Source organism: Rothia sp. BD8, from assembly GCF_044878465.1.
Taxonomy (GTDB): Bacteria; Actinomycetota; Actinomycetes; order Actinomycetales; family Micrococcaceae; genus Rothia; species Rothia kristinae.
Window position 1 is genome coordinate 172330 of sequence record NZ_JANJES010000001.1, and the last position, 112863, is coordinate 285192.

The 112863-nt window shown below is 72.2% G+C and carries 104 protein-coding genes, 1 tRNA gene and 3 pseudogenes (2 of these 108 cut by a window edge); 71 read left to right on the forward strand and 37 right to left on the reverse strand.

The features are described 5' to 3' along the window. Positions 1–1068 carry the 5' portion of a potassium transporter Kup gene (locus NQ707_RS00775; protein WP_404434149.1) on the reverse strand. It extends 912 nt beyond the left edge of the window, so 1068 of the gene's 1980 nt are visible here — the first part of the coding sequence; the start codon lies at positions 1066–1068; the stop codon falls past the left edge of the window. A gap of 120 nt (positions 1069–1188) precedes the next feature. On the opposite strand from NQ707_RS00775, the gene NQ707_RS00780 reads away from it, so the two are divergent. The 5 genes from NQ707_RS00780 to NQ707_RS00800 all read left to right on the forward strand — a co-directional run bounded on the left by NQ707_RS00780 (position 1189) and on the right by NQ707_RS00800 (position 9003). Further along, positions 1189–2139 (forward strand): SURF1 family cytochrome oxidase biogenesis protein, encoded by a 951-nt coding sequence (locus tag NQ707_RS00780; protein WP_055684531.1) that lies wholly within the window; start codon positions 1189–1191, stop codon positions 2137–2139. A gap of 4 nt (positions 2140–2143) precedes the next feature. Beyond that, on the forward strand, positions 2144–2719 hold the full coding sequence (locus NQ707_RS00785; protein ID WP_404434151.1) for a DUF3817 domain-containing protein: 576 nt from the start codon (positions 2144–2146) through the stop codon (positions 2717–2719). 171 nt (positions 2720–2890) lie between these two features. Continuing rightward, positions 2891–4486 carry a glutamine-hydrolyzing GMP synthase gene (gene guaA / locus NQ707_RS00790; RefSeq protein ID WP_174520381.1) on the forward strand — a complete coding sequence of 532 codons (1596 nt, stop codon included), beginning with the start codon at positions 2891–2893 and terminating at the stop codon, positions 4484–4486. Between the two features lie 178 nt (positions 4487–4664). Next, positions 4665–8783: a DUF4011 domain-containing protein gene (locus NQ707_RS00795; RefSeq protein ID WP_404434154.1), complete on the forward strand. Its 4119-nt coding sequence runs from the start codon at positions 4665–4667 to the stop codon at positions 8781–8783. Next, positions 8776–9003 carry a hypothetical protein gene (locus NQ707_RS00800; RefSeq protein ID WP_055684528.1) on the forward strand — a complete coding sequence of 76 codons (228 nt, stop codon included), beginning with the start codon at positions 8776–8778 and terminating at the stop codon, positions 9001–9003. The genes NQ707_RS00795 and NQ707_RS00800 overlap by 8 nt, the downstream gene beginning before the upstream one ends. Before the next feature lie 119 nt (positions 9004–9122). Here the strand turns inward: NQ707_RS00800 and NQ707_RS00805 are convergent, their stop codons facing one another. The 3 genes from NQ707_RS00805 to NQ707_RS00815 form a co-directional block, all read right to left on the reverse strand. Next, positions 9123–9854, reverse strand: coding sequence for an SAF domain-containing protein (locus NQ707_RS00805; RefSeq protein WP_055684527.1), 732 nt, complete (start codon positions 9852–9854; stop codon positions 9123–9125). 115 nt (positions 9855–9969) lie between these two features. Continuing rightward, a complete protein-coding gene (locus NQ707_RS00810; protein ID WP_058730852.1) occupies positions 9970–10182 on the reverse strand; it encodes an FmdB family zinc ribbon protein in 213 nt (70 codons plus the stop codon). A 60-nt stretch (positions 10183–10242) separates the two neighbouring features. Continuing rightward, positions 10243–10920 carry a 5-formyltetrahydrofolate cyclo-ligase gene (locus NQ707_RS00815; protein ID WP_404434157.1) on the reverse strand — a complete coding sequence of 226 codons (678 nt, stop codon included), beginning with the start codon at positions 10918–10920 and terminating at the stop codon, positions 10243–10245. Positions 10921–11052: 132 nt separating this feature from the next. Between NQ707_RS00815 and galU the strand changes: the two genes are divergently transcribed. The 4 genes from galU (at position 11053) to NQ707_RS00835 (ending at position 15488) form a co-directional block, all read left to right on the forward strand. Further along, positions 11053–11967 (forward strand): UTP--glucose-1-phosphate uridylyltransferase GalU, encoded by a 915-nt coding sequence (galU, locus tag NQ707_RS00820; protein ID WP_404434161.1) that lies wholly within the window; start codon positions 11053–11055, stop codon positions 11965–11967. A gap of 106 nt (positions 11968–12073) precedes the next feature. Continuing rightward, on the forward strand, positions 12074–13072 hold the full coding sequence (locus tag NQ707_RS00825) for a hypothetical protein (RefSeq protein ID WP_058743679.1): 999 nt from the start codon (positions 12074–12076) through the stop codon (positions 13070–13072). Positions 13073–13097: 25 nt separating this feature from the next. Next, positions 13098–14648: a CYTH and CHAD domain-containing protein gene (locus NQ707_RS00830; RefSeq protein ID WP_196825840.1), complete on the forward strand. Its 1551-nt coding sequence runs from the start codon at positions 13098–13100 to the stop codon at positions 14646–14648. A 381-nt stretch (positions 14649–15029) separates the two neighbouring features. After that, entirely contained in the window at positions 15030–15488 is a 459-nt protein-coding gene (locus tag NQ707_RS00835; protein WP_058730848.1) for a hypothetical protein, read from the forward strand. A 76-nt stretch (positions 15489–15564) separates the two neighbouring features. Here NQ707_RS00835 and NQ707_RS00840 read toward each other — a convergent pair. After that, positions 15565–15637, reverse strand: a tRNA-Ala gene (locus NQ707_RS00840). Positions 15638–15726: 89 nt separating this feature from the next. On the opposite strand from NQ707_RS00840, the gene NQ707_RS00845 reads away from it, so the two are divergent. Then, complete coding sequence (locus NQ707_RS00845) at positions 15727–16707, forward strand: LysR substrate-binding domain-containing protein (protein WP_404434170.1); 981 nt, start codon at positions 15727–15729, stop codon at positions 16705–16707. On the opposite strand, the gene NQ707_RS00850 is transcribed toward NQ707_RS00845, so the two are convergent. Next, positions 16601–17725, reverse strand: a complete 1125-nt coding sequence (locus NQ707_RS00850; RefSeq protein WP_058730846.1) for a mechanosensitive ion channel family protein — start codon at positions 17723–17725, stop codon at positions 16601–16603. The two genes, NQ707_RS00845 and NQ707_RS00850, sit on opposite strands and share 107 nt — an antisense overlap. A 201-nt stretch (positions 17726–17926) precedes the next feature. Here NQ707_RS00850 and NQ707_RS00855 point away from each other — a divergent pair, with 201 nt between their 5' ends. Genes NQ707_RS00855 through NQ707_RS00865 form a run of 3 tightly spaced genes read left to right on the forward strand, consistent with a single transcriptional unit; the run spans position 17927 to position 20677 of the window. Next, positions 17927–18358, forward strand: coding sequence for an NUDIX hydrolase (locus tag NQ707_RS00855; protein WP_224799845.1), 432 nt, complete (start codon positions 17927–17929; stop codon positions 18356–18358). Positions 18359–18375: 17 nt separating this feature from the next. Next, positions 18376–19410 (forward strand): ABC transporter substrate-binding protein, encoded by a 1035-nt coding sequence (locus NQ707_RS00860; protein ID WP_058730845.1) that lies wholly within the window; start codon positions 18376–18378, stop codon positions 19408–19410. A 43-nt stretch (positions 19411–19453) separates the two neighbouring features. Beyond that, positions 19454–20677, forward strand: coding sequence for a pyridoxal phosphate-dependent aminotransferase (locus NQ707_RS00865; RefSeq protein ID WP_061225782.1), 1224 nt, complete (start codon positions 19454–19456; stop codon positions 20675–20677). A gap of 20 nt (positions 20678–20697) precedes the next feature. Here the strand turns inward: NQ707_RS00865 and NQ707_RS00870 are convergent, their stop codons facing one another. Together NQ707_RS00870 and xseA are read right to left on the reverse strand one after the other, a co-directional pair. Continuing rightward, positions 20698–20949: an exodeoxyribonuclease VII small subunit gene (locus NQ707_RS00870; RefSeq protein WP_055684515.1), complete on the reverse strand. Its 252-nt coding sequence runs from the start codon at positions 20947–20949 to the stop codon at positions 20698–20700. Beyond that, entirely contained in the window at positions 20946–22454 is a 1509-nt protein-coding gene (gene xseA / locus NQ707_RS00875; RefSeq protein ID WP_404434179.1) for an exodeoxyribonuclease VII large subunit, read from the reverse strand. Before xseA ends, NQ707_RS00870 begins: the two co-directional genes overlap by 4 nt. 148 nt (positions 22455–22602) lie before the next feature. On the opposite strand from xseA, the gene NQ707_RS00880 reads away from it, so the two are divergent. Further along, a complete protein-coding gene (locus tag NQ707_RS00880) occupies positions 22603–23535 on the forward strand; it encodes a hypothetical protein (protein WP_404434181.1) in 933 nt (310 codons plus the stop codon). Positions 23536–23574: 39 nt separating this feature from the next. Here NQ707_RS00880 and NQ707_RS00885 read toward each other — a convergent pair whose 3' ends face one another. The 5 genes from NQ707_RS00885 to NQ707_RS00905 form a co-directional block, all read right to left on the reverse strand. Next, complete coding sequence (locus NQ707_RS00885; RefSeq protein ID WP_404434183.1) at positions 23575–24774, reverse strand: DNA recombination protein RmuC; 1200 nt, start codon at positions 24772–24774, stop codon at positions 23575–23577. A gap of 178 nt (positions 24775–24952) precedes the next feature. Next, positions 24953–25561 (reverse strand): response regulator transcription factor, encoded by a 609-nt coding sequence (locus NQ707_RS00890; RefSeq protein ID WP_224799849.1) that lies wholly within the window; start codon positions 25559–25561, stop codon positions 24953–24955. Next, positions 25558–26799 carry a sensor histidine kinase gene (locus NQ707_RS00895; protein WP_404434186.1) on the reverse strand — a complete coding sequence of 414 codons (1242 nt, stop codon included), beginning with the start codon at positions 26797–26799 and terminating at the stop codon, positions 25558–25560. Before NQ707_RS00895 ends, NQ707_RS00890 begins: the two co-directional genes overlap by 4 nt. Continuing rightward, positions 26796–27560 (reverse strand): ABC transporter permease, encoded by a 765-nt coding sequence (locus NQ707_RS00900; RefSeq protein WP_404434188.1) that lies wholly within the window; start codon positions 27558–27560, stop codon positions 26796–26798. The genes NQ707_RS00895 and NQ707_RS00900 overlap by 4 nt, the downstream gene beginning before the upstream one ends. A 3-nt stretch (positions 27561–27563) precedes the next feature. Beyond that, on the reverse strand, positions 27564–28502 hold the full coding sequence (locus tag NQ707_RS00905) for an ABC transporter ATP-binding protein (protein ID WP_404434190.1): 939 nt from the start codon (positions 28500–28502) through the stop codon (positions 27564–27566). Positions 28503–28611: 109 nt separating this feature from the next. On the opposite strand from NQ707_RS00905, the gene NQ707_RS00910 reads away from it, so the two are divergent. The 15 genes and pseudogenes from NQ707_RS00910 (at position 28612) to NQ707_RS00980 (ending at position 40324) form a co-directional block, all read left to right on the forward strand. Next, positions 28612–29136, forward strand: a complete 525-nt coding sequence (locus tag NQ707_RS00910) for an OsmC family protein (RefSeq protein ID WP_081046035.1) — start codon at positions 28612–28614, stop codon at positions 29134–29136. 109 nt (positions 29137–29245) lie between these two features. Further along, a complete protein-coding gene (locus NQ707_RS00915; protein ID WP_058731356.1) occupies positions 29246–30307 on the forward strand; it encodes a hypothetical protein in 1062 nt (353 codons plus the stop codon). 87 nt (positions 30308–30394) lie between these two features. Next, positions 30395–31480, forward strand: a complete 1086-nt coding sequence (ychF, locus tag NQ707_RS00920; protein ID WP_404434195.1) for a redox-regulated ATPase YchF — start codon at positions 30395–30397, stop codon at positions 31478–31480. 138 nt (positions 31481–31618) lie between these two features. Continuing rightward, entirely contained in the window at positions 31619–32530 is a 912-nt protein-coding gene (locus tag NQ707_RS00925) for an Abi family protein (RefSeq protein ID WP_232238469.1), read from the forward strand. A gap of 152 nt (positions 32531–32682) precedes the next feature. Next, positions 32683–32931: a FitA-like ribbon-helix-helix domain-containing protein gene (locus tag NQ707_RS00930; RefSeq protein ID WP_058731353.1), complete on the forward strand. Its 249-nt coding sequence runs from the start codon at positions 32683–32685 to the stop codon at positions 32929–32931. Between the two features lie 154 nt (positions 32932–33085). Further along, a complete protein-coding gene (locus tag NQ707_RS00935) occupies positions 33086–33328 on the forward strand; it encodes a type II toxin-antitoxin system Phd/YefM family antitoxin (protein ID WP_129357388.1) in 243 nt (80 codons plus the stop codon). A gap of 145 nt (positions 33329–33473) precedes the next feature. Continuing rightward, positions 33474–33704 (forward strand): type II toxin-antitoxin system prevent-host-death family antitoxin, encoded by a 231-nt coding sequence (locus NQ707_RS00940; RefSeq protein ID WP_224799855.1) that lies wholly within the window; start codon positions 33474–33476, stop codon positions 33702–33704. After that, on the forward strand, positions 33701–34129 hold the full coding sequence (locus NQ707_RS00945) for a type II toxin-antitoxin system VapC family toxin (RefSeq protein WP_404434199.1): 429 nt from the start codon (positions 33701–33703) through the stop codon (positions 34127–34129). The genes NQ707_RS00940 and NQ707_RS00945 overlap by 4 nt, the downstream gene beginning before the upstream one ends. Positions 34130–34358: 229 nt before the next feature. Then, positions 34359–34568: pseudogene (locus NQ707_RS00950) on the forward strand (alpha/beta hydrolase fold domain-containing protein); the annotation flags it as partial. A gap of 35 nt (positions 34569–34603) precedes the next feature. Continuing rightward, positions 34604–34951: pseudogene (locus tag NQ707_RS00955) on the forward strand (alpha/beta hydrolase fold domain-containing protein); the annotation flags it as partial. Between the two features lie 211 nt (positions 34952–35162). After that, positions 35163–36118: pseudogene (locus tag NQ707_RS00960) on the forward strand (NAD-dependent epimerase/dehydratase family protein). 302 nt (positions 36119–36420) lie between these two features. Further along, positions 36421–37479 (forward strand): GNAT family N-acetyltransferase, encoded by a 1059-nt coding sequence (locus tag NQ707_RS00965; RefSeq protein WP_404434201.1) that lies wholly within the window; start codon positions 36421–36423, stop codon positions 37477–37479. A 17-nt stretch (positions 37480–37496) separates the two neighbouring features. After that, positions 37497–38162: an alpha-ketoglutarate-dependent dioxygenase AlkB gene (locus NQ707_RS00970; RefSeq protein ID WP_058731360.1), complete on the forward strand. Its 666-nt coding sequence runs from the start codon at positions 37497–37499 to the stop codon at positions 38160–38162. 156 nt (positions 38163–38318) lie between these two features. Next, complete coding sequence (locus tag NQ707_RS00975; RefSeq protein ID WP_058731345.1) at positions 38319–39317, forward strand: bile acid:sodium symporter; 999 nt, start codon at positions 38319–38321, stop codon at positions 39315–39317. A 20-nt stretch (positions 39318–39337) separates the two neighbouring features. After that, positions 39338–40324, forward strand: coding sequence for a GIY-YIG nuclease family protein (locus tag NQ707_RS00980; RefSeq protein ID WP_133143338.1), 987 nt, complete (start codon positions 39338–39340; stop codon positions 40322–40324). A 42-nt stretch (positions 40325–40366) separates the two neighbouring features. Here the strand turns inward: NQ707_RS00980 and NQ707_RS00985 are convergent, their stop codons facing one another. Beyond that, entirely contained in the window at positions 40367–41017 is a 651-nt protein-coding gene (locus NQ707_RS00985; protein ID WP_404434204.1) for a mismatch-specific DNA-glycosylase, read from the reverse strand. 64 nt (positions 41018–41081) lie between these two features. Continuing rightward, a complete protein-coding gene (locus NQ707_RS00990) occupies positions 41082–41915 on the reverse strand; it encodes an alpha/beta fold hydrolase (RefSeq protein ID WP_058731342.1) in 834 nt (277 codons plus the stop codon). Positions 41916–42007: 92 nt separating this feature from the next. Here NQ707_RS00990 and NQ707_RS00995 point away from each other — a divergent pair, with 92 nt between their 5' ends. Genes NQ707_RS00995 through NQ707_RS01005 form a run of 3 tightly spaced genes read left to right on the forward strand, consistent with a single transcriptional unit; the run spans position 42008 to position 46152 of the window. After that, positions 42008–43315, forward strand: coding sequence for a peptide synthetase (locus NQ707_RS00995; RefSeq protein ID WP_404434207.1), 1308 nt, complete (start codon positions 42008–42010; stop codon positions 43313–43315). Between the two features lie 31 nt (positions 43316–43346). Further along, a complete protein-coding gene (locus NQ707_RS01000; RefSeq protein ID WP_404434209.1) occupies positions 43347–44747 on the forward strand; it encodes an MFS transporter in 1401 nt (466 codons plus the stop codon). Between the two features lie 10 nt (positions 44748–44757). Then, positions 44758–46152 carry an MFS transporter gene (locus NQ707_RS01005; RefSeq protein ID WP_404434211.1) on the forward strand — a complete coding sequence of 465 codons (1395 nt, stop codon included), beginning with the start codon at positions 44758–44760 and terminating at the stop codon, positions 46150–46152. Between the two features lie 49 nt (positions 46153–46201). Here NQ707_RS01005 and NQ707_RS01010 read toward each other — a convergent pair whose 3' ends face one another. Then, complete coding sequence (locus NQ707_RS01010) at positions 46202–46705, reverse strand: phosphoribosyltransferase (protein WP_404434213.1); 504 nt, start codon at positions 46703–46705, stop codon at positions 46202–46204. Positions 46706–46742: 37 nt separating this feature from the next. Between NQ707_RS01010 and NQ707_RS01015 the strand changes: the two genes are divergently transcribed. Together NQ707_RS01015 and NQ707_RS01020 are read left to right on the forward strand one after the other, a co-directional pair. Further along, positions 46743–47555: an alpha/beta fold hydrolase gene (locus NQ707_RS01015; protein WP_404434215.1), complete on the forward strand. Its 813-nt coding sequence runs from the start codon at positions 46743–46745 to the stop codon at positions 47553–47555. 45 nt (positions 47556–47600) lie between these two features. Continuing rightward, entirely contained in the window at positions 47601–48053 is a 453-nt protein-coding gene (locus tag NQ707_RS01020) for a hypothetical protein (RefSeq protein ID WP_404434217.1), read from the forward strand. A 22-nt stretch (positions 48054–48075) separates the two neighbouring features. Here the strand turns inward: NQ707_RS01020 and NQ707_RS01025 are convergent, their stop codons facing one another. Next, the gene (locus NQ707_RS01025; protein ID WP_055684491.1) at positions 48076–48564 is read right to left on the reverse strand and encodes a MarR family winged helix-turn-helix transcriptional regulator; all 489 of its coding nucleotides are present in this window, start codon (positions 48562–48564) and stop codon (positions 48076–48078) included. Positions 48565–48785: 221 nt separating this feature from the next. Here NQ707_RS01025 and NQ707_RS01030 point away from each other — a divergent pair, with 221 nt between their 5' ends. From NQ707_RS01030 to NQ707_RS01055, 6 genes are all read left to right on the forward strand, one after another. Continuing rightward, a complete protein-coding gene (locus tag NQ707_RS01030) occupies positions 48786–49163 on the forward strand; it encodes a hypothetical protein (protein ID WP_404434220.1) in 378 nt (125 codons plus the stop codon). A gap of 195 nt (positions 49164–49358) precedes the next feature. Next, complete coding sequence (locus tag NQ707_RS01035) at positions 49359–50255, forward strand: sulfurtransferase (protein WP_055684489.1); 897 nt, start codon at positions 49359–49361, stop codon at positions 50253–50255. Positions 50256–50263: 8 nt separating this feature from the next. Continuing rightward, positions 50264–50710 (forward strand): SufE family protein, encoded by a 447-nt coding sequence (locus NQ707_RS01040; RefSeq protein WP_058731359.1) that lies wholly within the window; start codon positions 50264–50266, stop codon positions 50708–50710. Positions 50711–50930: 220 nt separating this feature from the next. Continuing rightward, entirely contained in the window at positions 50931–52337 is a 1407-nt protein-coding gene (locus NQ707_RS01045; protein WP_404434399.1) for an amino acid permease, read from the forward strand. A 229-nt stretch (positions 52338–52566) separates the two neighbouring features. Continuing rightward, positions 52567–53499, forward strand: a complete 933-nt coding sequence (locus NQ707_RS01050) for a DUF2382 domain-containing protein (RefSeq protein WP_055684487.1) — start codon at positions 52567–52569, stop codon at positions 53497–53499. 137 nt (positions 53500–53636) lie between these two features. Beyond that, the gene (locus NQ707_RS01055) at positions 53637–55076 is read left to right on the forward strand and encodes an MFS transporter (RefSeq protein WP_404434226.1); all 1440 of its coding nucleotides are present in this window, start codon (positions 53637–53639) and stop codon (positions 55074–55076) included. A gap of 43 nt (positions 55077–55119) precedes the next feature. Here NQ707_RS01055 and NQ707_RS01060 read toward each other — a convergent pair whose 3' ends face one another. Continuing rightward, positions 55120–55389 carry a DUF3072 domain-containing protein gene (locus NQ707_RS01060; protein WP_055684486.1) on the reverse strand — a complete coding sequence of 90 codons (270 nt, stop codon included), beginning with the start codon at positions 55387–55389 and terminating at the stop codon, positions 55120–55122. Between the two features lie 95 nt (positions 55390–55484). After that, entirely contained in the window at positions 55485–57710 is a 2226-nt protein-coding gene (locus NQ707_RS01065) for an NADP-dependent isocitrate dehydrogenase (protein ID WP_404434229.1), read from the reverse strand. Between the two features lie 171 nt (positions 57711–57881). On the opposite strand from NQ707_RS01065, the gene NQ707_RS01070 reads away from it, so the two are divergent. The 5 genes from NQ707_RS01070 to NQ707_RS01090 all read left to right on the forward strand — a co-directional run bounded on the left by NQ707_RS01070 (position 57882) and on the right by NQ707_RS01090 (position 61817). Further along, entirely contained in the window at positions 57882–58232 is a 351-nt protein-coding gene (locus NQ707_RS01070) for a DUF488 domain-containing protein (protein ID WP_404434232.1), read from the forward strand. A 101-nt stretch (positions 58233–58333) separates the two neighbouring features. Beyond that, positions 58334–58627, forward strand: a complete 294-nt coding sequence (locus NQ707_RS01075; RefSeq protein WP_131797925.1) for a hypothetical protein — start codon at positions 58334–58336, stop codon at positions 58625–58627. A 47-nt stretch (positions 58628–58674) separates the two neighbouring features. After that, a complete protein-coding gene (locus tag NQ707_RS01080; protein WP_064724936.1) occupies positions 58675–59100 on the forward strand; it encodes an NUDIX domain-containing protein in 426 nt (141 codons plus the stop codon). Positions 59101–59103: 3 nt separating this feature from the next. Beyond that, positions 59104–61113 (forward strand): alpha/beta fold hydrolase, encoded by a 2010-nt coding sequence (locus NQ707_RS01085; protein ID WP_358292911.1) that lies wholly within the window; start codon positions 59104–59106, stop codon positions 61111–61113. Between the two features lie 14 nt (positions 61114–61127). Continuing rightward, a complete protein-coding gene (locus NQ707_RS01090) occupies positions 61128–61817 on the forward strand; it encodes a pyroglutamyl-peptidase I (protein WP_404434238.1) in 690 nt (229 codons plus the stop codon). Positions 61818–61921: 104 nt separating this feature from the next. Here the strand turns inward: NQ707_RS01090 and NQ707_RS01095 are convergent, their stop codons facing one another. Next, a complete protein-coding gene (locus NQ707_RS01095; RefSeq protein WP_058743725.1) occupies positions 61922–62536 on the reverse strand; it encodes a DUF805 domain-containing protein in 615 nt (204 codons plus the stop codon). 119 nt (positions 62537–62655) lie between these two features. Beyond that, positions 62656–64332, reverse strand: coding sequence for a glucose-6-phosphate isomerase (gene pgi / locus NQ707_RS01100; RefSeq protein ID WP_061225076.1), 1677 nt, complete (start codon positions 64330–64332; stop codon positions 62656–62658). 302 nt (positions 64333–64634) lie between these two features. Here pgi and NQ707_RS01105 point away from each other — a divergent pair, with 302 nt between their 5' ends. From NQ707_RS01105 to NQ707_RS01120, 4 genes are all read left to right on the forward strand, one after another. Continuing rightward, positions 64635–66461, forward strand: a complete 1827-nt coding sequence (locus NQ707_RS01105; protein WP_100463099.1) for a BCCT family transporter — start codon at positions 64635–64637, stop codon at positions 66459–66461. A 291-nt stretch (positions 66462–66752) separates the two neighbouring features. After that, positions 66753–68489, forward strand: a complete 1737-nt coding sequence (locus NQ707_RS01110) for an ABC transporter family substrate-binding protein (protein ID WP_404434245.1) — start codon at positions 66753–66755, stop codon at positions 68487–68489. Positions 68490–68652: 163 nt separating this feature from the next. After that, positions 68653–70206: an ABC transporter permease gene (locus NQ707_RS01115; protein ID WP_100463096.1), complete on the forward strand. Its 1554-nt coding sequence runs from the start codon at positions 68653–68655 to the stop codon at positions 70204–70206. After that, positions 70203–71333, forward strand: a complete 1131-nt coding sequence (locus NQ707_RS01120) for an ABC transporter permease (protein ID WP_404434248.1) — start codon at positions 70203–70205, stop codon at positions 71331–71333. The genes NQ707_RS01115 and NQ707_RS01120 overlap by 4 nt, the downstream gene beginning before the upstream one ends. A gap of 22 nt (positions 71334–71355) precedes the next feature. Here NQ707_RS01120 and NQ707_RS01125 read toward each other — a convergent pair whose 3' ends face one another. After that, positions 71356–71979 (reverse strand): hypothetical protein, encoded by a 624-nt coding sequence (locus NQ707_RS01125; RefSeq protein ID WP_404434251.1) that lies wholly within the window; start codon positions 71977–71979, stop codon positions 71356–71358. Between the two features lie 75 nt (positions 71980–72054). Here NQ707_RS01125 and NQ707_RS01130 point away from each other — a divergent pair, with 75 nt between their 5' ends. After that, a complete protein-coding gene (locus NQ707_RS01130; RefSeq protein ID WP_100463094.1) occupies positions 72055–73962 on the forward strand; it encodes an ABC transporter ATP-binding protein in 1908 nt (635 codons plus the stop codon). A gap of 33 nt (positions 73963–73995) precedes the next feature. Here NQ707_RS01130 and NQ707_RS01135 read toward each other — a convergent pair whose 3' ends face one another. After that, the gene (locus NQ707_RS01135) at positions 73996–75015 is read right to left on the reverse strand and encodes a hypothetical protein (RefSeq protein ID WP_404434254.1); all 1020 of its coding nucleotides are present in this window, start codon (positions 75013–75015) and stop codon (positions 73996–73998) included. 288 nt (positions 75016–75303) lie between these two features. On the opposite strand from NQ707_RS01135, the gene typA reads away from it, so the two are divergent. From typA to NQ707_RS01160, 5 genes are all read left to right on the forward strand, one after another. Continuing rightward, entirely contained in the window at positions 75304–77220 is a 1917-nt protein-coding gene (gene typA / locus NQ707_RS01140; protein ID WP_055684472.1) for a translational GTPase TypA, read from the forward strand. Positions 77221–77241: 21 nt separating this feature from the next. Beyond that, a complete protein-coding gene (locus tag NQ707_RS01145; RefSeq protein ID WP_055684471.1) occupies positions 77242–78594 on the forward strand; it encodes a PIG-L family deacetylase in 1353 nt (450 codons plus the stop codon). A 208-nt stretch (positions 78595–78802) separates the two neighbouring features. Beyond that, positions 78803–79126, forward strand: coding sequence for a ferredoxin (gene fdxA / locus NQ707_RS01150; RefSeq protein ID WP_055684470.1), 324 nt, complete (start codon positions 78803–78805; stop codon positions 79124–79126). An 8-nt stretch (positions 79127–79134) separates the two neighbouring features. After that, positions 79135–80262, forward strand: a complete 1128-nt coding sequence (gene dapC / locus NQ707_RS01155) for a succinyldiaminopimelate transaminase (protein ID WP_055684469.1) — start codon at positions 79135–79137, stop codon at positions 80260–80262. Between the two features lie 289 nt (positions 80263–80551). Further along, the gene (locus NQ707_RS01160) at positions 80552–81832 is read left to right on the forward strand and encodes a citrate synthase (RefSeq protein WP_055684468.1); all 1281 of its coding nucleotides are present in this window, start codon (positions 80552–80554) and stop codon (positions 81830–81832) included. Positions 81833–81981: 149 nt separating this feature from the next. Here the strand turns inward: NQ707_RS01160 and galE are convergent, their stop codons facing one another. Next, positions 81982–83001, reverse strand: a complete 1020-nt coding sequence (gene galE / locus NQ707_RS01165) for a UDP-glucose 4-epimerase GalE (protein WP_404434262.1) — start codon at positions 82999–83001, stop codon at positions 81982–81984. Between the two features lie 41 nt (positions 83002–83042). After that, positions 83043–84014: a 2,3,4,5-tetrahydropyridine-2,6-dicarboxylate N-succinyltransferase gene (gene dapD, locus NQ707_RS01170; protein ID WP_404434264.1), complete on the reverse strand. Its 972-nt coding sequence runs from the start codon at positions 84012–84014 to the stop codon at positions 83043–83045. A 79-nt stretch (positions 84015–84093) separates the two neighbouring features. Here dapD and dapE point away from each other — a divergent pair, with 79 nt between their 5' ends. Then, positions 84094–85209 (forward strand): succinyl-diaminopimelate desuccinylase, encoded by a 1116-nt coding sequence (gene dapE, locus NQ707_RS01175; protein ID WP_055684465.1) that lies wholly within the window; start codon positions 84094–84096, stop codon positions 85207–85209. A gap of 69 nt (positions 85210–85278) precedes the next feature. Here dapE and NQ707_RS01180 read toward each other — a convergent pair whose 3' ends face one another. From NQ707_RS01180 to NQ707_RS01195, 4 genes are read right to left on the reverse strand one after another with little or no spacing between them, the layout of a single operon-like run. Further along, positions 85279–86139, reverse strand: a complete 861-nt coding sequence (locus NQ707_RS01180; RefSeq protein WP_055684464.1) for an amino acid ABC transporter permease — start codon at positions 86137–86139, stop codon at positions 85279–85281. Beyond that, the gene (locus NQ707_RS01185) at positions 86136–86810 is read right to left on the reverse strand and encodes an amino acid ABC transporter permease (protein ID WP_055684463.1); all 675 of its coding nucleotides are present in this window, start codon (positions 86808–86810) and stop codon (positions 86136–86138) included. The genes NQ707_RS01180 and NQ707_RS01185 overlap by 4 nt, the downstream gene beginning before the upstream one ends. A gap of 13 nt (positions 86811–86823) precedes the next feature. Continuing rightward, positions 86824–87660 (reverse strand): glutamate ABC transporter substrate-binding protein, encoded by an 837-nt coding sequence (locus NQ707_RS01190; protein WP_055684462.1) that lies wholly within the window; start codon positions 87658–87660, stop codon positions 86824–86826. A gap of 34 nt (positions 87661–87694) precedes the next feature. Beyond that, positions 87695–88477 (reverse strand): amino acid ABC transporter ATP-binding protein, encoded by a 783-nt coding sequence (locus tag NQ707_RS01195; RefSeq protein ID WP_404434269.1) that lies wholly within the window; start codon positions 88475–88477, stop codon positions 87695–87697. A 104-nt stretch (positions 88478–88581) separates the two neighbouring features. On the opposite strand from NQ707_RS01195, the gene NQ707_RS01200 reads away from it, so the two are divergent. The 4 genes from NQ707_RS01200 to NQ707_RS01215 all read left to right on the forward strand — a co-directional run bounded on the left by NQ707_RS01200 (position 88582) and on the right by NQ707_RS01215 (position 90826). After that, complete coding sequence (locus tag NQ707_RS01200; RefSeq protein WP_404434273.1) at positions 88582–88746, forward strand: hypothetical protein; 165 nt, start codon at positions 88582–88584, stop codon at positions 88744–88746. Continuing rightward, positions 88743–90083 carry a hypothetical protein gene (locus NQ707_RS01205; protein WP_058731125.1) on the forward strand — a complete coding sequence of 447 codons (1341 nt, stop codon included), beginning with the start codon at positions 88743–88745 and terminating at the stop codon, positions 90081–90083. Before NQ707_RS01200 ends, NQ707_RS01205 begins: the two co-directional genes overlap by 4 nt. A 119-nt stretch (positions 90084–90202) precedes the next feature. After that, positions 90203–90370, forward strand: coding sequence for a DUF3117 domain-containing protein (locus NQ707_RS01210; RefSeq protein ID WP_064724935.1), 168 nt, complete (start codon positions 90203–90205; stop codon positions 90368–90370). A 96-nt stretch (positions 90371–90466) separates the two neighbouring features. Continuing rightward, a complete protein-coding gene (locus NQ707_RS01215) occupies positions 90467–90826 on the forward strand; it encodes a hypothetical protein (RefSeq protein ID WP_055684459.1) in 360 nt (119 codons plus the stop codon). Positions 90827–90872: 46 nt separating this feature from the next. Here NQ707_RS01215 and NQ707_RS01220 read toward each other — a convergent pair whose 3' ends face one another. Genes NQ707_RS01220 through NQ707_RS01230 form a run of 3 tightly spaced genes read right to left on the reverse strand, consistent with a single transcriptional unit; the run spans position 90873 to position 93995 of the window. Beyond that, positions 90873–92030, reverse strand: a complete 1158-nt coding sequence (locus NQ707_RS01220) for an Mrp/NBP35 family ATP-binding protein (RefSeq protein ID WP_055684458.1) — start codon at positions 92028–92030, stop codon at positions 90873–90875. Beyond that, the gene (locus NQ707_RS01225; RefSeq protein WP_224799738.1) at positions 92027–92710 is read right to left on the reverse strand and encodes a DUF1003 domain-containing protein; all 684 of its coding nucleotides are present in this window, start codon (positions 92708–92710) and stop codon (positions 92027–92029) included. The genes NQ707_RS01220 and NQ707_RS01225 overlap by 4 nt, the downstream gene beginning before the upstream one ends. Beyond that, on the reverse strand, positions 92703–93995 hold the full coding sequence (locus NQ707_RS01230) for a magnesium transporter MgtE N-terminal domain-containing protein (protein WP_055684457.1): 1293 nt from the start codon (positions 93993–93995) through the stop codon (positions 92703–92705). The genes NQ707_RS01225 and NQ707_RS01230 overlap by 8 nt, the downstream gene beginning before the upstream one ends. Positions 93996–94120: 125 nt before the next feature. Between NQ707_RS01230 and NQ707_RS01235 the strand changes: the two genes are divergently transcribed. Then, complete coding sequence (locus NQ707_RS01235) at positions 94121–94993, forward strand: general stress protein (RefSeq protein WP_133143321.1); 873 nt, start codon at positions 94121–94123, stop codon at positions 94991–94993. Positions 94994–95069: 76 nt separating this feature from the next. Here NQ707_RS01235 and NQ707_RS01240 read toward each other — a convergent pair whose 3' ends face one another. Further along, positions 95070–96632, reverse strand: a complete 1563-nt coding sequence (locus NQ707_RS01240) for an aminopeptidase P family protein (RefSeq protein WP_081046287.1) — start codon at positions 96630–96632, stop codon at positions 95070–95072. 62 nt (positions 96633–96694) lie between these two features. On the opposite strand from NQ707_RS01240, the gene NQ707_RS01245 reads away from it, so the two are divergent. Next, a complete protein-coding gene (locus tag NQ707_RS01245) occupies positions 96695–97549 on the forward strand; it encodes a PHP domain-containing protein (RefSeq protein ID WP_404434278.1) in 855 nt (284 codons plus the stop codon). On the opposite strand, the gene NQ707_RS01250 is transcribed toward NQ707_RS01245, so the two are convergent. The 4 genes from NQ707_RS01250 to NQ707_RS01265 all read right to left on the reverse strand — a co-directional run bounded on the left by NQ707_RS01250 (position 97538) and on the right by NQ707_RS01265 (position 101967). Next, positions 97538–98386, reverse strand: a complete 849-nt coding sequence (locus NQ707_RS01250; protein WP_328798556.1) for a site-specific DNA-methyltransferase — start codon at positions 98384–98386, stop codon at positions 97538–97540. The two genes, NQ707_RS01245 and NQ707_RS01250, sit on opposite strands and share 12 nt — an antisense overlap. 59 nt (positions 98387–98445) lie before the next feature. Continuing rightward, a complete protein-coding gene (locus NQ707_RS01255) occupies positions 98446–100077 on the reverse strand; it encodes a DEAD/DEAH box helicase (RefSeq protein ID WP_328798484.1) in 1632 nt (543 codons plus the stop codon). Between the two features lie 177 nt (positions 100078–100254). Continuing rightward, the gene (locus NQ707_RS01260) at positions 100255–100488 is read right to left on the reverse strand and encodes a DUF3107 domain-containing protein (RefSeq protein WP_055684453.1); all 234 of its coding nucleotides are present in this window, start codon (positions 100486–100488) and stop codon (positions 100255–100257) included. A gap of 171 nt (positions 100489–100659) precedes the next feature. Then, complete coding sequence (locus NQ707_RS01265) at positions 100660–101967, reverse strand: glutamyl-tRNA reductase (protein ID WP_129357414.1); 1308 nt, start codon at positions 101965–101967, stop codon at positions 100660–100662. 151 nt (positions 101968–102118) lie between these two features. Between NQ707_RS01265 and hemE the strand changes: the two genes are divergently transcribed. The 9 genes from hemE to NQ707_RS01310 all read left to right on the forward strand — a co-directional run. Continuing rightward, entirely contained in the window at positions 102119–103291 is a 1173-nt protein-coding gene (gene hemE, locus NQ707_RS01270; RefSeq protein ID WP_363834288.1) for a uroporphyrinogen decarboxylase, read from the forward strand. Then, complete coding sequence (locus NQ707_RS01275; RefSeq protein ID WP_100463079.1) at positions 103278–104729, forward strand: NAD(P)/FAD-dependent oxidoreductase; 1452 nt, start codon at positions 103278–103280, stop codon at positions 104727–104729. Before hemE ends, NQ707_RS01275 begins: the two co-directional genes overlap by 14 nt. A 96-nt stretch (positions 104730–104825) precedes the next feature. Further along, entirely contained in the window at positions 104826–105599 is a 774-nt protein-coding gene (hemQ, locus tag NQ707_RS01280) for a hydrogen peroxide-dependent heme synthase (protein ID WP_064725175.1), read from the forward strand. Further along, the gene (locus NQ707_RS01285; RefSeq protein ID WP_404434282.1) at positions 105596–106927 is read left to right on the forward strand and encodes a ferrochelatase; all 1332 of its coding nucleotides are present in this window, start codon (positions 105596–105598) and stop codon (positions 106925–106927) included. Before hemQ ends, NQ707_RS01285 begins: the two co-directional genes overlap by 4 nt. After that, a complete protein-coding gene (gene hemC, locus NQ707_RS01290; RefSeq protein WP_133566063.1) occupies positions 106924–108036 on the forward strand; it encodes a hydroxymethylbilane synthase in 1113 nt (370 codons plus the stop codon). The genes NQ707_RS01285 and hemC overlap by 4 nt, the downstream gene beginning before the upstream one ends. Continuing rightward, positions 108033–108917 (forward strand): uroporphyrinogen-III synthase, encoded by an 885-nt coding sequence (locus NQ707_RS01295; RefSeq protein WP_058731135.1) that lies wholly within the window; start codon positions 108033–108035, stop codon positions 108915–108917. The genes hemC and NQ707_RS01295 overlap by 4 nt, the downstream gene beginning before the upstream one ends. Positions 108918–108977: 60 nt before the next feature. Beyond that, complete coding sequence (gene hemB / locus NQ707_RS01300; protein ID WP_404434287.1) at positions 108978–110018, forward strand: porphobilinogen synthase; 1041 nt, start codon at positions 108978–108980, stop codon at positions 110016–110018. Positions 110019–110091: 73 nt separating this feature from the next. Continuing rightward, the gene (gene hemL, locus NQ707_RS01305) at positions 110092–111432 is read left to right on the forward strand and encodes a glutamate-1-semialdehyde 2,1-aminomutase (RefSeq protein WP_404434289.1); all 1341 of its coding nucleotides are present in this window, start codon (positions 110092–110094) and stop codon (positions 111430–111432) included. Positions 111433–111443: 11 nt separating this feature from the next. Then, on the forward strand, positions 111444–112863 hold the start of the coding sequence (locus NQ707_RS01310) for a type ISP restriction/modification enzyme (RefSeq protein ID WP_064725210.1). 1892 nt of this gene lie beyond the right edge of the window; only the first 1420 of its 3312 coding nucleotides appear in the window; it begins with the start codon at positions 111444–111446; its stop codon lies beyond the right edge, outside the window.

Sequence of the window (112863 nt, forward strand, 5' to 3'; positions counted from 1 at the left end):
CAGCCGCGGCAGCAGCGAGAGGCGCGTGGCCTGCCGGGACACGGAGAAGGCCCCGGAGATCACCGCCTGGGAGGCGATGACGGTCGCGCAGGTGGCCAGGACCACCAGCGGCAGCTGCGCCCAGGAAGGCGCCAGCAGGTAGAAGGGGTTGGCGATGGCCGCCGGGTCGGAGAGGATCAGCGCCCCCTGCCCGAGGTAGTTGATCGCCAGGCCCGGCAGCACCAGGCACAGCCAGCCCAGCAGGATCGGCCGGCGCCCGAAGTGGCCCATGTCCGCGTACAGCGCCTCCACGCCGGTCACCGCCAGGACCACCGCGCCCAGCGCCACGAAGGCGACGATCGGGCGGTCCGCGGCGAAGGACAGCGCGTAGGTGGGGGACAGCGCCCGCAGGATCGCGGGGTTCTGCACGAGGTGGGGCAGGCCGAGCAGGATCAGCACCGCGAACCACGCGACCATGACCGGCCCGAAGGCCTTCCCGATGGTCCCGGTGCCCCAGCGCTGGACGAGGAACAGCACGGTGAGGATCACCAGCGCGATCGGCACCACGGCCTCCTCCAGCCCCGGGTCCGCGACGCTGAGGCCCTCCACGGCCGAGAGCACGGACACCGCGGGGGTGATCAGCGAATCGCCGTAGAACAGGGCGGCGCCGATGATCGCCAGCACCAGCGCGGCGCCGGCGCGTCGGGAGCGCAGGCCGAGCTTGCGCCGGATCAGGGCCGCCAGGGACAGGATGCCCCCTTCGCCCTGGTTGTCGGCCTTCATGATGAAGGTGATGTAGGCCAGGGTGACGATGAGGAACAGGCACCACAGCAGCATCGAGACGACGCCGAGTACGTCCTCCTCGGTGGGGGCGATGAACCGGTCGTGCAGGGTGAACACCGTCTGCACGGCGTAGAGCGGGGAGGTGCCGATGTCCCCGAAGACGACGCCGAGGGCGGCGATGACCAGCGGCAGCACCGGTCCGGGGTGACCGTGGGGCAGCTCCAGGGAGACGGTGTCGAAGGGTGCGGAGGAGGAGTCGGCGGGAGCCGACGGATGCAGTGGTGCAGGGCCCGCGGGTGCGTTCACGAAGCGTCATCCTGCCACCACGCTCCCGGCGTGGCAAGCGGATGGCGCGCCCGGGTCTCACGGGCCCCGCGGGCGCTGGGCTCAGGGGCGGGCTCGCCGACGGCGGGATAGGGTGGTGGGGTGCTGAAACTCGCTCTGACGCCCCGCTGGCTGGCGGGGCTGCTGCTGGCCCTGGTCTTCGCGACCGGGTTCATGTTGCTCAGCCGGTGGCAGCTCGGCTCGGCCTCGGCCCACGAGGTCTCCGCGGACCCCGCCAAGGAAGCCGTGGTCCCGCTGGCCTCCGTGGCCGCCCCGCTGCAGCCGGTGCTCGCCTCCGAGGCGGACACCATGGTGCGCACCAGCGGGCACTACGAGCACGGATCCTCCGTGCTGGTGGGCTCCCGGGTCAAGGACGGGGAGCACGGCTACTGGGTGGTGTCCCGCTTCATCCCCGATGAGCAGCCGGATCGGGCGCAGGGGACCTTCTCGGTCGCCGTCGCCCGCGGCTTCACCACCGAGGCGGACCCGGCGCGGATCCCGGCCGAGCCGGACGGGGAGCTGACCGTCATCGGGCGGCTGGTGGCCAACGAGGGGCCGGTCTCCTCGGAAGGCTCCCGGGACCCGCGGATCCTGGGCAGCGCGGCCACGGCCGAGCTGACCAACACCTGGCAGGCCCCCCTGTACGCGGCGCCGGTGACCGCGGATGCGGAGGTGCCGGCCGGGCAGTCGCTGCCCCTGGACGGCGCGGACCACCTCACGGATGCGGCCCGGCTGTCCGCCCCGGATGAGGGTCTGGTGCCGATCCGCGCCCAGCAGTACACCAGCGATTCCCTGAACTGGCTCAACATCTTCTACGCCGCGGAATGGGTGGTCTTCGCCGGCTTCGCCCTGTTCCTGTGGTGGCGGATGCTCGCGGACTCCCACCGGCGTCGGCAGCATCCCGAGGAGTTCTTCGACCCCGCGCCGGCCGCGGGGGAGGAGGGCCGGATCTACTACGAGCAGTCCACCGGCCGGTACTTCTACTACGATGCCGAGGCCGGCCAGTACTACTACTTCGACGACGCCGCCGCGTCCCCCGACCCCACGAGGTGACCGAATGACCCAGCATCCCGCCGACCCGTCCCAGCCCGCCGAGGCGCCCCGCCCGGTGGAGCGCACCGACGGCAAGACCGTGCCGCTGCCGCCCGGCGCCAGCCCCGAGCAGGCCGCGAACCTGCGGGTGGGCCGACGCAAGTTCGGCGGCACCGAGGCCCAGATCCGCGGGGCCCTGACCTTCTACAAGTACTGCGCGTGGATCTCCGGGACCTTCCTGCTGCTGCTGGTGGCGGAGATGATCACCCGCTACGGCTTCGGCTACGATCTGCTGGCCTCCGCGCAGAACGCCCAGACCGGGGAGCACGTGGCCCTGGGGTGGCTGAACCGGGAGACCGGGAACCTCACCGGCGGAGTGAACGTCTCCACCGGGGTGCTCATCGTGCACGGCTGGTTCTACGTCGTTTACCTGCTGGCCTGCTTCCGGGTGTGGCTGCTGATGCGCTGGCCGATGCCCCAGCTGATCGTGATGGCCCTGGGCGGGGTCGTGCCGTTCCTGTCCTTCATCGTGGAGCGGCGCATCCACCGGGAGACCCTGGCGCAGCTGCGGGAGAACCCGCAGGCGACTCGCCGCTACTGACCCGCCCGCCGCTCATCCGTCTCGGACACCGCCCGCGACGCCGCCGCGCGAGCCCGCCCCGGCCCACGGGCGGGGTGTCCTAGACTGGGGGATCGGAGCCGACCCCGCGGCCGCACGCGTGCGCCCGCCCGGGTCGGAAGCAGACCCCGAAGACCTTCCGAAGGGACGAGTGTGACCCCCACCGAGACCCCAGCCGCCGGTGATCTGGAGGACCGCCCGGTCCTCGTCGTGGACTACGGCGCCCAGTACGCCCAGCTGATCGCCCGCCGCGTGCGCGATGCCCGCGTCTACTCGGAGATCGTGCCGCACACGATGTCCGCGCAGGACATGCTCGCGAAGAACCCCGCGGCGATCATCCTCTCCGGCGGGCCCGCCAGCGTCTACGCCCCCGAGGCCCCCGCGGGGGACCCGGCCCTGTTCGAGGCCGGCGTGCCGGTGTTCGGCATCTGCTACGGCTTCCAGGTCATGGCCCGGGCGCTGGGCGGGACGGTCGCGCGCACCGGGCTGCGCGAGTACGGGGCCACCCAGGCCACGCTCAGCGGCGGCGCCTCCTTCCTGGCCGGCACCCCGGTGACCCAGAACGTGTGGATGAGCCACGGCGACTCCGTGACCGAGGCCCCCGCAGGCTTCGAGGTCCTGGCCACCACCGACGGGGCCCCCGTGGCCGCGTTCGTGGATGCGGACCGGCGCCTGGCCGGGGTGCAGTGGCACCCGGAGGTGCGGCACTCCGACTACGGCCAGCAGGTCCTGGAGAGCTTCCTGTTCGAGGTGGCCGGGCTGGAGCCCACCTGGACCACCGGCAACGTCATCGAGGAGCAGGTGGAGCGCATCCGCGCCCAGGTCGGGGACGCGAAGGTCATCTGCGCGCTGTCCGGCGGGGTGGACTCCTCCGTGGCCGCGGCCCTGGTGCACCGGGCGGTCGGGGACCAGCTGACCTGCTTCTTCATCGACCACGGCCTGCTGCGCGAGGGCGAGCGGGAGCAGGTCGAGCAGGACTACGCCGAGACCATGGGCATCCGCGTGGTGACCATCGACGAGTCCGAGCGCTTCCTCTCCGCCCTGGAGGGGGTCACCGACCCGGAGACCAAGCGCAAGACGATCGGCCGGGAGTTCATCCGCTCCTTCGAGGACGCCCAGCGCAAGCTGGTCGCCGAGATCGAGGGCCCGGCCGAGGACATCCGCTTCCTCGTCCAGGGCACCCTGTACCCCGACGTCGTCGAATCCGGCGGCGGCGAGGGTGCTGCGAACATCAAGTCCCACCACAACGTGGGCGGGCTGCCGGAGGACCTGCAGTTCGAGCTCGTGGAGCCGCTGCGCACCCTGTTCAAGGACGAGGTGCGCGCGATCGGGCGGCAGCTGGGCGTGCCGGAGAAGATCGTGGCCCGCCAGCCCTTCCCGGGCCCGGGCCTGGGGATCCGGGTGATCGGGGAGGTCACCCGAGAGAACCTGCGGATCCTGCGCGCCGCGGACGCGATCGCGCGCGCCGAGCTGACCCGGGCCGGGCTGGACGAGGAGGTCTGGCAGATGCCGGTGGTCCTGCTCTCCCAGGTCCGCTCGGTGGGGGTGCAGGGCGACGGGCGCACCTACGGTCACCCGATCGTGCTGCGCCCGGTCTCCTCCGAGGACGCGATGACCGCGGACTGGTCGCGCCTGCCCTACGACCTGCTGGCGCGGATCTCCAACCGGATCACCAACGAGGTCGAGGAGGTCAACCGGGTGGTGCTGGATGTGACCTCCAAGCCCCCGGGAACCATCGAGTGGGAATGAGCCTGCGGCCAGGCTCGGACGGTGCGGGCCCCGAGGCCGCCTTCGACGGCGGCCCCGGGGCCCGTGCGCGTTTCCGCGCCCACCGCGCGCACCCGCGGGCCCAGCGCCTAGAATCGGTGTGCGGACGCCCACGCGCCCGCGAGCACCGCCCCATCCACCGACGGGAGACCGAGGCACCGTGACCCAGCCGCCAGCCACCGGAGACGCCGCATCCGCCCGGGAGCCGGAGACCACCCCCGCGGGCCACCCCCTGCCGTGGGGCGCGCCCCCGGCCACCGCCGAGGCACCGGACCGGGCCGCCGACGCCCGCCCGGCCCCGCAGGCCCCGGAGACCGACGTCGCCGGAGAGGGGACCGAGCAGAGACCCGACGTCGAGGCGGCATCGGCCCCGGAGCCGACGTCCGTCCCCGGGCAGGAGGCCGCGGAGGACGCAGAGACCGAGCCCGCGTCGTCGTCGGCCGCGGCCGAGGACGACCGCCTGATCCTGGACCCGTGGCTGCGGCAGGTGGACGCCTACACCGGCCCGGATGCGCTGCTGGACTTCAACCTGGTGGACAACGTCCACATCGACCTCACGACCTCCAACCCCTCCGGCTACGCCCAGCTGCTGGCCGGGCGCCGCACGCGTCTGTCCACCATCCTGCGCGAGCGCACGGCCCTGTCCGCCGGCATGCGCTCGGCCCAGGCGATCCGCGCCAAGACCGTCGAGCTGGACGCCCAGCACGGGCTCTCCGCGGGATTCCTCGCCGCCGGCACCGCCTCCTGGATCACCCGGGATGCCCGCACCGGCGCCCAGCGCCGGCACATCGCCCCCGTCGTGCTGGCCCCGGTGAGCATCACCCCGCACCCCGACGGCGAGGACTTCGACCTGCGCATCAGCGGCGGCGCCCGGCTGAATCCCGCCCTGGTGCGCGTGCTGCGCCGGGACCACGGCGTGGACCTGGAGGCCGCGGGCCTGCCCGCCAAGGCCACCTCCGGCTCCCGCCTGACCCCGGAGCCGGTCTTCGAGGCGCTGCGCGCCGTGGCCGCCGGGGTGCCCGGAATGAACGTGGAGGCGACCACCGTGGTCTCCACCTTCGCGGATCTCTCCGACACGGTCGGGCCCCTGCCCGAGCGGGGGGCCTCGGGGCTGCTGCGGGAGCTGTCCGATCTCAACCGCGCCCAGGTGGACGCCCCGCGTCAGCCCCGGGACCTGCGCCACCGCGTCGTCGACCCGGATGAGCTGGACCCGGCCGAGGAGGTGCTGGTCGAGGACGCCGACGACGACGTCTCCGAGATCCTGCAGCTGGCCCGGGCCGGGGAGTCCCTCGCGGTGACCGCCCCCGCCGGCACCGGGGCCCTGCGCGCGGCCGTGAACACCGTGGCCGCCCTCACCGAACAGGGCCGCTCCGTGCTGGTCCTGGCCGAGCGGCGCGAGAGCCTCGCCAGCGCCGTCGCCCGCCTCCGGGAGCTGGGGTTGGGGCAGCACCTGCTGGAGCTGGAGGCGCAGGTCGAGCCGGAGCAGCTGAGCGCGGACCTGGTGCGCACCCTCGTGGAGGTGGAGCGCAGCGAGGCGCCGCGCCTGGAGGAGCACCGGGAGCAGCTGGTGCGCACCCGGGAGAACCTGCGCCGCCATGTCCGCTCCCTGCACCGGCGCGAAGAGCGCTGGGACATCACCCCGTATCAGGCCATGCAGACCCTCGCGGCGCTGACCGCCAAGGATCCGGCCCCGGCCACGCGCGTGCGCTTCACCCGCGCCGTCCTGGATGCGACCGTGGACCGCCGGGAGACGGTGGCCCAGCTGGAGCGGGCCGCGGAGCTGCGGGCCTTCTCCCCGGCCACCCGCAAGGCCCCCTGGTACGGGGCTCGCCTGGTCAGCGCCGAGGACACCCAGCAGGCCCGGGCCCTGGTGCGCCACCTGCTGCAGACCACGCGGGATCACTCCCGGGCCGTGGCGGCCGCCTTCGAGTCCGTCGGCCTGCGCCCGGGCGCCAGCCTGCGCCGGTGGGAGGAGCAGCTGCAGCTGCTGCAGGGCATCCGGGAGTCCCTGACCCGCTTCCGCCCGGAGGTCTTCGCCGAGCCCGTCACGGACCTCATCGCGGCCACGGCCTCGGCCGGGTGGCGGCGGGAACGCGGCATCGACATGTCCGCGATGCAGCGCTCCCGGCTGCGCCGGGCCGCCAAGGAGCACATCCTGGCCCAGGTGCACATCGCGGACCTGCACCGGGCGCTGGTGAAGGTCCAGGAGCAGCGCGAGCAGTGGCGCGCCGACGCCGTCGACGATCGCCAGGTCAGCGTGCCGGAGGAGCTGGACGGGCTCGTCGCGACCCAGCGCCACCTGGGCGAGGAGCTGGCGGGCCTGGAGATCGTCATGGAGGACAGCCCCGCTCGCCGGGACTACCCCGAGCTGCCCGTGGAGCAGCTGGTCGGCGTGCTGGAGGAGATGGCCGGGGACCGCTTCCTGCTGGACACCCTGCCCGAGCGGGAGCGGCTGCTGGCGGTCCTGCGCGGCAAGGGGCTGCAGGAGCTGCTGGCCGACCTGGAGCGGCGCGAGGTCCCGGGCCGGCGCGTCGCGGACGAGCTGGAGCTGGCCTGGTGGCAGTCCGCCTTCGAGATCATGCTCGACCACCCGGACACGGCCCTGGTCACCGGCGAGCGGCTGGCGGCCTGGGAGTCCGCCTTCCGCCGCGCGGACCTGGCGCACGTGGCCTCCGGGCCGGCGCGGGTGCGCCACGGCATCGCCCGCGGCTGGCAGCGCCGGATCAACCGGCGCCCCGTGCAGGCCCGGGAGCTGCGCCGCCTGCTCAAGGGCGCCCCGGCCCCGCTGGGCACCTACCTGCAGCGCACCCCGGAGGTGCTGGCGGGGCTCAAGCCCGTGTGGTGCGCCAGTCCCTTCGCCGTCGGGAGGACCCTGCCGCCGGAGGCCGCGGTGGACGCCGTGGTGATCCTGGATGCCGAGTCCACCCCGCTGGGCGCCTGCCTGGCGGCTCTGGCGCGCACCGAGCAGGTGATCGCCTTCGGCGACGTGCACGCCGGGTACCCGCAGCCCTTCGTCGTCTCCCCGACCCTGGGTGCGGAGCAGGAGCCCACGGATCAGCCCGTGGAATCCGCGTTGGAGGTGCTCTCCCGGATCCTCCCGCAGCGCACCCTGACCCGGGTGCAGGACTGCCGGGACCCCGCGCTGCTGGAGCACCTGAACGAGACCCGCTACGACGGCGCCCTGCGGGCCCTGCCCTACGGCGAGGAGCTGGTGGGCCCCGTCCGGTCCCTGCGGGTGGACGTGGTGCACCCGGACCGGGCCGATGACCGGCTCGGGGCCCCGCTGATCGACTCCCCGGCCGCGGAGGTGCGCGCCGTGGTGGAGATGGTCTTCGACCACGCCGCCCGCAACCCGCGCCAGTCCCTCGCGGTGATCACCGCCAGCCCCCGGCACGCCGCGCGCATCGCCGAGGGGGTCCGCTACGGCCTGGGCCGCCACCCGGAGCTGGCCGGGTTCTTCCGGCCCGGGCGCGAGCCCTTCCGGGTGCTGGACCTGGCCCGGGCCGCCGGGCTGCGCCGGGACCGGGTGATCTTCAGCCTCGGGGTGGCTCCGGAGGCCGGATCCCGACCCGAGCACTTCGGGCAGCTGGCCCAGGAGCACGGGCCCCAGCGCTTCGTCATGGCCGTGACCGCGGCCCGCTTCCACACCCGGATCGTCACCTCCTTCGACGTCGAGCGCCTGGAGGCCTCGGCGCTGCGCGGGGGCATGCCCGATCTCCTCGAGCTGATGCGGCGGGTGCGCCGTCGCCGCGAGGAGGAGGCCGAGCGGGCCCGCGAGACGCAAGGACGCCCGGAGGAGGGCCCGGCCGCCTCCTCCAGCGCGTTCCTGTCCGTGGTGGATCCGCGGGAGGAGGAGCAGGCCGCGGACTGGCTGCTGGCGGATCTGGCCCGGCGTCTGCGGGTCGGCGGGGCGCAGGTGCGCGTGAGCCCGGGGGAGGAGGTCGACGCCGTCGCGACCTCCGGGCGGGAGTCCCTCTCCGCCGGGGCGGTGCCCAGCCCCCGCCAGCGCACCGCGGGGCAGGGCACCCGCGGCGGCCTGCGGGCCGAGGACCTGCGCTTCCCGGTCGGGCTGATCTCGGACGGCACCCGGGATTACGCGGCGCTGTCCGTGCGGGAGCGCTCCCGGCTGCGCCCGGAGCGGATGGAGTCCACCGGCTGGAATCCCGCACCCGTCTGGGCCGTGGACGTGTTCGCCGATCCCCAGCGGGTGGCCGATCGGATCCTCGGCCTGCTCGGCCTGGAGCCGGCGGTCGACGACGGGGAGCAGGACGATGAGTGACCCCCGCGGGCCCCGCCGGATCCGGCATCGGGGTCCGCGCCGGGCCACCGGCGGCACCACCGTGAGCCAGGGGGAGCCGCAGCGCCTGGCCGGGTTCTCGGCCCGGCAGACCGAGGCGGGTTCGAGCCGGGGGACCGGCGTGTCGGGGGAGAATCGGGAGGGCTCGGAGGACGCCCGGGGGCGGTGGCTGCGCGAGCAGCGCCCGCCGCACTGGGGCTGAAGCGCCTTCCCCGGGGGTGACCCCTGCGACGCCCGACGGGCAGGGCGCCGCGGCGTCTCTCTGCTTTCCGGTGCCCCTCGGGCCGGTGCTCCGTCGTCTCGGTCTTGGACGGCGCGCGCTCAGGGCGCCTCGGCGGAGGTCTCCGGGGCTTCCGGACTCGGCTCGTCCGCGGCACCCATGACCACCGTGGCCTCGCCGCTGAGCCCGGCCAGGCGCCGGGCATCCTGCGGGGTGACGGCCACGAGCGCGAGTCGCGATGCCGGGTCCTCGCCGCCGCCGAGCCCGCCGGCTGATTCGGCCGCGCCGCGCGGAGCCCACAGAAGCGTTCCAGAGACCTCCACTCCGGCGCCCTCGGCGCTCGCGCCGATGACCGTGACGGGACCGCCGACGCGCAGCAGGGACAGGGCCTGGGGATCTCTGGCCCGCACCGACGTCGCCACCAGACCCTCGGGCAGGTGCTCGGCCAGATCGGGACCGAGCACCATCCCGGAGGCCAGCTGCTGGCCGGAGCGCACCGGCACGGCGAGTGCGGCGCCCTCCAGCTCCTCCCGCAGGCCCCGCGCATCCGGGGCATCCGCGGACTCGGCGAAGCCCCCGGCGGCGTCCACGATCCGCAGGTCCTCGGCGGTGAGCACGTGCCCCACCGGCCGATCCCCGGCGGCCACCAGCACCTGCGCACCGCCCTCGGCTGCGGGGCCGCGCGGCAGCAGCAGGGTGCTCAGCGCCCCGGCGATCAGCAGGAGCACCCCGAGGGTGCGGGCCCGGCGGGTGATGCGGGAGCGCCAGCGGATGCCCCAGGGCACGACCCGGGCGCGGGAGGAGGTGCGGCGCGGCAGACTCAGCGGTGACATGCCCCCAGCCTGGCCCACCGGGCCCGCCGATCCGGCGTCGCGGGCGCGGGGACACGGGGCGGCTGTGGAGCGGGAACGGGGTGCTGCCTCCCGGTCCCCAGGTCCGGCGGCCCGGTCAGTCCTGCGAGGAGCCGGAGGACGAGGAGGAGCCGCGGGAGTCGGTGCTGTAGAAGCCGCTGCCGCGGAAGGTGACCCCGACGGTGCCGAACTTCTTGCGCAGGGTCTGCTCACCGCAGGCGGGGCACCGGGTCAGGGCCTCGTCGTCGAAGGACTGGCGGATGTCGAAGGCGTGGTGGCAGCTCTTGCATTCGTAGGCGTAGACGGGCACGGGAACGGGACTCCTGACGAGGCGATCAGCGGTGACACGGCGCGGTGGCCGCGCACGATTCTAGCCCGCCGGGACCCACCCGCGATCCGTGCGGCGCAGCAGGCCGCGCTCGGTGCACACCAGCGGCACCGCGACGTCGTGCGGCCCCGCGGGCACGGCCCCGGCCGGCAGCAGCTCGTCGTGGAACACGACGCCGATCTCCAGGGCCTGCGCATCGCGGGCCGGGGCGGCGGCCAGGGCCGCGTCGTAGAAGCCCCCGCCCCAACCCAGGCGCACGCCCCGCCCATCCACGGCCAGGGCGGGGATCAGGCGCACGTCGGCCGCCGCGAAGGCCTCCGGGCCGAGCCGCTGCCCCACCGGCTCGGCCACCCCGAACGCCGAGGTGCGCACCGGCGTCTGCGGCTCCCACCGCACCCAGTCCAGGCGCCGTCCCGGCAGGCTCACCGGGGCGATCACCCGGTGCCCGGCCGCGTGGGCGCCCGCCAGGGCGGGCAGCAGGGGAGGCTCGGTGTCGGTGGGCAGATACGCCGCGATCAGCGCCCCGTCGGGCAGGCGGCGCAGCAGCGCCTCCAGGTGTTCGGCCCAGCGCAGGCCCAGCTCTCGGCGTCGCGCCGCGGCATCCGGGCCCACTCCACGCTGCCGTCGCCGGCGCACCAGCTCCGCGCGCAGGTCCTGCTTGGCCCGGGCCAGCTGCGCCTCGGGGTCAGGGGACTGCGCCTCGGGGCCGCTCGGTGCCATCGGGTCCTCCATCCTCGGTCGGGGCCGGTCCGGGAGCGGAACCGGAACGGGGGCGGGCAGGCACAGCGGATGCTGGCCGGGCGCCCAGGTCATCCACGGGTTCGCGCGGGTGGACTCGGCTAAGGTAACGATATGACCGAAAATACTTCACCGAAGCCCGTGACCAAGGCCGTCATCCCGGCGGCCGGTCTGGGCACGCGATTCCTGCCGGCCACCAAGGCCAGCCCCAAGGAGATGCTGCCGGTCGTGGATCGTCCGGCCATCCAGTACGTCGTGCAGGAGGCGGTCTCCGCTGGGCTGGACGACATCCTCATGATCACCGGGCGCTCCAAGCGCGCCCTGGAGGACCACTTCGACCGCGTCCCGGACCTGGAGGCCTCCCTGAAGGAGTCCGGCAAGGACGACCTGCTGGCCTCCGTGCAGCAGGCCACCGCCCTGGGCGAGCTGCACTACCTGCGCCAGGGAGACCCCAAGGGGCTGGGCCACGCGGTGCTGCGGGCCAAGACCCACGTGGGCGATCACCCCTTCGCCGTGCTGCTCGGCGATGACCTCATCGATGAGAAGGAGGATCTGCTGACGCGGATGATCGCGGCCCAGCAGAAGACCGGCGGCAGCGTCGTCGCCCTCATGGAGGTCCCCCGCGAGCAGATCAGCGCCTACGGTGCGGCCGCCGTGGAGCCCGTGGAAGGCGAGGAGTACGTGCGGGTCACCGGCCTGGTGGAGAAGCCCTCCCCGGAGGAGGCGCCGTCCAACCTCGCGGTGATCGGCCGCTACGTGCTGCACCCGCGGATCTTCGAGGTCCTGGAGCAGACTCCTCCCGGGCGCGGCGGGGAGATCCAGCTGACCGACGCGATGCAGATCCTCGGCCAGGCCGAGGGGGAGGGCGCCGGGATGTACGGCGTCGTGTTCAAGGGCCGCCGCTTCGACACCGGAGACAAGCTCTCCTACCTCAAGGCCAACGTCATCCTCGCCTCCGAGCGCGAGGACCTCGGGCCCGGGCTGCGCTCCTGGCTCAAGGACTTCGTGGCCGAGCTGCCCCAGGAGTGAAGGCTCAGGGCCGCCGTCGCACGCCGACGGCGGCCCTCGTCCTCTCCGGGAGCGACTGCTGTGGACGAGCGCGAAACCGCGCGCCGCAGGCGGTAGACTCCCGGATGTGTCATCCTCCGTGTTCTCCGCCTCCGGCGTGCTGCTGGTCCTGGCCGTCGCCCTGCTCCTGAAGTGGGCCTACGGCTTCGACCGCCGACGGCGTCCCGACGTCGTCGCGCAGGTGCTCGCCCGGGACGTGCTCGAGGAGAGACCGGACCCCGCCTTCCCCCGGGACCCCGTGCTACTGCGTCAAAGGAACGACATGATCAGTACCCCGTCCCCCGCCCCAGAAGGCGCCGTGCTCACGCCTGAGGCCGACGAGGCCGAGCAGCCCCGTCGCGACGGCGTCACCGTGCCGCGGCGGACCCGTTCCGCCGCCTCCTCCGCCCCCGCGACCGGCTCCGGGCTGCGCCGCGGGCGCGTCGGGGTCGCCCTGGGTGCCCTGGCCTGCCTGGCCCTCGGCCTGATCGGCCTGGTCCTCGCGCCGTTCACCGCCCTGACCTGGCCGCTGCCGGCGTTCCTGCTGATCCTCGGCCTCGGGTGCCTGGCGGGGTTGCGCTGGCTCGCGCTGACCGAGCGGACCAGGACCACCGTGCGCACCCGCCCGGTGCGCGAGGTCGAGGATCTGCCGACCGGCACCGCCTCCGACGCCGGGGCCTCGCGTCCGTCCGCGCGTACCGCGGCCGAGCCCTTCGACCTGCAGTCCGGTGAGGCCCGAAGCGCCGCGCCCGCCGAGGCGACCCGGGAGACCGCTTCCGGTCCGACGCCCTCCGGCGCCGCGGCCTCGTCCGCCGAGGACGCCCGCGCGCAGCGGGAGATGCTGCGGGAGCAGGCCCGCCGCGTCGCCGCCGGCCACGGGGACTTCGTGCCTCGCGATGCCACCTGGGAGCCGGTCGCGGTGCCGCGGCCGACCTACATGGACGCCCCTGAGGCTCAGCGGCCCGCTCCGGCGCCGCTGAGCCAGCCCGCCGCCCCGCGCAGCACCACCCGCAGCCTCGCCGAGGCCGAGGCCAAGGGCCGCGGCGCCCTGGACCTGGACGATGTGCTGACCCGTCGCCGCGCCTGAGACCCCAGGAGTTGAGCCCTCAGCCATGAGCACCTCGCACGTGGAGATCGAACGCAAGTACGAAGCACCCGCCGAGGCGCACCCGGACTGGTCCGCCCTGAAGCGGCTGCGCCCGGGAACCACCGCGGTGGACGAGCTGGACGCGACCTACTACGACACCGCCGCGCGGGATCTCGCCGCCGCGAGCACCGTGCTGCGCCGTCGCCGGGGTGGCCCGGACGAGGGCTGGCACGTCAAGTTCACCCTGGACGGGCGCCGCCACGAGATCCACGTGCCGCTGCTCAAGGACCGCACGAGCATGCCCGCAGCGGCCCGGGACCTGGTCAGCGCCCTGACCCTGGGCCGGGAGCTGGAGCCGATCGCGCACCTGGCCACCCGCCGCACCCGCACCGCGGTGCTGGACGAGGACGGGCGGGAGGTGGCCGAGTTCGCCGACGACGTCGTGCGCTCCGTGGATCACCGCACCGGGCAAGAGCGCACCTGGCGGGAGTGGGAGGTCGAGCTGACCGATCCCGAGCTCTCGGGGAAGCGCCAGGAGAAGATCTTCAAGCGGGTGCGCAAGGTCCTGAAGGAGGCCGGAGCGAGCCGGTCCACCGCGGTCGCCAAGATCGCCCGCGCGCTCGGTCAGGACGCGGCCTTCGACGAGAGGGCGGGGATCGCCTCCGCTCCGGAGCCGTCGGAGTCGGAGTCGGAGGAGCAGCAGCTCACCGGCGGCCAGCGGCTCGTGGCGGAGCTGGCCGGCCCGGTGCTCGCGGATCTGCGGATCCTCGACGTCGCGGTGCGCGCGGGCGTGGAGGACTCGGTGCACCAGATGCGCATCCGCCTGCGCACCATGCGCTCGATCCTGCGGGCCCTGCGCGGCGGTCTGGACCCGGAGTTCGACGAGACCGTCTCGCAGGGGCTGAAGGAGGCCGGCGAGGCGCTGGGCGCGGCCCGGGACCTGGAGGTCGTCGGGGAGGTGCTGATGCGCGCGGAGCAGTGGGCGGAGCTGACCCGCAAGGCCCGCCGCCAGCTGAGCCAGCTGCTCGAGGAGGACCGGGAGGCCGCTCTGCGCGGCGGGTACGCGGTCCTGGACTCCGAGGGCTACCGCGACGTGCTGGCCGCCCTGGAGTCCCTGGTGCGCCGCCCGCAGCTGTGCGGGTGGGCGGAGGACCTCTCTGCCAAGAAGCTGGGGACCCACATGATGGAGACCCTGGATGAGCGCTACCGCAAGCGCATCGAGCCGGCCCGCCGCGCCGTGGAGGAGGCCGAGCCCGAGGAAGCCGCGGAGAGCCTGCACGAGGTCCGCAAGGCGGCCAAGGGCCTGCGCTACGTCATCGAATCCCTGGACGAGGCGGACCTGATCCGCAAGAAGCAGCGCGAGGACGCCGGGGAGGCCCGCGAGGAGGCGAAGTCCGTGCAGTCCGAGGTCGGGCGCCTCCTGGACCTGCGCGCCGCGGTGCAGTGGCTGGATCGGGCGGCCCGGGTGATGCGCCGCCGAGGGCTGGACCGCTACGGTGCGGGCCTGCTGGCCGGGGAGTTGCGCACCGCGCTGTCCTGGAAGCTGGCCGAGGGATTCTCCAGCCTGACCCGCTGACCCACCGGCCCGCGATCCGCTGATCTGCCGCCCCGACGCCGCCCGGCGTCGGAGCGGCTCCCGTTCGATGCCGGCGCGGTGGGCGGGAGAGTGGGCCGGGCAGACGAATGGCCCCGGGGCGAACCCCGGGGCCATTCTGCGTCACACACAGGAAGAAGGTCTTCACTCACATGGAGGCTGCCGCCTGCGCTTCATCCGGCGAGCTTCCCAGCTGACCGTCCCCGCAGGTGCCTCCCGGCTATTTGGTAATGAAAACATATCCTAATCCCGGGCGGGGCGCCACCCCGACGGATGGATTCCCCGGAATTTCTTGCTGACGCAGCGTCGGCAAAACCGTCGATTCGGCGTCGATTCAGGTCAGGCTGGGCTAAGGTGGAGCGCATGCAGGAGTGGATCGAAGGGCTGCACTGGGGGCTGGCCATCCTCTTCTTCTGGGCCGTCGGGATCCTGCGCACCAGCATCGTGTACGCCCTCGGCCGGGGTGCGGCCGCCGGAGGACGGCGCGTGCACCGGGTCCGCGCGGCGCTGCGAACGCCCCTGTACCGCCGGGCCGCGGCCTTCGTGAATCGGTGGGGAGCGCTGGCCGTGCCGGTCTGCTTCGTGACGGTCGGCTTCCAGACCGCCGTCATCCTGACCACCGGCATCACCCGCATGCCCCTGACGCGGTGGATCCCCGCGATGCTGCTGGGCACCCTGATCTGGGGCTGCATCTACGGCACCGTCGGGATGGCCGTGGTCTGGGCCTGGCTGGAGCGGCCGTGGGTGCTCGGCCTCGCCGCGGCGCTCGCGCTGATCCTGGTGCTGCTGGCGCGCCGTCGCGCGCACCGCCTGCGCGGCTGACCGGGCCGGGGCGGGCCCGGAAACGGCGGAAGGCCGCGGATCCGCCGTGCTGGCGGATCCGCGGCCTTCCTGGCAGTGGAGCTAAGGGGAATCGAACCCCTGACCTTTTCATTGCGAACGAAACGCTCTACCAACTGAGCTATAGCCCCGTGCGGTAACCACCCCATCGTATGGCCTGTGTCCGCGCGCGTCAAAACCGGAGGCCGGTCACCGGACGGGCGCCTGCTAGGTTGTCCCCATGTCCCACCAGCCGCCCCACCCGCTGCCCGGCGACGCCGCTCCGGAGCACCCCACCGCCGACGTCGAGGCCGTCTGCGTCGAGGCCTCCGACGTCCATGGCACCGATGACGAGCCCGGCACCAGCGCGTCGGCGCACCGACCCACCGTGCGGCCCGCCACCGGGGGCCTGAGCGTCGCCTTCGTCCCCGGGATCATGCCGAGCAAGTGGTTCGGGCGGTGGCAGGAGCGCTTCGGCGCCCGGATCCCGCTGGACCCCGTGCCCCTGGAAGAGGACGAGGATCCGCTGGCGGTGCTCCAGCGTCGGGAGGCTCACGCCGCGCTCCTGCGCCCCGAGGCCGCCCCGGGCAGCCGGGACCGGGACCGCTGGCACGCCGTGCCGCTGTACCGGGAGCGGCCCGTCGTCGTGCTGCCGGCCGACCACGTGCTGACCCTCCTGGATGAGGTGCCCGTGGCCGAGCTGGCCTCCGAGCGGCTGCTCCAGGACCTGGCCGAGGTCCCCGCGTGGGCGCGGCTGCGCGCCGAGCACCTTCAGGCCGCGGGGCAGATCGAGCGGGAGCTCCCGGCGATGCGGCACACGGGCGACGCCGTCGAGCTGGTCGCGGCGGGGCTGGGGCTGCTCGTGGTGCCGATGTCCCTGGCGCGGCTGCACCACCGGAAGGATCTGGTGCACCGTCCCGTCCCGGACCTGCCCGAGACCGAGGTGCACCTGGTGTGGCCGCGTCTGCCGGAACCGCAGGCCTCCGGTGAGCAGGCGGCCGCGGAGGAGGCCGTGATCCAGGAGTTCGTGGGCATCACCCGGGGCCGCCGGGCGGGAAGCTCCCGGGGCGAGGCCGCGCAGAAGCGGCCCGCACCAGCGGGGAAGCGGGGCCGGGTCAGCGGCGACCGGACTTCTGCCGGTTCCCGGCGGACCCGCTCCCCGTCGAGTGCCCCCCACCGCGGGAGGAAGACCCCACGGAGGGGTCGGAGGTCTCCGCGCTGACCGCCGCGGCCGTGCCGGCCGAGGTCGCCCCCTGCGCGCCCTGTGCCGCCTGCTCCGGGGTGATCCGGGCGAAGCTGGAGGTCTGGTGGATGATCGACTGGTTGGCCAGCGGCATCCGGTACCCCTCCCGGTCCAGGGCCCGCTTGATCTGGGCGCGCAGCACCCGGGCCACCGCCCACTGCTGCAGCGGCGCCGTCTTCACCGCCAGGCGCAGCGTCAGGGACTCGCCGCTCATCTGCTCCACGCCCCACACCTCCGGGTCATCCAGGATGGACTTGCCCTCCTCCGTCGTCTCCCGCACCCGCCGGGCCGTCTCCAGCAGCAGCTCGGTCACGGCATCCAGGTCGCTGTTGTAGGCCACCGGGATGTCCAGCACGGTCCGGGCCCAGCCCTGGGACTGGTTGCCCACCCGCACCACGGCCCCGTTGCGCACGTGCCACAGGGTGCCCTCGACGTCGCGCACCTGCGTGACCCGCAGACCCACCGACTCCACGGTGCCGCTGGCCTCCCCGAGGTCCACGACGTCGCCGATGCCCAGCTGATCCTCCGCAACCATGGAGATCCCCGCCAGGTAGTCCTTGACCAGGGACTGCGCGCCGAAGGACAGGGCCACACCGGCGATACCGGCGGAGGCGATGACCGGGGCGATGTTGAATCCCAGCTCGGAGATGATCATCAGCACCGCGATCGTCCAGATGGTGAGGTTCGCGACCGAGCGCAGCACGGACCCGACCGTCTTGGCCCGCTGGTACTGGCGCTCGTTGGACAGCCCCGTGTCCTCGACCCAGCGCAGCCCCTTCTCCGTGCGCCGGGAGATGATGCGGGCCTTGGTGCCCCGGGCCACCCCGTCGGTGACCTTGCGGATGAGGAAGCGGGCCAGGATGTTCGCCACACCCGCGATCAGCAGGATCAGCAGGATCCGCAGGGGGGCGTCCAGCCAGAAGGAGGGGGTGGAGACCTCGTCCCACACGGAGGCGGCGGTGACGGCGTTCAGCAGAGGCGCGCTGGTGGTGCTCATGCACGCGATCCTATCCGCGCCGCCTGCGCCGCCGCTCAGCGCGGCCTGAACGCCCGGTGGACCTTCCGGCGTCGGGGTGGCACCGGGTGCCAGGCCGTGGCGCCACCCGGGTGCCGGGCCGCGGCGGATGGACGGAGTGGGGCCTGGCCGGAGGGATCGGACCCCGGCGATCGTCGACGGCGATTCTCTAGACTGGAGGGCATGGCACTTGTGATGGACACGCGACCGGCCGCCTACGTGGTGATCATCGAGCAGGGCAGGATGCTGCTCACGCACTGGACCGGCGAGCGCCACCCGGAGCGGGCCGCGTGGACCCTGCCGGGCGGGGGCATGGAGGTCGGGGAGACCGCCGAGCAGGCCGCGATCCGCGAGGCCTACGAGGAATCCGGGTATCGGGTGGCCCTGGACGGGCTGCTCGGGGTGGACAGCAAGTACTACGAGGAGGGCCACGCCCGCACCTTCCACGCCCTGCGCATCCTCTACCGCGGGTACATCGTGGGCGGCTCCGAGGGCGTGACCGCGCACGATGACTCCACCGACGGGGTCCGGTGGGTGCCGCTGGAGGAGCTGCCTTCCCTGCGCAAGGTCTCCCTCGTGGAGGTCGCCGCCCGCTACTACGGCCTGAAGCACTGAAGCAGGGGACGAAGACCATGAGCTCCGTGTCCCGCCGGATCGTGCGCCTGCTCTGCCTCGCCGGGGCACTGCTGCTCCTGCTCACCGGGTGCGGCGGCACCGACGAGATCACCCCGGACCCTTCCGCCTCGGCCTTCGGCACCGTGCGCATCGGGCGGGGCACCAGCGCCGAGACCGGCGTCATCGCGGAGATCTACGCCCGCACCCTGCGCGATGCCGGCTACACCGTGGAGGTCGTGGACGGCGGGACCCGGCAGGAGTACCTCAGCGCCATGGCCGAGGGCGGGGACCAGGCGCCCCTGATCACCCCCGACTACACCGGGGCCCTGCTGCTGCACCTGACCGACGACGGCGCCCGCAACCCCAGCGTGACCGAGGCCCCCACCCCGAGCGTCTCCGCGGCGGCGTCGGGGGCGGCCTCGGCCTCGGGGGGACCCACCCCAACCCCGACCGGGCTGAACGTGCAGGGAATGTCCCCGGGGGACATCTCCTCCACCGTGGATCGGGTCCTGCCGCGGCAGCTGAGCACCCTGGATCCCGCCTCCGCGGAGAACCGCGACGCCCTCGTGGTCACCCGCGCGACCGCCGCGAAGTACGAGCTGTCCAGCATCTCGGACCTGGCCGCGCACTGCGGGAAGCTGCGCTTCGGCACCCCGCCGGGGTTCGCGGAGCGCTCCTACGGCACGGCCGGGCTGCGCCGTCTCTACGACTGCTCCCCGGGACGTTACGTGGAGCAGTCCGATCCCTCCCGGCTGGTCGATGAGCTGGCCGATGCCACCGTGGACGTGGCGGACATCCCCACGGCATCGGCCGCGATCGGACAGAACGGGTTCGTGGTCCTGGAGGACCCCCAGGCCGACTTCATCGCCCAGCAGGTGGTGCCCGTGGTGCGCGCGGACACCCTGCCCTCCTCCGCCGTGGACGCCCTGAACACCGTGTCAGGGAAGCTCAGCACCTCGGACCTGACGTTCCTGGATCAGCTGATGAGCGGGCCGGATGCGGTCTCCGCGCAGGATGCCGCCGCGTTCTGGGTCCAGGAGGGCACCGACTGAGCCGGGTCCGGTTCTGAGACCGGATCGGTATACGCTGGATCACATGGCTCAATTCCGGCAGTCCCACAAGCTCCATGACGTCCTCTACGACATCCGCGGCCCGGTGCTGGAGGAGGCCGAGCGGATGGAGGCCCAGGGGCATCGGATCCTGCGGCTGAACATCGGCAACCCCGCGCCCTTCGGCTTCGAAGCCCCGGACGCGGTGATGATGGACATGATCCGGCACCTGCCGCACGCCCAGGGCTACTCGGACTCTCGGGGCATCTACTCCGCGCGCACCGCCGTCGTGCAGTACTACCAGACCCAGGGCATCCTGGATCTGCAGCCGGACGAGGTGTTCCTGGGCAACGGGGTCTCGGAGATGATCACCCTGTCCCTGCAGGCCTTCTGCGATCCCGGGGACGAGATCCTCGTGCCCGCCCCGGACTACCCGCTGTGGACGGCCTCCGTCGCCCTGTCCGGCGGCACCCCGGTGCACTACCTGTGCGACGAGGCCGACGGGTGGAACCCCGACATCGAGGACCTGCGGGCCAAGATCACCCCGCGCACCAAGGGCATCGTCGTGATCAACCCCAACAACCCCACCGGGGCGGTGTACTCCCGCCAGACCCTGCAGGCCATCGTGGACCTGGCCCGCGAGCACGAACTCGTGCTGTTCTCCGATGAGATCTACGAGAAGATCACCTACGACGGCGCCGAGATGGTCCACACCGCGGTGCTGGCCGAGGACGACGTGCTGTGCCTGACCTTCTCCGGGCTGTCCAAGGCCTACCGGGTGGCCGGGTACCGGGCCGGGTGGCTGGCCGTCACCGGGCCGCTGTGGAAGGCGCGGGACTATCTGGAGGGCATCAAGCTGCTGGCCAACATGCGCATGTGCGCCAACGTCCCGGCCCAGCACGCGATCCAGACCGCCTTGGGCGGCTACCAGTCCATCAACGACCTCATCCTGCCCGGCGGGCGGCTGAAGGAGCAGCGCGACCTGGCCCACCGCAAGCTCAACGCGATCGACGGGGTGAGCTGCCGGCAGGCCGACGGCGCCCTGTACCTGTTCCCCAAGCTGGACGTGGAGCGCTTCGGGATCGTCGACGACGAGCGTTTCGCACTGGACCTGCTCAAGGAGCAGAAGATCCTCATCAGCCACGGCACGGCCTTCAACTGGGTGGCCCCGGACCACTTCCGCCTGGTGACCCTCCCGGACGTCTCCACCCTGGACACGGCCCTGGACCGGCTGGGGGAGTTCCTGGACGGCTACCACCAGGAGGGCTGAGCCGGGGCGCGTGCGGGGCTTCAGTCCCGGGCGGCGTCGGCCCGGCGGGCCTTGGCGGCGTCCAGGCGCTCGCGGGCCCCGTCCAGCCACTGCTCGCAGCGCTGGGCCAGGGCCTCCCCGCGCTCCCACAGGCGCAGGGACTCCTCCAGGCTCGATGCCCCGGACTCCAGCCGGGAGACGATGCCCATCAGCTCCTCGCGGGCCTGTTCGTAGCTCAGCCGCTCCACGGGGGCGAAGCCCTCGGCGTCCTGCTGCTGTTGCTGGTCGGTCATGATCGGTGCTCCTCGTTCTCGGATGCTGATTCGGGTGATGGGTTCTGGTCCGCGGCGGGATCCGCCGCCTCGGGAGGCTCCGGGGTCTCTCGGTCTTCGACGACGCCTCCGGCGTCGGCGGCTGGCTCGCCGGGCGCTGGCTTCTCGGGGACCGGTTCCTCGGGCGCTGGGGGTTCGGCGCCTGCGGGGTGCACCGCGGTGACCGCGGCGTCGAAGGCGCCGGCGGCCACGCGCACCCGCACCTCGGCCCCGGCGGCCAGGGTGTCGGCGTCGCGGATCACCGCGCCACCCTCGGTCTGGACCACGGCGTAGCCGCGGTCCAGGGTGCGCTGCGGGGACAGGGCCACCACGCGCGAACGCAGCGCCTCGATGCGCTCCCGATGCCGATCCACCGCGATCTCCACAGCCCGCAGGGCCCGGGACCGGGCGGCGTCGGTCTCCTCCTCGCGCGCCAGGAGCATGGTCTCCGGGCGGGAGAGCACGGGCCGGGAGCGGAACTGCGCCAGGCCGGCGGACTCCCGATCCAGGAACAGCTCCACGGCCCGGCGGATCCCGGACCGGGCCTGCCCGATGCGCAGATGCTCCTCCTCCACGTCCGGGACCACCCGCTTGCCGGCGTCCGTGGGCGTCGAGGCCCGCACATCGGCCACGTGATCCAGCAGCGGCTGGTCCGCCTCGTGCCCGATGGCCGAGACCACGGGGGTTCCGGCCGCGGCCACCGCCCGGATCAGCTCCTCCTCGCTGAAGGGCAGCAGGTCCTCCAGGGCGCCGCCGCCGCGGGCGATGACGATGACGTCCACCTCCGGGTCCGCGTCCAGCTCGGCCAGGGCCGCCCCGACCTGGCGCACCGCGTGCACCCCCTGGACGGCGACCTCCCGGACGGCGAACTCCACGGCCGGCCAGCGCAGCCGGGCGTTGCGGATGACGTCCTTCTCCGCATCCGAATCCCGCCCGGTGATCAGCCCGACCCGGTGGGGCAGCACGGGCAGGCGGCGCTTGCGTTCGGGACGGAACAGGCCCTCGGCGTCGAGCTTGCGGCGCAGCCGCTCGATGCGCTCGAGCATGTCTCCCAGGCCCACCTGGCGGATGCCGGAGCCGATCATGGACAGCCGCCCGGTCTTCTGCCAGAAGTCCGGGCTGACCCGCACCACCACCCGCATGCCGCGCTCCAGATCCGCACCCAGGCGGGCGGTCTCCTGGGCGAACAGCGTCACCGGCACCGAGACCTCCTCGCTGAGATCCCGCAGGGTCAGGTAGGTGACCCGGGCGCGGCGGTTCAGCTCGATGATCTGCCCCTCGACCCAGGTGGGAGCGCACCGGGCGATGTACTCGTGCATCTTCCGGGACAGCACGTGCAGGGGCCAGGGGTTCTCCGGGGTGGTCTGGCTGGCGCGGGCCGGCGGAGGGGCGGACCCCTGGGCCCCGGCGGGGCCCGCACCGGCGCGGCGCGGCGCGGCCGCGCTCTGGTGCCCGGCGGCCGCGGAGGGATCGGAGGTGGAGGTCATGGGTCCATCCCTACCAGGTGCGACTGACAGATCGGGACTCGCCGGGCCCCTGTGCGCCGCCTCGGCCGCTCCCGCTGTGGACGGACGGGGCCCGGGCCGGGGCAGTCCCCAGGCTCGCCCACCGGCGGCAGCGGCTACGCTGGTGCCCATGTCCCACTCCCTCTCCTCCGCGATCCGCGGCGTCCTGGCCGTGCTGCTCGGGCTGGTCGCCGTCGCGCTCGCCGCCCTCAGCGTGGCCCTGTGCTGGTTCCAGCAGGACCTGCAGAACGAGGACCGCTTCGTGGCCACCACGAGCTCGCTCTCCTCGGATCAGCAGTTCCGGGATCAGCTGGTGGACGCCTCCGTGCAGGATGTGATGTCCTCCGAGGTCGTCACCCGGTACCTCGGGGACGGGAACTCCCAGGGGCACCTGTTCAGCGGGCTGAGCAACTGGTTCCACGACAAGGCCGAGGGCATCATGCATGACGCCGCCCAGAAGGCCGCGGACTCGGAGGAGTTCCGCAGCGTCTGGGAGCAGACGGCGCGCCAGACCCAGCAGGCCGACTTCGACGGCTCGGACCGGAAGACCCTGGTGGTGGACGCCTCCCCGCTGTACCGGGCCGTGGACGAGCGGGTCCGCTCGGCGATCGGGGTGGACCTGGGCCTGGAGGACGGCGACCACCTCGTGGCGGTGGAGCAGGTTCCCGACGGCGCCCAGGAGGCGCCCGGAGCGGCCTTCATCCGGGTCGGCCAGGAGTGGACCGGGCGCCTGCCGGTGCTCATCACCCTGGCGGCGGTGGCCGCTCTGGCCGCGGCGGTGCTGGCCGGACGCTGGTGGGCCCTGACCCTGGGCGCGGTGTGCGCGGCCTCCGGGCTTGCCACCTGGGGGGCGTTCCTGCTGCTGCACCAGCGGATGCAGGAGGCCGTGGCCGGAGCCGAGGGCGCCGGCGGGGTCGTGGCCCGGCACCTGGTCTCCGCGCTGACGCAGAACCAGCCGAGCTGGGGCCTGACGAGCCTGGGCGTGGGGCTGGGGGCCGCCGTCCTGCTGATCATCGCGCACGTGGTGCTCGCCGCCCGCCGGGGCAACGCCGAGGTGCTGTGACCAGACGCTGAGACCCCGAGGAGGCGGCGGCCGGGGCGCTCACCGCGGGGGCGTCGTCGGCGGCTGCTCCCGGAGCAGCTCCGGGGCCGTGATCGGCTTGGCCGCGGCCTGCACCCCGGGCACCTCCAGCCGCGGATCCGCGGTGGCCGCCGGATCCAGGTCGCTGATGCGCCGAGCGGTGACCAGCACGCGGGATTCCAGGGAGCCGAGCATCTTGTTGTAGGACTCCACGGAGCGGGTCAGGGCCCGGCCCATATCCTGCAGGTGACCGCCCACGGTGGAGAGCCTGTCGTAGAGCTGGCGGGACAGGGCCAGCAGCTCGCGGGCATTCTCGGAGACGCTCTCCTGCCGCCAGGACAGGGCCACGGCCTTCAGCGCCGCCAGCAGGGAGACGGGGGAGACCAGGGCGATGCCGCGGGCCGCGGCGTGATCCAACAGGGTGCCGTCCGCTCGCAGCGCCGCCGAGAGCGCGGACTCCACCGGCAGGAAGCACAGCACGATCTCCGGGCTGACCTGGCGGGATTCCCAGTACCGCTTCTGCGCCAGGGCGTCCACGTGGGCCCGCACGGCCTTGGCGTGCTTGGCCTCCCAGGCGGCCTTCTCGGACTCCTCCTGGGCCTCCTGGGATTCCAGGTACGAGCTCAGCGGCGCCTTGGCGTCCAGCACGATCTCCTTGCCCCCGGGCAGGGCGACCACCATGTCCGGGCGCACCGCGCGGTCCGCGCCGTCCCGGTCAGCACCCCGGCCGTGGACCTGCTCGGCGAAATCCACGTGTGAGGTCATCCCCGCGGCCTCCACGACCCGGCGCAGCTGCACCTCGCCCCAGGAGCCGCGGGCACTGGTGGAGCGCAGCGCCGAGGACAGCCCGTGGGTGGTCTCGCGCAGCTCCTCCTGCCCCCGCCGGGCCCCCTCCAGGGCCTCGCGCACCGCGCCGAACTGGTCCGCCCGCTCCCGCTCCATCAGCCGCACCTGCTGCTCCACCGTGGCCAGCTGGGTGCGCACCGGGGCCAGGGCCTGCAGCACGTCCTGATCCCGTGCGGAGCGGGCCTCCAGGGCGTCCACGCGCTCGCGCAGCTGATCCGCGGTGGACGCGGCGCCGGCCAGCTCCGCGCGCAGCCGGGAGTTCTGCTCCGCGAGCCCGGCATCCAAGGATCGGGACCGGCCGGCCAGGAGATACCCGAGCGCGATCCCCAGGAGCAGGGCCAGCATGGCGACGACGATGAGCGAGAGAGGGTCCATGGCCTCCACTGTGCCAGCCCCGACTGACAGATCGAACGCTGGGCCCGCCGAGCCCCGCCCGCCCCGGAAGACCGGAGCACCGAGCCCGCAGACCCGGAAGGTCGGGATCGGAGCGCCAGATCGGGCCCAAGGATCGCGGCCCGGCGTCGCAGCCCCGGTGCGGCTCGTCGGGATCGGCTCAGAGCCAGCCGTTGTCCCGGGCCTGGCGCACGGCCTCGTAGCGGGTGTCCGTCCCGGTCTTGCCGATCACCGCGGACAGGTGGTTGCGCACCGTCCCCGGGCTCAGGTGCACCCGGGCGGCCACCTCGCGCAGCCGGGCGCCGTCCTCCGCGGCCCGGCAGACCTCCGCCTCCCGCTCGGTCAGCGGATTCTCCGGGGTGAACAGGGACTCCTCGGCCAGGGTCGGGTCGATCACCCGCAGCCCGGCGTGCACCCGGCGCACCGCCTCGGCCAGACGATCCGGCGGGGTGTCCTTCACGACGAAGCCGCGGGCCCCGGCCGCCAGGGCCCGCTTCAGGTACCCGGGACGCCCGAAGGTGGTCACGATGACCGGAACGCATCCGGGCACCTCCCGACCCAGGGCCGCACACGCCTCGATGCCGGTGGCCCCGGGCATCTCGATGTCCAGCAGCGCCACCTGGGCCCCGGACTCCCGGGCCGCGGCCGCGACCTCGTCGCCGCGGCCCACCTGCGCCACGACCTCCAGATCCGGCTCCATGCCCAGCAGCGCGGCCAGCGCCCCGCGCACGAGGTCCTGGTCATCGGCGATCAGCACGCGGATGCTCATCTGCTCTCCCTTCCCGTGGTCCGGCCCGCGGGCCTGTCGGCGCTTGCTGCGGCCCGCGACGTCGTGTGCACCCGCACCACCGTGCCGGTCTCCGGCTCCGCCGCGAGGATCTCCAGCCGGCCGCCGGCGACCTCCGCGATGCGCCGGGACAGTCCCTGCAGACCGTCGCCGCAGCGTCCGGACCAGCCGACGCCGTCGTCGGCGACCTCCAGCAGCCCCCGGGTTACCGTGACCCGGCAGGTGCCCGCCCGGGCGTGGCGCACCACGTTGGTCACGGCCTCGCGCAGCGCCCAGGAGAACACCGTCGCATCCGCCCCCGCCGCGTCCTGCGCGGCCTGCGGGTCCGGCAGCTCGGCGCGCACCCCGGCGGTCTCCAGGGCGCGGGCCGCGGCCCGGATCTGACCGGCGAAATCCGGCTGACGCAGCCGGGTCACGGTGGAGCGGACCTCGGCCAGGGCCGTGCGGGAGGTCCGGGAGATCTGCTCCAGCTCGGCCCGCGCCGCCTCCGGATCGGAAGCCAGAAGCCGCGAAGCCACCTCCGCCTTCAGATTGATCACCGTCAGGGAGTGCCCCAGCAGATCGTGGACGTCGCGGGCCACCTGCTCGCGCTCGCGGGCGGCCTGCAGGGCCTCGGCGGTCCGGCGTCGGCCGCGCTCCCGATGCTCCATCAGCGATGACACGATCACCATGCCCGAGCCGATGTACAGGGCCCCGCTGAGGTAGAGCACCCCCTGGGGGCCGGCGCTGAGCGCGGCCGCCCCGGTGGCCCCCAGCACGATGACCGCGGACAGGGGCAGGCCCAGCCGCGGCGTCGTCGTGAACATGACGGTGGCGACGTAGTACGGGGTGAGTCCGGCCAGGGCCTGTCCGCCCAGCACCGCGGCCAGCACCAGGCCGCACCCGATGAGCAGCGCCCACCACGCCACCAGCATCCGCCACGCGGCCCTCTCGGCTCCCTCGTCCACGGTCAGCGGGATGCGCCCGAAGCCCAGCAGGTAGGCGAGCGCGAACAGGACCAGGGTCGCGACGGCCAGGAGGCGCTCGCCGCCGGTCAGATCCTCGCGCAGGATGAGGTTGGCGGGGTAGGCCAGGAAGATCAGCCAGATGCCGGCCTGCAGCATGTTCCCCCAGGCCAGGCCGCCGCGCACCCCGCGGCCGCGGTCCCGGGCGGGAGAGCCTGCGAGGGAGCCGGCGGACGTGCCGGACGCGGAGGGGGTGCTCGGCGTCGTCGGGCTCATCCGCGTCCTTTCTCCCTCTTCAGCAGCGCGGCGCAGATCACCGCGAACACCGCGGCCCACACCACCGAGTTGATGATGGCATACCACAGCGGGTCCGTGACGGAGTAGGGGGCGTCGCTGATGCCCTGGATGCCGTCGCTCAGCGGGTACCGGGCCAGCGCGGCGGGACCGTACAGCGGCGTGAACCGCCCGACCTCCAGCAGGGACTGCGGCAGCGGGGAGAAGACGTTGCCGAGGAAGCTCAAGATCACCAGGGCGGTGGAGGAGATGGACACGGCGGATTCGCTGCGGAACAGCTGGCCGAAGAGGATCCCGTAGAACCCGAAGGGCAGGGAGACCAGCACGGACAGCGCTGCGGTGCCGATCCACTGCCCCGCGGGCATCTGGGCCGGGGTGAACAGTCCGGCGAGGTTCACGGCCAGCACCGGCAACACGGAGCGCACCAGGATCACCACGGTCTTGGAGAGCAGGAACCTCCCGGGGCTCAGTGGGGTCAGGGCCAGCTGGCGGCCCCAGCCGGTGGACTGCTCGACGACGGTGGATCCCGCGCTGCCGGCGGCCGCGGTGACGCCGCCGTACACGGCCATGCCGATCATCACGTACGCGGCGGTGTTTCCGTCCCCGATCGGGGTGTCCGAGTAGTCCTGGATGGCCCCGAAGATCAGGTAGAACAGCACGGGCAGGGCCACGGAGAAGAACAGGCCGGCGCGATCCGTGAGCACGCGGCGCAGGTCCAGCAGAGTGTAGGTGGTCAGGGACATGGATCAGGCCTTTCCGGGGGTGGCGGCGTCGTGGGGATCCGACGGATGCCCGGCATCCGTCAGGGCGAGGAAGGCATCCTCCAGGGAGGCCGGGGCGATGGCCAGCTCCCGGGCGTCGGTCGCGGTGAGCAGGTGGCGGGCCAGCGCGTCGGAATCCGCGGTGGACAGCCGGGTGCGCGCCCCGTCCCGGTCCGCGGCCAGCACCCCGGGCAGGGTGCGCGGGTCCAGGCCCGGGGGCAGCACCGCGGAGACGGTGGCGCCGGCCACCCGGCGGCGCACGACGTCGGTGGGTCCGTCCGCGAGGATGCGGCCCGCGCCCACCATGATGATGCGCTCGGCGAAGTCCTGGGCCTCCTCGATGTAGTGGGTCGCGAACACGATGGTGCGGCCCCACTCGGCCTGGGCGTGCATGGCGCGCCAGAAGTCGTGCCGGGCGGCGGCGTCCATGCCGGCGGTCGGCTCATCCAGGATCAGCAGGTCCGGGTCCGCCAGCACCGCCAGGGCGAAGCGCAGCCGCTGCTGCTGCCCGCCGGAGCAGGAGCCCACGCGCCGATCGGCGATCCCGGTCAGGTCCGCCTCGGCGAGCACCCGGTCCACCGGCAGCGGGTGGGGGTGGGTCGCGGCGATCATGCGCACCGTGTCCTTCACGCGCAGGTCCGGCAGGAGTCCGCCGGACTGCAGCATGGCCCCGACCCGTCCGGCGCGAACGGCGGCCCGCGGCGAGGCGCCGAAGACCCGCAGCTCACCGCCGGTGGGGGTGGTCAGCCCCAGGATCATGTCGATCAGCGTGGATTTGCCGGCGCCGTTGGGTCCGAGAAGCCCGATCACCTCCCCCGGGGAGACGTCGAGGTCCACCCCGCGCACGGCGTGCACGGGTCCGGCGCCGCGGCGGGCGGGGAAGGTCTTGGCCAGGCTGCGAGCCCGGATGGCGTTGTCTGTCATGCCTCCAGCCTCCCGCTGGGGCGGGGCCGGGGCGGATCGCCGGTGTCATGACCTGCCCGTGACATCCGTCAGGGGAATACCCCGCCGCAGCCTCCCGGTTGTGCCGGGCATGAGTGAGAACACGCAGCCCCAGCCCGCCCAGCCCGACGACGCGGCCGACGTCGCCGCCTCCACCGCTCCCTCCTCGGAGGACGCCGCCAGTGCAGCCCGCACCGAGGACCCCGGCTACCGGTCGGTGACCATCGAGCGGATCGGGCAGAAGCGCTACCGCGCGGTCAACGCCGCCGGTGCCACCCTGGACTTCGGGCAGGGGGAGGGCCTGCTCTCCCCGGTGGAGCTGCTGCTGGCCGCGACCGCCGGCTGCTCCGCGGTGGACGTGGACGTGGTGACCTCCCGGCGCACCGAACCGGAGAGCTTCGCGGTGGAGGCCTCGGCGATCAAGGGCACGGACGAGACCGGCGGAGCCCGATTGAACGATGTGGAGCTGAGCTTCCGGGTGCGCTTCCCGGACGACGGGCCCGGTCGGCAGGCCGAGCGCATGGTGCCGCGGCTGGTGGCGCTGTCCCATGACAAGGACTGCACGGTCTCGCGCACCGTGGAGCACCCGACGTCGGTGACCTCCCGGGTGGAGTGAGCTCCGGCGGGCCCGGGGTGGCGGCGTCGGAGGTGGCGTCGTCGTCGGCCCCGGAGCTGCGTGCGGCCGCGGCGGCCATGCTCGCGCAGCGCTTCCGTAGGATGGTGCCATGACAGCGCGGGAGCAGCAGGGTGATCTCTTCCAGACCGATCAGCTGGACGCCGCCCGCGCCCCGCGCACCGGCGCCCAGCTGCGCCGCTTCGAAGACGCCGTGGCCGGGATGCCGCGGATCGGCGGGTACAACGCGTGGCTGGTGCAGGTGCAGCGGCCGGAGACCCATCGGGTGGCCACCCAGGAGCGGTGGCGGAAGGTCGGGCGGCGCATCCGTCCCGGGGCGCAGCGGCTGATCACGCTGCAGCCCTTCGGCCCGGTGGAGTTCCTCTACGACGTCACGGACACCGAGGGTCCCACTCCGCCGGAGAGCTTCCACCGTCCCTTCCCGGGGGAGGGCGCCGTGACGCGGGAGGGGCTGCGCCGGTTCCTGCTGCGCCTGGGGGCGCTGAACGTGACCCCGGACCTCGCCGAGCAGGCCTCCGCCCCGTCGGTGCGCATGGTCCCGCTGCCACACGCCGAGTTCGGTCCGCCCGGTCAGGGCGAGGTCGCGGCCAGGCCGGGCAGCACCGTGTGGTGGGAGGCGCGGCTGGTGCCCGGCCCGGATCCCACCGCGACCTTCCTGACCCTGGTCAAGGGCCTCGCGGTGGTGTGCCTGGGGCACGTGCGCCACCCCGCGGAGGATGACGCTCAGACCGGCGCCAGGGTGTCGTCGGGCCGGGCGGCCGGTGCGCGCCGGGAGTGGGTCAGTGACGCCGGCGCGGAGACCGAGGCCGAGTCCGTGACGTGGCTGGTGGCTCGGCGCCTGGGCCTGCCGTACACCCCGAGTCAGCTGCACGAGCGGGTGGTGCACGGGCTGGAGCCGATGCCGGAGATCTCCCTGGAGCTGATCGCCCGGGCTGTGAACGACGTCGAGAACGCCGGCGGGCGGGTGGAGCAGCTGGGTCGGCTGCTGCGCACCCCGGATGCCGATGCCGACGCCGCGGACGGGTCGGGTAGGGCGGGCTCGGCCTCGCGGCGGGGGCGCTCGCAGGACCGGAGTGCGGGGAGACGGGGCGCGGCGGAGCGCGCCGCAGACCATCCCGCGGGTTTCCAGGATGTTCCGCTCTTCGAGCTGTGACGGCGCGGCGTCGTCGTCCGGGGCCGGCCGGCACGCGCCGGGAGGGGCGGCGGTGCGGGGCCGGGCGAGCCGGTAGAGTGGGCTGACGTGGCACTGACTATCGGAATCGTGGGACTGCCCAACGTCGGCAAGTCGACCCTCTTCAACGCACTGACCCGCAACACCGTGCTCGCCGCGAACTACCCGTTCGCGACGATCGAGCCGAACGTGGGCGTGGTGAACCTGCCGGATGAGCGGCTGGGGCGTCTGGCGGAGATCTTCCACTCGGAGCGGATCCTGCCGGCCACCGTGTCCTTCGTGGACATCGCCGGGATCGTCAAGGGCGCCTCCGAGGGGGAGGGGCTGGGCAACCAGTTCCTGGCGAACATCCGCGAGGCCGATGCGATCGCCCAGGTGGTGCGCGCCTTCGAGGACCCGGACGTGGTGCACGTGGACGGGAAGATCGACCCGGCCAGCGACATGGAGACCATCAACACCGAGCTGATCCTCGCGGACCTGCAGACCCTGGAGAACGCCATTCCGCGCCTGGAGAAGCAGGTCAAGATCAAGAAGGGCGACCCCGCCCAGCTCGAGGCGTACCAGACCGCCCAGAAGATCCTGGAGTCCGGGGAGACCATCTTCCGCGGGGCAGCCGCAGCCAAGCTGGACACCACCCAGCTGCGGGAGCTGAACCTGCTGACCGCCAAGCCCTTCATCTACGTGTTCAACGCCGATGACGCCGTGCTGGCCTCCGAGGAGCGCCAGGCGCAGCTGCGCGAGCTGGTGGCCCCGGCCGAGGCCGTGTTCCTGGACGCCAAGCTCGAGGCGGACATGGTGGAGCTGGACGAGGAGGAGGCCCGCGAGATGCTGGAGATGTCCGGCCAGGAGGAATCCGGCCTGGACAAGCTGGCCCGCGTCGGCTTCTCCACCCTCGGCCTGCAGACCTACCTGACTGCCGGGCCGAAGGAGGCGCGCGCCTGGACCATCCGCCGGGGGGACACCGCCCCGCAGGCCGCCGGCGTCATCCACTCCGACTTCGAACGCGGCTTCATCAAGGCCGAGATCGTCTCCTTCTCCGACCTGGACCAGCTGGGCTCCATGGCCGAAGCCAAGGCCGCCGGCAAGGTCCGCATGGAGGGGAAGGACTACGTGATGGCGGATGGGGACGTGGTGGAGTTCCGGTTCAACGTGTGAGCTCACTGGGCTGACATGGTCGGCACCGCCTGCTCTTGCGAGAGCCCCTGCGACCGGGTAAGGTGAGAGCACCAAGACCGGTTCCGCCTACTTCGCTAGGCCCAGGGCCGGTCCTCATTTTACCCTCAGGCGGTGTTCGTGGGTGAGAACGTCAAGGCGTACAAGACGTATGCCGAGCAGGTGGAGATCCTAGCCGGGCGTGGCATGGACATGGGAGACCGAGACGCCGCGGCCGAGACGCTTCGCAGAGTGAACTACTACCGTCTTAGCGGTTACTGGTACCCGTTTCGGAGGCAGGCACCTTCCGGTCGCTGCGATGACTTCCTCGTTGGGTCGCGCTTCAGTGATGTCGTCGCGCTGTACGATTTCGATATGAATCTCAGGGCGGCCACCCTCGCGGCCCTGGCGCCGATCGAGCTGACCATCCGAGCGCTGCTGGGCCACGAGCTCGGCCGCATCGACCCGTGCGCGCACCTCGAGCCGTCGAAGCTCGGCCCCACCGCCCGACAAGGTGACCGCTACCCGACGTGGCTTCGTCGCTACAAAAAGGAACTGAGACGGTCCCGCGAGGACTTCGTCGCCCACCATCACGCAAAATATGGCGGGGTGCTGCCGGTATGGGTGGCAACCGAACTCATGGACTGGGGGAGCCTGACCTACCTCTACGGATTTTCTCCCCGGAATGTTCAGGAGGCCGTTGCCGGAGCGTGCGAGCTCAGAGCACCGCAGCTGGCTAGCTGGCTCAAAGCACTCAATCTCGTCCGCAATATCTGCGCACACCACGGGCGACTGTTCAACCGTGTCCACACGATCACACCAAAACTGCCGCAGGCCGGACGTCACCCGGACCTCGACATGGATTCGCAGGAATGGAACCGTACGTTCGCCCAGCTCACGCTCGTCCAATTCTTGTTGGACCGGCTGGGCTTAGGAAGAGGCAGGATTCTCCCCGCCGTCGTGAAGACCTTCCCCACCGTGGCGATCGTTCCCCTCTCCCACATGGGAGTGCCTGACGGCTGGGAGGAGATTCGCCTGTGGGCTACGAGCTGACCGTGTGAGCTTTGGGCATCCCGAACCGCGCGCGAGCGGGGGGCTCTCGCTGCGAGAGGACGGCGGTCTCGTCGTTCCCTCGAGCGATGGAATCCCTAGCGAGGGCCCTCGCCGGACGCTAGCGTGACTGATAGCAGAGGAGGTGGCTCCCGATGGCATCCATTATCGTGCGGGATCTTGATGACGCCGTGAAGGAGCAGATCGGCACCCAGGCGAAGGAGGACGGTCGGTCCATAGAAGCCGAGGACCCCGCTATCCTCAGCAGAGCTGCCCGCAGGCCTCACATCGGAACCGCTCTGCTGACCGCCGCACAGGATGTCGGCGGAGTCAACGATTTGCCGACCCCGGTGCGCGATGACCTCGCGCGGGCGATGATGTTCTTCGACGGCGGCGGGGGATGAGGTGGAGCTCGGCTTTAACATGTATGCCGGATTGGAGGATCCTCCGTCCGCCGTGGCTCCACTGGGGTGATCCCGATGTCGCTCTGACCGAAACCGCTCGCGGAGCCTCGAGTGCGGACCCATCTGAAACGAGTTTCTGGGCTACTCTCTGTTCATGGAGATCCCTGCAACCAAGGCGCGCGATCAGCTGGGTCGGCTCATCGACCTGGCGCACAGCGAGCCCGTATATCTCACGCGCCATGATCGGCGGGTGGGTGCGATCGTAGATGCCGACACCCTCGATCGGCTGACGGCGGCGGCCGAGGAGCTCGAAGATATCGCCGCCTACGATGCGGCGAAGGCCGAGGAGGGGGAGAGCGTCACGCTCGACGTGCTTCGACACGAGCTCGGCCTGTGACCTACACGGTTCGCATCATATCCGCCGCGTGTCGCCAGATCCGCAACCTCATCCACGATGACGCCCCCTCGTCATGGCCGTCGCGGCCGCCGGAGCCGAATAAGGTGTAGGTACGTACCTACAGGGGGTGTTGACCATGACGACGATGAGCGCACGGGAGTTCAACCGGGATGTCAGTGCGGCCAAACGCGCCGCCAAGAACGGGCCGGTGGTGATCACCGATCGTGGTCAGCCTGCCTACGTGCTGCTCACCATCGAGGAGTACCGCGGGTTCGCGGAGGATGGGCCCGACCTGGTCGAGCGCCTGAGCATGGACGATGACATCGACGTCGACTTCGAGCCGCTTCAGATGGAGCTGAAGGACCCGGAGCTGTGAGGTGCCTGCTGGACACGAACGTCATCAGCGAGCTGCGCCGGTCGAAGAGTCGCGCGGACCCCTCGGTGCGTCAGTGGGTATCCCAGCGCAGGCCCTCCGACCTCTACCTCTCCGCCATCACGGTGCTGGAGGTCGAACTCGGGATCACCTGCGTGGGTCGGCGCGATCCCTCGCAGGCCGCTCGGCTTCAGACGTGGCTCGAGGAGGACCTGCTGCCCATGTTCAGCGGCCGTGTGCTGCCGGTCGACGTTCCCGTGGCGCGGCGGGCGGCTCGGCTCCACGTGCCCGATCCGCGACCGGAACGGGACGCGCTGATCGCTGCGACCGCAGCGGTGCACGGTCTGACCGTGATCACGCGCAACGTCGCGGACTTCCAGCCGATGGGCGTCGCGCTGATCAACCCCTGGGACAGCCCCCGCGGGTGAGGCCTTCCCTCACCGATGCTCCGGTGACACCATCGACACATACCGCCCTTCCGCGAAGACACCGAGGGGACCGAAAATGACCGAGCGCCTGCGCCCCTCCGCGCTGCATCCGCAGCTGCGCCCGGTCTTCCGGTTCGTCCCCAACCCGCCCGTCAACCGTCCGCTGCTGCTGCGGCTGATGCAGGCGGGCAGCGCCCGGGTGTGGGCCCCCAGAAGACTGCCGGACGGGATGCGGCATCGGTTCCACCAGCTCTGGCCGGGCGCGGGCGTGCATGTGTTCACCCCCGCCGGAGCACGCGAGCGGGCCGGAGTGCTGTGGATCCACGGCGGCGGCTTCATCGTCGGATCCGCCGCCCAGGACCACGGCCGCTGCGCCCGGCTGGCCCGCGACCTCGACGTCGTCGTCTACGCCGCCGAATACCGGCTGGCCCCGGGCTCGCCCTTCCCCGCGGCGCTGGATGACCTGCACGCGGTGTGGCGGCACCTCCTCGAGCGGGCGGGGGGGAGAGCGACGTCGATCCGGCGCGTCTGGCCGTCGCCGGGCAGAGCGCCGGCGGGGGACTGGCCGCAGCACTGGTGCAGCGCATCCACGACGACGGCGGGCGGCAGCCGGCCGCGCAGTGGCTGTTCTGCCCGATGCTCGATGACCGCACCGCCGCGGACCGCTCCCTCGACGGCATCCGGCACTACCTGTGGAACAACACCTCCAACGCCGTCGGCTGGTCGGCCTACCTCGGGCGGGAAGCCGGTGCGCAGTCCGTGCCCGACTACGGGGTGCCCGCCCGCCGGGAGGACCTGGCGGGGCTGCCGCCCGCGTGGATCGGCGTCGGGGACATCGAGCTGTTCTATGAGGAGGACCGCCGCTACGCCGAACGGCTGGTGACGCGGGCGTGCCGACCGCCCTCGAGTCCTTCCTCGGCGGCACCCCGGTCGCCAAGGCGTACCTCGCCGCCTCCGAGTCCTGGCTCGCCCGGCACCTCCACCCCCCGGCGTCCGAGCGCTGAGAGCCCCCTAACGTCAGGAGAACCGCATCATGAGCGTCGTCGTCGTCACCGGAGGCACCGGCTTCCTCGCCGGATGGACCATCCGCCTGCTGCTCGACCAGGGCCACACCGTCCGCGCGACCGTCCGGCAGGAGGCCAAGGTACAGGCCGTAGTGAAGATGCTGGCCGAGGAAGGGGTGAGCACGGAGAAGCTCTCCTTCGCCACCGCGGATCTCGGGTCGGCCGCAGGCTGGGCCGAAGCCGTCGAGTCGAGGGGGCCGACGTCGTCCTGCACACCGCCTCCCCGCTGAGCGGCGAGAACCACCAGGACCCGAGTCTCGTGCCGATGGCCGAGGCCGGAACCCGCCACGTCCTGGACGCCGCGATCGCCGCCGGAGTGGGCAAGGTCGTGATGACCTCCTCGGCCGCGGCGGCCTATCCCAGCCGCGCCGACCTCGGGCGGACCATCGACGAGACCTACTGGACCGACCCGCGGGACCGGCGCATCACCCAGTACATGCGATCGAAGGTCGACGCCGAGAAGGCGGCCTGGCAGATCATCGCGCGGCAGTCGAGGACGACCCTCACCACGATCCTGCCGGGGGCGATCCTCGGGCCGTTCATGGGCGGGCGCGGGTCGAGCACGCACCGGCTGTTCACCAGCATCCTGCGCGGGGCACCCAGTCCCAAGGCCACCTACCACGCCGTCGACGTCCGCGACCTCGCCGCCCTGCACCTCCTGGCCATGGCCGACGAGCGGGCCGACGGGCAGCGGTTCCTCGCCCAGCCGGGACGGATCACGATGCCGCAGATGGCACGCCTGCTCAAGGACCGTCTCGGTGCCCGCCTCAGCCCGACTATGGCGGTGATGAACACGCTGATCGGCCCGCAGCCGACCTACGACGCGACCAAGGCCTCCCGTCTCCTCGGGTGGCGGCCCCGCCCCGTGGAGGACACCGTCCTCGACGCCGCCGACTACCTCCTGGACCAGGGGCTGGTGGGGTAGCGACCTTCGCGGAGGGGCTCGACGTCGTCCTCCCGACCCTGGAGCGCAACATGTGCAAGTTGCGAGATTCTGGGACATCTACCACGAAGAACTCATGATCCTCATGCTCAGGGTCGGGCACCGCCGAGAAATGTACCGATGAACGACTCCGTGCCGGCACACCGGCGAGGAGACGGCCCACTCCTTCCCGCTCCTGCCGATGCCCGTCGACCCGTGGTCGCCGACGTCGGCGCAAGCGCTGATGAGGACGAGCGCCGCGCTTTGCTCTGAAAAACCCATGCGCTGGGGCGTACCGTAGATCCATGACTGGCCCTCCATACATCCTCGGCGCACTGACCTGGCGGGACCTGCACTCCCCGAATTTCCTCGCCCTCCTGCACCGGGCGGCTGAGCTGCCGGAAGCCGAGCTTCAGCGGATCCGCGATGAAGAGCTTCCCGGGATGGAGCTCCTTGCCGCGCGCAGACGGGATGAGCTCGTGGGGTTCGCCGCCGCCAGCATCCGGCCCCAGCAGATCGAGCTGGAATACCTCGCTGTAGCGCAGGACGCGACCGGTGATGGCATCGGCTCAGGACTGGTCAGTCGCCTGCGAGAAGCCCACGGGGGCGTACAGTTCGTCGCCCACACGGATGACGACGCCGTGGACTTCTACCGTCGCCTCGGTTTTCGCATCTCCGCTGCGGCGGCGGATCCACGGTGGCCGACCAGTCGTCGCTATCGCTGTGAGCTACCGGCCCGTTCCACCCTGGCATCCTCCCCGAGGCCTCTGCCGTCTGGCGGCGGCGAGATCCCGGGAGGCTCCGGGATCTCGATGGTCGACGAGGGCCCGTGGAAAGCTGATTCTCTGCTCGCCCACCGCACCCTGGACACTCCGCTCGGTCCGCTGCTGCTGGCGGCCACACCCCGCGGGCTGGTGCGGGTCGCCTTCGAGCAGCAGGGATTCGACGACGTGGTGGAGCAGCTGACTCGACACCTCGAGGGAGCCACCGACGCCGCCGAGACCGCCCCGCAGGCCCGGGACCATCTGGACTCAGCTGCGACTCAGCTCGGGGAGTATTTCACCGGGCGGCGCCAGGACTTCCACCTGCCCCTGGACCGCAGCCTCTCCACCGGCTTCGCCGAGCGGGTGCGCCGGGGCCTTCAGCGCATCCCCTTCGGCGTCACCCGCACCTATCGCCAGCTCGCTGAGAGGACGGGCAACCCGAAGGCTGTGCGCGCCGTCGGCACAGCGTGCGCCTCCAACCCGCTGCCGGTCATCGTGCCGTGTCACCGGGTCGTGCGCAGCGACGGCGGACTCGGCGGCTACGTCGGCGGACTGGAGGCCAAACGCACCCTGCTCACCCTCGAAGGCACGGACGCGTGAACTCGACCAGCCCCGGCCTGTTCGGCGACGACGCGCTGGCCCGCCCCGCCGTCGAGCTGCCCGAGGGCGCCCACCACGTCCCCGGGTGGCTGACCCCGGCTCAGCAGCGGTGGCTGGTCGCCCGATTCCGCGACTGGGCCGCGGGCCCCGTTCCGCCGCGCGCGGCCAGCATCCGCGGACACGAGATGAGCGTGCGCACCGTGTGCCTGGGCTGGCACTGGCGTCCCGAGGGCTACACCCGCGAGGCCGTGGACGTGAACGGTCGGCGGGTGCTGCCCGTGCCGGACTGGATGGTGAGCATGGGCCAGCAGGGCATCGCAGCCGTCACCGGGGACGACGCCGCGGCCCGCGCCTATGTGCCGGACACCGCCCTGGTCAACTACTACGACGACGCCGCGCGCATGGGCATGCACCAGGACAAGGACGAGCGCTCCTCCGCCCCGGTGGTCTCCGTATCCATCGGGGACACCTGTCTGTTCCGCTTCGGCAACACCGAGACCCGCTCCCGCCCGTACACGGACCTGCGGCTGGCCTCCGGGGACCTGTTCGTCTTCGGTGGCCCCTCCCGCTTCGCCTTCCACGGGGTGCCGCGCATCTTCCCCGGCACGGCACCTGCCGACTGCGGCCTGGAGACCGGGCGCATCAACATCACCCTGCGCGTCACCGGCCTGTCCGAGGGCTGACCGGGGCCGCCCGCCGTCGAGGTGTCGGTGCTGTGCTGAGATGCGGCGTTTGTGTTGAGATGCCGCACGGCGGGCCGCATCTCAGCACGAACCCCGCACCTCAGCAAGAACCCCGCACCTCAACCGATCCCCCTGCATGCCGCGGAGCGTGTCACCATGGGTGTCATGACGGCGGGGCAGTGGGCGCAGCGGCACCAGGTGTGGGTGTACCTGGCGGCCGTCGCGCTCGCGGCGGGCATTGGAGTCTTAGTGCCCGACGCCGCGGGTCCGGCGGAAGCGGCCCTGACGCCCCTGCTCGGTCTGCTGCTGTTCCAGACCTTCCTCGGCGTGCCGGTCGCGCGCCTGAGCGCTGGGCTGCGGGACCGGCGATTCCTGCTGGGGTTGGCCCTCGTGAAAGCCGTGATCGCCCCGGCCCTCGCGGTGCTGCTGGCCCTCGTGCTGGTCCCGGATCCGGCGCTGCGCGTCGGGGTGCTGTTCGTGCTCCTGGCGCCGTGCGTGGACTGGGTGCTGGTCTTCGCGGGGATGGCCGGCGGGGATCGGGCCCGACTGCTGGCCGCGACCCCGCTGCTGCTGTCCGGCCAGATGCTCCTGCTGCCCCCGGCCCTCGCCCTCCTGGCCGGCCCGCAGGCCGCGGGAACGGTGCGGGCCGGGCCCTTCGCGGAGGCCTTCGCGGTGCTGATCCTCCTGCCGTTGCTGGCCGCCGTCGCCGCTCAGACGTGGGCGGCCCGACGCCGGTCCGGGGCCCGTGCGGTCGAGGTGGTGGAGGCCGGGATGGTGCCGACCACCGCCCTGGTGCTGGCCGCGGCGGTGCTCTCCCAGATCGGGCAGGTGCTGCCGATGCTGGGTCGTCTGCTGGGGCTGGTGCCGGTGTATCTGCTGTTCGCCGTGGTGATGACGCTGCTGGGAACGCTGGCGTGCCGGGTGCTGCGCCTGGATGCCGCGGGTGCGCGGGCGGTGGTCTTCAGCGGGGTGGCCCGCAACTCCCTGGTGGTGCTGCCCCTGGTGCTGGCCCTGCCCGCCGAGCTGTCCGCTGCCGCCCCCGCGGTGGTGGTGCAGACCCTGGTGGAGCTGCCATTCCTGCTCCTGCTGCTGCGCGCGGCTCCCGGCCTGCTGCCCGCGGGTACCCGGGCCCCCGCCCCGACGCCTCCCCGCTGACATGGGCGAGAATGGGCGGCATGGAATCCAGGAGCCCGTCATCCCGCTTCACCCGGTGGGTCCTCGACGACGCAACAGCACTCGCTGCGATCCTGGAGCCGGACAGACCCAGGATGGGCATCTACATCCTCGAGTTCTCCGATGGAGAGCGCTACGTCGGACAGACCGTGGATCTGCTGTCGCGTTTCGCCTCCCACCGACGTCGCTGGCCGGGGGAGATCGTCGCGGTGAGCTTCCTGCCCGCAGAGCGGGAACGGCTCAACCAGATCGAGAGAGACGTGATCTCCCGACTCGCCGCGCAGGGGGTGTCGCTGCGCAACATCGATCTGGTCAGCCTCCCTCTGCGCTCGGATGCCCTCGACGTGCTGGTGGATCGGCAGGAGCAGGCCGAGTGGCTGGATGGACGGACGGAGCCATGCGTGATCGGGGACCGCGCAGCGTCCGCGGGGCGTCGCCGCCGCGCTCGCTCGGGGTATGAGCGGCTGCGTCGGCAGGATGCTTTCGACGACGTCGTCGCGATGCTTGCCTGCTACGTTCGGCGCTGCCTGCCCTGGCCCCATGTGACAGAGGGTCGCTTCTGGGTGATGACCGCTCTGCCCTCTACGGGGCGCCGTCCGGACTGGCGGCGGCTGGCGGCGATCAGCGTGAACAACGTGGAGACTCTGGTGATCGGGGAGGCCCTCGGGAATGGCCGATCACGGATCGAGGGATTCATCAACGTCGCTGCGGACACCGACGTCGCCGTCCTGGACCCCGGCGTTCATCAGGAGGTCTCCTACGGACCCGTCGGAGCAGTGCGGCAGATCTTCACGGATACCCCGGACGAGCTGGTCGCAGTGCTGGCTGCTCCTGAGCTCGCCGGGGGAGCGGCGCGGCTGGCGATGGGGCTGCTGCGCAAGGGACCGAGCATGTTCGCCCGGTTCCACAACGACCATCTCGCCGATGACGTCTTCTGTTCCATCGCCGAGCAGCTCGAGGAGTCCCCGGACCCCGGCGTCCACCGCTGAGATACCGTACGGCGGGCCGCCTGTCAGCGGGAACTCCGTCCGTCAGGCCAGGTCCGCCTCCCAGACGGCCCGCCACTTCTCGGCCAGGGTGTGCACGGTCTCGTGGGCGTTCAGGCCGCTGGGCTGGGGCACCACCCACAGGGCCACGTCCTCCGGCCAGTCCTCGATCTCGGCGACGTCCTGGCGGCCCAGGGCGGCCTTCGGGCGGCGGAAGGCCATGCGGAAGGCGGTGATCCCGGCGACCGCGACCCGCTCCGGGCGGTACTCGCGCACCAGCCGCACCAGCTCGGCCGCACCGTCGCGCAGCTCCTCGCGGCTCAGCTCATCTGCACGGACGCTGGCCCGACCCACCAGGTTGGTCATGCCCAACCCCCGGCGCAGCAGATACTCCTCGTCCTGCTCGCTCAGTCCCCGCGAGGTGTCCAGGCGATACTCGGTCACCCCGGCCTCGTGCAGCGAGGGCCAGAAGCGGTTGCCCGGCCGGGCGAAGGGCGCGTTGACGGCGGCGGTCCACAGACTGGGGTTCACCCCGACGATCAGCATCCGCATCCGCCGCCCCGCGTAGGGCCCGTAGGGCAGCACGTCATCGCGGGCGTGCGGGTCATCCGTGGCGAAGCGCTCCAGGTCCGCGCGGGTGGGCTTGGCCCCGCCCATCGGGGAGGGCCGGCGGCGGGATCGGAACTCGGTGCTCATCCTCCCACCCTAGAGCGACGCCGCCGCACGACGCCGGGCGCCCGGCCCCCACCCGGCAGGTCGGCTACACAGCGGCCTCGTCGTTCCGGGCGACGTCGGCGCACAGCACCTCCGGCCAGGCGCTGACCTCCTCACGGGTCGCGGCTACCTTCAGGTCCACCGTCGGGAGGGTCTCGGCGAGAATCTGCGCCGTGGAGACCGGGTGGGCCCGGTCCCGCACCCAGGCCAGCACGGTCACGGGCACGTGCACCTGGGCGATGTCCGCCAGGGACGGCAGATCGGAGGTCCCGGCGCCCTCGAAGACGTAGGGCAGCAGCGCGGGGTCCACGTCCGGGACGGTGCGGGGGGCCTCGGGCTTGGCCGGGGGCTGCGGCCCGTCCAGCCCCGCGGTCACGAAGGCCTCGACCCCGTGGCGGCGCACCAGCTCCCCGGCCGCCCGATACTCCTCGGCCTTGCGGGCGCGGGTGGCCCACGCGGTGGGCGGCAGCATCAGGGTCAGGCCGGTGAAGCGCTCGGGGTCCCGGATCGCCGCGTACAGCAGGGTCGCAGCACCCATGGACTGCCCGACGCCGTGCACCGCCTCCCCGGGGAAGATCCCCTCCAGCAGCCGCAGCAGGTCATCGGCCAGCACGGGCCAGCGGTAGTCGCTGGGCATGGGGCGCCCGGTGGATCGCCCGTGCCCGCGGGCGTCGTAGCGCAGCAGCCGGGTCCCGCTCAGGCCCCGACCCAGATCCAGGCCGAGGGTGCGGTCCCGGGCGCGGGAGGAGGTCAGGCCGTGCAGCTGGACCACCGGGTGCCCGCCCTCGTCGCTGAGCTCCCACGCCAGCCGCGCCCCGGGGACGGGGAACCCGCCCTCCGTGATCACCGTGGCACCGCGTCGTTCCTGGTCAGCGTCCATCGCGCCTCATCTCCCGCTCTCACCCGGTCCGTCCGTCCACCGTTCGGGATGCGCTCGCGCGCCCGCCCGATGCTTCTGGTTAAGTTACCCCCATGCGCTTGACCAACATCACCCGCCTGCGGCTGCCCTTCGGGCGCCTCATGGGCTACGACGTCGCGGTCTCCGCGCCGGGCCGTCAGCTGCCGATCTCCTTCGACCAGCAGCGCCACGTCGGGGCGGGGGAGCGTCCCGGGTCCTGGATGGCCCTGACCTTCACCCTGCCGGGCCCGGTGCCGCGGGAGCGGCTCAGCGACGCCTGGCTCGCGGTCATCGCCCGACACCAGACCCTGCGCACCGTCTTCCTGCCCGGCGAGCCGGGGGAGGGCCCCCATCTGCACGCCGTGGAGGTGGGTCCCGGCGCCTGGCGCGAGCACGAGATCGCCCCCGGGCAGGAGGTCAACGCCGCCCTCGGGGAGGTCTTCGACGCCGCGTGCACCCCATACGCCCGGCCCTCGCACCGGCTGTGCGTGGTGGAGACCGCCGCCGGGCCCACGGTGGCCATCGCCGCGGACCACGCCCACGTGGACATGTGGTCCATGCTGGTGATCCTGCGGGACTTCCTGGCGGCCCTGCGGGATGCGGAGGCCTCCGCGTCCGACGCGGCGCGGACCGGGCCGCGACCCGCCGTGCTCGGCTTCCCGGAGCACACCGCGGCCCTGGAGCGGATGCCGCCCGCCCCGCCGGAGATCGCCCAGCGGTGGGCCGAGATCCTGGGGCACGCCAACCAGTCCATGCCGCGCTTCCCCCTGCCGCTGGGGGATCCCCGGCACCAGCCGGAGCGGGTGGAGGTGCGGGAGATCCTCGACGTCGCGGGGCTGGCCGCCTATGCCGCCCACGCCCGGGAGGCCGGAGTCTCCTCCCTGGCGCAGACCGTCTCGGTGATGACCCGCATCACCCGGGAGCTGGCGGGGATCCCGCTGCGCGCGGTGTTCCCCGTGCACTCCCGCTACGACGAGACCTGGCACGATTCGGTCGGCTGGTTCATCACCAACTCCATCCTGGAATCCCCGGATCCGGAACCCGCCGCGTGTGCCGCGGCCGTGAAGGAGGCGGTGCGGCTGGGATCCTGGCCGCTGCGGCCCATCCTGGCCCCGTGGGGCGGGATGCCGGAGACCCCGGGCATGTTCGCGATCTCCTGGCTGGATCTGCGCCGCCTGCCGGTGCAGGTGGAGAACGCGGCGAGCCTGGAGGCCCAGTACGTCTCCGCTGCGATCCGCACGGACGGGGTGATGATCTGGTTCATCCTCAGCGAGGACGGGGCGCATCTGCGCTGCCGCTACCCGGACTCCCCGCAGCCCCGGGAGTCGGTGGGCGGGTGGCTGGACGCTCTGGTGGCGGGCATGCAGGAGCTGGCCGCCTGAGACCCCGCGGCGCCGCGATACGGTGGGCCCCATGTGCTTCACCCGCCGCCTCCACGTCAAATGGGCCATCTGGGCCGTCGGGGTCGCCGCGTACCTGCTCGCCCTGATCAACCGCAGCTCCTTCTCCGCGCTGGGGCCGGTGGCCCAGGAACACTTCGGGGCCGAGGCCACCGCCCTGTCCTCCTTCGTGTTCCTGCAGCTGGTGGTCTACGCCGTGTGCCAGATCCCGGTGGGGGTGTGCCTGGACCGCTTCGGCGTCTCCTGGGTGGTAGCCACCGGGATGCTCGTGATGTCCGCGGCCCAGCTGCTGCTGGCCGCCGCCGAGGCCGTCCCAGTGGCGGTGCTGGCCCGCATCCTGCTCGGCGCCGGGGACGCCTGCATCTTCACCTCGGTGGTGCGCCTGGTCGCGGAGTGGTTCACCCCGCGCCAGATGCCGGTGGTCAATCAGATCACGGGGCTGGCCGGGCAGGTGGGGCAGCTGCTGGCCGTGGCACCCCTGGCCCTGGCCGTGGGGGCCTTCGGCTGGTTCGCCGGCTTCGCCGGGCTGGCCGCCCTCGGCGCGGTGGTCCTGGTGCTGGTGGTGCTGTTCCTGCGGGAGGGCCCGGGGGGCGCGACCATCGCCGAGCGCATCACCGGGCGCGGCCGGGAGATCCTGACCACCCCGGCGCCGGTGCCCACCGACACCGGGGCGCTGATCATCACCGAGGTCCTGCCGGTGGTGGGGCCCGGCTCCTCCGGGGTGCTGCCCGCGGTGCGCTCGCTGATCCGGCGCCCGGGCATCCGGCTGGCCTTCTGGATCCACTTCGCCACGATGTTCTCCCCGGACGCGTTCCTGCTGCTGTGGGGCACCCCGTTCCTGACCGGTGGCCTGGGCTACTCCGATGCGGCCGCGCACGCGGTGCTGAACATCGCCGTGATCGCCTCGATGGTCGGGGCGCTGGCCTTCGGCCCGGTGATCTCCCGCTTCTCCGGGCACCGGGTGCAGCTGGCCCTGGGCGGGGTCGGGCTGATGGCCGGGTCCTGGATCGCGCTGCTGGCCTGGCCCGGGCCCGCGCCCTTCGCGCTGACCGCGCTGGTCGCCGTCGTGATGGCCATGGGCATCCCGCTGTCCATGATCGCCTTCGACGTCGTGCGCTCCCACGCCCCGGCCCGCCAGCGCGGGGTCGCCACCGGACTGGTGAACATGGGCGGGTTCACGGCCGCGCTGATCACGGTCCTGGGGGTCGGCCTGCTGTTGGACGCGCAGGGGGCCGGGACCCCGCAGACCTACTCCCTGCAGGCCTTCCGCGTGGCCATGGCGGTGCAGCTGCCGCTGTGGCTGCTCGGCGGGATCATGATCGCCGTGGAGCGCCCGCGGGCTCGGCGGGACCTGCAGCGGCATCGCCGCGGATCCCGCCCGCCCGAGGCGCCGCAGCCTCGTCCCGCCCCGTAGGGTGGAGCCCATGCACGAGTCCGTCCCCGCCTCCGGCATCGCCGCCCAGCCCCCGTCCAGGAAGTGGATCATCTGGTCGGTGGGCCTGGCCGCCTACCTCGTCGCGGTGATCAACCGCAGCTCCTTCTCCGCGCTGGGCCCGGCCGCCCAGGAGCACTTCTCCGCGGAGGCCACGGCCCTGTCCGTGTTCGTGGTCGTGCAGCTGGTGGTCTACGCCGGCTGGCAGATCCCCGTAGGCATCCTGCTGGATCGCTTCGGGATCAGCACGGTGATCGCCGCGGGTACCGCAGTGATGGCGGTGGGGCAGCTGCTGCTGGGGGCGACGGACAGCATCCCCCTGGCGATCCTCGCCCGCATCCTCGTCGGCTCCGGGGACGCCTGCATCTTCACCGCCGTGGTGCGCCTGGTCCAGGACTGGTTCACGCTCGGGCAGATGCCCGTGGTCAACCAGCTCACGGGCTTATCCGGGCAGGTCGGTCAGCTGCTGGCCGTCGCCCCGCTGGCCGCGCTGGTCGCGGGGCTGGGCTGGTTCGCCGGCTTCGCCGCCCTGGCCGCGGTGGGGGCCGCGGTGCTGGTGCTGGTGCTGCTGGTCCTGCGCGACGCCCCCGGGGCCGGCACCATCCTCGAGCGGATCACCGGGGCCAACCGCACCACCGGGCGGGACGTGGCCGCGGCCCGGGCCGGGCAGCGCACCGACTCGGTGGTCACGGACGTGCTCCCGGTGATCGGCCCGGAATCCACCGGGGTGCTGCCGGCCCTGCGCTCGCTGGTGCGCCGGCCCGGGGTGCGCCTGGCCTTCTGGATCCACTCCTCCACGGTCTTCGCGATGCACAGCTTCATGCTGCTGTGGGGCACCCCGTTCATGACCGGCGGCCTGGGCTACCCCGAGGCGACCTCCCACCTGGTGCTGAGCCTGACCGTGGCGGCGTCGATGGCCGGGGCGGTGCTGCTGGGGCCGGTGATCTCCCGGTTCTCGGCCCACCGGGTGTGGATCGCGGTGGGCGGGACGACGGCGATCCTGCTGTCCTGGGTGCTGGTGCTCGCCTGGCCGGGCTCCGCCCCGGTGCCGGTGATGAGCCTGGCCGCGGTGTGCACGGGCCTGGGCGGGCCGCTGTCCATGATCGCCTTCGACGTCGTGCGCACCCACGCCCCGGTGCGCCAGCTCGGGGTGGCCACGGGCCTGACCAACATGGGAGGGTTCACGGCCGCGCTGACCACGGTCCTGCTGGTGGGGGTCCTGCTGGATGCGCAGGGCGCCGGGACCCCGGAGACCTACTCCTCCGCGGCCTTCCGCTGGGCGATGGCCGTGCAGGTGCCGGTGTGGTTGCTGGGCCTGACGATGATGCTCATCGAGCGACCCAAGGCCCGCCGGGAGCACCTGAAGCGGCTGCACCGGGCCCGCTGAGCACCGGACGGGACCGGGCAGGAGCGGGCGGGGTCAGGAGCGGGCGGGGTCAGGAGCGGGCGGTGACCGGGGGCTCGGCGGACCAGGGGAACACGATCCACTGGTCGGTGCGCTTCCACACGTAGTCGGGGGAGACCACCGAGCGGGGCTTGGAATAGATCACCGCGGAGCGGACCTCGGCGTCGTAGCGCTGCAGCAGCTGGACCACCAGGTCCAGGGTGCGCCCGGAGTCCGCGACGTCGTCCACCACCAGCAGCTTCTTGCCCGCGATGGACTCGGTGTCCAGCATCGGGGCCAGCAGCACCGGGTCCGGCAGGGTCTCGGCGACGTCCGTGTAGAACTCCACGTTGATCGCGTCCGAGAGCTTCACGCCCAGCGAGTAGGACAGCGCCCCGGCCGGCAGCAGCCCGCCGCGGGCCACCGCGATGATGATGTCCGGGACGAAGCCGGAGTCGGCGATGGTCTGCGCCATCTCCCGGGAGAACGTCCCGAAGGCCTCCCAGGTGAGGATCTCCTTCTCGGGGAGCTCGCTGGAGTCTGCGTGATAAGCCATGGGAAGAGTCTAGACGCCGGGTCGGTACCCTGGAGCCATGAGCACCTCCGCCGCCGTCGATCCCTCCGCCATGCACCTGGCCTCCACACGGGTGGGCTCCGGGCCGCGGCGCGTGGTGTTCCTGCACGGGCTGTTCGGGCGCGGCCGCAACTTCACGAGCATCGCCCGGCAGCTGGGCCAGGAGTGCACGAGCCTGCTGGTGGACCTGCCGGATCACGGCGCCTCGGACTGGGTCCCGGAGATCTCCTACCCCCTGATGGCCGACGCCGTGGCGGCACACCTGCGGGCCGACTTCGCCGCCGATGGCCCCGTGGACGTCGTCGGGCACTCGATGGGCGGGAAGACCGCGATGCAGCTGGCGCTGCGCCACCCGGATCTCGTGCAGCGCCTGGTGGTCATGGACATCGCCCCGGTCCAGCCGCGCGAGACCCGCGGGAACTCCGCCGAGCTGCTGGACGCGCTGCTGGGCCTGGACCTGCAGACCCTGGGCTCCCGGGCCGAGGCCGACGCCGCCCTGCAAGCGGCGATCCCGGCCGACGGCGTGCGCTCCTTCCTCCTGCAGAACCTGCGGCGCGGGGCCGAGGGCTGGGCGTGGCAGCCGGACCTGCGCGGCCTGCGCGAGCGGCTGCCGGTGCTCATGGGCTGGCCCGACACCGACGCCGAGCCGTATCCGGGTCCGGTCCTGTGGATCACGGGGGAGCGCTCCGACTACGTCACCGTCGAGGACCGGGAGCCGATGGCGGCCCTGTTCCCGCGGGTGCGCCGGGTGGTCATCAAGGGCGCCGGGCACTGGGTGCACGCGGATCGCCCGGCCGAGGTGCTCTCCGCCCTGCGGGTCTTCCTGACCTGACCCGCATCCCCCGACCGTCCCGTCCCACCCCGAAGGAGCATCCCCGTGGCCCTGTTCGCCTCACCCCGCATGTCCCTGACCGTCGACCTGCCGCAGGAGCCCGTCCCGGCGGAGCCTGCGGACCCGGAGATGCCGGAGGATCCCTTCGCCGAGCCGAAGCCGGCCCCGAGCCCGGAGTCCCTGCTGATCGCGCTGCGCTCGGAGGAGGCCACCGCCCTGCTGACCGAGCAGAACTGGGCCCCGGCGGAGCAGGCCGCGGATCTCACGGTGCGGGTGGGGGTGCGCCGCTACGTCTACCCGGTCCCGGAGCAGCCCGGGGCGAGAATCGAGTACGTCGCTCTCGGCGAGGGCTCGGAGCGGGGACGGGTGCAGATGACCCTGCGGGTGCCGCGGCGCACGGACGCGGACGGGGCCCGGCGGGCCCTGCGGGGGCTGGCCCGGCTGCTGGAGCGCACCCGCGGGGTGCGCGCGCAGCTGACGGGGCTGGGCCGGGACTGAGACCGCCGACCTCGCCCGATGCTCAGCCGAAGGCCGCGGTGACCTCCCGGAGGAATCCGGCGACGACGCGGCGCTGCTCCTCGGTGAGTCGCTCGGCGGCGGCGAGCATCTGCTCGTGCATCCGGGCCAGTGTGGCGCGCACCTCGCGGTCCCCGCGTTCGGTGGGCACCACCGCCACGGAGCGGCGGTCCTCCGGGTGCGGCACCCGCTCGGCGTAGCCGTCCCGGATCAGCCGATCCACCAGCGCGCTGGCCGAGGCGGCCGTGATCCCCAGGGCCACCGCGATGTCCTTCTGGCGCAGGCTCGCCCCGCGGGACTGGGCCGCCAGCAGGTGACGCAGGGCCTCGATGTCGCGCTCGCCCATGCCCATGTCCCCGCGCACCCGGGTGCGCATGGCGGTCTCGTGGCGGCGGTGGGTGCGCAGCAGGTTCAGGACCTCGACGGCGCTGATCTGGCCCGGCTCGCGGTACCAGTACCCGCTGGGGTCGGCCTCGTCCGCGCTGCGCTGCATGCCTCCGCCTCCTCTCGCGCCGAGCCTCACCCGGAATCTGCGTGATCCCCGCGGAGCACTCCGCCCCGGGGGTCCTCGCCGGGTGCCGCCCCGCGAGACTGTTAGGATAACCAACAGTTAGGATACGATACCAAGCAGACGTCGCGGCCACGGCCGGGCGTCGCCGCCTTCGGAAGCCCTCCGCGGTGTGGAAGCCGCACCGCGACCCCAGGGAGCCCAGCATGACCGAGACCATCCGCGAGGAGCTCGCCGCCGAACCCCGCCCCCACGAGCTCTCCCGGGAGGACCTGCTCCTGCTGCTGTCCCGGGCAGCCGCCCGCGGGATCTCCGTGCGCCCGGCCGTGCACCGGGCCGAGGTCTCCTTCACCGGGCGCCCCGGCGCAGAGCGCGTGGTCATCGAGCTGCTCCTGGCTCCCGGAGAGGACCGCGAACGGATCCTGCGGGAGGCCCGCGAGGAGATCATCCCAGCGCTGGAGGCCATCCTCGGCGAGCCGTTCCTCAGCGCGGACGTCCACTACACTCGGGAGACGCTCCCGGATGCGTCAGCGGATCTCTCGAGCATCGGCTCCGGGGCGGGGACCGGGCTGCTCGCCGCCTGAGCGCGACCCCTCCTCGGACCTCCGCTGACTCCCGGGCGCTGATCTGCCCGATCGCCCGAAGCCGGGGGATCGGCGGACTCCGGAGGTCACCGGGCAGACGCTCGAGCACGCGCCGGGGGAATAATGGTCGGAGAGTCGGCCGTTCCAGGAGGTGAACGGCCCGTCCGCACAGCCCAAGGCAACGGAGGAATCACTGTGACAGCGCCCATCGAGAAGAACGAGAAGTTCGCCGAGTACGCGCACCCGGAGCGGCTGGTCAGCACCGCGTGGGTGGCCGAGCACGGCGGCGACGACGGCGTCGTCGTCGTCGAATCCGACGAGGACGTGCTGCTCTATGAGACCGGGCACATCCCGGGTGCCGTGAAGATCGACTGGCACACCGAGCTCAACGACCCCGTCACCCGCGACTACGTGGACGGCGAGGGCTTCGCCGCCCTGATGTCGCGCAAGGGCATCACCCGGGACACGACCGTGGTCATCTACGGGGACAAGTCCAACTGGTGGGCGGCCTATGCCCTGTGGGTGTTCACCCTCTTCGGCCACGAAGACGTGCGCCTGATGGACGGCGGCCGCGCCAAGTGGCAGGAGGAGGGTCGGGAGATGACCACCGAGACCCCGCGGCCGCAGGAAACCGACTACCCCGTGGTGCAGCGCGAGGACGCCCCCGTGCGGGCCTACCTGCCGCAGGTGCGCGAGGCCATCGGTACGCTGCCGCTGATCGACGTGCGCAGTCCCCAGGAGTACACCGGGGAGCGCACCCACATGCCCGACTACCCCGAGGAGGGGGCCCTGCGCGGCGGGCACATCCCCACCGCCCGGTCCGTGCCCTGGGCCCGGGCGGCCAACGAGGACGGCACCTTCAAGACCGCCGAGCAGCTGCGCCGGATCTACCAGGAGGAGCTCGGGCTCAGCCCGGATCAGGACATCATCGCCTACTGCCGGATCGGGGAGCGCTCCTCGCACACGTGGTTCGTGCTCCAGCACCTGCTGGGCTTCCCCACCGTGCGCAACTACGACGGCTCCTGGACCGAGTGGGGCAACGTGGTCCGGGTGCCGATCGTCAAGGGCGAGCAGCCCGGAGAGGCCGCGTGAGCGCGGGCATGACCCAGCCGAACACCGATTCCCTGCCGCCGGCCCTGGCCGAGATCGTCCGGGACTTCGCCGAACTGGCCCCGCAGGATCGGCTGCAGCTGCTGCTGGAGTTCAGCAACGGGCTGCCCGCCCTGCCGGAGCGCCTGGCGGATCATCCCGAGCTGCTCGAGCCTGTGCCGGAATGCCAGTCGCCGATCTTCCTGCTCACCGAGGTGGAAGACGGGGTGGTCCACCTGTTCTTCTCCGCGCCGCCGGAGGCTCCCACCACCCGCGGCTTCGCGGGGATCCTGCAGGAGGGCCTGGACGGGGCGGATGTGCAGACCGTGCTGTCGGTTCCGGGGGATCTGGCGCTGCGGCTGTCCCTGACCGAGGCGGTCAGCCCCCTGCGGCTGAACGGGATGAGCGGGATGCTGACCCGCATCCAGCGGCAGGTCAGGGAGAAGTCCCAGGGCTGAGCCGCGGGCCGAGGGCTGCCGCATCCGGACCGGCGAGCCTGCGACGGGCCGCGGCGTCGGCAGGCGGTCTCCCGAGGCCGGAGTGCGCTCCTTCACGGTGGTAGCCTGAACTGACATCTCAGGCCTGACCGATCGGGGAGACACCGTGGCCACACAGACGCAGCCGGTTTCCGAGGCGCGCACGGAGGAGGGCCTCAAGCGAGGCCTGCACTCCCGGCACATGCAGATGATCGCGATCGGCGGGGCGATCGGCACCGGCCTGTTCGTGGCCTCCGGCGGCACGATCGCCCAGGCCGGGCCCGGTGGTGCGCTGGTGGCCTACGCCGTCATCGGACTGATGGTGCTGCTGCTCATGCAGTCCCTCGGCGAGCTGGCCGCGCACCTGCCGGTGGCCGGCTCCTTCCAGACCTTCGCCCACCGCTACGTCTCCCCGTCCTTCGGCTTCGCGATGGGCTGGAACTACTGGTTCAACTGGGCGATCACCGTGGCCGCGGAGCTGGTGGCCGCCGGCATCGTCATGGCCTTCTGGTTCCCGCAGGTGCCGGGCTGGGTGTGGGCGGCGGCCTTCCTGGTGCTGCTGACCGGGCTGAACGCCCTCTCGGCCCGCGGATACGGGGAGTCCGAGTTCTGGCTGGCCGGGATCAAGGTGGTCGCGGTGATCGTGTTCCTGATCGCCGGGGTGCTGATGATCTTCGGCGTGCTGGGTGGGACCTCCCCGGGCTTCGCCAACTGGACGACGGGGGAGGCCCCGTTCAAGGGCGGGGTGCTCAGCATCATCTCGGTGTTCATGATCGCCGGGTTCTCCTTCCAGGGAACCGAGATGATCGGGGTGGCCGCCGGCGAGGCGCAGAACCCCCGCCGGGACGTGCCCCGGGCCCTGCGCACGGTGTTCTGGCGCATCATGCTCTTCTACATCGGGGCGATCGTGGTCATCGGCTTCCTGCTGCCGTACACCGACCCGAACCTGCTGGCCTCGGACGCCTCCGAGGTGGCCTCCTCCCCGTTCACGCTGGTCTTCGAGCGGGCGGGGATCGCCTTCGCCGCCTCGCTGATGAACGCCGTCATCCTGGTGGCGATCCTCTCCGCCGGCAACTCGGGGCTGTACGCCTCCACCCGCATGCTGCTGAGCCTGGCCCGGGACGGCCAGGCACCCCGGTTCTTCGCCAAGGTCAACGACCGCGGCGTGCCGATGCGCGCCCTGATGGCCACCTCCGCGGTGGGCCTGATCGGCTTCATCGCCTCCCTGTTCGGACAGGGCGAGGCCTACACGTGGCTGGTGAACATCTCCGGGCTGTCCGGGTTCATCGTCTGGGTGGGGGTGGCGGTGTGCCACTTCCGATTCCGCCGGGCCTACCTCGCCCAGGGCGGGAAGCTCTCGGACCTGCCCTACCGGGCGCCGCTGTTCCCGCTGGGCCCGCTGGTGGCCTTCACGCTGTGCATCGTGGTGATCCTGGGGCAGAACTACGAGGCGGTCTTCGACGGCGAGCTGCTGAAGGTCGCCAGCTCCTACATCGGCCTGCCGATCTTCCTGGCCGTCTGGCTGGGACACAAGGTGCTGACCCGGGACCGGTTGGTGCCCCTGGACCAGGTGGACATCTCCGGGGCCGAGGACCTCGCCAAACGCTGACCCGTCCGGCTGCCATGCCGGCGCCGCCGTCCCGGTGCGGTGGTCTCTTACCACGTCAGATCGCTCTTCCGGTCATCCTGCGCGTTCGCCCTGAGGTGCTGCCCGGGTGTTGACCGGGTCACCGCCCGGGCATAGGTTGAGGGCACGGTAGGCGTTGCCCGGACCCATCTGGGGACCCGACCGTCGCGGACCGTCCGGTCCGCGCCGCGAATGACGAGAGGGTCATGAGATGACGAACCACAGCAGCATCGAATCCCTGCGCAGCGCCACCGTCTACGGCAGCGACGGCGAGAAGATCGGCCGGGTCGGGGAGATCTACCTGGACGACCAGACCGACCAGCCCACCTTCGCCACCGTGCACACCGGCCTGTTCGGCACCAAGGAGACCTTCGTCCCCCTGGACCGGGCCCAGACCACCGACGAGGGCATCACGGTGCCCTACGAGAAGGACTTCATCAAGGGCGCCCCGACCATCGACGACGATGGCTCGCTGAGCCCCGAGGAGGAGCAGCGCCTCTACGAGTACTACTCCATGGACTCCGGGACGCGCCGCGACGACGCCGCCGCCGAGACGCAGGCGCAGACCCGCGGACGCGATCACACCGGCACGGCGGGCACCGCGGCCGCGGGCACCGCGACCGATGACCGCGCCGCCGCAGCCCACGACGGGCACACCCCGGCCGAGGAGCGTGCGGCCCAGCAGCGCGGCACCGCGGTGCAGAACGGCACCGACGGCGTCGCCGCCGACACCCGCGGCGGGCAGACGGCGGGGACGCAGGACGTCGTCGCCCACGAGGAGCGGCTGCGGGCCACCGGGCAGGCCGAGCGCCGCGAGACCGGGCGGGCCCGTCTGCGCAAGCACGTGGTCACCGAGACCGAGACCGTCGAGGTCCCCGTGCGCCGCGAGGAGCTGCACATCCAGCGCGAGAGCATCGACCCCGATTCCCCCGAGGCCAAGGTCGGCGCCGAGGACGCCTTCACCGGCGACGGTGAGGAGACCGTGGTGACCACCTACGAGGAGCGCCCCGTGGTGTCCACCGAGACCGTCGCCACCGAGCGGGTGAGCCTGAACAAGGAGGCCACCGAGTCCACCGAGCGCGTCTCCGGCGAGGTGCGCAAGGAGGAGATCGAGGTGGACGAGGACGGCCGTCCCCGCCGCTGAGCCCTCCGGCCGCCCGCCCCGCTTCCCGCGGCGCGGGCGGCCCCAGGCCCAGACCCCGTCGGACCGCACAGGTCCGGCGGGGTCTGCGCCTGTCCGCATCCCACCAGCACCGCACCCCATCCCGGGAGAAACTCACCGTGCCCTCCACCCCGAGCAGCAGCGACCATCCCGGCCAGCCTGCGGACCCGGAACCCCTCCGGCCCGCAAGCCGCGGCCCCGCAGGATCCCGGGAGATCGATGCCTTCGCCCAGATCGACGCCGCCGCCCTCACCGGGAGGCAGCGATCCCTGATCCTCCTGGCCGTGCTGGCCAATACGGCCGAGTTCTTCGACATGTTCCTCATCGGGTTCATCGTCTCGGACCTGACCAAGCCCTGGGGGCTGACCTTCTGGCAGTCTGCGCTGGTGCTGCTGGCCTCCGGGATCGGCACGATGATCGGCGCGATCCTGTGGGGGAGGGTCTCCGACGTCATCGGGCGCCGGCGCACCCTGGTGGCCACGGTGCTGATCTTCACGGTGTTCACCGGGCTGTCCGTGCTCACCCCGGACGGCGGGTGGGCCCTGCTGGTCGGGCTGCGCCTGCTGGTGGGCATCGGGGTGGGCGGGCTGAACATCGTCTCGATCCCGTGGATCCAGGAGTTCGTGCCGGCTTCCCGGCGCGGGTGGCTGTCCGGACTGGCCTCGGTGTTCATCCCGGTGGGGCTGCTGCTGGGCTCGGTGAGCACGTGGCTGCTGCTGGAGCCGCTGACCTGGCGCGGGCTCATGGCGCTGGGGGCGACGCCGATCCTGCTGGTGGTGTGGATCCTGCGGGTGCCGGAGTCCCCGCGCTTCCTGGCCGCCCGGGGTCGGCAGGACCAGGCCCGGGCCGCCGTCGCCTGGGCCCTGCGCCTGCCGGTGGAGCAGGTGGCACCCGTGCCGGCCGGTGAGCCCGAGCCCGAGCGTCCCGCGCCGTATCGCGAGATCCTCACTCGGCACCGCGGGGTCCTGGCGATCGTCGCGGTGGGCACCTTCTGCTTCGTCACCGGGTCGGTGACCGTGCAGTCCTGGGGCCAGACCCTGCTGGTGCAGGTCCAGGGGATCACCCCCGCCCAGGCGGCCCGGTGGTTCATCGGGATCTCCCTGGCCTCCCTCGTGGGCCGGCTCGCCGCGGCGCGCCTGGCCGACCTCGTCGGCCGGCGCCCGGTGCTGCTGGTGTGCGGGCTGGGCGGGGCCGCGGCGAGCCTGTGGGCCGCGCACGCCGGGTCCGCTCAGCTGGGCCCGGTGGGGGTGTTCTATCTGGCGATGGCGGCGATCATGCTGTTCGGCGACGGCGCCTTCGGCATCCTCAACGCGTACGGGGCGGAGCTGTTCCCGACCCCGGTGCGCGCCAGCGGCTTGGGCCTGGGCTACGGGCTGGGCGCCTGCGGGAAGGTCGTGGGGCCGATGCTGCTGGCCCTGGTCTCCGGCTCCGGGAACCTCGTCAGCCCGGCGGCCACGCAGGCCGCGATCACTCCGGCCTTCACGATCATGGGGGCGCTGCTGGGCCTGGGCGGGCTGACCTACCTGCTGGCACGCGAGACGGCCGGCACCCGTCTGTGAACGGGTGCCGGCCGTCGAGGCCGCCGGGCTCGGTGTCGGGCGATCAGCCCTGGGCGCGGGGGTTGGCCTTCTGGAGGCGGTCGATGTGCTCGGAGGCCTGGGCCTTGGTGAGATCCGCGGGCAGCTCCTCACCGGCCTCCTTGGCCAGGGTGTCCAGGTAGCTGCGCTGGGCGTCGGTCATCGGCTCATCCCCGGTGGTCCACTCCTGCGGCTCCCGCTCCAGGCTGGTGTTCTGCGCGGAGCCCGCGCCGATGGTCTCCTGCTCCGGGCCGTTCCCGGCGGCATTCTGGTTCTCGTGGTTCGTCTCGCTCATGCCTCCCAGAATACGGGCCCGCACGCGGCCGGCGGAGGGGCTCACCCCTCGGCGAACCACCTCCCCCGGTCTTTTCAGATGCGGTGCTCGGTCGATCAGGCGGCCGTGAGCCGATCCATGATCGCGTTCAGCGTCGCGGAGGGACGCATCACCGGCTCGGCCTGCTCATCCTCCGGCCGGTAGTACCCGCCGAGCTCCACCGGCCGCCCCTGCACCTGCAGCAGCTCCTGCTCGATGCTCTCCTGGTTCTCCACCAGCTCCCGGGCGATCCGCTCGAAGCCGCGGGCCAGCTCGGCGTCGGCCTGCTGGTGGGCCAGCTCCTCGGCCCAGTAGCGGGCCAGCCAGTAGTGGCTGCCGCGGTTGTCAATCTCCCCGACCTTCCGGGACGGGGACTTGTTCTCCTCCAGGAAACGGCCGGTCGCCGCATCCAGGGTGTCCGCCAGGACCTTCGCCCGGGCGTTGTCCGTGCTGGAGGCCAGGTGCTCGAAGGAGGCGGCCAGGGCCAGGAACTCGCCGAGGGAGTCCCAGCGCAGGTGGTTCTCCTCCAGCAGCTGCTGCACGTGCTTGGGCGCCGAGCCGCCGGCCCCGGTCTCGAACAGCCCGCCGCCGTTGATCAGCGGGACGATGGACAGCATCTTCGCGGAGGTGCCCAGCTCGAGGATCGGGAACAGGTCCGTCAGGTAGTCGCGCAGCACGTTGCCGGTCACCGAGATGGTGTCCTGACCCTCGCGGATGCGGTCCAGGGAGAACTGGGTGGCCTCCTCCGGGGAGAGGATGCGCAGATCCAGCCCCTCGGTGTCCTCCTCCTTCAGGTACTCGTCCACCTTGGCGATGAGGTTGGCGTCGTGGGCGCGCTGCGGGTCCAGCCAGAACACGGCCGGGGTGTCCGACTCCCGGGCCCGGCGCACGGCCAGCTTGACCCAGTCGCGCACGGGCACGTCCTTGGTCTGGCAGGCCCGCCAGATGTCCCCGGGGTGCACCTCGTGGCTCATCAGCACGTTCCCGGCGGCGTCGAGCACCTCCACGGTGCCCTCGCCCTGGATCTCGAAGGTCTTATCGTGGGAGCCGTACTCCTCGGCCTTCTGGGCCATCAGGCCCACGTTGGGCACCGAGCCCATGGTGGTGGGATCGAAGGCGCCGTTGCGACGGCAGTCCTCGATGACGGTCTGGTAGACCCCGGCGTAGGAGGAGTCCGGGATGACGGCCAGGGTGTCGTGCTCGGCGTCGTCCGCCCCCCACATGTGCCCCGAGGTGCGGATCATCGCCGGCATCGAGGCGTCCACGATGACGTCCGAGGGCACGTGCAGGTTGGTGATGCCCTTGCGGGAGTCCACGTAGGCCAGCGCCGGGCCCTCCTCGAGGCGGCGCTCGATGCCCTCGCGCACCCCGCGGGCGGTGTCCTCATCCAGGGCATCCAGGCCGTTGAGGATCGCAGCCAGGCCGTTGTTGGGGGACAGGCCCGCGGCGGCCAGCTGCTCGCCGTAGGTCTCGAAGACCTCCGCGAAGAAGGCCCGGACCACGTGGCCGAAGATGATCGGGTCGGAGACCTTCATCATCGTGGCCTTCAGGTGCACGGAGAACAGCACGTCCTTCTCGGCCGCGCGGGCCACCTGCTCCCGGAGGAACTCGTCCAGGGCCGCCGCGCGCAGCACCGTGGCGTCCACGATCTCGCCCTCCAGGACCTTCAGACCCTCCTTGAGGACCCGCTGGGTGCCGTCCTGACCGGTGAAGCGGATGGTCAGTCGATCATCGGCGGGCAGCACCACGGACTGCTCGTTGGACTTGAAGTCGTCGTGGCCCATCGTGGCCACGTTGGTCTTGGATTCCGGGGACCAGGCTCCCATGCGGTGCGGGTTCTTGCGGGCGTAGCTCTTCACCGACTGCGGGGCGCGCCGATCCGAGTTGCCCTCGCGCAGCACCGGGTTCACGGCCGAGCCCTTGACCCGGTCGTAGCGCTCGCGGATCTTGGTCTCCTCCTCGGTGCCGGGCTCCTCCGGGTAGTCCGGGAGGTCGTAGCCCTTCTGCTGCAGCTCCGCGATCGCGGCCTTCAGCTGCGGCAGGGAGGCGGAGATGTTCGGCAGCTTGATGATGTTGGCCTCGGGGGTCTGGGCGAGCTGACCCAGCTCGGCCAGGGCGTCGTCCACGCGCTGCTCGGCGGGCAGCCGGTCCGCGAACTGGGCCAGGATGCGCCCGGCGAGGGAGATGTCGCGGGTCTCCACCTCGACGCCGGCGGTGGAGGCGAAGGCCTCCACGATCGGCTTGAACGAGTACGTGGCCAGCAGCGGCGCTTCGTCGGTCTGGGTGTAGATGATCTTTGCCATGAGGCGACATGCTCCCTGCGTCGATGGAGGTTCGGTTCCGCCGGCCAATATACCGGATGTGCGGCCGCTCACCCGGGGTCGGTGCGCTCCGGGCGCCGCGCTTCTGACGCCGCGTTTCGGGCTCGCGTCACGGAACCCGCGCGTCGAGACCCGCGGGCCTAGCGTGGAGGTATGACGAGCTATCGCATCAAGAGGACCTACGACGAGCCGAGTCAGAGCGACGGCGCCCGGGTCCTGGTGGACCGGATCTGGCCGCGCGGGATCGCCAAGGACGCCGCGCGGCTGCGCCAGTGGGCCAAGGACCTGGCGCCCTCCACCGAGCTGCGCGAGTGGTTCGGGCACGACCCCGAGCGCTTCGAGGAGTTCTCCCGCCGCTACCGGGAGGAGCTGCGCGGGACGGAGCAGCAGGCCGCCCTGGACGGGCTGCCCGAAGAGGAGACGGTCACCTTCGTCTACGCCGCGAAGGATGAGGAGCACAACCAGGCCGTGGTGCTGCGGGACTTCTGCCGCCACCGGCGCTGAGCCTGCCTCCTCGCCGCCGCTCCGGGGCGGGCGGGGACGCACAGGGAAGCGGAGCACCGCGGCACAGCCCGAGCACAGCCTTCCTGAGGATCGTGGAGGACATGAACACCACCGCATCCACCACCCCCGTTTCGACCACCCGCCGCGAGGAGCCCGACTTCGGCGCCTCGAAGACCCGGATCACCACCGGCCGGCGGCGGACCTCGCTGCTGCGCCGCCTGAGCGGCGTCGGGGCCATCGCCCTGCTCGCCGTGGGCGGGGTCGGCGCGCTCAGTCCCGCCGAGGCGAGCCAGGCCCACGTGAAGCAGGCCAACTACAGCGTCGTCACCACCGCCACCACCACCACCACCACCACGGAGTCCTCCGCGGCCTCGACCGGGCGCCCCCGGGATTGACGCCGCAGGGCCTCCCGGAGCGGAGTCGGATGACTAGGGTGGAGCCCATGCCGACCATCACCGTCTCCGCCGTGCTGATCACCGACCGCGACGGCCGCTTCCTGTCCGTGCGCAAGCGCGGGACCGCCGCGTTCATGCTCCCGGGCGGCAAACCGGAGCGGGACGAGGCACCGGAGGCCACCGCGGCCCGCGAGATCCGCGAGGAGCTGGGGCTGAGGATCCCGCTCGGTGAGCTCGCCCCGCTGGGTCGCTATGAGACCGCCGCGGCCAACGAGGCTGGACACCGGCTGATCGGGGAGGTCTTCGCCTGGACCGAATCCACCCGGCACGTCGGTCAGCTCGCCCGGCTGAAGCCGCACGCGGAGATCGAGGAGCTGCTGTGGCTGAGCCCGCAGGAGGCGATGACCCGCCCGGACGTGGCGCCGCTGACCCGCGACTGCGTCCTGCCGGGGCTGCCCGGAACTAGAGTGTGAGCCATGACCCAGCCGATCACCTCCCTGGATGACCTGTTCGCCGCGGACCGCCTGACCGGGCTGGACGCCAACCGCCACGGCACCGTGCTGGCCACCGTGCAGTCCCTGGATCCCGACGGCGCCTCCTGGCGCACCGCGGTGCACCTGCTGGCCGCACCGGGAGTCCCCGCCGAGGACCTGCCGCAGGCGCTGACCCAGCCAGGCGCCCGGGCACGCCTGCACGAGGTCGGCGAGGACGGCACCGCGTGGCTGAGCCTGGAGCGCGAGGACGAGGCCGCCGAGGACGATTCCCAGCAGACCCTGTGGGCCCTGCCCCCGCGCGGGGAGGCCCGACCGGTGCTGCGCCGCGCCGGCGGCATCGGGAAGCTGCGGGTGCGGGGCGGTCGTCTCGTGTTCTCCGCCCCGGTGCTGCCCTCGGCGCCGGATGAGGGCGCCCACGACGAGCTCAGCGCCCGCCGTCGGAAGCAGAAGGTCTCCGGGGTGCTGCACGAGTCCTTCCCGGTGCGCTCCTGGGACCACGACCTGGGCCCGGGCGAGCCCGCCCTGTTCACCGCCGACGCCCCCGAGTACGCGGCGCGGAGGATCCGGATGCCCGAGGGCCGCCTCGAGGATTTCGAACCCGACCCGCAGGGCCGCACCGCCGCGGTGGCCGTGTCCGCGGTGCGCCGCGGCATCCACGTGCGCACCGGGGTGTGGCTGGTGGACCTGGAGCACGAATCCGCCCCGCGCCCGCTGGCGCTGCCCGCGGACCCGGAGGCCGAGACCGAGGCGGAATCCACCTCCTTCGCCCCGGGCCCGTTCAGCCCGGACGGGTCCCGGCTGGTGCTGCTGCGGTACCGGGAGTCCCTGCCGGGGCAGTCCCTGAAGGTCTCGGCCGAGGTCCTGGAGCTGGACACGGGCGAGCGCACCCCGGTGGCCCCGCAGCTGGACCGCTGGCCCGAGAACCCGCTCTGGCTGGACGAGCAGACCCTCGTGTTCACCTCGGATGATCGCGGGCGCGGGGCGGTATGGGCCACGCGCGTGGGGCAGCCCTGCGCCCGGCGGCTGACCGAGGAGCAGGCGCACTTCTCCGCGCTGACCGTGACCGGGCCGGGACGCCTGGCGGCCCTGCGCGACGCCGTGGACCATTCGGCCGAGGCCGTGGCCCTGGACGTGCCGGAGGAGGGACCTGCCGAGGTCACCGCCCTGCCGGCAGCGGCCCCGGTGACCCGCGGCGTCGGGCGCCTGGAGGAGGTGAGCACCCGGGCCGACGACGGCGCGACGATCCGGGCCTGGCTGGCCCTGCCGCAGGGGCAGGGGCCGCATCCGCTGCTGGTCTTCGTGCACGGCGGCCCCTGGGGCTCGTGGAACTCCTGGACCTGGCGGTGGAACCCCTGGCCCTTCGTGGCCGCGGGCTACGCGATGCTGCTGCCGGATCCGGCGCTGTCCACCGGCTACGGCCAGGACATGATCGACCGCGGCACGGACGCCCTAGGCGGGCAGCCCTACCGCGACGTCCTGGCCCTGACCGATGCGGCGCAGGAACGGGAGGACGTCGACGCCGAGCGCACCGCGGCTCTGGGCGGCTCCTACGGCGGGTACATGGCCAACTGGCTGGCCGGGCACACCGGGACCCGGTTCCGGTGCATCGTCACCCACGCCTCCCTGTGGGACACCGACGTGATGGCCCGGACCACGGACAACGGCGTGTGGCAGGAGTGGCTGTTCGATCGCGACGGCGCCCAGGGGCCCGAGAACGACCCGAGCCGCTGCGTCGATCGGATCCAGGTGCCGATGCTGGTCATCCACGGGGACCTGGACTACCGGGTGCCCGTCTCCCAGGCGCACCTGCTGTGGGCCGACCTGCGCCGACGCACCGACCCCGGGCTGGGGCACCGCTTCCTGTACTTCCCGGATGAGAACCACTGGGTGCTCAAGCCCGGCAACTCCCGGCTGTGGTACCAGACCGTGCTGGCCTTCGCGGACCGCCACGTGCGCGGGGCGGAATGGGTGCGCCCGGAGCTGCTCGGATGAGTACGGCTCGTGGGATGAGCGGAGCCGACGACGCGAGCCGAGCCGATGACACGAGCGAGCCCGCCGCAGCGGAGGCCGACGGGCACTCGTGCCCGCACCGGTTCGGTCCCGCCGGGGGACCGGAGCGCGATGGCGGCGGGACCGTGCTGGTCACCGGCTTCGAGCCCTTCGGCGGGCTGAGCGAGAACCCCAGCCGCAGTGCGGCCCTGGCCGCGGCGGAGGCCCTGCCGCGGGTGCGCGCCCGGATCCTGCCGGTGGAGTACCGGGCGGCACCGCGGGCCCTCGTCGAGGCGATCCGGGAAGTCCGCCCGGAGACGGTGGTGTGCCTCGGGGTGGCCGTGGGGCGGGAGCAGCTGTGCGTGGAGCGGGTCGCCCTCAACTGCGCCGATGCGCGCATCCCGGACAACACCGGGGCGCAGCCGCGGGATGAGTGGATCGACCCGGCCGCGCCCGCGGCCCTGTTCTCCTCCCTGCCGATCCGGCGGATCCTCCGCACCTGGCAGGAGGTGGGCCTGCCCGCCCGGATCTCGGAGACGGCCGGAACCTATGTGTGCAACCGCGTGATGTTCGAGGCCCTGGCCCGCGCCGAGCGGCTGGCCGTGTCCCGGGCCGGCTTCCTGCACGTCCCGGACACCCGCCAGATGCCCCAGGATCGGATCGACCACGGGGTGCGCCTGGCCGTAGGCAGCCTGCTGGAGGACTGAGGATACGACGAGGCCGCCCGCACCCGGAAGACGCGCTTCCGGGGGCGGGCGGCCTCGGCGTGGACGCGGCAGGCGGCCGGCCGGGGGGGGGGGGACGGCTGCTGCTAGGGCCGGCCGATGTCCTCCGGGGTGTCGAAGCGCTGCCCCTGCGGATTCGACGGCAGGCACATCAGGACCAGCAGGATGATCCCACCGAAGAAGGGGACCAGGCTGAGGAACCAGAAGCCGCCGCTCATGTTCGCATCGTGCAGACGGCGCACCTGCAGGGGGATGGTCAGCAGGCCGAGCACCAGCAGGATCACGGTGGTGATCAGCGTCGTGGCGATGCCGACGCCGCTGAGCCGGACGTCGGTCCCGGAGTAGTAGCCGTACTGGCTGTGCTGGCTGTAGCTGGTGATCTGCTCCGCGGTCGCGGAGGTGATGACCATCATGAGGATCAGCAGCACCGCGCTGAGGAGGGCGAGGGCCAGGGCCACCCACCAGTACTCGGAGCGCGAGGCCCGGCCGTGCCCCTGGAACTTGTAGCCCCACCAGTTCTTTAGGGCCCGGCCCATGCCGACCCCGGGGCGGGGACCTGCGCCCTGGACTTGGGGGCCGCCGTATCCGGCGGGGGCCGTCTGGTAGGCCCCCTGCTGCGGGGATGGCGCGGGGGCGCCGGAGGGTGCGGACGGCTGCCGGGCATCAGGAGAGGGGCGGCCGTGCTGGGGGTTCTCGGTCATGGTGGGTCCTCGGTGCTCGTGGTCGCGGGGCCTTCTCTGCGCCTCCTCCGGCAGACGCCGGCGGCCGGTCCCGCGCTGCTGCGAGACCGGCCGCCGTCGTCCACCGGGGGTGACCGGGATTACTTGCGGTGGTTCAGATAGTAGTCGATCAGCCCGCGGGTGGAGGCGTCCTGTTCGGCCAGGACCTCCCGGTCTCCGGCCACGGCCGGGGTGAGCTGCTGAGCCAGCTGCTTGCCCAGCTCCACGCCCCACTGGTCGAAGGAGTCGATGCCCCAGATGGTGCCCTCCACGAAGGTGATGTGCTCGTACAGGGCGATCAGCTGGCCCAGCACGGACGGGGTCAGCTTCGGGGCCATGATCGAGGTGGTCGGGCGGTTGCCGGAGAACACCCGGGCCGACACCACGGACTCCTCGGTGCCCTCGGCGCGCACCTCCTCGGCGGTCTTGCCGAAGGCCAGGGCCTTGGTCTGAGCGAAGAAGTTCGCCAGGAACACCTCGTGCACGTCGGCGTCGCCGTCGCGGGTGGGGTGCGCGGGCTCGGCGAAGGCCAGGAAGTCCGCGGGGATCAGGCGGGTGCCCTGGTGGATCAGCTGGTAGAAGGCGTGCTGGCCGTTGGTGCCGGGCTCGCCCCAGAAGATCTCCCCGGTCTCGGTGGTCACCGGGGAGCCGTCCCAGCGCACGGACTTGCCGTTGGACTCCATGGTCAGCTGCTGCAGGTAGGCGGGGAAGCGGTGCAGGTGCTGGTCATAGGGCAGCACCGCGTGGGAGTCCGCGCCGCAGAAGTTGACGTACCAGACGTTGATCAGGCCCATCAGCAGCGGCAGGTTGGCCTCGGGTGCTGCGGTGCGGAAGTGCTCGTCCATCGTGTGGAAGCCGGCCAGCAGCTCCTCGAAGACGTCCGGACCCAGCACCACGGCCAGGATGGTGCCGATCGCGGAGTCCACGGAGTAGCGCCCGCCCACCCAGCTCCAGAAGCCGAAGGCGTTGGCGGGGTCGATGCCGAAGGCCTCCACCTTGTCCAGGGCGGTGGACACGGCCACGAAGTGCTTGGCGACCGCCGCGGCGTCGTCCTGGCCGTCAAGGGCGCCGGACTCGCGCAGGCGCTCCAGCAGCCAGGTGCGGCACACCCGGGCGTTGGTCAGGGTCTCCAGGGTGCCGAAGGTCTTGGAGGCCACGATGAACAGCGTGGTCTCCGGGTCCAGGTCCGCCACGGTCTCCGCGGCGTCGGTCGGGTCGATGTTGGAGATGAAGCGGGCGGACAGGCCATCCTGGGCCAGGGGCTTCAGGGCCTCGTAGACCATGACCGGGCCCAGGTCCGAGCCGCCGATGCCGATGTTCACCACGGTCTCGATGCGCTTGCCGCTGATCCCGGTCCACTCCCCGGAGCGCACCCGGTCCGCGAAGTCATAGATGCGGGCGAGCACCGCGTGCACGTCCTCGTCCACGTTCTGCCCGTCCACCTCCAGGGCGGGGGAGGCGCCCTCGGGGCGCCGCAGCGCGGTGTGCAGCACCGCGCGGTCCTCGGTGACGTTGATGTGCTCACCGGAGAACATGGCATCGCGCCGGCCCTCGACGTCGGCGGTGCGGGCCAGCTGGAGCAGCAGGTCCCGGGTCCGCTCGGTGATGAGGTTCTTGGACAGGTCCGCGTAGAGGTCCCCGGCGGTGACGGTGAGCTTCTCGGCGCGCTCGGGATCCTCGGCGAACCAGCCCCGCAGGTCCGGGGTCAGCTCGCGGTGGTGCTCGGCCAGGGCCTGCCAGGCGGAGGACTGGGTGATGTCGGGAAGGTTATCGCTCATGGGGCCATTGTCCTCCCGCGGAGGCCCCGACGCACGGATCCGGTGCCGGATATGACGTGTCTCGGGCGAGGCGCGGGAGCGGGGCGAGTTTGCTCACCCTTTCCGGCGGACGTTTGGAAGCCTGCTGATGGTTGGCTACCGTAGTTCGGTACCCACCCGCGTATCGGGCGGTCGTCGCCCGTGCCCGCAGGGCATCGGCGCGCCGTCTGCGTCCGCGAGGGGCGCTCGCGCGCCCCGCGGGGCGGGTGCGGCAGTCCATCCTCCATCGATCCTGAACCTCGAGGTGCGAATACAGGTGCTCCATGGCTAATTTCCTCACCCGCAAACCCGACCTGAGCGTGGGCGACGTGCCCGACCGGCTGGCCGAGAAGATGAAGCGCGGCAACATCGACAAGCGCGTGTTCATCCCGGCGGCCGTGCTCATGGCCCTGTTCATCGGCATCACCCTGGCGTTCCCCGAGCAGGCCAACGAGGTCTTCTCCGCCCTGCAGACCGACGTCATCGGCTACTTCGGCTGGTACTACACCGCCATCGTCGCCGTGTTCGTGATCTTCGCGCTGTACCTGGGCTTCTCCCGGCTGGGCGACATCAAGCTCGGCCCGGATGATTCCACCCCGGACTACTCCTTCATGACCTGGCTGGCCTTCCTGTTCGCCGCCGGCATGGGCATCGGCCTGGTGTTCTACGGCGCCTCCGAGCCGTTGGCGCACTACCTGGACCCGGCCCCCGAGGTCACCGGCACCCGGGAGCAGGTGGCCCAGGCGGGCATGTCCTACTCCTTCCTGCACTGGGGCCTGCACCCGTGGGCCATCTACGTGATCGTCGGCATGGCCATCGCCTACGCCGCGCACCGGAAGAAGATGCCCCTGTCCATCCGCTTCGCCCTGAAGCCGCTGCTGGGCAAGCGCATCAACGGCGTGTGGGGTGACGTCATCGACGTCGTGGCCCTGGTGGGCGTGCTGTTCGGCGTGGCCACCTCCATGGGCCTGGGCGTCATGCAGATCGCCTCCGGCATGGGCTTCCTGCACGTGGACCTGACCAGCAACTGGGGCTACACCCTCATCATCGTGGTGCTCTCCGCCGTGACCCTGTTCTCCGTGGTCACCGGCCTGGAGAAGGGCATGAAGTGGCTGTCCAACGGCAACCTCATCCTGGCCGCCGTGATCGTGCTGTTCGTGCTGATCATGGGCCCCACCATCTTCCTGCTGCGCGAGTTCGTCCAGTCCATCGGCGCGTACCTGCAGAACGTCATCCAGATGACCTTCTCCACCTTCGCCCTGGACGGGCAGGCGGGCGAGGACTTCGTCGGCGCCTGGACCACGTTCTACTGGGGCTGGTGGATCTCCTGGTCCGCCTTCGTGGGCATGTTCATCGCCCGCGTCTCCCGCGGGCGCACCGTGCGCGAGTTCGTCTTCGCGGTGCTGCTGGTGCCGGCCGCGATGTCCTTCTTCTGGTTCGCCGTGATGGGCGGGACCGCCCTGCACCAGGAGCTGTTCGGCGAGGGCGGCCTGGCCGACCTGTCCAGCGACTCGGTGCTGTTCACCATGCTCCAGGACCTGCCGGCCTCCACCGCCCTGATCATCGGCTGCGTGATCCTGATCATCGTGTTCTTCGTGACCTCGGCGGACTCCGGTGCGCTGGTGCTGGGCATGATCTCCTCCTCCGGTTCACCCAACCCCAAGACCTGGGTGCGGGTGTTCTGGGTGTTCGTGGCCGGCGGCACCGCCACCGCCCTGCTGTGGGCGGGCGGCACGGATTCGCTGAACGCCATCCAGACGGTCTCCATCCTCACGGCCCTGCCGTTCTCCGTGGTGATCTGCCTGATGTGCATCTCCCTGTTCAAGTCGCTGAGCGAGGAGCACAACCTGTACGTGCGCGCCCAGCGGCGTCAGGTGCGCCAGGAGCTCACCGAGGAGATCTCGGAGACCGTGAACGGGCGCATGGTGGAGAACCTCGCGCAGCTGGAGGAGCAGCTGGGCGAGCGCAACGCGACGGTGGCGGCCAGCCCCGACGATCCCTCCGTGGATCACGACTGGACCTCCACCTTCGCCCGGCGCACCCAGGTGGCGCGCCCGGGGGAGCGGACCCGGCGTCGCCGTCAGCAGCGTGAGCAGGGATCGGACTCCTGATCCGACCCCGACGCGCCTGATCCGCCGGTGAGTCCGAAGGGTCCGCCGTCGCCCACCCCAGCGGGGGAGGGCGCCGGCGGGCCCTTCGGCGTCGCCGGGGACGTCGGATGACGCCGAGGCGACATGCGAACGTCGCCGGTTACACGCCGGCAACGAAGTTGGTTTACGATACTCACATATGTGTTGCCCTTCACATGGCATCGGCCACCGCTGAGCCACGGGATGGACCGCCGACGGCGGGTGCGGCACACCCACCACGAGTCACTTCGTACGACCCCTCTAGGAGGCGAAATGCGCTTCTCCCGCATTTCCAAGGCCCTCGGCGTCGCGGCGGTCTCCGCCCTCGCCCTCTCCGCCTGCGCATCGACCGACAACGGCGGCGACGACGGGGACAGCGGCTCCACCAAGTCCATCTCGGTGGCCGAGCTGAACACCTTCTCGTCCCTGAACACCGATTCCTCGGCCGGCAACTCGGACATCAACAAAAAGATCGCCACGGCCACCCACAACGGCTTCTACTCGATCACGGACCAGCTCGAGGTCAAGCACAACGACGACTTCGGCAGCTTCGAGAAGATCTCCGACAACCCCCTGAAGGTCAAGTACACGGTCAACGAGGACCAGCAGTGGTCCGACGGCAACAAGATCGACAAGGGCGATCTGCTGCTGGCCTGGGCCTCCCAGTCCGGGCACTTCAACGGCGAGGGCGACGACGGCGAGCAGTTCTTCGACTACGCCGGGGACAGCGAGGGCCTGGGTCTGACCGACATGCCGGAGTTCAGTGATGACGGACGCACCATGACCCTGACCTACTCCAAGCCGTACATCGACTGGGAGACCGCCTTCGACGTCGGCCTGCCCGCCCACGTCGTGGCCAAGAAGGCCGGGATGAGCGAGGACGACCTCGTGAACACCCTGACCTCCGCCAAGCCGGGGGAGAAGAACGAGCAGCTGTCCAAGATCGCGGATGCCTGGAACACCGGCTTCGACACCACCAAGATGCCCGATGACAAGGACCTGCTGGTCGCCAGCGGCCCCTACAAGATCAAGGACATCGTCGAGAACCAGTCCGTGACCCTGGAGAAGAACGACAAGTACACCGGGGACGCCCCCAAGATCGACGAGATCACGATGCGCTCGATCGGCGACGCCAACGGCCAGCTCCAGGCCCTGAACAACGGCGAGGTGCAGGTCATCTCCCCGCAGGCGAACGTGGACACGATCCAGCAGCTCAAGGACGCCGACGGAGTCAAGACCCTCACCGGCGACCAGCTCCTCTACGATCACGTGGACCTGAACTTCAACTCCGAGGTGTTCAAGGACGAGAACACCCGCAAGGCCTTCCTGCTGACCATCCCGCGGCAGTCCATCGTGGACAAGCTGATGAAGCCGATGAACTCCGATGCCGAGGTCCTGGACTCCCAGGTCTACGTGAACTCCCAGGACGAGTACAAGGACGCGGTGGAGAAGAACGACTCCAGCGAGTACCCCTCGGATGACATGGACGCCAACATCAACCAGGCCAAGGAGCTGCTCGGCGGCAAGACCCCGACCGTGCGCCTGCTGTACAACTCCGGCAACAAGGCCCGCGCGGACGTCTTCCAGATGATCCAGGAATCCGCCAAGAAGGCGGGGTTCAACGTGGAGGACCTCGGAGCCGCGGACTGGTCGAAGAAGCTGCCGGGCGGTGACTACGATGCCTCCCTGTTCGGCTGGACCTCCTCGGGTGTGGGCCACTCCTCCTTCGGGCAGATCTTCGCCGCGGGCGGCGGGGGCAACTACAACGGCTACGACAACGAGGACGTCAACAAGAAGGCTGACGAGATCCGCACCACCGTCGGGGACGACGACAAGGTCAAGGACCTCGCCATCGGCATCGACAAGGATCTGTTCGATGATTCCTACGGCCTCCCCCTGTTCCAGCAGGCCGGCGTCGTGGGAGTGAAGGACAACGTGGAGAACGTGACCTTCAACCCCGGAAGCACCCAGGTGTGGTGGAACGTCGAGAAGTGGGACATCAAAAACTGATCCCGTCCTGAACCCACCTCGCACCGTCGCGAGCACGTGACGAACCGGCCGGCACCCCAGGGAGCCCGGCCGCACCGGGCGGGCGTCACCGGCGAGAAGCCGCCGCTGACGCCCGCCATCGCGCTTGCGATGCCCGCTTCCCTCCCACCCCACGGATGCCGCCATGCTGATGTACACCGTCCGAAGGCTCGTGGCCGCGGTACTGATCCTGTTCGCCGCCACGTTCCTCGTCTACGTTCTGGTCACCTACGCCGGTGACCCCCTCCAGGAGTTCCGCGAGAACCCCTCGCCCACCGCTCAGTCCCAGATGCTCGCCCGCGAGAAAGCCCTGCATCTGGACGTTCCCCTGATCCCGCGCTACTTCATGTGGCTCGGCGGGGCCCTGGGCTGCCTCAACCCGCTGGGCACCACCTGCGACCTGGGCACCACCTTCCAGGGCCAGGCCGTGACCGATGCCCTCAAGGGCGCGATCGCGCAGACCCTGACCCTGATCACCGCCTCCACGATCCTGGCGATCATCATCGGCGTGGCCCTCGGCGTGGTCGCCGCGCTGCGGCAGTACTCCACCCTGGACTACGGCATCACCTTCCTCGCCTTCGTCTGCTACTCCCTGCCCTCCTTCTGGATCGCGGTGCTGCTCAAGCAGTACGGGGCCATCGGCTTCAACAACTTCCTGCGCAATCCCACGATCGGGGTGGTCAGCGCAGCGGTCGTGGGGCTCGTCGCCGGGATCATCTGGTTCCTCGCCTCCTACGGCAGGATGCGCACCCGGGTCCTGCTGGGGCTCTTCGGCTTCGCGCTGACCTTCGCGATCCTCATCTTCCTCAGCGTGACCCGCTGGTTCGCCCGCCCCTCCCTGGGCCTGCCGCTGATCGCGATCCTCGGGGTGCTCACGGCGGTGGCCTTCACCTTCCTCCTGGCCGGGCTGCGCAACCGCACGGCCCTGTACGCCGGGATCGCCTCGGTCGTCGTCGGCCTGGCTCTCTACTTCCCGATCCAGCCGCTGCTGGACCGCGCGACGTGGCTGATGATGCTCCTGCTGGGCATCCTCACCCTGCTGATCGGCGCCGGGATCGGCTGGGTCGTCGGACGGCTGCGCAAGACCTACGACCTCGGCCAGTCCATCAAGGTGGCCATGTGGACCGCGTTCATCGTCGCCGGCCTGACCGTGCTGGACCGGTTCATGCAGTCCTGGCCCACCTACATGCGCGACGGCCGGATCTCCGGGCGTCCCATCGCCACCGCCAACTCAGCGACCCCCGGCATGTCCGGGGACTTCTGGATCACCGGGATCGACAGCTACACCCACCTCATCCTGCCGACCATCGCCCTGACCCTGCTGGCCCTGGCCTCCTACTCCCGGTACTCCCGAGCCTCGATGCTGGAGATCATGTCCCAGGACTACATCCGCACCGCCCGGGCTAAGGGCGTCTCGGAGCGCTCCGTGGTGGTCAAGCACGCCTTCCGCAACGCGCTGATCCCGCTGGCCACCCTCGTGGCCTTCGACATCGGCGGCATCATCGGCGGCGCGGTCATCACGGAGAAGGTGTTCGGCTTCTCGGGCATGGGGAACCTGTTCAACGACTCCCTGGGCCAGCTGGACATCTACCCGATCATGGGCTTCTTCCTGATCACCGGCATCACCGCCATGGTCTTCAATCTCGTCGCGGACCTGCTCTACTCGGTCCTCGACCCGCGCGTGAGGGTGAAAGCATGAGCGCCACGAAAGCATCGCAGGCTCCGGAGCCGAAGGAGCCGACCACCGAGACCCGCGAGATGCGCCTGGAGAAGGTCCAGCCCGACGCGGAGACCAAGGGGCTCAGCCAGGGCCAGATCGTCCGCAAGCGCTTCATGGGCAACAGCGGGGCCATCGCCTCCCTGGTGATCCTGTTCCTGATCATCGTCCTGGCGTACTCCTCGATCGGCTTCGGCCCGATCCCCGGCTGGTGGAAGTACGACTACTCCGAGATGATGCCCGTCACCAACGGCGGCAAGCCCACCATCGGGCTCTTCCATCTCGGTGAGCACCCCTTCGGGCAGGACACCACCGGGCGCGACCTGTTCGCCATGGTCATGCGCGGAACGCAGACCTCGCTGTTCGTGATGGTCATCGTCGGCCTGGTCGCCGGGGTGATCGGCGTCGTCATCGGCGGCGTCTCCGGGTACTTCCGCGGCTGGGTCGAGGCCGTGCTGATGCGTCTGACCGACATCGTCATCATCATCCCGCTGCTGGTGCTCACCGCGGTCCTCGGGCAGATGGTCATCAGCCACCTGCCGCAGGGCCCGCAGCGGATCACCGCGCTGGCGCTGCTGATCGGCCTGGCGGCCTGGACGGGCCTGGCCCGCCTGGTGCGCGGGGAGTTCCTCTCCCTGCGCGAGCGGGAGTTCGTCGACGCCGCCCGCCTGGCCGGGGCCTCCGCCCCGCGGATCATCTTCAAGCACATCCTGCCCAACGCGGTTGGGGTGATCATCGTGAATGTGACCCTGCTGATGGCCTCGGCGATCCTCATCGAGACCTCGCTGTCCTACATCGGGTACGGCGTGCAGTCCCCGGACGTGTCCCTGGGCTCCCTGATCAGCGCCAACGAGTCCGCCTTCGCGACCCGCTCCTGGCTGTTCTGGTACCCGGGCCTGTTCATCGTCGTGATCTGCCTGTGCATCAACTTCATCGGCGATGGCCTGCGCGATGCCTTCGATCCGCGGCAGAAGAAGTTCAACCCGCGTCGGGCCAAGACCGTGACCGCCCACTCCGCGGAGAACGGGCTGGACCCGGACGGGCGCGTGGACGTGGATCTGCAGAGCGAGCAGCCGGTGCGCGACGTCGGACCGGGCAAGAACGCCTAGGCACCGGAGAGCGTCGATGCGTTCACAGCAGCAGGCCCGCCGCGGCCGCCGCGGCGAGCACCGCCAGGATCACCAGCTGGGTGGTGTTGGCGGTGCTGACCGGCTCCGCCTCCTCCCGCAGGGTCCCCGCCTCCACCTGCTCCTGCCAGTGGCCGCGGATGACCTCCGCGGCCCGGCCGGAGGCGGTGGAGCGCAGGTCGCTGGGCATGAGGCTCGCGCCCTCGCCGCGGAAGCCCAGGTGCGGATCATCCGGCATGTGGGCGGTGCGCTGCCCCCACACCGCGGTGGCCGCCCCGCCGGCGGGTGCGCCTACTGCCTGGATGCGCCGGTGCCGGGTCACCAGGCGCAGCCCGTACCGGGTCTGCACGTCGATCAGGTCCGAGTAGCCCAGTCGGTGCGTGCGCACCGGGTTGACCACGGTGATCTCCTCCTGGCTCAGCCGCACGCACGGCCAGGCCAGGAACCACCAGATCAGGTAGCCCAGGAACGCGCACGGCCCGAAGGCCCGCAGCCCGGCCGCGGCGCCGTCGTGCACCGTCACGCTGATCAGCAGCCCCGCCAGCACCAGCTCCACCAGCACCACCAGGACCAGCATGGGACGGGAGCGCAGGGTCGCCCCCTCCTCCCGCAGATATCTCGTCGCCATGCCCACATCGTCCCAGACCCGACCCGCCCCGGCCACCGCCGCGCCGGTCGGCTCCACCCGTAGGAGAGAGCTCCCATGACCACCGAGAACACCCCCAGCGGAACCCCCGCCGAGGACTCCGCCCAGGACGCCGCCGCCCAGCGGCCCGCCACCCGCACCGAGCGGCGCGCCGCCGAACGGGCCGCCCGCCGCTCCGGACCCCGCACCGGAGCCATCCCGTGGCGCCGCACCAAGACCGGGTCCCAGCCCGTCGTCGGCAACCCCACCGGGCGCGTCCTGGAGGTGAAGGACCTGTCCGTGGCCTTCGGCGTCGACCGCCAGTGGGTGCCGGCCGCCACGGACATCAGCTACCACGTCGACGCCGGAGAGGTGCTCGCCATCGTCGGGGAATCCGGCTCCGGCAAGTCCGTCTCCTCGATGGGCATGATCGGGCTGCTGCCCTCCAATGCGAAGGTCACCGGCTCCGTGAAGCTCAACGGCGAGGAGCTGATCGGGCAGTCCAACAGCGAGCTGCTGAAGGTGCGCGGCGACGACGTCGCCGTGATCTTCCAGGAGCCGATGACCGCGCTGAACCCCGTGTACACGGTGGGGGACCAGATCGTGGAGACGCTGCGCCTGCACCGGGAGATCTCCCCGGCCCAGGCCAAGGAGCGCGCCCTGGAGATGCTCCAGCTCGTCGAGTTGCCGGACCCGGTCAAGGCCTTCGACTCCTTCCCGCACCAGCTCTCCGGCGGTCAGCGCCAGCGCGCGATGATCGCGCAGTCCCTGTCCACCGACCCCAAGCTGCTGATCGCCGATGAGCCGACCACCGCGCTGGATGTGACCGTGCAGGCGGAGATCCTGGACCTGATGCGCAACCTGCAGAAGAAGCTGGGTTCCGCGATCATCCTGATCACCCACGATATGGGCGTCGTCGCGGACCTGGCCGATCGCGTCGCGGTGATGCGCCGCGGGCGGATCGTGGAGACCGGGGAGATCCACGAGGTCTTCGGCAACCCCCAGCACGAGTACACCAAGGCCCTGCTGGCGGCCGTGCTGCACCTGGGCGAAGGCGAGGGCGAGGAGGTCGACGTCAACGCAGCCCTGGACGACGCGGCGGAGGGCACCCGCCCGGCCACCGTGGAGCTGCAGCAGGTGGCCCCGCCCCGCGAGGGCGAGACCGTCCTGGAGCTGAAGGACGTGGCCCTGGAGTACCCCAAGCAGGGCCGGGTCCCGGCCTTCCGGGCGGTGGAGGGCGCGAATCTGCGCATCCACGCCGGGGAGGTCGTGGGTCTGGTGGGGGAGTCCGGCTCCGGTAAGTCCACGATCGGGCGGGCCTCCGTGGGGCTGCTGGATGTGGCCGAGGGGTCGCTGGTGGTGGCCGGCCAGGAGCTGAAGGGTGCCGGGCGCCGGGTCATCAACCAGGTCCGCAAGGACGTCGGCATGGTCTTCCAGGATCCCTCCTCCTCCCTGAACCCGCGCCTGCCGATCGGCGAGTCCATCGGCGAGCCGATGTACCTGGCCGGGGTCGCCAAGGGTGCTGAGCTGCAGCACCGCATCGAGACCCTGCTGGATCAGGTGGAGCTGCCCCGCTCCTACCGCAACCGGTACCCGCACGAGCTCTCGGGTGGGCAGAAGCAGCGCGTGGGCATCGCCCGCGCCCTGTCCCTGAAGCCCAAGCTGCTGGTGGCCGACGAGCCGACGTCGGCCCTGGACGTGTCCGTGCAGGCGCGCGTGCTGGAGCTGTTCAAGGAGCTGCAGGAGCAGATGGGCTTCGCCTGCCTGTTCGTGACCCACGATCTCGCGGTGATCGATGCCCTGGCGGACCATATCTGCGTGATGCAGCACGGGAGGATCGTGGAGCAGGGGCCGCGGGATCAGATCCTGCGCCACCCCCGCGAGGCGTACACCCAGCGCCTGCTGGCCGCGGTGCCCCTGCCGGATCCGGATCAGCAGCGCGAGCGCCGCGAGCTGCGCGCCAAGCTGCTGGCCGAGGTCAGCTGACCCCCGCATCACCCCGCTCCCCGCGCCGAGTCGTCACTTCCGACCGGAAATCCGTCGATTTTCGGTCGAGATCGATGACTCGGCGTCGTTGGGGGTGGCTGCGTCGTCGTGGTCGCGGATCGCGCGGAGGATGATGGCGACGGCGCGCGGCATCCGCGATCCCGCGCACCACACCGCCTCGCGCAGGTCGGCGGCGGTGATGCGCACCTCGACCCATCCGGCCTCGGCCGTGCGCCGGGCCCGCTCGACGTCGCGGCGCACCTGCTCGGGCCGGTCGTGGTGGGCGCCTTCGTACTGGATGCTCAGCCGCAGCCTCGGCAGGGCGAGATCGGCCTGGAAGAGCAGCATCCCCCGGGTGTTGCGCACGGAGAATCCCGGGACCAGTCCGTCGATGCCGTGATCCTCGCAGGCCAGGCGCAGGAAGGTCTCCGGGCGGGAATCCGATCCCGGGCGCATCCTCGCCACGGCCCGGTCGAAGGCGCGGATGCCCCGCGCGCCCCGGTGGGCCCGCAGGTACCGACGCAGATCCTCCGGGGTGCACAGCGGCGGGCGGCCGGCGTCGTACCCGTCCGCGTGGGTGTTCAGGATCCCGTCCCCGGCGGCCACCAGATCCTCATGGCCCAGGCGCAGGCTCATCTCGTTGAGGGTGCGCTCCGGCGTCGTGACGGCCAGGCCCTCCGGGGTGCGGGTGAGATCCGAGGCGGCGTAGGCGTACTGGGTGCTGCGCAGGCCGCGGCGTCGGACGGGGGAGCGCAGCGGCGGGGTGTTCAGGTGCGGGGTCTCATCCTCCTGCAGGTGCCGCGGCAATCGGAAGCCGTGATGCCGGGCCGCGCTGAGCCCGTTGATCGCGGATCCCGGGATGGCCCGGGCCAAAGCGGCGACCACGTCCCACGCGGTGATCTCGTGGCCGGGCGGGGCGTAGATCCCCGGATCCCGGCGCACCGTCGAGCGCCGACGCAGCAGCGCCTCCGGGACGCCGCGCAGGCGGGCTTCGGCGCGAGTCAGGGCGTCGACGTCGGCCCGGGGTGGCTCGGGGGAGGGGATCGCTGCCATGCCCACACTGTCCCCGACCCCCTGCCGGGCCGCCACCCCCGAGCCTCCACCTGTGGACAGCCCCCGCACCCCGCGCGCCGAGTCATCACTTCCGACCGGAAATTCGGCGATTTTCGGTCGAGATCGATGACTCGGCGCTGGGGAAGGGGAATGAGTGGGAGGGGGAGGTGAGGTTGAGGGGATGCGGCGGCGGGAGGGGAGGGGTTGCGCGCGGGCGTATGATAGGACGGCAGTCCGCGTGCGCGGGCCCGCCCCGCACGCATCCTCGATCGAAGGCTCACTCCCCGTATGTCAGAAACCTCCAGCACCGCCACGCGCTCCGATCTGCGCAACGTCGCCATCGTCGCCCACGTGGACCACGGCAAGACGACCATCGTCGACGCCATGCTCAAGCAGACCCACGCCTTCTCCGACCACGCCGACGTCGAGGACCGCGTCATGGACTCCGGTGACCTGGAGCGGGAGAAGGGCATCACCATCCTCGCCAAGAACACCACCGTGACCTACGCGGGTCCGGCCTCCCACGGCGAGAAGGTGACCATCAACGTCATCGACACTCCCGGCCACGCCGACTTCGGCGGCGAGGTCGAGCGCGGCCTGTCCATGGTCGACGGCGTCGTGCTGCTGGTGGACGCCTCCGAGGGTCCGCTGCCGCAGACCCGCTTCGTGCTGCGCAAGGCCCTGGCGGCCAAGCTGCCCGTGATCCTGGTGGTCAACAAGGTGGACCGGCCCGACGCCCGCATCGACGAGGTCGTCTCCGAGTCCATGGACCTGCTGCTGGGCCTGGCCTCGGACCTGGCTGACGAGGTCCCGGACCTGGATCTGGACGCGGTGCTGGATGTGCCCGTCGTCTACGCCTCCGGCAAGGCCGGACGCGCCTCGATGGAGCAGCCGGCCGACGGCGCCCTGCCCGAGAACGAGGACCTCGAGCCGCTGTTCCAGGCCATCCTGGAGCACGTCCCGGCCCCGACCTACGACCCCGACGGCGTGCTGCAGGCCCACGTGACCAACCTGGACTCCTCGCCGTTCCTCGGCCGCCTCGCATTGCTGCGCATCTTCCACGGCACCCTGAGGAAGGGCCAGACCGTCGCCTGGGCCCGGCAGGACGGGCAGATCAAGAATGTGCGGATCTCCGAGCTGCTGAAGACCCAGGCCCTGGACCGGGTGCCGGCCGACGAGGCCGGGCCGGGCGACATCGTCGCGGTGGCCGGGATCGAGGACATCACCATCGGCGAGACCCTCACCGACCCGGAGAACCCGAAGCCCCTGCCGCTGATCACCGTGGACGATCCGGCGATCTCCATGACCATCGGCATCAACACCTCCCCGCTGGCCGGGCGCGTCAAGGGCGCCAAGGTCACCGCCCGGCAGGTCAAGGACCGGCTGGACAAGGAGCTGATCGGCAACGTCTCGATCAAGGTCCTGCCGACCCAGCGCCCCGACGCCTGGGAGGTCCAGGGCCGCGGCGAGCTGGCCCTGGCGATTCTCGTGGAGCAGATGCGCCGCGAGGGCTTCGAGCTGACCGCGGGCAAGCCGCAGGTGGTCACCAAGACCATCGACGGCAAGGTCCACGAGCCGATCGAGTACATGATCATCGACGTCCCGGACGAGTTCATGGGCGCGGTGACCCAGCTGATGGCCGCCCGCAAGGGCCGCATGGAGACCATGACTAACAACGGCACCGGCTGGGTGCGCATGGAGTTCCGGGTGCCGGCCCGCGGCCTGATCGGCTTCCGCACCCAGTTCCTCACCGAGACCCGCGGGGCCGGGATCTCCTCCTCCTACGCCGACGGCTACGAGCCGTGGGCCGGGGACATCGAGTACCGCACCAACGGCTCCCTGATCGCCGACCGCGCCGGGGTGGTCACCCCCTACGCGATGATCAACCTGCAGGAGCGCGGCACGTTCTTCGTGGAGCCGACCTCCGAGGTCTACGAGGGCATGATCGTCGGGGAGAACTCCCGGGCCGATGACATGGAGGTGAACATCACCAAGGAGAAGAAGCTGACCAACATGCGCTCCTCCACGGCGGACACCTTCGAGAACCTCACCCCGCCCAAGAAGCTGACCCTGGAGGAGTCCCTGGAGTTCGCCCGCGAGGACGAGTGCGTGGAGATCACCCCGGAGGCCATCCGCATCCGCAAGGTCATCCTCGACTCCCACGATCGCGTGCGCGCGTTCCGCGCCCGCACCCGCGCGAACTAGCGCCCCGGGCTCGCCACGCCGATGACCGAGGCCGACGCCGCCCGCCCGCGCTATCCGCAGCAGGGCGCCCACCGGGACGCCGACGCCGTGACGACCCTCCTGCCGGAGGGCCTCGCGGCGTCGGCGGCCACGGTGCTGTTCGTCCACGCCCACCCGGATGACGAATCCTCCTCGACCGGGGCCACCATGGCCCGGCTGGCCCGGGAGGGCGCGGCCGTGCACCTGCTGACCATGTCCCGCGGGGAGATGGGCGAGGTCATCGGCCCCGAGCACGCCGAGCTGGATGTGCGCACCCGGGACCCGCAGGATCCCGGGGACGCCCTCGGGGCCCTGCGCGAGACCGAGCTGAGTGCCGCCCTGAACGCCCTGGGGGTCACCGGGCACCGCTTCGCCGAGCGCCCGAAGGGCGGGGCCTTCCGCGACTCCGGGATGTCCTGGGCCGCCGACGGCACCGCCGCCCCGGATCCGAACGCGGCCCCCGACTGCCTGATGCGCGCGGAGCTGTCCCAGGCCGCCGAGGCGGTGGCCGCCGAGATCCGTCGGCTGCGCCCGGAGGTCGTGGTGACCTACGACGCCGACGGCGGCTACGGGCACCCGGACCACCGGCGCACCCACGAGGCCGTGATGGCGGCCCTGCCCCTGCTGCCCGACGGCGCCCTGCCGCGCCTGGTCTGGGGCGAGGAGGGCGAGGCCGACGCGGGAGACACCCGCCGCCAGGCCGTGATCCACGGGGACCTGCCCGCCAAGGAGCGGGCCATGGCCGCCCACGCCACCCAGATCCGGGTGGACCCCGGGCACACCTTCCGCTACTCCAACGACGTCGTGCAGCCGATCAGCCCGGTGGAGACCTACCGGCTGCTGGCCGCCCGGGCGGATGCCCGACCCGCCGGCGCGCTCAGCACCAGCGACCGTGGCGAGGATGCCCTCAGTCCCGACGCCGCGGATCCCGAGCAGGAGCCCGCGGGTCCGATCTCCTCCGCGATCACCGCGGTCGTGGTGGGGCTGCTGCTGGGCTTCCTCGGCACGATGCTGCACGCCTCGGTGGCCTACTTCGACGGCTGGTATCTGCCGTGGGGCGCGATCCTCGCCGTGCTCGGCGTGTTCACCGGGACCGTGTGGACCGCCGGATACACCCGACGCCGGGGGATGACCCTGGTGCCCGGGCTCGCGGCCTTCGCCGTCGTCGGCTTCTTCACCCTCGCCCGCTCCGACTCCCGGCTGGTCATCCCGACCCTGGAGGCCCCGATCGGGGTGGCCGGGATCATCTGGACCCTGGGCACGGTGCTGGCCACCGCCGTGGGCGTGGTGGTCGCGGACCGCACCGTGCTGCGCGGCATCGGGCGCTCCGGGCGAGGGCGCCGCCGACGGCGCTGACGACGCTGACGCCTGCCGTCACCGGGCGTCATCGGCCGCAGTGATCCCGCCGACAGTCCCCGGCCCGGCCCTGGGTGTGCCAGACTGGCCGGGCTAGACTGATCAGCCAGGAAGAAGGCGGGGCCTTTTCCGCCCCTGAGGCGGAAATCGCGCGCCGCCGCCGCGCCGTCGGAGGCATCACCCCGGCGGGCACAGTGAAAGGGTCCCCATGACGTATGTGATCGCCCAGCCGTGTGTCGACGTCAAGGACCGGGCCTGCGTGGAGGAGTGCCCGGTCGACTGCATCTACGAGGGGGAGCGCACCCTCTACATCCACCCCGACGAGTGCGTGGACTGCGGCGCCTGCGAGCCCGTGTGCCCCGTGGAGGCCATCTACTACGAGGATGACCTGCCCGAGGAGTGGGAGGAGTACCTCACCGCCAACGCCGAGTTCTTCGATGAGATCGGCTCCCCGGGCGGGGCCGCGCGCATGGGCAAGATCGAGGCGGACCACCCGTTCATCCAGTCCCTGCCCCCGCAGGGCGAGGAGTAGCCGCACCCATGAGCCTCGGACTGCAGCTGCCGGACTACCCCTGGAACCAGATGGCCCCGTACCGGGAGCGCGCCGCGCAACACCCGGACGGCACGGTGGACCTGTCCATCGGCACCCCGGTGGATCCCACACCGCAGCTGGTGCGTGAGGCCCTGGCCGCCGCCGCGGACGCCCCCGGCTACCCCACGACCCAGGGTACGCAGGCCCTGCGCGAGGCCGTGGCCGCCTGGTACGCCCGACGCCGCGGGGTGACCTGCCTGGACCCGGCCGCGGTGATGCCCACCGTGGGGTCCAAGGAGCTGGTGGCCTGGCTGCCAACCCTGCTGGGCCTGGGTCCCGAGGACGTCGTCGTGCGGCCCCGCGTCGCCTACCCGACCTACGACATCGGGGCCCGCCTGGCCGGGGCGCGCGCCGTGGCCGCGGAGGACCTCGAGGAGCTGGATCCGCAGGTGCGGGACCGTGTGCGCCTGGTGTGGGTCAACTCCCCGGGCAACCCCACCGGTGCGGTGCGCGACGCCGCCTCCCTGCGCCGCATCGTCGAGCAGGCCCGGCGGATCGGCGCCGTCGTCGCCTCGGACGAGTGCTACGCGGAGCTGGGCTGGGGGGCCTGGGACGAGGCCCGGGGCGGGGCCCGCGTGCCCTCGGTGCTGGACCCGCAGGTCACCGACGGGGACCATACCGGGCTGCTGTCCGTCTACTCCCTGTCCAAGCAGTCGAATCTCGCCGGATACCGGGCGGCCTTCGTCGCCGGGGACCGGGAGCTGGTGGCCAACCTGATCAACACCCGCAAGCACGCCGGGATGATCGTGCCCGCCCCGATCCAGGCGGCCATGATCGCCGCGCTGACCGATGACGCGCACGTGGCCGAGCAGAAGGACCGCTACCGGGCCCGCCGCGAGCTGCTCAAGCCCGCGGTGGAGGCCTTCGGGCTGCGCGTGGAGGACTCCGCGGCCGGGCTGTACCTGTGGTGCACCGCGGGGGAGGACACCTGGGAGACCATCGGGCGCCTGGCGGATCTGGGCATCGTGCCCGGCTCCGGGACCTTCTACGGCGAGGCCGGGAGCGGCTACGTGCGCATCGCCCTGACGGCCACGGATGAGCGGGTGGCCGCCGCGGCCCGTCGCCTGCGCGGCTGAGGCGCCCTGACCCGACCTCGACCCGCCGACGCTCCGCAGGCGCCGCCGATGGCGCCGACGCGACGTCGGCCGCGCCTGTGGCGGGCCCCTCCCCGATTCGTGAGCCGAACCTCGGACCGAGTAGGCTGGGGGAGAGTTGAAGTGTGTCCTCGCGCACGCCTGCGGGCGGGTGCCGGGATGGGTACGACGCCGAGGACGGCGCGGGCCCGCCGCCGCATCGACGTCGTCCCCGGTGGATTCCGGGCCGATGACGCGCGCGAGGACGCCACGCCACCACACGGGAGGAATCATGTCCGACAACGCCACGCTCACCATCGGGGACTCCAGCGTCGAGTTCCCCGCGGTGGAGCCCTCCGAAGGCAACTCCGCCTTCGACATCGCGAAGCTGCGCAGCGCCACCGGGGGACACGTGACCTACGACCCCGGGTTCATGAACACCGCCAACACCCAGTCCGCGATCACCTACATCGACGGCGATGAGGGCATCCTGCGCTACCGCGGCTACTCCATCGAGGACCTCGCCGAGAAGTCCAGCTTCGTGGAGGTCGCCTACCTGCTGATCTACGGGGAGCTGCCCACCGCCGAGCAGCTCGAGGACTTCGACACCCTCATCCGCCGCCACACCATGGTCCACGAGGACCTGAAGATCTTCTTCTCCGGCTTCCCCCGCACCGCCCACCCCATGCCGGTGCTGGCCTCCGCGGTCTCCGCGCTGTCCACCTTCTACCCGGACTCCCTGGACATCCACGACGAGCACGAGGTGGAGGTCTCCACCATCCGCCTGCTCTCCAAGGTCCCGACCCTGGCCGCCTACGCGTTCAAGAAGCAGCGCGGGGAGCCGATGCTCTACCCGCAGAACGACCTGAACTACGCGGAGAACTTCCTGCGGATGTGCTTCGGGGTGCCGGCCGAGGACTACGAGATCGACCCGGAGATCGCCAAGGCCCTGGACCAGCTGTTCATCCTGCACGCCGACCACGAGCAGAACTGCTCCACCTCCACGGTGCGTCTGGTCGGCTCCGCGGACGCCAACATGTTCGCCTCCGTCTCCGCCGGCATCAACGCCCTGTACGGGCCCAAGCACGGCGGGGCCAACGAGGCCGTGCTGAACATGCTGCGCCGCATCCAGTCCGAGGGCATCAAGCCCGAGGACTACATGGAGAAGGTCAAGAACAAGGAGGACGGGGTGCGCCTGATGGGCTTCGGGCACCGCGTCTACAAGAACTACGACCCCCGGGCCCGGATCGTGAAGTCCACCGCGGACAAGATCCTGCACAAGATCGGCGGGGACGACGAGCTGCTGGACATCGCGATGCGCCTGGAGGAGAAGGCGCTGGCCGATGACTACTTCGTCGAGCGCAAGCTCTACCCCAACGTGGATTTCTACACCGGCCTGATCTACAAGGCGATGGGCTTCCCGGAGCAGATGTTCACCGTGCTGTTCGCGATCGGGCGCCTGCCCGGCTGGATCGCGCAGTGGCGGGAGATGGTCGAGGATCCGGCCACCAAGATCGGCCGCCCGCGCCAGGTCTACACCGGGCCCACCCACCGCGAGTACCCGGCCAAGTAGCCCGGTTCCTCCGCCCCGCCCGCACGACGACGCCGCGGCCCGCTCCCCTCTCTCGATGAGAGGGGAGCGGGCCGCGGCGTCGTCGTCTGCCCGGAGACGGGAGGCGGAGATGGGGGGGCGGGGCCGCCGGATCGAGGCCCCGCCCCTGCTCAGGCGGCGGGGTAGCCCTCCGGGTTGGTCTTCTGCCAGTTCCAGTGGTCCGCGCACATCTGCGCCAGGTCCCGCTCGGCGGACCAGCCCAGATCGGCCAGGGCCGCCGAAGGATCCGCGTAGGACACGGCGACGTCGCCCGGACGCCGGTCCACGATCTCGTAGGGGATCTCCCGTCCGGAGGCCTCCTCGAAGGCCCGGCGCACCTCCAGCACCGAGTAGCCGTTGCCGGTGCCCAGGTTCCAGGTGTGCAGCCCGCCCCGCTCGGCGATCGCGGCCAGCGCCTTGACGTGGCCGTCGGCCAGGTCCATCACGTGGATGTAGTCCCGCACGCCGGTGCCGTCCGGGGTGGGGTAGTCATCGCCGAAGACCTTGAGCTTCTCCCGCCGGCCCACCGCGACCTGCGCGATGAAGGGCAGCAGGTTGTTGGGCACCCCGGTGGGGTCCTCCCCGATGCGACCCGAGGGGTGCGCGCCCACCGGATTGAAGTAGCGCAGCAGGGCGATGTTCCAGGAGGAGTCCGCGGCCGCCAGATCCACGAGCATGTCCTCCACGTGCTCCTTGGTCCGCCCGTAGCAGGACTGGGCATCCAGCGGCAGCTTCTCCGTCAGCGGCATCTCCTCCGGGGCGCCGTAGACGGTCGCGGAAGAGGAGAAGACCAGGGACCGGCAGCCGCTGGCCTCCATCGCGGCCAGCAGGTTCAGGGTGCCGACGACGTTGGTGCGGTAGTACCACAGCGGCTTCTGGGCGGACTCGCCGACGGCCTTGAGCCCGGCGAAGTGGATGACGGCGTCCGGGCGCTCGCGCTGGAAGACCTCGGTGGTCGCGCGGGCATCCAGGATGTCGGTCTCGTGGAAGGCGATCCGCCGTCCCCCGGCCAGCTCCGAGACCCGGTCCAGGGAGACGCGGGAGGAGTTGGCCAGGTTGTCCAGCACGGCGACGTCGTGCCCGGCCTCCAAGAGGGCCAGGACGGTGTGGGAGCCGATGTACCCGGCTCCGCCGGTGACCATGATCTTCATGTGAGCAGTCCCTTTCTGGTGGTGCGGCGCGGCGGCGCCGCTCAGTTCTGGTGCAGCGCGGAGTTCAGCGCCACCTGCCCGCCGGAGCGGGCGATGGCCTCCACGGTGCCGGTCTGGGAGTTGCGGCGGAACAGCAGCCCCGGGGTGCCGGAGAGGTCCACCGCCTTGACGACGTCGGCCCCGGCCTCGGTGCGCACCGTGACCCGGATCCCGGCGGTCACGTACAGTCCGGCCTCCACCACGCAGTCATCGCCCAGGGAGATCCCGACCCCCGCGTTGGCGCCCAGCAGCACCCGCTCGCCCAGGGTGATCCGCTGGGTCCCGCCGCCGGAGAGGGTGCCCATGATCGAGGCGCCGCCGCCGACGTCGGTGTGGTCCCCGATGACCACGCCCTGGCTGATCCGGCCCTCGACCATCGCGGCCCCCAGGGTCCCGGCGTTGAAGTTCACGAAGCCCTCGTGCATCACGGTGGTGCCCTCGGCCAGGTGCGCGCCTAGGCGCACCCGATCCGCGTCCCCGATGCGCACCCCGGAGGGCACGACGTAGTCCACCATACGGGGGAACTTGTCCACGGCGTACACGGTCAGGGGCCCGCGGGCGCGCAGGCCCAGGCGCAGACCCTCCAGCTCGGCGGCCAGCACCGGTCCGGCGCTGGTCCAGGCCACGTTGGCCAGGTGCCCGAAGATCCCGTCCAGGTTCAGCCCGTTGGGGCGGACCAGTCGGTGGGACAGGGCGTGCAGGCGCAGCCAGGCGTCGGCGGCGTCGGCCGGGGCGGCGTCCAGATCCGCGACCGTCTCCACGACCCGCTGGATCACGTTGCGGGCCGGGTCATCGGCCGCGGCCTCCTCCAGGCCCGCGCGCACGGACTCCTCGGGGTTCCCGCCCAGGCGGGGGGAAGGGTACCAGACGTCCAGGACGGTGCCGGCGTGCTCGCCCGCGGCGACCGTCGTGGCCAGACCCAGGGCGGCGACCCGGCGCTCGGCGGAGGTGTTCTCAGGGGTGGTCTCAGTCATGGGCACCAGTCTACGGATGCGGGCATGTCAGTCCCGTCAGCCGCCCCTGTCCGCCGGCTGTGCCGCCTAGGGTGGAACCATGCACGATTCCCCCTGCGCACCCCCCGCCCTGGACCTGACCGGCGACGTCGCCGAACTGACCCGCGCCCTGCTGGACATCCCCTCCGTCTCCGGGCAGGAGACGTCGATCGCCGACGCGGTCCACGCGGCCCTCACGCCGCTGGGCCACCTGCGGGTGCATCGCAACGATGATGCGATCGTGGCCCGCACCGAGCTGGGCCGGGCCGAGCGGGTGGTGCTGGCCGGGCACCTGGACACCGTCCCGCTGCCCACGACCCCTGGGGCCCGCGGCACCGTGCCCTCCCGGTGGGAGCAGGCCGACGGGCAGCGGATCCTGTACGGGCGCGGGGCCACGGACATGAAGGGCGGGGTCGCGGTGCAGCTGGCCCTGGCCGCCGCCCTGACCGCGCCGCGCCGGGACGTCACCTACGTGTTCTACGACCACGAGGAGGTGGCCGCGGAGGCCTCCGGCCTGGGCCGGCTGCTGCGGGAGGAGCCCGGGCTGGTGGATGACGCGGACTTCGCGGTGCTGCTGGAGCCCACCGACGGGACCATCGAGGGCGGGTGCAACGGGACCCTGCGGTTCTGGCTGAGCACCGAGGGCGTGGCCGCCCACTCCGGGCGCGCCTGGAAGGGCGTGAACGCGATCCACCGGCTGGGCCCGGCCCTGCGGATCCTGGAGGAGTACCGCCCGGCCACCGTGACCGTGGAGGGCCTGGACTACCGCGAGGGTCTCAACGCCGTGCAGATCGAGGGCGGGGTGGCCGGCAACGTCATCCCGGATGCCGCCCGGATGCACGTCAACTACCGCTTCGCCCCGGACAAGACCCTGGAGCAGGCTCAGGAGCACGTGCGGGAGCTGTTCGCCGGGTACGCCCTGGAGTTCGCGGACCTCTCCGCCGCGGCCCGGCCCGGGCTGGATGCCCCGCTGGCCCGGGAGCTGGTCGCCGCGGTGGGCCGGGAGCCGAAGCCCAAGTACGGGTGGACCGACGTCGCCCGCTTCTCCGCCGCGGGGATCCCCGCCGTGAACTTCGGTCCCGGGGACGCCCTGCTGGCCCACACCGACGACGAGCACGTCAGCGCCCAGGCGGTGCGGGACTGCTTCTCGGCCCTGCACGGCTGGCTCACTGACTGACTGACCCGGACGGCGCCGCGGGGAACACCGCGGCGCGGATCGGACCGGGCTCGAACCTGGGCGGGCGGGTCAGACCGGGTCCACCGCGGCGGTCGCATCCGGGCGGGTGCGCCCGGAGGTGCGGCTGCTCAGCCACCGGGAGACCCACCCGGCCAGGGCCGTGAGCAGGACGTTGATGACGATGAACAGCGCCGCCGCCATCAGCAGGGCCTGCAGCATCGAGTGCGCCGAGCCCAGCCGCCGGGCCGCGGCCAGCAGCTCGGGGTAGGTGATGATGTAGCCCAGCGCGGTGTCCTTGAGGATCACCACGAACTGGCTGAGCAGGGACGGCAGCATCGCCACCAGCGCCTGCGGCAGCTGCACGATCCGCATCACCTGCGCCCGGGAAAGACCCAGGGCCAGACCGGCCTCGCCCTGCCCGCGCGGCAGCTGCTGCACCCCGGAGCGCACCAGCTCCGCGATCACCGAGCCGTTGTACAGGGTCAGGCCCAGCACCACCGCGTACAGCGGCAGCTGCCGGGGGCTGACCACCCCCAGCCCGCCCAGCCACAGATAGAAGAAGATCATCATCAGCAGCACCGGCACGGCGCGGAAGAACTCGACGATCACGGTGCACACCCACCGCACCGGGGCCAGCCCGGAGAGCCGGCCCATGCCGAAGACCAGGCCGAAGACCACCGAGGTGACGATCGCCAGGCCCGCGGCCTTCAGCGTGGATTCCAGGCCGGGCAGGAAGAAGTTGCGCCAGGCCCGGGAGGTGAACAGGAAGTCCCAGTGCTCGGCGTCGAGCTGACCCTTGGCGGCGAGCCCGGCCAGGATCCACCAGCAGATGCCGGCGACCAGGACCAGACCCAGCACGTTGAACCCCAGGGTGATCCGCTGGGCCCGGGGCCCCTGCGCGTCGAACAGGACGCTGCGCTGCGCGCTCATCGTCTCACCGCCCACTTCCGGGACGCCCACGTGGTGATCAGGCCCATCGGGATCACGATCATCACGAAGCCCATGGCGAAGGTGAAGAAGATCGCCAGGATCACGTCGGAGTCGAATTCGATCATGGTCTTCATCAGCCCGGAGGCCTCCGCGACCGAGGCCACCGAGGCCACCGTGGTGTTCTTGGTCAGCGCGATCAGCGTGTTGCCCAGCGGGGTGATGGCCCCGCGCAGCGCCTGCGGCAGGATCACGATCCGCGCAGCCGGCAGGAACCCCAGGCCGATGGCGCGGGCCGCTTCCGCCTGCCCCAGGGGCACCGTGTTGACCCCGGAGCGGATCGCCTCGCACACGAACGCCGCGTGGTAGACCACCAGCATGACCACGGCCCAGGCGAAGAAGTTCCGATTGAAGTCATCCGAGAGGGTGATCTTCAGCTGGGTCCAGAAGCCCAGCACGGCTACGGCCATGAGGATGGTCAGCGGCGTGTTGCGCAGCAGGTGCACGTAGCCGGTGCCGAGCCAGCGCAGGGAGGGCACCGGAGAGATGCGCATCAGGGCCAGCAGCGTCCCCAGGATGAAGGCGCCGATCGCGCCCCAGAAGGTCAGCTGCAGGTTCGCCCAGAACGCCCCGAGGACGTCGTACTGGCGGAAGAGGGAGAGGAACTGATCCACGGCGGGCGGGCCCCTAGGCGCAGGAGGAATCCGGCTTGGGCGGGTTGAGCTTCTCGTTGTAGTGGAAGTTCGCGCCCTTGGTGGCCTCGTCCAGGTCCTTCTTCCAGGTGCCGTCGTCCTCCATCTTGGTGATGGCCTCGTTGATCTTCTGGCACTTGTCCGAGCCCTTGGGCAGCCCGACGCCGTACTTCTCCTCCGTGAAGGTGTTGCCGACCACCTTGAACTTGCCCTTGTTGGCGTCCGTGGAGGCCAGACCCGCCAGGATGATGTCGTCCGTGGTCACGGCATCTACCGTCCCGGCCTCCAGGGCCCCGAGGCAGTCGGCGTAGCCGGACTGCTCCACCAGGTTGGTGCCCTGGGCGTAGGAGTCCTTGATCTTCTGGGCGGAGGTGGAGCCCTTGACGGAGCAGAGGTTCTTGCCGTTGAGGTCATCCGGGCCCGTGATGGAGGTGTTGTCCGCCTTCACGAGCAGGTCCTGGCCGGCCACGAAGTAGGGGCCCGCGAAGTCCACGGTCTTCTTGCGGGTGTCGGTGATGGAGTAGGTCGCGAAGATCATGTCCACCTGGTCGTTGGCCAGCATGTTCTCCCGGTTGGCCGAGGGCGCCTCGACCCATTCGATCTGGTCCTCGTCGTAGCCGAGCTCCTTGGCGACGTACTTCGCGACGTCGACGTCGAAGCCCGTGTAGGTGTCGCCGTCCTGGTAGCCCAGGCCGGGCTGGTCGAACTTGATGCCGATGCGCACGGTGTCGCCGTCGGAGCCGGAGTCCCCGCACCCGGTCAGGGCGAGGGTCGCGACGGCGCCGAGGGCGGCGGCGGTGCTCAGGCGGCGGAGGAGGGTGCGGCGGGTCATGGTGTGCTCCTTCGGGTGCGGTGCTGCGAGGGCGTCAGTGGTTGAGGATCTTGCCGAGGAAGTCCCGGGCCCGCTCGGTCTGCGGGTGGGTGAAGAACTCCTCGGGGGTGTTCTGCTCGAGGATGCGCCCGTCGGCCAGGAAGACCACCCGGTCCGCGGCCTTGCGGGCGAAGCCCATCTCGTGGGTGACCACGATCATCGTCATGCCCTCCCGGGCCAGGGACTCCATGGTCTCCAGGACCTCGGTGATCATCTCCGGGTCCAGGGCGGAGGTGGGCTCGTCGAAGAGCATGACCCGCGGCTTCATCGCCAGCGCGCGGGCGATGGCCACGCGCTGCTGCTGACCGCCGGACAGCTGCGCGGGCAGCTTGTCGGCCTGATCGGCCACTCCGACCTTCTCCAGCAGCGCTCGGGCCGTGGCTTCGGCCTCCTTGCGGGACTTGCCGCGGACCTTGATGGGTCCCAGGGTCACGTTGTCCAGCACGGATTTGTGGGCGAAGAGGTTGAAAGTCTGGAAGACCATGCCGACGTCGGAGCGCAGCCGGGCCAGCTGACGGCCCTCGGCCGGCAGCGGTTGGCCGTCCACGGTGATCTCCCCGCCGTCGATGGTCTCCAGGCGGTTGATCGTGCGGCACAGCGTGGACTTGCCCGAGCCGGAGGGGCCGATGAGCACGACGACCTCGCCGGGGGCGACGGTCAGCTCGATGTCCTTGAGCACGTGCAGGTCCCCGAAGTGCTTCTGCACCCCGGACAGGCGCACTTCGGCGCCGGCCTGGGAGATCAGGGCGGTCTCGGTCAGCGGAGCGGTGCTGGGCATGGGACCCCGTTCAGATGGTGCGGATCTGATGTGAATCAGATTATATGCACGGGTGATGTCCTGCACGTTACGAGCGTCGGTGCGGCCCCCGCAGGGATGGGAGGATGAGGAGCATGAACTACGTGCTCGTGGGCCTGACGCTGATCGTCATGGCCGTGGTCATCATCTCCTGTGCTGTGCTGGGCACCGATCGCATCAGCGCCGCCGAGCGCCTGTCCGAGGACGGCCTGGACACCCCCGGCGCGGCCCGCGGCCCCCTCGAGCGGTGACCCAGTCCGACGCCGCGACCGCCGCACCGGGCGCCGGGCCCGCCGGCCGGCTCAGCCGCCGCCTCGCGCGCACCGTCGCCCCGACGCTCGGGCGCCTGCCCGTGTGGGTCGTGCTCCTGGGCATCTACCTGCTGACCCGGGTCTGGGGCTGGATCGTCTTCAGCCTCGTCGCCCGCCAGCAGGGGACCAACCCCTGGGTGGACGGGCCGATGGACTACGGCAGGTTCATCGGAATCTGGGATGCGGACTGGTACCGGCAGATCGCCGCGACCGGCTACCCGCAGCAGCTGCCCACCGATCTCGACGGGCACGTGCGGCAGAACCCGTGGGCCTTCTACCCGCTGTTCCCGCTGGCCACCCGCGCCCTGATGCGGATCACCGGCCTGGGTTTCGTGCCGGCGGGCGCGGCGATCTCCCTGGCCTGCGGGGCGGTCACCGCGGTGCTGCTCTACGGCTTCTTCCGGGCCTGCCGCCGCGACGGACGCCCCGCCGGGCTCACCTCGCCGGTCCGCACGATCGACGCCGGCCCGGCCCTGGCCACGGCCCTGGTCCTGCTCAACCCCATCGCCCCGATCCTGCAGGTGCCGTACGCGGAGTCCATGAACCTGATGTTCCTGGTCGCGGTGCTCTGGGCTCTGACGGCCCGGCGGTGGGGGATCTGCGCGGTGCTCCTGGTGCCCACCTGCCTGTCCCGGCCCGTCGGGGTGCCCCTGGGCGCCGCCCTGGGCCTGTGGTGGCTGGTGGGCTGGCTGCGCACCGTGCGTCAGGTGCGGTCCGAGTCCGGGGCCGCCTCCGCCTCGGCGGGGCGGGCGACGCTGCTGGCGCTTCGACGCACCCGCGCCGAGCTGGCCCTGGCCCTGTTCGCCTGCGCCTGCGCCCTGATCTGGCCCGGCATCGCCTGGGCCGTGACCGGGCGGCCCGACGCCTACACCGCCACGGAGACCGCCTGGCGCGGGGAGCACCTGCTGCCCGTGCAGCCGTGGTTCCAGCAGGCCCGGGTCTTCTTCGGTGACGCCGGGTGGCTCGCGCTGGCCCTGCTGCTGCTGGGCGCTTGGGCCCTGCTGGGCTCCCGGGCCGTGCGGGGGAGCCTGCCCGGCGCGGTGCGGATGTGGCTGGGCTGCTACGCGGTCTATCTGCTGGTGTTCCTCTTCCCGCAGTCCTCGACCTTCCGGCTGCTGCTGCCGGCCTTCCCGGTGGCCGCACCTCTGGTGGAGGTCTCCCGGTCCCGCGCCTACCGCGTGCTGCTGCTGGTGGGGGCGGGGCTGGGCCAGCTGCTGTGGGTCGGGTGGCTGTGGCACTGGAAGAAGCTGCCCAGCGGCGGGGACTTCCCGCCGTGATCGTCTCCCGGGCTGACGCATCCGGACGTGACCGGGCTATCATGGGAGAAGGTGTGCGGCCCGGACCACTCGGGGGACCGTCCATCAGGAACCGTCCAGAGATCTGTGAAGGAGCGACGATGGCCGCGATGAAGCCCCGGACCGGCGAAGGCCCCATGCAGGTGGTCAAGGAGGGGCGATCCCTCATCATGCGCATCCCGCTGGAAGGCGGCGGGCGCATGGTCCTGGAGATCACGAAGGAGGAGGCCCAGACGCTCAAGGAGTGCCTGGAGCCCATCACCGACTGATCCGTCGCGCGCTCCCCGCCGCCCCGGCCCCGACGTCGGGAGCATCACCCGCCGCGGGCGGGGATCGCGCGGGTCTCGACTGATACTCTGCCAACTGTGTTTGGTATCAACGGCGGCGAGTTCCTCGTGCTCGCGGTCATCGTCTTCTTCGTCATCGGGCCCGAGCGCATGCCCGAGTACGCGGCGCAGCTGCGGGATCTCGTGAAGTCCCTGCGGCGCACCGCGATGGAGGCGAAGGACGGGGTCAAGGAGACCTTGGGGCCGGACCTGGAGGGCTTCAACTGGCGAGCCTACGACCCCCGCCAGTATGATCCGCGCCGCATCGTGCGCGACGCGCTGCGCGAGGACGAGGAAGAGCAGCGCCGCGAGCGGGCCTGGGCCAACCGGCCGCCGCAGGAGAACCTGGTACGCCTGGCGCCGGGGGAGCTGGCCCCCTTCGACACCGAAGCCACCTGAGCCCGGCTCACCCGATCAGCGCGGCGGTGACCCCCGACCCACCGCTTCAGAGATTCAGCGGCAGGGACCGCCCGGGCAGATCCCGGCCCCGGGAGCCCAGGGCCTGTCCGATCCGCCGCAGCGCGCAGCCGGCCGGGGACTCGGGAGCCGACCACACCACCGGGGTGCCTGCGTCCCCGCCCTCGCGCAGGGCCAGATCCAGGGGCACCGAGCCCAGCAGCGGGACGTCGTAGCCGAGATCCTCGGTGAGCCGCCCCGCCAGCCGCTGCCCGCCGCCGGCCCCGAACAGCTCCATCGTGGACCCGTCCGGCAGGAGCATGGCCGCCATGTTCTCCACGACGCCGATCACCTCCTGGCCGGTCTGCAGGGACAGCGTCCCGGCCCGCTCGGCCACCTCCACGGCCGCCTGCTGCGGGGTAGAGACCAGCAGCAGGCGCGCGGTGGGCAGCAGCTGCGCCATCGAGATCGCGATGTCCCCGGTGCCCGGGGGCAGATCCAGCAGCAGCACGTCCAGGTCCCCGAAGTGCACGTCCGTGAGGAACTGCTCCAGCGCCCGGTGCAGCATCGGGCCGCGCCAGGCGATGGGCCGGTTGCCGTCCACGAACATCCCGATGGAGATCACCCGCACGGATCCCGCGCTGGGATCCTCCCGGGTCCGGTGGGGCACCTCCACCACGGGCGGCAGGATCATGTCCTCCAGCTTGGTCGGGGCCTGGGTGATCCCCAGCAGCCCCGGTACGGAGAAGCCGTGCACATCCGCGTCCACGATGCCCACGGAGCGGCCCTGGGAGGCCAGGGCCGCGGCCAGATTGACCGTGACCGTGGACTTGCCGACCCCGCCCTTGCCGGAGGCCACCGCGTAGACCTGGGTCAGGGAATCCGGCTGGGCGAAGGGATTGGTCCGGGTGTGGCCCAGGCGCTCGCGCAGCCGCTGCCGCTGCTCGGGGCTCATGTAGCCCACGCTCACCGCGACGTCGTCGATCCCCGCGACCGTCAGGGCCGCCTCCCGCACGTCCTGCTCGATGGTGCCGCGCAGGGGGCAGCCCTGCACGGTCAGCAGCACGGAGACCTCCGCGCGGCCCTCCCGCACGACGGCGGAGTCCACCATGCCCAGCTCCGTGATGGGCCGACGCAGCTCGGGGTCGATCACCCGGGCCAGGGCACGGCCCAGGGCGGCGTCGAGATCCTCGACCGCGGGGCTCACGAGCCGGCCCCGCGGGACCTCCCGGGCTCGCCCGCGGCCCCGAGCGAGGTGCCGGGCCCCGTCTCATCGGCCTGGGCCAGATCCAGGATCGAGGTCTTGGTCTCCGGATTGGACTTGACCCGCTTGCGCCGCCCGGGCCGCTCGCCGCCGGACTCCTCGGCGTCGTCCTCGTCCTCGGTCAGCTCCTCCAGCAGATCCCGCAGCTCCGAGCGCACGAAGTCTCGGGTCGCGACCTCCCGTAGCACGATCCGCAGCGAGGCGATCTCCCGGGTGAGGTACTCGGTGTCGGCCAGGTTCTGCTCGGCCCGCTGCCGGTCCTGCTCGGCCTGGACCCGGTCCCGGTCCGCCTGGCGGTTGTCGGCCAGCAGCAGCAGGGGAGCGGCGTAGGAGGCCTGCAGGGACAGCATCAGGGTCAGCAGGGTGTAGTTCAGGGCCCGGGGATCGAACTGCAGGTTCTCCGGCATGAACGTGTTCCAGCCCAGCCACACGGCCACGAACACCGTCATCCACACCAGGAACTGCGGGGTGCCCATCCACCGGGCGATCCCCTCAGAGACCACGCCGAAGGCCTCCGGGTTGGGCCGGTAGCGGCGGTACCAGCGCGGCTTGGACTCCAGGGGCGTATCCAGACCGGCCGGGCGCACCTCGCGGGCGCGCCGGGACTTCGATGCCTCACTCAAACTTCCGACCTGCCTTCCGCACCGGGGTGCCGTCGTCGTTGGTCCGCCAGTCATCCGGCAGCAGCGCGTCCAGGACGTCGTCGATGGTGATGGCCCCGACCAGCCGGTCGTGGCCGTTGACCACCGGGATGATCGTCAGATCGTAGGTGGCCAGCACCCGGGAGACCTCCTCCAGGGAGGCCATGTCCCGGACCGGCTCGATGCTGCGGTCGATGATGTTGCCCACCGGCTCCGGCGGCGGGAAGCGCAGCAGCTGCTGCATGTGCACCATCCCGATGTACCGGCCCGTGGGGGTCTCCAGCGGCGGGCGGCACACCAGCACCGCTGCGGCCACCGCCGGGCTGATCTCCTCCTGCCGGATCTGCGCCAGCGCCTCGGCCACGGTGGCCTCCGGCGGCAGGATGATCGGCACGGGGGTCATCAGCGAGCCCGCGGTGCCCTCCTCGTACTCCAGCAGACGCCGGACGTCGTCGGCCTCATCCGGCTCCATCCGCTCCAGCAGGGTCTCCCGTTGGGCGTCGGTGAACAGCCCGAGCAGGTCCGCGGCATCGTCCGGCTCCATCTCCTCGAGGATCTCCGCGGCGCGCTGCAGGTCCAGGTTGGACAGGATCTGCACCTGGTCATCCTCCGGCAGCTCCTGCAGCACGTCCGCCAGCAGCTCATCCTGCAGCTCCTCGGCGACCTCCAGCATCCGCTTCTCGTTGAGATCCTGCAGGGCGTCGGCCAGGTCCGCCGGCTGGGAGTCCTCGTGGGTGGCCAGGAAGTGCTCGGCCCCCTGCGGGTCCGCGCTGCGCCCGGAGGTGACCTCGTCCCAGTCCACCACCAGGGCCTGGTTGCGGTTGCGGCGCATCAGCCCGCCCCCGGCGCCCACCCGGCGCACGAACAGCTCCGAGATGGACCAGTCCCCGTTCTTGGACTGCTCCATCGCGCAGTCCTCGATGGTCGCGGTCCCGGAGCCGTCCACGAACTCCACCCGACGGTCGAAGATCTGCCCGATCACCAGCTCCTCGGCGCCGCGCTGCTCGAAGCGGCGCAGGTTCACCAGGCCGGTGACGATCAGCTGGGTGGAGTCGATGCTGGTCACCCGCGTCATCGGCACGAAGACGCGCTTCTTGCCCAGCACCTCCACGACGATGCCCACGACCAGGGGGCGGGGGTGCTTGGGCAGATTGTCCCGGTTCAGGACGACGACGTCGCGCAGGCGCCCCAGCCGGTCGCCGAGCGGGTCGAAGACGTCCAGGCCCAGGAGTCTGGCGATGAAGATTCTGCTCGGTTGGTTGCTCACCCATCCAGCCTACCCGGCGCCCGGGGCGGGATCCCGGGCCCTCGCAGGTCCGCGCGCGGTTCACCGGTGGCGATCATCCGCGGGCCCTCCCGCGCGCGGGGGCGGGGTTGTGGACAATGGTGGACATGGCTACTTCCGGGAAGAACAGGCTCGCCGACCAGCGCTCGTTGCAGCTGTCCTCCACCGTGCCGGTGGGGCGGTACTCGCGGCACGAGGACGCCCAGGCGGCGGTGGATCTGCTGGCCGAACGGGAGTTCCCGGTGCAGCATCTGAGCATCGTGGGCACCGACCTGCGCCAGGTGGAGCACGTGGTGGGCACCCTCTCCTACGCCAAGGTCGCCCTCTCCGGGGCCCTGCAGGGGGCGTTCTTCGGGGTGGTCATGGCCTTCCTGATGATCGCCTTCGCCCAGGACAGCCCCGCCGTCGCGTTCACCACCGCGGTGCCGCTGGGCATCTTCTTCTGGATGATCCTGGCGGTGATCAGCTACTCCCGCAACGGCGGGGCCCGCAACTACACGGCGGTCGGGCAGATCGTGGCCGGCAGCTACGAGCTGGTCTGCTCCCCGCAGGAGGCGCAGGAGGCCCGGCGTCTGCTCGGCGGCGGCGCCGCGCCCAGCCCCTTCCGCCCGGCCCCGGGCCAGCAGCCGGGTGCCCCCGGCGGGTACGGCCCGGGTGCTCCCCAGCAGGGACCGGGCTACGGCCAGGGCGGATACGGGGCCCCCGGCCCGCAGGGCGATCCCCGCTCCGGTGGGGGACAGCCGTCCGGGGGGCAGGCGCCGCAGGCCGGACCCGGACAGGCCGGACCGGCCGCCCAGCCGGGGACCCCTGAAGCCGACGCCGCGGCGTCGAGCTCCCAGCCCGGCCAGGAGCACCAGACCGGCCAGGAGCAGGCGGGGCAGACCGGCGGGCAGAACCCCCGGCGCACCCAGGCCGCGGACTACCAGGACCTGCCCGACGGGCGTCCCCGCTACGGCATCCGCGACGAGGACCACCGCTAGGCCCCGCTGAGATGCCGGATCCTCGCATCTCAACACGGAACCCTCATCTCACCGCCCTCGGGAGCGCAGAGGGCGACTAGCCGGCCAGCTCGGCCATCCAGGCCTCGATCTCCTCGGTGGTGCGCGGCAGGGCCGCGGTGAGGTTCTGCGCCCCGTCCGCGGTGATCAGCACGTCATCCTCCAGGCGCACCCCGATGCCCCGGTACTCCTCGGGCACCGCGAGGTCATCCTCCTTGAAGTACAGGCCGGGCTCGATGGTGAAGACCATGCCCTCCTCGATGATCCCGTCGATGTACAGCTCCCGCTTCGCCTGCGCGCAGTCGTGCACATCCAGACCCAGGTGGTGGCTGGTGCCGTGCGGCATCCAGCGGCGGTGCTGCCCGCCCTCATCGGAGACGGCCTCCTCCACGGAGACCGGCAGCAGCCCCCAGGAATCCAGAGACTCGGCCAGGGAGCGCATGGCCGCGGCGTGCACGTCCCGGAAGCGGTTGCCGGGCTTCGCGGCGGCGAAGGCCGCCTCCGAGGCCGTGAGCACGGCGTCGTAGATGCGCTTCTGCACCGGGGTGTAGGTGCCGTCCACGGGGAAGGTGCGGGTGATGTCCGCGGTGTACAGGGTGTCATCCTCGACGCCGGCGTCCACGAGCATCAGCTCGCCGTCGCGCACCGTGCCGTCGTTGCGGATCCAGTGCAGCACGGTCGCGTTGTTCCCGCACGCGGCGATGGTCTCGTAGCCGACGTCGTTGCCCTCGGTGCGCGCGGCGGAGAAGAACGCCGTCTCCACGACCCGCTCCCCGCGCCGGTGGGCCTTCGCGGCGGGCAGTGCGCGGATGATGTTCTCGAAGCCGGTGACGGTCGCGGCGATCGCCCGGCGCAGGTTCGCGACCTCCACCTCGTCCTTGATCAGGCGCAGCTCGGACAGGGCCTCGGTCAGGGCCGCGTCCTGGGTGTCCGCCTGCTCCAGGTCCACCCCCGTGTTGTACCGGGAGGTGTCCACCAGGGCGTCCACGTTCAGATCCACCTCGCGCACCAGGCGCACCTGCACCCCGCCCAGGGCCCGGTTCCCGGCGTTCTTGGTCACCGCGACCTCCAGCTCGGACAGGTCCGCTGTGGCGATGCCGTACTCCGCGTGGATCTCCTCCAGCGTGGGCTGGGGGCCGACCCAGAACTCCCCGTAGCGGGGGTCGGAGTAGAACTGGTCCGTGTCCCGCCCGGCCAGGGGCCGGAAGTACAGGGTGGCCTCGTGCCCGGAGCCGTCCGCGGCGGGTTCGGCCAGCGGCTCCATGACCAGCACCGCGTCCGGCTCGTGGTCCACGCCCAACCCGGTCAGATGCGCGAAGGCGGAGTGCGGGCGGAAGCGGTAGTCGACGTCGTTGGAGCGAACCTTCAGCGGGCCGGCCGGGATGACCAGGCGCTCGCCGGGGAATTTCGCCGAGATCGCGGCTCGACGGCGCGCGGCGGCCTCGGCCACCTCGGCGCGGGCCGGCAGCTGCTCGGAGCGGGGGGCCCACTGGGAGCCGATGAACTCCTTGAAGGCGGCCGAGCGCGGGGGCTGGGAGCGGTTGGTGACCCGCTCGCCCAGCGGCTGGTTCTCCCCCTCGGGCAGGGGGGTCTCTGCGGGGGTCTGGTTCTGGGAAGTCATGTGCCCACGATAACGCGGGGCGCACGCGCCGGTCAGCGGCGGGTCGGCGGTAGCCTGTGGCTGTGCGCATCGATCTGCATACCCACTCCACCGTCTCGGACGGCACCGAGAGCCCGGCCGAGCTGGTGCGCGCCGCGGCGGCCGCCGGCCTGGACGCCGTCGCCCTGACCGACCACGACTCCACCGCCGGCTGGGCCGAGGCCACAGAGCAGGCCGAGCGCTGCGGCATCGAGCTGGTTCCGGGCATGGAGGTGACCTGCCAGGATCCGCGCGGGATCTCCGTGCACCTGCTCAGCTACCTCCAGGACCCCCGGGATGAGGCGCTGCTGGGGGAGATCGAGCGGACCCGCCGGGCCCGCCGGGTCCGGGCCCGGCTCATGGTGGAGCTGCTGGCCGAGGACTACCCGATCACCTGGGATGACGTGCTGGCCCAGGCGGGCCGGGACGCCACGGTGGGCCGCCCGCACATCGCCGACGCCCTGGTGGCCGCAGGTGTCGCCCCGAACCGCTCGGCCGTGTTCGCCACGATCTTAGGCGGCGGTTCCCCGTACTACGTGCCGCACCGGGCCATCGACGCGGTGCGCGCGGTGCGGCTGGTGCGCGCGGCCGGCGGGGTGCCGGTCTTCGCCCACCCGGTGGCCAGCGCCCGCGGCCGCGTGGTGGGGGAGGAGACCTTCGAGACGATGGTCGAGGAGGGGCTGGCCGGGGTGGAGGTGCACCACCGGGACAACCCGGAGGCGGGACGGCGCTGGCTGCTGGACTTAGCGGCCCGTCACGACCTGCTGGTCACCGGCTCCTCCGATTACCACGGGGAGGGCAAACCCAACCGGCTGGGGGAGAACACCACGGATCCGGAGGTGCTGGCGGCCATCCGGGAGATGGCGGGACGGAAACCGCTGAACCCGTCAGGAGGCTGAGTCGTGGTCACGGGCCGAGTCGGGCGGAATCGGCTGGTCGAGGACCCGCGCGGCGGGCAGGCGTTCGGTCATGACGCGCACGGCCTCCTCGCTGCTGTCGATGCACACGTAGCGGCGCCCCAGCGACGCGGCCGCCGTCCCGAGCGTGCCGGAGCCGGCGAAGAAGTCCAGCACCCAGTCCCCGGGACGGGAGGAGGCCGCGACCATGCGGCGCACCAGCCCTACCGGCTTCTGTGTGGGATACCCCGTCTTCTCCTTCCCCGTGGGGGAGACGATGGTGTGCCACCACACGTCGGTGGGCATCTTGCCGCGCCGCGCCTTCTCCGGGGTCACCAGCCCCGGGGCCATGTACGGCTCCCGATCCACCTCCGCGGCGTCGAAGTGGTACGCCTTCGGGTCCTTGACGTACACCAGGATGTTGTCGTGCTTGGTGGGCCAGCGGCGTCGGGCCTTCGCCCCGTAGTCGTAGGCCCAGATGATCTCGTTCAGGAAGCACTCCCGGCCGAAGACCATGTCGCACATGACCTTCGCGTAGTGCACCTCCCGGTAATCCAGGTGCAGGTACAGGGTGCCGTCCGGGGCCAGCAGCTCCCAGGCCTGCTCCAGCCGGGGCAGCAGGAACCCCCAATAGTCCTCGAAGGCGTCGTCGTAGCGGGTCAGCCGCTGCAGCACCGAGGCGTAGCCGCGTCCCTTGAACCCCGTGCGGTCCGCGGCCTGCCCGTCTCGGGCCGGGGCCGTCGTCAGGGTGCGCCGCACCTGCGCCCGCCCCGTGTTGAACGGCGGATCCACGTAGATCATCGAGAAGGCGCCGCGCGGCAGCTGCGGCAGCACATCCATGTTCTCGGCCCGGACCACCAGGTCCGGGCCGTCAGCCTCGAGGAGCACGCGCGATCGGATCAGGCGCCCTGCGCGGACCCGGAGCCCCCGGTGCGCCGCCGCGGGCGGCCCTCACCGGACTCGCCCGAGCCCGCCGTGTTGTCGCCGCCGCGCTGCTCGCGCGACTGACGGCCGGGGCGATCCTCGGAGCGCCGGGACCGGCCGGAACCACCCGAGCGGGGGCCGTGGGAGCGCCCGCCGTCGGACCGGGAACCGCCGGAGCGGCGTCCCCGGAAGGACCCGCCCTTCCCGGAGCGGGACTCGGGTCCGCCCAGGTCCTCCAGGCGCTCCGCCTCGAGCCCGGCGTGGGTGCGCTTGTCCTTCGGCAGGCGCCCCTTGGTGCCCTTCGGGATGCCCAGATCCGCGTACAGGTGCGGGGAGGAGGAGTAGGTCTCCACCGGCTCCGGGACCCCCAGGTCCAGGGCCTTGTCGATCAGGGACCAGCGCGGCACATCCTCCCAGTCCACCAGGGTGATCGCGGTGCCCCGCTTGCCGGCCCGGCCGGTGCGCCCGATCCGGTGCAGGTAGGTCTTCTCATCCTCCGGGGCCTGGAAGTTGACCACGTGGGTCACGTCCGTGACGTCGATGCCGCGGGCGGCCACGTCGGTGGCCACCAGGATGTCCACCTTGTCGTTGCGGAAGGCGCGCAGGGCCTGCTCCCGGGCACCCTGGGACAGGTCCCCGTGGATGGCCCCGGCCGCGAATCCGCGGTCCACCAGCTCCCGGGCCAGCCGGTCCGCGGCCCGCTTGGTGCGGGTGAAGATGATGGTGCGGCCCCGGCCCTCGGCCTGCAGGGCCCGGGCGATCAGCTCGTCCTTGTCCATCGGGTGCGCCCGGTAGATCACCTGGGTGATGTCCTTCTTCGTCGCCCCCTCATCATCCGGGGAGGAGGCGCGGATGTGCATCGGATGGGACATGTACCGCCGGGCCATGCCGATCACCGGGCCCGGCATCGTCGCGGAGAACAGCATGGTCTGACGCTTGTCCGGCACGGCGGAGAGGATCCGCTCCACATCCGGCAGGAATCCCAGATCCAGCATCTCGTCGGCCTCATCCAGCACGACGGCGTGCACCTGGGAGAGGTTGAGGATCTTCTGCCGGTGCAGGTCGATCAGGCGCCCGGGGGTGCCCACGACCACCTCGACGCCGCGCTCGAGCTCCTCGATCTGCGGCTCGTAGGCCCGCCCGCCGTAGATCGTGGCCACGCGGGCGTTGCGGGTGCGGGCCGCGGCGGTCAGGTCCGACCCGACCTGCACGGCCAGCTCCCGGGTGGGCACCACGATCAGGGCCTGCGGGGCGCCGGGGGAGGTGAGCTTGTCCCAGCCGGCGTCGTCCCGGCCGACGACCCGCTGCAGCACGGGCAGGCCGAAGCCGAGGGTCTTGCCGGTGCCGGTCTTGGCCTGCCCGATGATGTCCTGCCCGGACAGGGCCACCGGCAGGGTCAGGGACTGGATGGGGAAGGGGTGGGTGATGCCCTCGGCGGCGAGGGCCTCGCAGATGTCCTGGCGCACGCCGAAGTCCGCGAAGGTCTTCTCCGGCTCCGGGGCGGGGGTGGTGTCGGTCAGGGCCTGCTCGATGCTCGCGTCCGTGCTCGGCGCGGCCTCGGCGGCGGAGCCCTCGGGGCTAGGGTGCTCAGCGGTGTTCTGGCTCATGGATGAAAGGGGTCTCCCAGGGTCTCGTGATCGCCTCCACTGTACCGCGCGCCGCGCGTGGGCCTTCGCCTTCGGGAAGGGGCGGGCGGCGTCGGTGGCGGGGGCGTGGATGCGCGCACGGGGACCCGCACCGTCAGTGCGCGGGTCCCCGTGCGGGTGGTTTCGGCTGCGGGTTGCTCAGGCCTCGGAGAACGGGCCGAAGCCGATGTGGCGCTTGGTGTCCGCGCCGATCTCCACGTAGCCCAGGGCCTCCCCGGGCACCAGGGTCACGTTGCCCTTGGCGTCGGTCAGCTTCAGCAGGGTCTTGTTCTCGATGGCCTCGGCCACCTGCCGGGAGATCTCCCCGGCGTTCTCGGAGCTCTCCAGGACGACCTCGCGGGCCACATCCTTGATGCCGATCTTGATCTCCATGTCTCCTCCAGTAGCTCGATGGCGGGCGGCTGGCACCGCAGGGCAACCGCCCGTGACTGCTCTCCCGGCCCAGGATACCGAGGCCCGCACCGTCGCCCGGCCGGGGTCCCGCGGGATTTCGCTGTGCGCGTCAGGGGCGCGCTGTCCCAGTGCGTTCAGCGGCGGGCCGCCTCAGGAGGCCTTGGACTCCGGCAGCCGGCCGGTGACCGGGCAGGACGCCTCGGCGTCGTCCTGCGACGCCGGGGCGGCCGGGACCTCGAGGTCGTACATCGCCTCGACGGCGGCCACGAACTCCCCGGCCCGGCCCTGCGCGGCCAGGCGGCGGGCGTTGACCATGGGCTGGTGCAGCAGGGAGCGCATCATCCGGCGCATCGCGAACTCCAGCTGGTCGGCCTGCGCCCCGCAGCCGTACTGGTGGCGGACCTTGGCCATCTCCTGCTCCAGCACGGCCATGGTGTGCTGGCGCAGCGCGACGATCGCGCCGTCCACGGAGCGCTCGCTGCGCTGCTCGGCGAACTCCCGCACGGAATCCTCGACGATCCGGCGGGCCGCCTGCACGGATTCCACGGTCTCCTCCGGGGCGGCCAGGCGCACCGACTCCAGGGTGATCAGCTCGACCCCCGGCACATCCGCGACGGATGGGTCGAAGTCCCGGGTCAGCGCCAAGTCCACGACCACGCGCGGGCCCTCCGGCATGACGGCCGCGGACAGCGGGGCGGAGCCGCCGCTGCAGCCGACGACCAGATCCGCCGCGGCCATCGCCTCGGGCAGCTGCTCGCGGGTGATGGGCGTGCCCCCGCGCTTGGCGGTGAACTCCGCGGCGCGCCCGGAGGCGGAGTAGACCCGGATCTCCCGGCATCCGCGGGCCGTCAGGGCCGCCATCGCGGCCCCGGCGTAGGCGCCGGTGCCGAAGACCAGCGCGCGGGTGTCCGCCCAGTCCTCGGTGGCCACGTCCTCGGCCAGGTCCAGGGCCACCGAGACGATCGAGCGGCCCCGCTCGCCGAGGGAGGTCTGTGTGCCCACCGCGCGGGCGGTGCGCGCGGCGGCCTCGAAGAGCCGGATCAGCTCGCCGGAGGCGGTGTGCTGCTCCCGGGCCGTACCCAGGGCGCGGCGGACCTGCCCGGCGATCTCCCGCTCCCCGACCACGGCGGACTCCAGCCCGGAGACCACGGTGAACAGGTGCTCGGGGACCTCCTGGCCGGTGTGCAGCTGGAAGGAATCGGCCACGAACTCCGGGTCCAGCCCCGAGGTGGCGGCGATGCTGCGGGTGATGTGGGCCAGGGACTCCTCCAGCTCCTGCTCGGAGCCGGAGGCCTCGGCGTACAGCTCGAGGCGGTTGCAGGTGGACAGGGCGACCATGCCCTGCAGGCCGCCGCCCTGCACCAGGGCAGGGGGCAGCGCGCCGACGCCGGCCGAGAGGCGGGCGACGGTGTTCAGGTCCACGGTCCTGTGCGATGCGACGAGAGAGAAGGTAACCACGACTCGCTCATAATAACCACGCCGCTCCGCGGTCGGAGGGTGCGCGGAGACCGACGACACGCCGGGGTGTCGGATCCCACCCGCGAACCCGCCCGGGGATGACACCCTGTCGGCAAAAGCGGGGGCGCTGGTTGGCACAATGGGAGGCACCATGCTTGAGACCTCTTCACCGCGCCCGACGGCGGGCCGGACCCTGCTCGGCGAGGAGCAGCTGGCGCTGCTGCCCGCCGAGCACCCCCTGCGCAGCCGCGGCGCCGCGGAATCCCCCATGATCCGGGCCATGACCGGACGGCGCCCCGGGCACCCGCCCGTGTGGTTCATGCGCCAGGCCGGACGCTCCCTGCCCGAGTACCGCCGGGCCCGCGAGGGCACCTCGATGCTCGAGGCCTGCCTGACCCCCGAGCTGGCCGCGGAGATCACCCTGCAGCCGGTGCGCCGACACGGGGTGGACGCCGCGATCTTCTTCTCCGACATCGTCGTGCCGCTGAAGGTGGCCGGGCTGGACGTGGACATCGTGCCCGGTCGCGGGCCCGTGATGGGCACCCCGTACCGGGACGCCGCCGCGATCCGGACCCTGCCCGAGGTGCCCGACTCCGCCTTCGACCCCGTGCGCGGGGCCGTGACCCGCACCGTCGAGCAGCTGGGGGACACCCCGCTGATCGGCTTCGCCGGCGCCCCCTTCACCGTGGCCGCCTACATGGTCGAGGGGGCGGCCTCCCGAGACCACCTGGCCCCGCGCACCATGATGCACGCGGACCCCGCCGCCTGGCGGGAGCTGGCCGCCTGGACCGCCGAGCTGTCCGGGCGGTTCCTGCGCGCCCAGGTGGAAGCCGGGGCCTCCGCGGTGCAGCTGTTCGACTCCTGGGCCGGCTCCCTGCCGCTGCGCGAGTACCGCGAGCACGTCCAGGAGCACTCGGCCGCGGCGCTGGCGGCGGTCGAGGCCTACGGGGTGCCGCGCGTGCACTTCGGCACCGGGACCTCCGAGCTGCTGGGGGCCATGCGCGAGGCCGGGGCCGACGTCGTCGGGGTGGACCACCGCCTGGACCTGGACGAGGCCGCGGCCCGGCTGGGCGGGGACCCGGTGCTGCAGGGCAACATCGACCCCGCGCTGCTGGGCGCCGGGTGGGAGCCGCTGCGCGAGCACACCCTGGACGTGCTGCGCCGCGGACGCGCCGCCCGCACCCACGTGGTCAACCTCGGCCACGGCGTGCCCCCGGAGACCGAGCCGGAGGTGCTCACCCGCCTGGTCCGGCTCATCCACGCCCAGCCGGCCCACGGCCCCGAGCAGGACCGGCCCGAGGGAGACGCGGATGCCCGCCGCTGAGTCCCGCGCCCGCCGTCCCCGCACCGCCCTCGTCATCGGCGGCGGCATCGCCGGGCTGGTGGCGGCCCGGGAGCTGGCCGCGCGCGGGTTGCGCACCACCGTGCTGGAGCGGCGCGAGCACTTCGGCGGCGTGGTGGCCGCCCACGAGCTGGCCGGACTGGTGCTGGACTCCGGCGCGGAGTCCTTCGCCACCCGCAACGACGCCGTGCCCGCCCTGCTGGGCGAGCTGGGCCTGGCCGAGCGCATCGTGCGCCCCCGCCCCACCGGATCCTGGCTGCACCTGCCCGCAGGCTCCGTGCCGATGCCCGCCTCCGGGATCCTCGGGATCCCCGGCAACCCGCTGGACCCCGCCCTGACCCCCGCCCTCGGCCGGTCCGGGCAGTACCGGGCGGGTCTGGATCGCCTCCTGCCCGCCCGCGTCGGCGCCCAGGAGCGCACCCTCGGCGGACTGGTGCGCGCCCGGATGGGCCGGGCCGTGGCCGAGAACCTCGTCGCCCCGGTGACCACCGGCATCCACTCCACCGATCCGGATGAGCTGGACGCGGACACCGTGGCCCCCGGTCTGCGCGCCGGGATCCGCGAGCACGGCAGCCTCGCCGCCTCCGCCGCCGCCCTGCGCGCAGCCTCCCCGGCCGGCAGCCAGGTCGCCGGGATCGAGGGCGGGATGAACCAGCTTTCCGAGGCCCTGGTGGCCGATCTGACCCGGCGCGGGGTGCGCCTGGTGGATGCCTGCGAGGTGCTGGCCCTGGACCGGGACGCCGGACACGGGCCCTGGATGGCCATCCGCCGCCAGCGCGGGGCCGGGGACCGCTCGGCCCTGCGCGCCGACGTCGTCGTGGTGGCCGCCGACGGCCCCACCGCGGTGCGGCTGCTGGGGCCCCACCTGCCGCCGGAGGCCGTTCCGGGGCTGGCGCCGGGGCCGCGGCTGGCGCTGGCCACCCTCGTGGTGCGCGCCCCCGCTCTGGACGACGCGCCCCGCGGCACCGGCGTCCTGGTCTCCGAGGCCGCCCGGGACGTGCGCGCCAAGGCGCTGACCCACGCCAACGCCAAATGGGCCTGGATCGACGAGCGCCTCGGGGAGTACCAGCACGTGCTGCGCCTGTCCTACGGGCGGGCCGGAGGAGCCGCGGGGGAGGAGGTGCGGCTGCCCGACGGGAAGCTGGCCGCCCTCGCCCTGCACGACGCCGCCCGGATCCTGGGGGTGCCCCTGAGCCGGGAGGACGTCCTCGGCGCGGACGTCGTCCGCTGGGACGGGGCCATGCCCAGCGTCCCGGCGGGACACCGGGCGCGGGCCGAGCGGTTCCGCAGCGCCCTGGCCGAGGTCGACGGGGCCGGCGCCGTCGGCGCGTGGCTGGCCGGCACCGGCCTGGCCTCGGTGGTCCCGGACGCCCGCCGCGCCGTCGCCGCCCTGGATCTGCCCGCACCCCGCGGGGGATGAGGCCCAGCGCACCCCGCCGCGAAGATCGCCGGCGCGCCGCCCGCATCACCGGCGCGCCCGCACGGAACGTAAGGAAAGGAAGGTCGAGCACCCGCCATGACCGAGCACACCGAACACCACAGCACCGAGCAGAACGGCTCCGAGCAGCACGCCTCCGGGCACGCCCCGCAGGCCCACACTGCCCACGGCGCCGCGGAGGGCGATGACCGCCTGTACTACGCCCTGTACACCGTCTTCGCCCGCGACCCGCACCTGGGTGCCCCGGCCCCCGGGGACGAGGCCGCCGAGGAGCTGGAAGCGCTGGAGGCCGAGCTGGCCGCGGACGGGGTCACCGTGCGCGGGCTCTACGACGTCTCCGCGATGCGCGATGACGCGGACGTGATGGTCTGGATCCACGGCGAGGCCCCCGAGGCCCTGCAGGCCGCGATCCGCCGCTACCGGCGCACCGCCGCCTTCGCCGGGACGAAGATCGTGTGGTCCACGATGGGCGTGCACCGCGACGCCGAGTTCACCCGCCGCCACGCCCCCAGCTTCGCCAAGGGCATCCCCCCGGAGCAGTGGGTGACCGTCTACCCGTTCGTGCGCAGCTGGGACTGGTACTACCGCAACCCCGGGCACCGGGCGGACATGATGAAGAACCACGGGCTGAAGGGCCGGGACTTCCCGCAGGTGCTGCCCAACACCATCGCGACCTTCGGGCTGAACGACTACGAGTGGGTGCTGGCCCTGGAGGCCCCGGAGCTGGTGGACCTGGTGGACATGATGCGCCACTTCCGCAACACCGAGGCCCGCCTGTACGTGCGCAAGGAGACCCCGTTCTACGCCGGCCGGCGGATCGATGCCGCCGAGGCCGTGGAGGTGCTGCGATGACCCTGACCGCCGCCGACATCCCCGCCGACCCGATCCCCAACCGCACCGATCCGGACAACACCGCCAGCCACGGCCCCGCCGAGCTGCGCGTGGGCGAGCAGTTCGTCTCCGAGCAGCGCCTGGCCCGGCCCCGCGCCGAGGCGCCGGCGGCCTACGACGCCGTGATCCTCTCCTCCTTCGGCGGACCCGAGGGCCAGGAGGACGTCATCCCGTTCCTGCGCAACGTGACCCGCGGGCGCGGCATCCCGGATGAGCGCCTGGAGGAGGTCGCCACCCACTACCGCGCCAACGGCGGGATCAGCCCCATCAACCAGCAGAACCGGGAGCTGCTGGCGGCCCTGCGCAGGGAGCTGGCCGAGCGCGGCCCGGACCTGCCTGTGTACTGGGCCAACCGCAACTGGGAGCCGTACGTCAACGACGTCGTGCAGCAGGCCTACGACGCCGGGCACCGGAGGCTGCTGATGCTGGCCACCAGCGCCTACCCCGGGTACTCCTCCTGCCGCCAGTACCGCGAGGACTACGGGATGGCCCTGGAGGAGCTGGGCCTGGAGGGGAAGCTGCGCATCGACAAGCTGCGCCAGCACTACGACGCCCCCGGATTCATCGCCTCCTTCGCGGAGGGCCTGTCCGCGGGCCTGCGCGAGGTGCGCGAGAAGATCGCCGCCGCCGAGCATCCCGCCGCCGGCAACGGGCGCATCCGCATCGTGTTCTGCACCCACTCGGTGCCCACCACCGCGGCCGACGAGGCCGGGCCGCGGGCCGCGGACTACGAGGGCGGCTCCGCCTACGTCGAGAAGCACCTGCAGGCCGCCCGGGCCGTGCTGGGCTCCCTGGACCCGGCGGAGCTGGCCGAGTGCGACTGGGAGCTGGTCTACCAGTCCCGCTCCGGCTCCCCGTCCACCCCGTGGCTGGAGCCGGACGTCAACGACGCCCTGGAGAAGCTCGAGGGCCGCGTGGACGGCGTCGTGATGGTGCCGCTGGGCTTCGTCTCAGACCACATGGAGGTCAAATGGGACCTGGACACCGAGGCGATGGAGACCTGCCAGAAGCTGGGCATCCAGGCGGTGCGCACCCCCACCCCCGGCACCCACCCGGCCTACGTGGCCAGCCTGCGGGACCTGATCGCCGAGCGGGTGGCCCAGACCGCCCCCGCCGAGGACGCCGACGGGGTGCAGGCCGCCCGGGTCAGCGCCTGCGGCGGCAAGGGCTGGTTCGACGCCTGCAACCCGGAGTGCTGCAAGCCGGCCCGGGCCGCGCGGGTCAAGCCCGTGATCGCCGAGTACACCGGGGACGACGCCGAGCGGATCGCCCCCGCGGAGGACGCATGAGCCCCGAGGGTGCGGGAACGCCGCTGCGGGTGGGCACTCGCGGCTCGAAGCTGGCCACCACCCAGTCCCAGCAGGTCGCCGACCTCCTGGCGGCCCACGGGGTCCCGGCGCAGCTGTCCATCGTCACCACCACCGGGGACGTGACCTCCGGGCCGCTGGCCCAGATGGGCGGCACCGGGGTGTTCGCCGCGGCCCTGCGCCAGGAGCTGCTGACCGGCGGGGTGGATCTGGCGGTGCACTCCCTGAAGGACCTGCCCACCCAGGACGCCTTCGACGGCGCCCTGGCCCTGGCCCACCCCCCGCGGGAGGATCCGCGGGACGCGCTGGTGGCCCGGGACGGACTCACCCTGGAGCAGCTGCCGGCCGGGGCGGTGATCGGCACCGGATCCCCGCGCCGGGCCGCCCAGATCCGGGCGCTGCGCCCGGAGTGCGCGATCGCGGACGTGCGCGGCAACGTGGGCACCCGGCTGTCCCGGGTCCGGGGGCTGGAGCACCACGGGGTCACGGACATCGGCGTCGGGCGGGAGACCCGCGGAGACCTGGACGCCGTCGTGCTGGCCGCCTCCGGGCTGGCCCGCCTGGGCTTATCCGCCGTGGTCACGGACTTCCTGGACCCGCACCGGGTGCTGCCGGCCGCGGGCCAGGGCTGCCTGGCCGTGGAGTACCGCACGGAGGACACGGACGGGCAGGTGCTCACCGCCCTGCGCGCCCTGGAGGACCAGGCCACCCGGGTGGCCGTGCGCGCCGAGCGGGCTCTGCTGCTGCGCCTGGAAGCCGGCTGCGCGGCACCGGTCGGGGCCTACGCCCAGCTGGAGACCGACGAGACCGGGGCGCCCGGGCTCGTCCTGGAGGCCGTCGTGGCGGATCCGCGTGGCACCGAGATCCTGCGGGAGACCGCCCGCACCCCGCTGCCGGCGGGCTTCCCCGGGGTCGACGCCGCGACCGAGACCCCCGGCGCGAGGTCCGGGGAGGTCTCCGGTCGGGTTCCCGGGCCGGAGCCGCTGGAGCAGGCCGAGCGGGCCGCCGCCCGGCTGGGCACGGAGCTGGCCGAGACCCTGCTGGGCCGCGGCGCCGACCGGTACACGGGGGCGGAGGCGGGCCGGGCGTGAACCGCACCGACGCGGGGCGCACGAGCGCGGGTCGGGACGGCGTCGTGCTGGCCACCCGCACCCCGGACCGGGCGCGCGCCCTGGCCGAGGCCCTGCGCAAGCGCCGGCTGCGCCTGATCCTCAGCCCGCTGCGGGCCCCGCGTGCTCTGACCGAGCCCGAGCTGGACGCGCTGGACTCGGCCCTGGGCGGCGGTCCCTGGGAGGCCGCGACCTTCACCAGCGTCAACGGGCTGCGCGGGCTGCGCGCCGGGCTCGCCCGGCTGCACGCAGCGGGCCGGTCAGTCCACGCCGAGCCCGCCGCGCTGCTGGCCGGCACGCAAGTGCACTGCGTGGGCCGGGCCACCGCCGAGGAGGCCCGCGCCCAGGGGCTGACGCCTGCCGCCGAGACCGCGGCCGGCGAGGAGGAGCAGAGCGCTCGCGGGCTGCTGACCCGGCTGGGCCGCGCCGGGGCGCCGGGCAGCGTGCTGTGCGTGCACGGTCGGCCGCACCGGCCGGAGCTGGCCGACGGTCTGCGCGAGCTCGGGGCGGAGGTCACCGAGGCCGTCGCCTACGCCATGGCCGACTGGCCGGCCCCGGAACCCCTGGGCGGGCAGGCCCCGGGCGGCGCGGGGGAGGAGCGTCCCGCCGAGTCCGCCGCCCCGGCGCTGGATCGGCAGGCCACCGCCGAGGTCCTGCACGAGCGTGCCGCCGACGTCGTGCTGGTCACCTCCCCCCGGCAGCTGGAGGCCCTGCACTTTCTGGGCCCGCTGCCCGAGCCCGTGGTCTGCCTCGGGTCCACCACCGCCGCCCGGGCCCGGGAGCTCGGCCTGGCCGCCGTGACCGCCGTGAGCCCCGCCCCGGAGGACCTGGCCGAAGCCGCGCTGCGCGCCCGCTCCGGCTGAGTCGCCGCCACCCCGAACGCTTCCGAATGCATCCGAACTACCCGGGAGGAGACCCACCCCATGACCGAGCAGAACCCCCAGACCCCCGCCCGCACCCGCCTGGACCTGACCCGCAGGCCCCGGCGCCTGCGCACCAACCCCGCGATGCGCGACATCGTCGCCGAGACCCGCCTGCACCCGGAGGACATGATCCAGGTGCTGTTCGTGCGCGACGGCATCGACGCCCCGCAGGAGATCCCCTCGATGCCCGGCCAGCACCAGCACACCGTGGAATCCCTGGTGCGCGCCGTCGGCGAGGCCGTGGCCGCGGGCGTGCGCTGCATCGACCTGTTCGGGGTGCCCCTCGACGCGGACAAGGACGCCGAGGGCTCGGCCGCCTGGGCCGAGGACGGCATCCTGAACCGCGGCATCCGCGCCGTGCACGACGAGTTCGGCGACGACGTCGTGATCATGGCCGACACCTGCCTGGACGAGTTCACCTCCCACGGGCACTGCGGGCCGCTGACGCAGAACCGCTTCGGCACCACCGTCGTGGACAACGACGCCAGCGTGGCCGCCTACTGCCGGATGGCCGTCTCCCAGGCCCGGGCCGGGGCGCACGTGGTCAGCCCGTCGGGCATGATGGACGGGCAGATCGCCGCGATCCGGCAGGCCCTGGACGAGGAGGGCTTCGAAGAGGTCTCGATCATGGCGTACTCCGCGAAGTACGCCTCGGCCTTCTTCGGCCCGTTCCGCGACGCCGTCGGCTCCTCCCTGACTGGGGACCGCAAGACCTATCAGCAGGATCCGGCCAACCGCCGTGAGTCCCTCCTGGAGACCCAGCTGGATCTGGAGGAGGGAGCCGATATGGTGATGGTCAAGCCGGCCATGGCCTACCTGGACGTGCTGCGGGAGGTCGCGGACTTCTCGCCGGTGCCGGTGGCGGCCTACCAGGTCTCCGGGGAGTACGCGATGATCGAGGCCGCGGCCGCCAACGGGTGGGTGGACCGCGAGCGGATCGTCCTGGAGGCCCTGACCGGGATCCGCCGGGCCGGGGCGGACCTGATCTTCACCTACTACGCCACGGAGGTCGCCGGCTGGCTGCGCGCCGGCCGCCGCTGATCTCCCGTCGTTTCCGCGCGCCGGGGAGGTCCCGGCGCGTCCGCACCATCGTCATCGTCTCGAAGGAGTCGTCATGAGCATCTCCGAGGATCTGTTCACCCGCTCCCGCCGCGTCATCCCCGGCGGGGTCAACTCGCCCGTGCGGGCCTTCAACTCCGTGGGCGGGGTGCCGCCGTTCATCGTGGAGGCGCAGGGCCCGTACGTCACGGACGCGGACGGCTTCGAGTACGTGGACCTGGTGGGCTCCTGGGGTCCGGCGCTGCTGGGTCACCGCCACCCGGCCGTGATCGACGCGGTGCACGCGGCGGTGGAGAACGGGCTGTCCTTCGGCGCCTCCACGGCCGGGGAGACGGAGCTGGCGGAGACCGTGGTGGAGCGGATCAACGCCGCGGCCGCCGGTCAGCCCGCGATCGAGCAGGTCCGGCTGGTCTCCACCGGAACCGAGGCCACGATGACGGCGATCCGCCTGGCCCGCGGCGTGACCGGCCGGGATCTGATCATCAAGTTCGCCGGCTGCTACCACGGGCACGTGGATGCTCTGCTGTCCGAGGCCGGCTCCGGGGTGGCGACCCTGGCGATGCCGGGTTCGGCCGGGGTGACGGCGGCGACCGCCGCGGAGACCATCGTGCTGCCGTACAACGACCTGGACGCGGTGCGGAAGGCCTTCGCGGAGCACGCGGGGCAGATCGCCGCGGTGATCACCGAGGCCGCCCCCTGCAACATGGGCGTGGTGACCCCGGGGCCCGGGTTCAACGAGGGGCTGCGGGAGATCACCCGGGAGAACGGCGCCCTGATGATCTTCGACGAGGTGCTCACCGGGTTCCGCGCCTCCTCGGCCGGGTTCTGGGGGCTGACCAGCCCCGAGCAGGGCGGCTGGGCCCCGGACATCTTCACCTTCGGCAAGGTGATCGGCGGGGGCATGCCCATCGCCGCTCTGGCCGGACGCCGCGAGGTCATGGAGCAGCTGGCCCCGACCGGCCCGGTATACCAGGCCGGCACCCTGTCCGGGAACCCGCTGTCCGTGGCCGCCGGGATCGCGACCCTGGACCACGCGGACGCGCAGGTGTACCGGACGGTGGACGCCCGCTCGCAGCAGCTGCGCCAGGCCCTGACCGAGGCGCTGACGGCCGCCGGAGTGGACCACTCCATCCAGACCGCGGGGAACATCTTCTCCCTGGCCTTCGGCACCGGGGAGCACGGGGTGCGCAACTACGCGGACATCAAGGCCTCGGAGTCCTGGCGCTACCCGGCCTTCTTCCACGCGATGCTCGACGCCGGAGTGTACCTGGCGCCCTCGCCCTTCGAGGCGTGGTTCCTCTCCGCCGCGCACGACGACGCCGCGATGGACCGCATCCTCTCCGCCCTGCCCGACGCCGCCCGCGCGGCGGCGCAGGCACAGCGGCCGGGGGAGTGATCGAGGAGGACATGATGGATTTTGCTGACCTGGTGAATGAGTTCGCGGTCTCCGCTCGGGATAATCTGCGTGGCCCCGGCCAGCGTGAGGCCGCGTTGGCTGCGCCTGTTGCGGAGCTGATGCGTGGGGTGGGGGAGATGGTGGGGCACCGGGTGGTGGCCCACAACGAGGTGACGGTGACGGATGACGTCGGTGAGGCGGTGCGCCCCGACTTCGGGGTCCGGGTGGATGGGGTGCTCACCGGTCACATTGAGCTGAAAGCCCCCGGGATGTCCCTGGACCCTTCCACGTACAAGCCGCGCAGCCACAATGGGCGGCAGTGGCAGCGGTTGAAGGAGCTACCGAATCTGCTGCACACCAACGGGGTGGAGTGGCGGTTGTGGCGGTACGGGGAGCTGGTGGCCGAACCACGGGGGTTGCACGTCCCGGATCTGTTGCGGATGCGCGGGTCCACGGTGGGGTATCAGCCGGAGCTGGAACGGATGCTCACGGACTTCGTGCTGTGGGAGCCGGCGCCGATCACCTCGGTGTCGAAGCTGGTGGACACCCTGGCGCCGCTGACGCGTCTGTTGCGGGAGGAAACCCTGGACGTGATGCGTGATGAGCGCCGCGCGGTCCGGGCCGGGGCGCCGGCGGCGGCGCAGCCAATCAGTTCGCTGCACAAGGAGTGGCAGCGGGTGCTGTCCCCGGAAGCCGATGAGCAGCAGTTCGCGGACGGGTTCGCCCAAACCGTGGTGTTCGCCCTGGTGCTGGCCGTCTCCGAGGGGGTCGAGGTGGGCCGGTTGCCGTTATCGGAGATCGCGGAAACCCTCACCGGCCAGTACGGGGTAATGGGCCGGTCCTTGTCGCTGGTGGCCCAGCCGATCCGTTCCACCCCGGTGCAGACCGCGGTGGAGACGATCACCCGCACCCTGTCCGCGGTGGACTGGGGGCACATGGCCGACGGGCGTTCGGACCTGTACCTGCACCTCTACGAGCACTTCCTCCGTGCCTATGACCCGGCGTTAAAACAAGCCTCGGGGTCCTACTACACGCCGGTGGAGCTGGTGGACGCGATGGTGTCCTGGGCCGATGAGGCGGTGCGGGAGCACCTGGGGCGCCCGCGGGGGCTGCGTGATCCCGTGACCTCGGTGATTGACCCGGCGATGGGTACCGGGACGTACCCCCTCTCGGTGCTGCGGCGGGTCGCTGCGGATGCTGCCGCCGAGTACGGGCCGGGGGCTGCCGCGGAGGCGGTGTCTTCGATGGTGGGCCGGTTGTACGGGATCGAGCTGCAATCCGGTCCGTTCTCCGTCGCGGAGCTGCGCATCTCCCAGGCCGTGAAGGAGGCCGGGGCCAGTATGCCGTCCACCGGGTTGCGCATGTTCGTGGGCGACACCTTGGAGGACCCGGCGGCCACCGCCGCCGATGAGGGGTTGTCGTGGAACGCGG

Coding starts and splice junctions, on each gene's coding strand:
- NQ707_RS01060 (WP_055684486.1), bottom strand. CDS start 55,389: ATGAGCGAGACGAACCACGAGAACCAGAATGCCGCCGGGAACGGCCCG.
- NQ707_RS01235 (WP_133143321.1), top strand. CDS start 94,121: ATGGCTACTTCCGGGAAGAACAGGCTCGCCGACCAGCGCTCGTTGCAG.
- NQ707_RS00880 (WP_404434181.1), top strand. CDS start 22,603: ATGTCCCACTCCCTCTCCTCCGCGATCCGCGGCGTCCTGGCCGTGCTG.
- pgi (WP_061225076.1), bottom strand. CDS start 64,332: ATGAGCGATAACCTTCCCGACATCACCCAGTCCTCCGCCTGGCAGGCC.
- galE (WP_404434262.1), bottom strand. CDS start 83,001: ATGAAGATCATGGTCACCGGCGGAGCCGGGTACATCGGCTCCCACACC.
- NQ707_RS00855 (WP_224799845.1), top strand. CDS start 17,927: ATGGCACTTGTGATGGACACGCGACCGGCCGCCTACGTGGTGATCATC.
- galU (WP_404434161.1), top strand. CDS start 11,053: ATGACCGAAAATACTTCACCGAAGCCCGTGACCAAGGCCGTCATCCCG.
- NQ707_RS01210 (WP_064724935.1), top strand. CDS start 90,203: ATGGCCGCGATGAAGCCCCGGACCGGCGAAGGCCCCATGCAGGTGGTC.
- NQ707_RS00800 (WP_055684528.1), top strand. CDS start 8,776: ATGAGTGACCCCCGCGGGCCCCGCCGGATCCGGCATCGGGGTCCGCGC.
- NQ707_RS00850 (WP_058730846.1), bottom strand. CDS start 17,725: ATGAGCACCACCAGCGCGCCTCTGCTGAACGCCGTCACCGCCGCCTCC.
- NQ707_RS01125 (WP_404434251.1), bottom strand. CDS start 71,979: ATGGCGACGAGATATCTGCGGGAGGAGGGGGCGACCCTGCGCTCCCGT.
- NQ707_RS01130 (WP_100463094.1), top strand. CDS start 72,055: ATGACCACCGAGAACACCCCCAGCGGAACCCCCGCCGAGGACTCCGCC.
- NQ707_RS00900 (WP_404434188.1), bottom strand. CDS start 27,560: ATGTCCCTGACCACCTACACTCTGCTGGACCTGCGCCGCGTGCTCACG.
- NQ707_RS00940 (WP_224799855.1), top strand. CDS start 33,474: ATGAGCGCACGGGAGTTCAACCGGGATGTCAGTGCGGCCAAACGCGCC.
- NQ707_RS00895 (WP_404434186.1), bottom strand. CDS start 26,799: ATGAGCCCGACGACGCCGAGCACCCCCTCCGCGTCCGGCACGTCCGCC.
- NQ707_RS00980 (WP_133143338.1), top strand. CDS start 39,338: ATGGAATCCAGGAGCCCGTCATCCCGCTTCACCCGGTGGGTCCTCGAC.
- NQ707_RS01240 (WP_081046287.1), bottom strand. CDS start 96,632: ATGACTTCCCAGAACCAGACCCCCGCAGAGACCCCCCTGCCCGAGGGG.
- NQ707_RS01005 (WP_404434211.1), top strand. CDS start 44,758: ATGCACGAGTCCGTCCCCGCCTCCGGCATCGCCGCCCAGCCCCCGTCC.
- NQ707_RS01200 (WP_404434273.1), top strand. CDS start 88,582: ATGAGGAGCATGAACTACGTGCTCGTGGGCCTGACGCTGATCGTCATG.
- NQ707_RS01090 (WP_404434238.1), top strand. CDS start 61,128: ATGAGCGGAGCCGACGACGCGAGCCGAGCCGATGACACGAGCGAGCCC.
- NQ707_RS00965 (WP_404434201.1), top strand. CDS start 36,421: ATGACTGGCCCTCCATACATCCTCGGCGCACTGACCTGGCGGGACCTG.
- NQ707_RS01015 (WP_404434215.1), top strand. CDS start 46,743: ATGAGCACCTCCGCCGCCGTCGATCCCTCCGCCATGCACCTGGCCTCC.
- NQ707_RS00785 (WP_404434151.1), top strand. CDS start 2,144: ATGACCCAGCATCCCGCCGACCCGTCCCAGCCCGCCGAGGCGCCCCGC.
- hemB (WP_404434287.1), top strand. CDS start 108,978: ATGACCGAGCAGAACCCCCAGACCCCCGCCCGCACCCGCCTGGACCTG.
- NQ707_RS00870 (WP_055684515.1), bottom strand. CDS start 20,949: ATGACCGACCAGCAACAGCAGCAGGACGCCGAGGGCTTCGCCCCCGTG.
- NQ707_RS00815 (WP_404434157.1), bottom strand. CDS start 10,920: ATGGCACCGAGCGGCCCCGAGGCGCAGTCCCCTGACCCCGAGGCGCAG.
- NQ707_RS01075 (WP_131797925.1), top strand. CDS start 58,334: ATGAACACCACCGCATCCACCACCCCCGTTTCGACCACCCGCCGCGAG.
- NQ707_RS01145 (WP_055684471.1), top strand. CDS start 77,242: ATGACCGAGGCCGACGCCGCCCGCCCGCGCTATCCGCAGCAGGGCGCC.
- NQ707_RS01285 (WP_404434282.1), top strand. CDS start 105,596: ATGACCCTGACCGCCGCCGACATCCCCGCCGACCCGATCCCCAACCGC.
- xseA (WP_404434179.1), bottom strand. CDS start 22,454: ATGACCTCCACCTCCGATCCCTCCGCGGCCGCCGGGCACCAGAGCGCG.
- NQ707_RS01095 (WP_058743725.1), bottom strand. CDS start 62,536: ATGACCGAGAACCCCCAGCACGGCCGCCCCTCTCCTGATGCCCGGCAG.
- NQ707_RS00915 (WP_058731356.1), top strand. CDS start 29,246: ATGACAGCGCGGGAGCAGCAGGGTGATCTCTTCCAGACCGATCAGCTG.
- NQ707_RS01085 (WP_358292911.1), top strand. CDS start 59,104: ATGACCCAGCCGATCACCTCCCTGGATGACCTGTTCGCCGCGGACCGC.
- NQ707_RS01000 (WP_404434209.1), top strand. CDS start 43,347: ATGTGCTTCACCCGCCGCCTCCACGTCAAATGGGCCATCTGGGCCGTC.
- NQ707_RS00890 (WP_224799849.1), bottom strand. CDS start 25,561: ATGAGCATCCGCGTGCTGATCGCCGATGACCAGGACCTCGTGCGCGGG.
- NQ707_RS01120 (WP_404434248.1), top strand. CDS start 70,203: ATGAGCGCCACGAAAGCATCGCAGGCTCCGGAGCCGAAGGAGCCGACC.
- NQ707_RS00805 (WP_055684527.1), bottom strand. CDS start 9,854: ATGTCACCGCTGAGTCTGCCGCGCCGCACCTCCTCCCGCGCCCGGGTC.
- NQ707_RS00845 (WP_404434170.1), top strand. CDS start 15,727: ATGTCCCACCAGCCGCCCCACCCGCTGCCCGGCGACGCCGCTCCGGAG.
- NQ707_RS00985 (WP_404434204.1), bottom strand. CDS start 41,017: ATGAGCACCGAGTTCCGATCCCGCCGCCGGCCCTCCCCGATGGGCGGG.
- NQ707_RS01195 (WP_404434269.1), bottom strand. CDS start 88,477: ATGCCCAGCACCGCTCCGCTGACCGAGACCGCCCTGATCTCCCAGGCC.
- NQ707_RS01250 (WP_328798556.1), bottom strand. CDS start 98,386: ATGGATGTGCTGCCGCAGCTGCCGCGCGGCGCCTTCTCGATGATCTAC.
- typA (WP_055684472.1), top strand. CDS start 75,304: ATGTCAGAAACCTCCAGCACCGCCACGCGCTCCGATCTGCGCAACGTC.
- NQ707_RS00860 (WP_058730845.1), top strand. CDS start 18,376: ATGAGCTCCGTGTCCCGCCGGATCGTGCGCCTGCTCTGCCTCGCCGGG.
- NQ707_RS01115 (WP_100463096.1), top strand. CDS start 68,653: ATGCTGATGTACACCGTCCGAAGGCTCGTGGCCGCGGTACTGATCCTG.
- NQ707_RS00885 (WP_404434183.1), bottom strand. CDS start 24,774: ATGGACCCTCTCTCGCTCATCGTCGTCGCCATGCTGGCCCTGCTCCTG.
- hemL (WP_404434289.1), top strand. CDS start 110,092: ATGAGCATCTCCGAGGATCTGTTCACCCGCTCCCGCCGCGTCATCCCC.
- NQ707_RS00995 (WP_404434207.1), top strand. CDS start 42,008: ATGCGCTTGACCAACATCACCCGCCTGCGGCTGCCCTTCGGGCGCCTC.
- dapD (WP_404434264.1), bottom strand. CDS start 84,014: ATGACTGAGACCACCCCTGAGAACACCTCCGCCGAGCGCCGGGTCGCC.
- NQ707_RS00990 (WP_058731342.1), bottom strand. CDS start 41,915: ATGGACGCTGACCAGGAACGACGCGGTGCCACGGTGATCACGGAGGGC.
- NQ707_RS00830 (WP_196825840.1), top strand. CDS start 13,098: ATGAGCACCTCGCACGTGGAGATCGAACGCAAGTACGAAGCACCCGCC.
- NQ707_RS01255 (WP_328798484.1), bottom strand. CDS start 100,077: ATGAGCCAGAACACCGCTGAGCACCCTAGCCCCGAGGGCTCCGCCGCC.
- NQ707_RS01065 (WP_404434229.1), bottom strand. CDS start 57,710: ATGGCAAAGATCATCTACACCCAGACCGACGAAGCGCCGCTGCTGGCC.
- NQ707_RS00905 (WP_404434190.1), bottom strand. CDS start 28,502: ATGACAGACAACGCCATCCGGGCTCGCAGCCTGGCCAAGACCTTCCCC.
- NQ707_RS01260 (WP_055684453.1), bottom strand. CDS start 100,488: ATGGAGATCAAGATCGGCATCAAGGATGTGGCCCGCGAGGTCGTCCTG.
- NQ707_RS00935 (WP_129357388.1), top strand. CDS start 33,086: ATGGAGATCCCTGCAACCAAGGCGCGCGATCAGCTGGGTCGGCTCATC.
- NQ707_RS00835 (WP_058730848.1), top strand. CDS start 15,030: ATGCAGGAGTGGATCGAAGGGCTGCACTGGGGGCTGGCCATCCTCTTC.
- dapC (WP_055684469.1), top strand. CDS start 79,135: ATGAGCCTCGGACTGCAGCTGCCGGACTACCCCTGGAACCAGATGGCC.
- NQ707_RS00930 (WP_058731353.1), top strand. CDS start 32,683: ATGGCATCCATTATCGTGCGGGATCTTGATGACGCCGTGAAGGAGCAG.
- dapE (WP_055684465.1), top strand. CDS start 84,094: ATGCACGATTCCCCCTGCGCACCCCCCGCCCTGGACCTGACCGGCGAC.
- NQ707_RS01010 (WP_404434213.1), bottom strand. CDS start 46,705: ATGGCTTATCACGCAGACTCCAGCGAGCTCCCCGAGAAGGAGATCCTC.
- NQ707_RS01160 (WP_055684468.1), top strand. CDS start 80,552: ATGTCCGACAACGCCACGCTCACCATCGGGGACTCCAGCGTCGAGTTC.
- NQ707_RS01050 (WP_055684487.1), top strand. CDS start 52,567: ATGACGAACCACAGCAGCATCGAATCCCTGCGCAGCGCCACCGTCTAC.
- hemC (WP_133566063.1), top strand. CDS start 106,924: ATGAGCCCCGAGGGTGCGGGAACGCCGCTGCGGGTGGGCACTCGCGGC.
- hemQ (WP_064725175.1), top strand. CDS start 104,826: ATGACCGAGCACACCGAACACCACAGCACCGAGCAGAACGGCTCCGAG.
- NQ707_RS01180 (WP_055684464.1), bottom strand. CDS start 86,139: ATGAGCGCGCAGCGCAGCGTCCTGTTCGACGCGCAGGGGCCCCGGGCC.
- NQ707_RS01070 (WP_404434232.1), top strand. CDS start 57,882: ATGACGAGCTATCGCATCAAGAGGACCTACGACGAGCCGAGTCAGAGC.
- NQ707_RS01105 (WP_100463099.1), top strand. CDS start 64,635: ATGGCTAATTTCCTCACCCGCAAACCCGACCTGAGCGTGGGCGACGTG.
- NQ707_RS01135 (WP_404434254.1), bottom strand. CDS start 75,015: ATGGCAGCGATCCCCTCCCCCGAGCCACCCCGGGCCGACGTCGACGCC.
- NQ707_RS01080 (WP_064724936.1), top strand. CDS start 58,675: ATGCCGACCATCACCGTCTCCGCCGTGCTGATCACCGACCGCGACGGC.
- NQ707_RS01045 (WP_404434399.1), top strand. CDS start 50,931: ATGCAGATGATCGCGATCGGCGGGGCGATCGGCACCGGCCTGTTCGTG.
- NQ707_RS00910 (WP_081046035.1), top strand. CDS start 28,612: ATGAGTGAGAACACGCAGCCCCAGCCCGCCCAGCCCGACGACGCGGCC.
- fdxA (WP_055684470.1), top strand. CDS start 78,803: ATGACGTATGTGATCGCCCAGCCGTGTGTCGACGTCAAGGACCGGGCC.
- NQ707_RS01190 (WP_055684462.1), bottom strand. CDS start 87,660: ATGACCCGCCGCACCCTCCTCCGCCGCCTGAGCACCGCCGCCGCCCTC.
- NQ707_RS01030 (WP_404434220.1), top strand. CDS start 48,786: ATGACCGAGACCATCCGCGAGGAGCTCGCCGCCGAACCCCGCCCCCAC.
- hemE (WP_363834288.1), top strand. CDS start 102,119: ATGCTTGAGACCTCTTCACCGCGCCCGACGGCGGGCCGGACCCTGCTC.
- NQ707_RS01040 (WP_058731359.1), top strand. CDS start 50,264: ATGACCCAGCCGAACACCGATTCCCTGCCGCCGGCCCTGGCCGAGATC.
- NQ707_RS01110 (WP_404434245.1), top strand. CDS start 66,753: ATGCGCTTCTCCCGCATTTCCAAGGCCCTCGGCGTCGCGGCGGTCTCC.
- NQ707_RS00865 (WP_061225782.1), top strand. CDS start 19,454: ATGGCTCAATTCCGGCAGTCCCACAAGCTCCATGACGTCCTCTACGAC.
- NQ707_RS00975 (WP_058731345.1), top strand. CDS start 38,319: ATGGGTGTCATGACGGCGGGGCAGTGGGCGCAGCGGCACCAGGTGTGG.
- NQ707_RS01275 (WP_100463079.1), top strand. CDS start 103,278: ATGCCCGCCGCTGAGTCCCGCGCCCGCCGTCCCCGCACCGCCCTCGTC.
- NQ707_RS01025 (WP_055684491.1), bottom strand. CDS start 48,564: ATGCAGCGCAGCGCGGACGAGGCCGACCCCAGCGGGTACTGGTACCGC.